Annotated in this window: 104 protein-coding genes, 1 tRNA gene and 1 pseudogene (1 of these 106 running past the window's edge); 55 read left to right on the top strand and 51 right to left on the bottom strand. The window is 64.4% G+C overall.

Annotation, left to right across the window (positions count from 1 at the left end; translation table 11 throughout):
* Nucleotides 1–495: 495 nt before the first annotated feature.
* The 4 genes from LB541_RS08385 (at nt 496) to lpdA (ending at nt 5,773) form a co-directional block, all read left to right on the top strand.
* Nucleotides 496–1,728, top strand: a complete 1,233-nt coding sequence (locus tag LB541_RS08385) for a 3-methyl-2-oxobutanoate dehydrogenase (2-methylpropanoyl-transferring) subunit alpha (RefSeq protein WP_140895672.1) — start codon at nt 496–498, stop codon at nt 1,726–1,728.
* 3 nt (nt 1,729–1,731) lie between these two features.
* Nucleotides 1,732–2,745, top strand: coding sequence for an alpha-ketoacid dehydrogenase subunit beta (locus LB541_RS08380; protein ID WP_140685345.1), 1,014 nt, complete (start codon nt 1,732–1,734; stop codon nt 2,743–2,745).
* A 16-nt stretch (nt 2,746–2,761) separates the two neighbouring features.
* Nucleotides 2,762–4,141, top strand: coding sequence for a dihydrolipoamide acetyltransferase family protein (locus LB541_RS08375; protein WP_224618165.1), 1,380 nt, complete (start codon nt 2,762–2,764; stop codon nt 4,139–4,141).
* A gap of 234 nt (nt 4,142–4,375) precedes the next feature.
* On the top strand, nt 4,376–5,773 hold the full coding sequence (lpdA, locus tag LB541_RS08370; protein ID WP_224618164.1) for a dihydrolipoyl dehydrogenase: 1,398 nt from the start codon (nt 4,376–4,378) through the stop codon (nt 5,771–5,773).
* Between the two features lie 248 nt (nt 5,774–6,021).
* On the opposite strand, the gene LB541_RS08365 is transcribed toward lpdA, so the two are convergent.
* Both LB541_RS08365 and leuD read right to left on the bottom strand, forming a co-directional pair.
* Complete coding sequence (locus tag LB541_RS08365; protein WP_224618163.1) at nt 6,022–6,945, bottom strand: hypothetical protein; 924 nt, start codon at nt 6,943–6,945, stop codon at nt 6,022–6,024.
* A gap of 69 nt (nt 6,946–7,014) precedes the next feature.
* On the bottom strand, nt 7,015–7,620 hold the full coding sequence (leuD, locus tag LB541_RS08360) for a 3-isopropylmalate dehydratase small subunit (protein ID WP_140491959.1): 606 nt from the start codon (nt 7,618–7,620) through the stop codon (nt 7,015–7,017).
* 154 nt (nt 7,621–7,774) lie between these two features.
* Between leuD and LB541_RS08355 the strand changes: the two genes are divergently transcribed.
* From LB541_RS08355 to LB541_RS08340, 4 genes are all read left to right on the top strand, one after another.
* Nucleotides 7,775–8,194, top strand: a complete 420-nt coding sequence (locus LB541_RS08355; RefSeq protein WP_224618162.1) for a GNAT family N-acetyltransferase — start codon at nt 7,775–7,777, stop codon at nt 8,192–8,194.
* Nucleotides 8,195–8,285: 91 nt separating this feature from the next.
* On the top strand, nt 8,286–8,597 hold the full coding sequence (locus tag LB541_RS08350) for an ArsR/SmtB family transcription factor (protein ID WP_140524680.1): 312 nt from the start codon (nt 8,286–8,288) through the stop codon (nt 8,595–8,597).
* Nucleotides 8,597–9,043: an SRPBCC family protein gene (locus LB541_RS08345; protein ID WP_140554745.1), complete on the top strand. Its 447-nt coding sequence runs from the start codon at nt 8,597–8,599 to the stop codon at nt 9,041–9,043. Before LB541_RS08350 ends, LB541_RS08345 begins: the two co-directional genes overlap by 1 nt.
* 45 nt (nt 9,044–9,088) lie before the next feature.
* Nucleotides 9,089–9,589, top strand: a complete 501-nt coding sequence (locus LB541_RS08340) for an SRPBCC domain-containing protein (RefSeq protein ID WP_224618161.1) — start codon at nt 9,089–9,091, stop codon at nt 9,587–9,589.
* A gap of 60 nt (nt 9,590–9,649) precedes the next feature.
* Here the strand turns inward: LB541_RS08340 and LB541_RS08335 are convergent, their stop codons facing one another.
* The gene (locus tag LB541_RS08335; protein WP_224618160.1) at nt 9,650–10,816 is read right to left on the bottom strand and encodes an NAD(P)/FAD-dependent oxidoreductase; all 1,167 of its coding nucleotides are present in this window, start codon (nt 10,814–10,816) and stop codon (nt 9,650–9,652) included.
* A 28-nt stretch (nt 10,817–10,844) separates the two neighbouring features.
* Nucleotides 10,845–10,976 (bottom strand): annotated as a pseudogene (locus LB541_RS08330) (two-component sensor histidine kinase); the annotation flags it as partial.
* A 54-nt stretch (nt 10,977–11,030) separates the two neighbouring features.
* On the opposite strand from LB541_RS08330, the gene LB541_RS08325 reads away from it, so the two are divergent.
* On the top strand, nt 11,031–11,927 hold the full coding sequence (locus tag LB541_RS08325; RefSeq protein ID WP_224618159.1) for an HpcH/HpaI aldolase/citrate lyase family protein: 897 nt from the start codon (nt 11,031–11,033) through the stop codon (nt 11,925–11,927).
* A gap of 55 nt (nt 11,928–11,982) precedes the next feature.
* Nucleotides 11,983–12,189, top strand: coding sequence for a DUF1737 domain-containing protein (locus LB541_RS08320; RefSeq protein WP_140493464.1), 207 nt, complete (start codon nt 11,983–11,985; stop codon nt 12,187–12,189).
* Here LB541_RS08320 and LB541_RS08315 read toward each other — a convergent pair.
* A complete protein-coding gene (locus LB541_RS08315; RefSeq protein WP_210239597.1) occupies nt 12,176–12,853 on the bottom strand; it encodes a hypothetical protein in 678 nt (225 codons plus the stop codon). The two genes, LB541_RS08320 and LB541_RS08315, sit on opposite strands and share 14 nt — an antisense overlap.
* A gap of 170 nt (nt 12,854–13,023) precedes the next feature.
* Between LB541_RS08315 and LB541_RS08310 the strand changes: the two genes are divergently transcribed.
* Nucleotides 13,024–13,653, top strand: coding sequence for a TetR/AcrR family transcriptional regulator (locus LB541_RS08310; RefSeq protein ID WP_140514082.1), 630 nt, complete (start codon nt 13,024–13,026; stop codon nt 13,651–13,653).
* 19 nt (nt 13,654–13,672) lie between these two features.
* On the opposite strand, the gene LB541_RS08305 is transcribed toward LB541_RS08310, so the two are convergent.
* Nucleotides 13,673–14,095 (bottom strand): metallopeptidase family protein, encoded by a 423-nt coding sequence (locus tag LB541_RS08305; protein ID WP_140491980.1) that lies wholly within the window; start codon nt 14,093–14,095, stop codon nt 13,673–13,675.
* A gap of 250 nt (nt 14,096–14,345) precedes the next feature.
* Here LB541_RS08305 and LB541_RS08300 point away from each other — a divergent pair, with 250 nt between their 5' ends.
* The 3 genes from LB541_RS08300 to LB541_RS08290 are packed head-to-tail and all read left to right on the top strand — an operon-like array spanning nt 14,346 to nt 20,171.
* Nucleotides 14,346–15,401: an ImuA family protein gene (locus LB541_RS08300; protein ID WP_224618158.1), complete on the top strand. Its 1,056-nt coding sequence runs from the start codon at nt 14,346–14,348 to the stop codon at nt 15,399–15,401.
* Complete coding sequence (locus LB541_RS08295; protein WP_224618157.1) at nt 15,343–16,818, top strand: DUF6504 family protein; 1,476 nt, start codon at nt 15,343–15,345, stop codon at nt 16,816–16,818. The genes LB541_RS08300 and LB541_RS08295 overlap by 59 nt, the downstream gene beginning before the upstream one ends.
* Entirely contained in the window at nt 16,815–20,171 is a 3,357-nt protein-coding gene (locus LB541_RS08290; protein WP_224618156.1) for an error-prone DNA polymerase, read from the top strand. The genes LB541_RS08295 and LB541_RS08290 overlap by 4 nt, the downstream gene beginning before the upstream one ends.
* Before the next feature lie 377 nt (nt 20,172–20,548).
* Here the strand turns inward: LB541_RS08290 and LB541_RS08285 are convergent, their stop codons facing one another.
* The 4 genes from LB541_RS08285 to LB541_RS08270 all read right to left on the bottom strand — a co-directional run bounded on the left by LB541_RS08285 (nt 20,549) and on the right by LB541_RS08270 (nt 23,220).
* Nucleotides 20,549–20,797 (bottom strand): Trm112 family protein, encoded by a 249-nt coding sequence (locus LB541_RS08285; RefSeq protein ID WP_140514079.1) that lies wholly within the window; start codon nt 20,795–20,797, stop codon nt 20,549–20,551.
* A gap of 19 nt (nt 20,798–20,816) precedes the next feature.
* Nucleotides 20,817–21,488: an LON peptidase substrate-binding domain-containing protein gene (locus LB541_RS08280; RefSeq protein ID WP_140514078.1), complete on the bottom strand. Its 672-nt coding sequence runs from the start codon at nt 21,486–21,488 to the stop codon at nt 20,817–20,819.
* A gap of 163 nt (nt 21,489–21,651) precedes the next feature.
* The gene (gene trxA, locus LB541_RS08275; RefSeq protein ID WP_140491997.1) at nt 21,652–22,644 is read right to left on the bottom strand and encodes a thioredoxin; all 993 of its coding nucleotides are present in this window, start codon (nt 22,642–22,644) and stop codon (nt 21,652–21,654) included.
* Nucleotides 22,645–22,722: 78 nt separating this feature from the next.
* Entirely contained in the window at nt 22,723–23,220 is a 498-nt protein-coding gene (locus LB541_RS08270) for a prolyl-tRNA synthetase associated domain-containing protein (protein WP_140554753.1), read from the bottom strand.
* Between the two features lie 216 nt (nt 23,221–23,436).
* On the opposite strand from LB541_RS08270, the gene LB541_RS08265 reads away from it, so the two are divergent.
* Nucleotides 23,437–23,511: transfer RNA gene (locus tag LB541_RS08265), tRNA-Gly, on the top strand.
* 243 nt (nt 23,512–23,754) lie between these two features.
* Here LB541_RS08265 and pcaF read toward each other — a convergent pair.
* The 3 genes from pcaF to LB541_RS08250 are packed head-to-tail and all read right to left on the bottom strand — an operon-like array spanning nt 23,755 to nt 26,354.
* A complete protein-coding gene (gene pcaF, locus LB541_RS08260; protein ID WP_224618155.1) occupies nt 23,755–24,963 on the bottom strand; it encodes a 3-oxoadipyl-CoA thiolase in 1,209 nt (402 codons plus the stop codon).
* Nucleotides 24,964–25,635 (bottom strand): 3-oxoacid CoA-transferase subunit B, encoded by a 672-nt coding sequence (locus LB541_RS08255; protein WP_224618154.1) that lies wholly within the window; start codon nt 25,633–25,635, stop codon nt 24,964–24,966. It lies immediately after the preceding gene.
* Nucleotides 25,632–26,354, bottom strand: coding sequence for a 3-oxoacid CoA-transferase subunit A (locus LB541_RS08250; RefSeq protein ID WP_140524516.1), 723 nt, complete (start codon nt 26,352–26,354; stop codon nt 25,632–25,634). Before LB541_RS08250 ends, LB541_RS08255 begins: the two co-directional genes overlap by 4 nt.
* Nucleotides 26,355–26,477: 123 nt before the next feature.
* On the opposite strand from LB541_RS08250, the gene LB541_RS08245 reads away from it, so the two are divergent.
* Nucleotides 26,478–27,239, top strand: a complete 762-nt coding sequence (locus tag LB541_RS08245) for an IclR family transcriptional regulator C-terminal domain-containing protein (protein ID WP_140492012.1) — start codon at nt 26,478–26,480, stop codon at nt 27,237–27,239.
* Nucleotides 27,240–27,436: 197 nt separating this feature from the next.
* On the opposite strand, the gene LB541_RS08240 is transcribed toward LB541_RS08245, so the two are convergent.
* Nucleotides 27,437–28,279: an IclR family transcriptional regulator gene (locus LB541_RS08240; protein ID WP_224618153.1), complete on the bottom strand. Its 843-nt coding sequence runs from the start codon at nt 28,277–28,279 to the stop codon at nt 27,437–27,439.
* Nucleotides 28,280–28,571: 292 nt separating this feature from the next.
* Between LB541_RS08240 and LB541_RS08235 the strand changes: the two genes are divergently transcribed.
* From LB541_RS08235 to LB541_RS08200, 8 genes are all read left to right on the top strand, one after another.
* Nucleotides 28,572–30,119 carry an aldehyde dehydrogenase family protein gene (locus LB541_RS08235; protein WP_140492020.1) on the top strand — a complete coding sequence of 516 codons (1,548 nt, stop codon included), beginning with the start codon at nt 28,572–28,574 and terminating at the stop codon, nt 30,117–30,119.
* An 86-nt stretch (nt 30,120–30,205) separates the two neighbouring features.
* Nucleotides 30,206–31,504, top strand: coding sequence for an aspartate aminotransferase family protein (locus LB541_RS08230; protein ID WP_224618152.1), 1,299 nt, complete (start codon nt 30,206–30,208; stop codon nt 31,502–31,504).
* Nucleotides 31,505–31,566: 62 nt separating this feature from the next.
* Nucleotides 31,567–32,736, top strand: a complete 1,170-nt coding sequence (locus LB541_RS08225) for an NAD(P)/FAD-dependent oxidoreductase (RefSeq protein ID WP_140492026.1) — start codon at nt 31,567–31,569, stop codon at nt 32,734–32,736.
* 39 nt (nt 32,737–32,775) lie between these two features.
* On the top strand, nt 32,776–33,537 hold the full coding sequence (locus LB541_RS08220; protein WP_263483292.1) for an amino acid ABC transporter ATP-binding protein: 762 nt from the start codon (nt 32,776–32,778) through the stop codon (nt 33,535–33,537).
* A complete protein-coding gene (locus LB541_RS08215) occupies nt 33,534–34,178 on the top strand; it encodes an amino acid ABC transporter permease (protein ID WP_140492029.1) in 645 nt (214 codons plus the stop codon). The genes LB541_RS08220 and LB541_RS08215 overlap by 4 nt, the downstream gene beginning before the upstream one ends.
* Nucleotides 34,175–34,834: an amino acid ABC transporter permease gene (locus tag LB541_RS08210; protein WP_140492032.1), complete on the top strand. Its 660-nt coding sequence runs from the start codon at nt 34,175–34,177 to the stop codon at nt 34,832–34,834. Before LB541_RS08215 ends, LB541_RS08210 begins: the two co-directional genes overlap by 4 nt.
* Nucleotides 34,835–34,872: 38 nt before the next feature.
* The gene (locus LB541_RS08205) at nt 34,873–35,688 is read left to right on the top strand and encodes a substrate-binding periplasmic protein (RefSeq protein WP_181170855.1); all 816 of its coding nucleotides are present in this window, start codon (nt 34,873–34,875) and stop codon (nt 35,686–35,688) included.
* Nucleotides 35,689–35,986: 298 nt separating this feature from the next.
* The gene (locus LB541_RS08200) at nt 35,987–36,550 is read left to right on the top strand and encodes a type 1 glutamine amidotransferase domain-containing protein (protein WP_140492038.1); all 564 of its coding nucleotides are present in this window, start codon (nt 35,987–35,989) and stop codon (nt 36,548–36,550) included.
* A gap of 51 nt (nt 36,551–36,601) precedes the next feature.
* Here the strand turns inward: LB541_RS08200 and LB541_RS08195 are convergent, their stop codons facing one another.
* Nucleotides 36,602–37,399, bottom strand: a complete 798-nt coding sequence (locus LB541_RS08195; protein ID WP_224618151.1) for a SapC family protein — start codon at nt 37,397–37,399, stop codon at nt 36,602–36,604.
* Between the two features lie 498 nt (nt 37,400–37,897).
* On the opposite strand from LB541_RS08195, the gene LB541_RS08190 reads away from it, so the two are divergent.
* The gene (locus LB541_RS08190) at nt 37,898–38,173 is read left to right on the top strand and encodes a DUF6916 family protein (protein ID WP_140492044.1); all 276 of its coding nucleotides are present in this window, start codon (nt 37,898–37,900) and stop codon (nt 38,171–38,173) included.
* A gap of 146 nt (nt 38,174–38,319) precedes the next feature.
* Here LB541_RS08190 and LB541_RS08185 read toward each other — a convergent pair whose 3' ends face one another.
* The 6 genes from LB541_RS08185 to LB541_RS08160 all read right to left on the bottom strand — a co-directional run bounded on the left by LB541_RS08185 (nt 38,320) and on the right by LB541_RS08160 (nt 54,481).
* The gene (locus LB541_RS08185) at nt 38,320–38,772 is read right to left on the bottom strand and encodes a GNAT family N-acetyltransferase (protein ID WP_224618150.1); all 453 of its coding nucleotides are present in this window, start codon (nt 38,770–38,772) and stop codon (nt 38,320–38,322) included.
* 101 nt (nt 38,773–38,873) lie between these two features.
* Nucleotides 38,874–40,196, bottom strand: coding sequence for a hypothetical protein (locus LB541_RS08180; RefSeq protein WP_224618149.1), 1,323 nt, complete (start codon nt 40,194–40,196; stop codon nt 38,874–38,876).
* Nucleotides 40,197–40,226: 30 nt separating this feature from the next.
* Nucleotides 40,227–40,748 (bottom strand): phage tail protein, encoded by a 522-nt coding sequence (locus LB541_RS08175; RefSeq protein WP_140492052.1) that lies wholly within the window; start codon nt 40,746–40,748, stop codon nt 40,227–40,229.
* Nucleotides 40,749–40,760: 12 nt separating this feature from the next.
* Nucleotides 40,761–41,264: a phage tail protein gene (locus LB541_RS08170; RefSeq protein ID WP_140492055.1), complete on the bottom strand. Its 504-nt coding sequence runs from the start codon at nt 41,262–41,264 to the stop codon at nt 40,761–40,763.
* A 10-nt stretch (nt 41,265–41,274) separates the two neighbouring features.
* Complete coding sequence (locus tag LB541_RS08165) at nt 41,275–41,772, bottom strand: phage tail protein (RefSeq protein ID WP_140492058.1); 498 nt, start codon at nt 41,770–41,772, stop codon at nt 41,275–41,277.
* Between the two features lie 256 nt (nt 41,773–42,028).
* Nucleotides 42,029–54,481 carry a hypothetical protein gene (locus LB541_RS08160; protein WP_224618148.1) on the bottom strand — a complete coding sequence of 4,151 codons (12,453 nt, stop codon included), beginning with the start codon at nt 54,479–54,481 and terminating at the stop codon, nt 42,029–42,031.
* A gap of 284 nt (nt 54,482–54,765) precedes the next feature.
* Between LB541_RS08160 and LB541_RS08155 the strand changes: the two genes are divergently transcribed.
* Together LB541_RS08155 and LB541_RS08150 are read left to right on the top strand one after the other, a co-directional pair.
* Nucleotides 54,766–55,329: an invasion associated locus B family protein gene (locus tag LB541_RS08155; RefSeq protein ID WP_224618147.1), complete on the top strand. Its 564-nt coding sequence runs from the start codon at nt 54,766–54,768 to the stop codon at nt 55,327–55,329.
* A gap of 149 nt (nt 55,330–55,478) precedes the next feature.
* A complete protein-coding gene (locus tag LB541_RS08150; protein WP_140580231.1) occupies nt 55,479–56,720 on the top strand; it encodes a M24 family metallopeptidase in 1,242 nt (413 codons plus the stop codon).
* 239 nt (nt 56,721–56,959) lie between these two features.
* Here the strand turns inward: LB541_RS08150 and LB541_RS08145 are convergent, their stop codons facing one another.
* The 5 genes from LB541_RS08145 to LB541_RS08125 form a co-directional block, all read right to left on the bottom strand.
* On the bottom strand, nt 56,960–58,396 hold the full coding sequence (locus tag LB541_RS08145; protein WP_140655031.1) for an amidase: 1,437 nt from the start codon (nt 58,394–58,396) through the stop codon (nt 56,960–56,962).
* 214 nt (nt 58,397–58,610) lie between these two features.
* On the bottom strand, nt 58,611–59,702 hold the full coding sequence (locus LB541_RS08140) for a Gfo/Idh/MocA family protein (RefSeq protein WP_140492069.1): 1,092 nt from the start codon (nt 59,700–59,702) through the stop codon (nt 58,611–58,613).
* A 172-nt stretch (nt 59,703–59,874) separates the two neighbouring features.
* A complete protein-coding gene (locus LB541_RS08135) occupies nt 59,875–61,047 on the bottom strand; it encodes an ABC transporter substrate-binding protein (protein ID WP_140514055.1) in 1,173 nt (390 codons plus the stop codon).
* A gap of 78 nt (nt 61,048–61,125) precedes the next feature.
* Complete coding sequence (locus tag LB541_RS08130; RefSeq protein ID WP_140492076.1) at nt 61,126–61,980, bottom strand: ABC transporter permease; 855 nt, start codon at nt 61,978–61,980, stop codon at nt 61,126–61,128.
* Entirely contained in the window at nt 61,977–62,810 is an 834-nt protein-coding gene (locus LB541_RS08125; RefSeq protein WP_140554767.1) for an ABC transporter ATP-binding protein, read from the bottom strand. Before LB541_RS08125 ends, LB541_RS08130 begins: the two co-directional genes overlap by 4 nt.
* Nucleotides 62,811–63,137: 327 nt before the next feature.
* Between LB541_RS08125 and LB541_RS08120 the strand changes: the two genes are divergently transcribed.
* The gene (locus LB541_RS08120) at nt 63,138–64,082 is read left to right on the top strand and encodes a MurR/RpiR family transcriptional regulator (protein ID WP_140563895.1); all 945 of its coding nucleotides are present in this window, start codon (nt 63,138–63,140) and stop codon (nt 64,080–64,082) included.
* A 195-nt stretch (nt 64,083–64,277) separates the two neighbouring features.
* The gene (locus LB541_RS08115) at nt 64,278–66,068 is read left to right on the top strand and encodes an NAD(P)/FAD-dependent oxidoreductase (protein WP_140563896.1); all 1,791 of its coding nucleotides are present in this window, start codon (nt 64,278–64,280) and stop codon (nt 66,066–66,068) included.
* Nucleotides 66,069–66,299: 231 nt separating this feature from the next.
* On the opposite strand, the gene LB541_RS08110 is transcribed toward LB541_RS08115, so the two are convergent.
* A complete protein-coding gene (locus tag LB541_RS08110; protein WP_140655027.1) occupies nt 66,300–67,535 on the bottom strand; it encodes an amidohydrolase/deacetylase family metallohydrolase in 1,236 nt (411 codons plus the stop codon).
* Nucleotides 67,536–67,577: 42 nt separating this feature from the next.
* On the bottom strand, nt 67,578–67,943 hold the full coding sequence (locus tag LB541_RS08105) for a RidA family protein (RefSeq protein ID WP_140524551.1): 366 nt from the start codon (nt 67,941–67,943) through the stop codon (nt 67,578–67,580).
* A gap of 212 nt (nt 67,944–68,155) precedes the next feature.
* On the opposite strand from LB541_RS08105, the gene LB541_RS08100 reads away from it, so the two are divergent.
* Nucleotides 68,156–68,641: a hypothetical protein gene (locus LB541_RS08100; RefSeq protein ID WP_140492097.1), complete on the top strand. Its 486-nt coding sequence runs from the start codon at nt 68,156–68,158 to the stop codon at nt 68,639–68,641.
* 40 nt (nt 68,642–68,681) lie between these two features.
* Here the strand turns inward: LB541_RS08100 and LB541_RS08095 are convergent, their stop codons facing one another.
* Nucleotides 68,682–69,110 carry an Lrp/AsnC family transcriptional regulator gene (locus LB541_RS08095; RefSeq protein WP_140492118.1) on the bottom strand — a complete coding sequence of 143 codons (429 nt, stop codon included), beginning with the start codon at nt 69,108–69,110 and terminating at the stop codon, nt 68,682–68,684.
* A gap of 126 nt (nt 69,111–69,236) precedes the next feature.
* Here LB541_RS08095 and LB541_RS08090 point away from each other — a divergent pair, with 126 nt between their 5' ends.
* The 5 genes from LB541_RS08090 to LB541_RS08070 all read left to right on the top strand — a co-directional run bounded on the left by LB541_RS08090 (nt 69,237) and on the right by LB541_RS08070 (nt 73,033).
* On the top strand, nt 69,237–70,337 hold the full coding sequence (locus tag LB541_RS08090) for a saccharopine dehydrogenase family protein (RefSeq protein WP_224618146.1): 1,101 nt from the start codon (nt 69,237–69,239) through the stop codon (nt 70,335–70,337).
* A gap of 111 nt (nt 70,338–70,448) precedes the next feature.
* On the top strand, nt 70,449–70,832 hold the full coding sequence (locus LB541_RS08085) for a RidA family protein (RefSeq protein WP_140625361.1): 384 nt from the start codon (nt 70,449–70,451) through the stop codon (nt 70,830–70,832).
* 13 nt (nt 70,833–70,845) lie between these two features.
* Complete coding sequence (locus LB541_RS08080) at nt 70,846–71,196, top strand: VOC family protein (protein WP_140625362.1); 351 nt, start codon at nt 70,846–70,848, stop codon at nt 71,194–71,196.
* Between the two features lie 249 nt (nt 71,197–71,445).
* Nucleotides 71,446–72,549 carry a 3-isopropylmalate dehydrogenase gene (gene leuB / locus LB541_RS08075; protein WP_224618145.1) on the top strand — a complete coding sequence of 368 codons (1,104 nt, stop codon included), beginning with the start codon at nt 71,446–71,448 and terminating at the stop codon, nt 72,547–72,549.
* 4 nt (nt 72,550–72,553) lie between these two features.
* Nucleotides 72,554–73,033, top strand: a complete 480-nt coding sequence (locus tag LB541_RS08070) for a GNAT family N-acetyltransferase (protein WP_140625364.1) — start codon at nt 72,554–72,556, stop codon at nt 73,031–73,033.
* Here the strand turns inward: LB541_RS08070 and LB541_RS08065 are convergent.
* The 3 genes from LB541_RS08065 to LB541_RS08055 all read right to left on the bottom strand — a co-directional run bounded on the left by LB541_RS08065 (nt 73,023) and on the right by LB541_RS08055 (nt 76,459).
* Nucleotides 73,023–73,694 carry a DUF805 domain-containing protein gene (locus LB541_RS08065; protein ID WP_140625365.1) on the bottom strand — a complete coding sequence of 224 codons (672 nt, stop codon included), beginning with the start codon at nt 73,692–73,694 and terminating at the stop codon, nt 73,023–73,025. The two genes, LB541_RS08070 and LB541_RS08065, sit on opposite strands and share 11 nt — an antisense overlap.
* 72 nt (nt 73,695–73,766) lie before the next feature.
* Nucleotides 73,767–74,480, bottom strand: coding sequence for a DUF805 domain-containing protein (locus LB541_RS08060; RefSeq protein WP_140524562.1), 714 nt, complete (start codon nt 74,478–74,480; stop codon nt 73,767–73,769).
* 116 nt (nt 74,481–74,596) lie between these two features.
* A complete protein-coding gene (locus tag LB541_RS08055) occupies nt 74,597–76,459 on the bottom strand; it encodes a DEAD/DEAH box helicase (protein WP_224618144.1) in 1,863 nt (620 codons plus the stop codon).
* Nucleotides 76,460–76,629: 170 nt separating this feature from the next.
* Here LB541_RS08055 and LB541_RS08050 point away from each other — a divergent pair, with 170 nt between their 5' ends.
* Nucleotides 76,630–76,815 carry a hypothetical protein gene (locus tag LB541_RS08050; RefSeq protein ID WP_224618143.1) on the top strand — a complete coding sequence of 62 codons (186 nt, stop codon included), beginning with the start codon at nt 76,630–76,632 and terminating at the stop codon, nt 76,813–76,815.
* Nucleotides 76,816–76,922: 107 nt separating this feature from the next.
* A complete protein-coding gene (locus LB541_RS08045; RefSeq protein ID WP_224618142.1) occupies nt 76,923–77,957 on the top strand; it encodes an aspartate-semialdehyde dehydrogenase in 1,035 nt (344 codons plus the stop codon).
* Nucleotides 77,958–78,133: 176 nt separating this feature from the next.
* Here LB541_RS08045 and LB541_RS08040 read toward each other — a convergent pair whose 3' ends face one another.
* Nucleotides 78,134–78,541, bottom strand: coding sequence for an ACT domain-containing protein (locus LB541_RS08040; protein ID WP_140524566.1), 408 nt, complete (start codon nt 78,539–78,541; stop codon nt 78,134–78,136).
* Between the two features lie 275 nt (nt 78,542–78,816).
* On the opposite strand from LB541_RS08040, the gene LB541_RS08035 reads away from it, so the two are divergent.
* Entirely contained in the window at nt 78,817–79,080 is a 264-nt protein-coding gene (locus LB541_RS08035) for a YMGG-like glycine zipper-containing protein (protein WP_140492153.1), read from the top strand.
* 83 nt (nt 79,081–79,163) lie between these two features.
* Here the strand turns inward: LB541_RS08035 and rpsP are convergent, their stop codons facing one another.
* The 6 genes from rpsP to LB541_RS08005 form a co-directional block, all read right to left on the bottom strand.
* Complete coding sequence (rpsP, locus tag LB541_RS08030) at nt 79,164–79,565, bottom strand: 30S ribosomal protein S16 (protein ID WP_140492156.1); 402 nt, start codon at nt 79,563–79,565, stop codon at nt 79,164–79,166.
* A 56-nt stretch (nt 79,566–79,621) separates the two neighbouring features.
* Nucleotides 79,622–79,948: a chorismate mutase gene (locus tag LB541_RS08025; RefSeq protein WP_140492160.1), complete on the bottom strand. Its 327-nt coding sequence runs from the start codon at nt 79,946–79,948 to the stop codon at nt 79,622–79,624.
* A 7-nt stretch (nt 79,949–79,955) separates the two neighbouring features.
* Nucleotides 79,956–81,539, bottom strand: a complete 1,584-nt coding sequence (gene ffh, locus LB541_RS08020) for a signal recognition particle protein (RefSeq protein WP_140625367.1) — start codon at nt 81,537–81,539, stop codon at nt 79,956–79,958.
* A 288-nt stretch (nt 81,540–81,827) separates the two neighbouring features.
* Nucleotides 81,828–82,793: a CPBP family intramembrane glutamic endopeptidase gene (locus tag LB541_RS08015; protein WP_224618141.1), complete on the bottom strand. Its 966-nt coding sequence runs from the start codon at nt 82,791–82,793 to the stop codon at nt 81,828–81,830.
* Nucleotides 82,794–82,964: 171 nt separating this feature from the next.
* Nucleotides 82,965–83,561, bottom strand: a complete 597-nt coding sequence (locus LB541_RS08010; RefSeq protein ID WP_224618140.1) for a DUF1236 domain-containing protein — start codon at nt 83,559–83,561, stop codon at nt 82,965–82,967.
* 62 nt (nt 83,562–83,623) lie between these two features.
* Complete coding sequence (locus LB541_RS08005) at nt 83,624–84,721, bottom strand: putative zinc-binding metallopeptidase (RefSeq protein ID WP_140514034.1); 1,098 nt, start codon at nt 84,719–84,721, stop codon at nt 83,624–83,626.
* A 255-nt stretch (nt 84,722–84,976) separates the two neighbouring features.
* Here LB541_RS08005 and LB541_RS08000 point away from each other — a divergent pair, with 255 nt between their 5' ends.
* Entirely contained in the window at nt 84,977–85,777 is an 801-nt protein-coding gene (locus LB541_RS08000; RefSeq protein ID WP_140514033.1) for a lytic transglycosylase domain-containing protein, read from the top strand.
* Nucleotides 85,778–85,961: 184 nt separating this feature from the next.
* On the opposite strand, the gene LB541_RS07995 is transcribed toward LB541_RS08000, so the two are convergent.
* Nucleotides 85,962–87,185 (bottom strand): argininosuccinate synthase, encoded by a 1,224-nt coding sequence (locus LB541_RS07995; RefSeq protein ID WP_140492178.1) that lies wholly within the window; start codon nt 87,183–87,185, stop codon nt 85,962–85,964.
* Between the two features lie 192 nt (nt 87,186–87,377).
* Here LB541_RS07995 and LB541_RS07990 point away from each other — a divergent pair, with 192 nt between their 5' ends.
* Complete coding sequence (locus tag LB541_RS07990) at nt 87,378–88,019, top strand: LysE family translocator (RefSeq protein WP_140492181.1); 642 nt, start codon at nt 87,378–87,380, stop codon at nt 88,017–88,019.
* Nucleotides 88,020–88,098: 79 nt separating this feature from the next.
* Here the strand turns inward: LB541_RS07990 and LB541_RS07985 are convergent, their stop codons facing one another.
* From LB541_RS07985 to rlmN, 3 genes are read right to left on the bottom strand one after another with little or no spacing between them, the layout of a single operon-like run.
* Nucleotides 88,099–88,551, bottom strand: coding sequence for a hypothetical protein (locus tag LB541_RS07985; protein WP_140628273.1), 453 nt, complete (start codon nt 88,549–88,551; stop codon nt 88,099–88,101).
* Nucleotides 88,548–88,997: a hypothetical protein gene (locus LB541_RS07980; RefSeq protein WP_140580216.1), complete on the bottom strand. Its 450-nt coding sequence runs from the start codon at nt 88,995–88,997 to the stop codon at nt 88,548–88,550. Before LB541_RS07980 ends, LB541_RS07985 begins: the two co-directional genes overlap by 4 nt.
* On the bottom strand, nt 88,994–90,229 hold the full coding sequence (gene rlmN / locus LB541_RS07975; protein WP_140559217.1) for a 23S rRNA (adenine(2503)-C(2))-methyltransferase RlmN: 1,236 nt from the start codon (nt 90,227–90,229) through the stop codon (nt 88,994–88,996). The genes LB541_RS07980 and rlmN overlap by 4 nt, the downstream gene beginning before the upstream one ends.
* A 266-nt stretch (nt 90,230–90,495) precedes the next feature.
* On the opposite strand from rlmN, the gene LB541_RS07970 reads away from it, so the two are divergent.
* Both LB541_RS07970 and LB541_RS07965 read left to right on the top strand, forming a co-directional pair.
* On the top strand, nt 90,496–90,795 hold the full coding sequence (locus LB541_RS07970; protein ID WP_140662671.1) for a hypothetical protein: 300 nt from the start codon (nt 90,496–90,498) through the stop codon (nt 90,793–90,795).
* Between the two features lie 307 nt (nt 90,796–91,102).
* Nucleotides 91,103–92,455, top strand: a complete 1,353-nt coding sequence (locus LB541_RS07965; RefSeq protein WP_224618139.1) for a chloride channel protein — start codon at nt 91,103–91,105, stop codon at nt 92,453–92,455.
* Nucleotides 92,456–92,509: 54 nt separating this feature from the next.
* Here LB541_RS07965 and LB541_RS07960 read toward each other — a convergent pair whose 3' ends face one another.
* From LB541_RS07960 to LB541_RS07950, 3 genes are all read right to left on the bottom strand, one after another.
* Complete coding sequence (locus LB541_RS07960) at nt 92,510–93,013, bottom strand: invasion associated locus B family protein (protein WP_140492199.1); 504 nt, start codon at nt 93,011–93,013, stop codon at nt 92,510–92,512.
* 274 nt (nt 93,014–93,287) lie between these two features.
* Nucleotides 93,288–93,650, bottom strand: coding sequence for a YkvA family protein (locus LB541_RS07955; RefSeq protein WP_140554788.1), 363 nt, complete (start codon nt 93,648–93,650; stop codon nt 93,288–93,290).
* A gap of 426 nt (nt 93,651–94,076) precedes the next feature.
* Nucleotides 94,077–94,370: a 4a-hydroxytetrahydrobiopterin dehydratase gene (locus tag LB541_RS07950; RefSeq protein ID WP_140625370.1), complete on the bottom strand. Its 294-nt coding sequence runs from the start codon at nt 94,368–94,370 to the stop codon at nt 94,077–94,079.
* Between the two features lie 51 nt (nt 94,371–94,421).
* On the opposite strand from LB541_RS07950, the gene LB541_RS07945 reads away from it, so the two are divergent.
* Complete coding sequence (locus tag LB541_RS07945) at nt 94,422–94,940, top strand: low molecular weight protein-tyrosine-phosphatase (RefSeq protein WP_140492208.1); 519 nt, start codon at nt 94,422–94,424, stop codon at nt 94,938–94,940.
* Here LB541_RS07945 and thpR read toward each other — a convergent pair.
* Together thpR and LB541_RS07935 are read right to left on the bottom strand one after the other, a co-directional pair.
* Nucleotides 94,844–95,440, bottom strand: a complete 597-nt coding sequence (gene thpR / locus LB541_RS07940; protein WP_140524588.1) for an RNA 2',3'-cyclic phosphodiesterase — start codon at nt 95,438–95,440, stop codon at nt 94,844–94,846. The genes LB541_RS07945 and thpR overlap by 97 nt on opposite strands.
* Before the next feature lie 127 nt (nt 95,441–95,567).
* Complete coding sequence (locus tag LB541_RS07935) at nt 95,568–96,212, bottom strand: arylesterase (RefSeq protein WP_140897696.1); 645 nt, start codon at nt 96,210–96,212, stop codon at nt 95,568–95,570.
* Between the two features lie 83 nt (nt 96,213–96,295).
* On the opposite strand from LB541_RS07935, the gene LB541_RS07930 reads away from it, so the two are divergent.
* From LB541_RS07930 to LB541_RS07915, 4 genes are all read left to right on the top strand, one after another.
* Complete coding sequence (locus LB541_RS07930; RefSeq protein WP_140655007.1) at nt 96,296–96,991, top strand: ABC transporter ATP-binding protein; 696 nt, start codon at nt 96,296–96,298, stop codon at nt 96,989–96,991.
* Nucleotides 96,991–99,540 (top strand): ABC transporter permease, encoded by a 2,550-nt coding sequence (locus tag LB541_RS07925; protein ID WP_224618138.1) that lies wholly within the window; start codon nt 96,991–96,993, stop codon nt 99,538–99,540. Before LB541_RS07930 ends, LB541_RS07925 begins: the two co-directional genes overlap by 1 nt.
* A 240-nt stretch (nt 99,541–99,780) precedes the next feature.
* Nucleotides 99,781–100,554, top strand: a complete 774-nt coding sequence (locus tag LB541_RS07920) for a Bax inhibitor-1/YccA family protein (protein WP_140492223.1) — start codon at nt 99,781–99,783, stop codon at nt 100,552–100,554.
* A 124-nt stretch (nt 100,555–100,678) separates the two neighbouring features.
* Nucleotides 100,679–101,248 carry a GNAT family N-acetyltransferase gene (locus LB541_RS07915; RefSeq protein WP_140628263.1) on the top strand — a complete coding sequence of 190 codons (570 nt, stop codon included), beginning with the start codon at nt 100,679–100,681 and terminating at the stop codon, nt 101,246–101,248.
* Between the two features lie 52 nt (nt 101,249–101,300).
* Here the strand turns inward: LB541_RS07915 and LB541_RS07910 are convergent, their stop codons facing one another.
* Nucleotides 101,301–101,687 carry a DUF2794 domain-containing protein gene (locus tag LB541_RS07910; protein WP_140514020.1) on the bottom strand — a complete coding sequence of 129 codons (387 nt, stop codon included), beginning with the start codon at nt 101,685–101,687 and terminating at the stop codon, nt 101,301–101,303.
* 537 nt (nt 101,688–102,224) lie between these two features.
* Here LB541_RS07910 and LB541_RS07905 point away from each other — a divergent pair.
* The 6 genes from LB541_RS07905 to LB541_RS07880 all read left to right on the top strand — a co-directional run bounded on the left by LB541_RS07905 (nt 102,225) and on the right by LB541_RS07880 (nt 108,296).
* Nucleotides 102,225–102,887, top strand: coding sequence for a helix-turn-helix domain-containing protein (locus LB541_RS07905; protein WP_224618137.1), 663 nt, complete (start codon nt 102,225–102,227; stop codon nt 102,885–102,887).
* 35 nt (nt 102,888–102,922) lie between these two features.
* Entirely contained in the window at nt 102,923–103,993 is a 1,071-nt protein-coding gene (locus LB541_RS07900) for an extracellular solute-binding protein (RefSeq protein ID WP_181165196.1), read from the top strand.
* 22 nt (nt 103,994–104,015) lie between these two features.
* The gene (locus tag LB541_RS07895; protein ID WP_140879440.1) at nt 104,016–104,879 is read left to right on the top strand and encodes an ABC transporter permease; all 864 of its coding nucleotides are present in this window, start codon (nt 104,016–104,018) and stop codon (nt 104,877–104,879) included.
* Nucleotides 104,879–105,676, top strand: a complete 798-nt coding sequence (locus LB541_RS07890; protein WP_140514017.1) for an ABC transporter permease — start codon at nt 104,879–104,881, stop codon at nt 105,674–105,676. Before LB541_RS07895 ends, LB541_RS07890 begins: the two co-directional genes overlap by 1 nt.
* A complete protein-coding gene (locus tag LB541_RS07885; RefSeq protein ID WP_140662687.1) occupies nt 105,673–106,785 on the top strand; it encodes an ABC transporter ATP-binding protein in 1,113 nt (370 codons plus the stop codon). The genes LB541_RS07890 and LB541_RS07885 overlap by 4 nt, the downstream gene beginning before the upstream one ends.
* Nucleotides 106,786–106,910: 125 nt before the next feature.
* Nucleotides 106,911–108,296, top strand: a complete 1,386-nt coding sequence (locus tag LB541_RS07880; RefSeq protein ID WP_140625375.1) for an NAD(P)/FAD-dependent oxidoreductase — start codon at nt 106,911–106,913, stop codon at nt 108,294–108,296.
* 90 nt (nt 108,297–108,386) lie between these two features.
* Here LB541_RS07880 and LB541_RS07875 read toward each other — a convergent pair whose 3' ends face one another.
* Nucleotides 108,387–109,202 (bottom strand): DUF1223 domain-containing protein, encoded by an 816-nt coding sequence (locus tag LB541_RS07875; RefSeq protein ID WP_224618136.1) that lies wholly within the window; start codon nt 109,200–109,202, stop codon nt 108,387–108,389.
* A gap of 179 nt (nt 109,203–109,381) precedes the next feature.
* Between LB541_RS07875 and LB541_RS07870 the strand changes: the two genes are divergently transcribed.
* A complete protein-coding gene (locus LB541_RS07870; RefSeq protein ID WP_140559230.1) occupies nt 109,382–110,059 on the top strand; it encodes a ceramidase domain-containing protein in 678 nt (225 codons plus the stop codon).
* A gap of 34 nt (nt 110,060–110,093) precedes the next feature.
* On the opposite strand, the gene acnA is transcribed toward LB541_RS07870, so the two are convergent.
* The gene (acnA, locus tag LB541_RS07865; protein ID WP_224618135.1) at nt 110,094–112,784 is read right to left on the bottom strand and encodes an aconitate hydratase AcnA; all 2,691 of its coding nucleotides are present in this window, start codon (nt 112,782–112,784) and stop codon (nt 110,094–110,096) included.
* 284 nt (nt 112,785–113,068) lie between these two features.
* Here acnA and ccmA point away from each other — a divergent pair, with 284 nt between their 5' ends.
* Nucleotides 113,069–113,295 carry the start of a heme ABC exporter ATP-binding protein CcmA gene (gene ccmA / locus LB541_RS07860; protein WP_140554796.1) on the top strand. Its footprint extends 382 nt past the window's final position, so only the first 227 of its 609 coding nucleotides appear in the window; it begins with the start codon at nt 113,069–113,071; its stop codon lies off the right edge, out of view.

The following is a 113,295-nucleotide window of genomic DNA, read 5'->3' as shown; positions in this document are numbered from 1 at the left end:
GAGGTGGCCCGGCGCAGCCGGGACGGAGTGGGGGAAGCCGTTTGCCAAACGCGCCGCCGCCGCAAGACACGCGCAACCCCGGCGAGGAAGAAAACCCAGGCAATCAGGCGGAGCATCGCTTCGATGAAAGGTCGACTCCCACTCCGTCGAGCTGCGCTCGACACCTCTCCCCCGATCGACGGGGGAGAGGAATGCGCCTGGCTTGGCGAACCGGCGCCTTTTCTTTTCTTCCGCAGGCGTGAAAGTGGGCGCGGCAGCCAAGCTTGCCAAGCAATCACCTTATCTGGCGACAAACCTCACGCGACCTTGCGCCTAATTGCGCGGCGCCGCCCAACATCGACAAGAAATTACGCGGACATATCTTCATCTTGGTGTGCAGGAGGCTGGATCGGCCGGCGCGGCTGGCCCGTCGAGCGAAAGGGCCGGCGAATTCGCACTGGTCTGGCGGCGCGGATGTGCAAATATCGGCGCCAGGCGACATGGAGGACGAAGCTCATGGCCGATGCTGGGATGTTGCGCTTCCATGTTCCGGAGCCCGAGGTGCGGCCGGGCGGCACGCCTGATTTCTCCAACGTGACCATTGCCGCGGCCGGCTCGGTGCCGCGCCCCGAAATCGATGTCGATCCGCGCATCATCCGCGACATGGCCTTCTCGATCATCCGCGTGCTGAACCGCAATGGCGAAGCCGTCGGGCCGTGGGCGGGGCTGCTCTCCGACGAGGAACTGCTCGAAGGCCTGCGCCACATGATGACGCTCAGGACCTTCGATGCGCGCATGCAGATGGCGCAGCGGCAGGGCAAGACCTCCTTCTACATGCAGCATCTGGGCGAAGAGGCGGTGAGCTGCGCCTTCCGCAAGGCGCTCGCCCCCGGCGACATGAATTTCCCGACCTATCGGCAGGCCGGGCTGCTCATCGCCGACGGCTACCCGATGGTCACGATGATGAACCAGATCTATTCCAACGAGGCCGACCCGCTGAAGGGCCGGCAATTGCCCATCATGTATTCGTCGAAGGAGCACGGCTTCTTCTCGATCTCGGGCAATCTGGCGACGCAGTATATCCAGGCGGTCGGCTGGGCGATGGCCTCGGCGATCTCGAACGACTCAAGGATCGCCGCGGCCTGGATCGGCGACGGCTCGACCGCGGAATCCGACTTCCATTCGGCGCTGGTGTTCGCCTCCACCTACAAGGCGCCCGTGGTGCTCAATGTCGTCAACAACCAGTGGGCAATCTCGACGTTTCAAGGCATAGCGCGCGGCGGCGCGGGCACTTTCGCCGCGCGCGGGCTGGGTTTCGGCATCCCGGCGCTGCGCGTCGACGGCAACGACTATCTCGCCGTCCATGCGGTGGCGAAATGGGCGGCCGAGCGCGCGCGCAGCAACCTGGGGCCGACGCTGGTCGAATATGTCACCTACCGGGCCGGCGCGCATTCGAGCTCGGACGATCCCTCGGCCTACCGGCCGAAGACCGAATCCGATGCCTGGCCGCTCGGCGACCCGGTGGTGCGGCTGAAGAACCATCTCATCCGGCTCGGCGTCTGGTCGGAGGAGCGGCACAAGCAGGCCGAAGCGGAAATCCTCGATACGGTGATCGCGGCGCAGAAGGAGGCCGAAAGCCACGGCACGCTGCACGCCGGCGGCAAGCCGTCGACGCGCGACATGTTCGAGGGGCTCTATGCCGAGATGCCGCCGCATCTCAGGCGCCAGCGCCAGCAGGCGGGGGTCTGAGCCATGCCGAGGCGGACCATGATCGAGGCCATTCGCGACGCCATGGACGTGTCGATGGAGCGCGACGAGAAAGTGGTGGTGTTCGGCGAGGATGTCGGCTTTTTCGGCGGCGTGTTCCGCTGCACGCAAGGCCTGCAGGCGAAATACGGCAAGAGCCGCTGCTTCGACGCACCGATCAATGAATCCGGCATTGTCGGCTCGGCCATCGGCATGGCCGCCTATGGTCTGAAGCCGTGCGTCGAGATCCAGTTTGCCGACTACATGTACCCGGCCTACGACCAGCTGACCCAGGAAGCCGCGAGGCTGCGCTACCGCTCGAACGGCGACTTCACCTGCCCGATCGTGGTGCGCATGCCGACCGGCGGCGGCATATTCGGCGGCCAGACGCACAGCCAAAGCCCGGAAGCGTTGTTCACCCATGTGTCGGGGCTGAAGACCGTCGTGCCCTCGAACCCGCATGACGCCAAGGGACTGCTGATCGCGGCGATCGAAGATCCCGACCCGGTCATCTTCCTTGAGCCGAAGCGGCTCTACAACGGTCCGTTCGACGGCCATCACGACCGTCCGGTGACGCCGTGGTCGAAGCACGAGCTGGGCGAGGTCGCCGACGGCCACTACACCGTGCCGCTCGGCAAGGCCGCGATCCGCCGGGCCGGCTCCGCCGTCACGGTGCTGGCGTACGGCACAATGGTCTATGTCGCGCAGGCGGCGGCCGAGGAGACCGGCATCGATGCCGAGATCATCGATCTCAGGACGCTGTTGCCGCTCGACCTCGACACCATCGTGGCGTCGGTGAAGAAGACCGGACGCTGCGTCGTGGTGCACGAGGCGACGCTGACCTCCGGCTTCGGAGCGGAGCTGGTCGCGCTTGTGCAGGAAAACTGCTTCTACCATCTGGAGGCACCGGTGGCCCGCGTCGCCGGCTGGGACACGCCCTATCCGCATGCGCAGGAATGGGACTATTTCCCCGGTCCGGCCCGCGTCGGCCGGGCGCTTACGGAAACATTGGAAGCCTAGAACGGGGAGGCCCGACATGGGCGAACACATCATCAAGCTGCCCGATGTCGGCGAGGGCGTCGCCGAGGCGGAACTCGTCGAATGGCATGTCAAGGTCGGCGACATCGTGCGCGAGGACATGATGCTTGCCGCCGTGATGACCGACAAGGCCACGGTCGAAATCCCTTCCCCCGTCGATGGCGAGATCCTGTGGCTGGGCGCCGAGATCGGCGACACCGTGGCGATCGGCTCGCCCATCGTGCGGCTGAAGGTGGCCGGCGAGGGCAATGTCGTTGGCGGTGCGATGCCGGCGGAAGTGACGGCTGAAAGTACCCACGATGATACGGGGGCTCGCCCGGTCTCGGGCTTGGATACTTCATCACTCAATCTAGCGCCGTCATCCTCGGGCTTGTCCCGAGGATCCGCCGTCCCACACGGATATGGCGCGACCAGTTCCGGAAGGTCGGTAGATCGTCGGGACAAGCCCGAGGATGACGGCGCCAGGTCGAAGGTCAACAGCGCGCCGCGTGCGCAAGGTGAAAGGCCGCTGGCCTCGCCGGCCGTGCGGCTGCGTGCGAAGGAAGCGGGCATCGACCTCAGGCAGGTCCAGGGAAGCGGCCCGGCCGGCCGCATCGGCCATGAGGACATCGAGGCGTTCCTGGCGCGCGGGCCGCACATGGCAAAGGCATCCGGCCTCGCCCGCAACGATGCCGTCGAGGACATCAAGGTGGTGGGCCTGCGGCGCAAGATCGCCGAGAAGATGACGCTGGCGACGTCGCGCATCCCGCACATCACCTATGTCGAGGAGATCGACGTCACCGCGCTCGAGGATCTGCGCGCCGCGCTCAACAAGGAGAAGCGGGCGGCCAAGGGGGTAGAAAGGCCAAAGCTGACGCTGCTGCCGTTCCTGATGCGCGCGATGGTCAGGGCGATCGCGGACCAGCCCAACCTCAATGCGCTGTTCGACGACGAGGCCGGCATCATCCACCAGCATGGCGGCATTCATATCGGCATCGCCGCGCAGACGCCGTCGGGACTGGTCGTGCCCGTCGTCAAGCACGCCGAAGCGCTGGACATCTGGGAATGCGGCGCGGAGGTCGCCAGGCTGGCCGAGGCGGCCAAGTCGGGAACCGCGACGCGCGACGAGCTCTCCGGTTCGACCATAACCATCACCTCGCTCGGCGCCATGGGCGGCGTGGCGACGACGCCGGTCATCAACCACCCGGAAGTGGCGATCCTCGGCGTTAACAAGATGATGGTGCGGCCGGTATGGGACGGCACCCGGTTCATCCCGCGCAAGATGATGAACCTGTCGTCGAGCTTCGACCACCGCGTCATCGACGGCTGGGACGCGGCGGTGTTCATCCAGCGCATCAAGACGCTCCTGGAAACGCCGGCGCTGATTTTCGTGGATTGAGGGTGGATCATTCGAGATGATGGCGGGAGAGCGCCCCCCTCTGCCTTGCCAGGCATCTCCCCCACAAGGGGGGAGATCAGATGTCACGCCGGCTTTCGCCAATCACCAGTGCTGCGGGATTGAGCGAGGCGCCGAAGCCTCCAATCTCCCCCTTCGTGGGGGAGATGTCCGGCAGGACAGAGGGGGGCGCGAAGAATCTCGACGGAGCGTTTCCTCGGATCGAAGGGTCACGTCATGAAAGAAATCTCCTGCAAGCTGCTGGTCATCGGCGCGGGGCCGGGCGGCTATGTCTGCGCTATTCGTGCCGGGCAGCTCGGCGTCGATACCGTCATCGTCGAGGCCGGCAAGCCGGGCGGTACCTGTCTCAATGTTGGCTGCATTCCTTCCAAGGCACTGATCCATGCAGCGGAGGAGTTCGAGAAGGTCGCGCAGATGGCGGGCGGCAACAGCCCGCTCGGCATTTCGGTGGCCGCGCCGGCGCTGGATCTGGGCAAGACGGTCGCCTGGAAGGACGGCATCGTTAGTCGGCTTAACAGCGGTGTCGCCGGCCTGCTCAAGAAGGCCGGGGTGAAGACCGTGCACGGCTGGGCGACGTTTCGAGACGGCAAGACCGTCGCGGTCGAGACCGAGACGGGAAGCCAGGTGATCCGCGCCGAAGCGGTGGTGATCGCCACCGGCTCGGCGCCGGTCGAGTTGCCGTTCCTGCCGTTCGGCGGGCCGGTGATCTCGTCGACGGAAGCGCTGGCGCTGAAGGAGGTGCCGCAGCGGCTGGCGGTGGTCGGCGGCGGCTATATCGGCCTGGAGCTCGGCACGGCCTTCGCCAAGATGGGCGCGGCGGTGACCGTGGTCGAGGCCTTGCCGCGCGTGCTGGCGCAGTATGACGCCGAACTGACGCGGCCGGTGGTCAAGCGGCTGGCGGCACTCGGCATCGAAATGATGCCAGGCGCCAAGGCCAAGGGCCTGTCGACGAAAGGCGATGCGCTGCTGGTCGAGACCTCGGACGGCAAGGATGCGAGGATCGCCGCCGACAAGATCCTGGTCACGGTCGGCCGCAAGCCGGTGACGGAAGGGTGGGGGCTCGACCAGATCGACCTCGACATGGCGGGGCGATTCATCCGCATCGACGAGCAGTGCCGTACCTCCATGCGCGGCATCTTCGCCATTGGCGACGTCACAGGCGAGCCGATGCTGGCACACCGGGCGATGGCGCAAGGCGAGATGGTCGCCGAAATCATCGCCGGCCATAAGCGGAGCTGGGACAAGCGGGCTATCCCCGCCGTCTGCTTCACCGACCCGGAGCTGGTCACCGTCGGCCTGTCGCCGGAAGAGGCCAAGGCGCTCGGCGACGAAATCAAGGTCGGGATGTTTCCCTTCGCCGCCAATGGCCGCGCGATGACCAGGCTTGGCGAGGATGGCTTTGTGCGCGTCGTCGCCCGCGCGGACAATCATCTTGTGCTGGGCATCCAGGCGGTCGGGCAAAGCGTGTCGGAACTGTCGACGGCCTTCGGCCTGGCGCTCGAAATGGGCGCGCGGCTGGAGGACATCGCCGGCACCATCCATGCCCATCCGACACAGGGCGAAGGCTTCCAGGAAGCAGCGCTGAAGGCGCTGGGACACGCGCTGCATATTTAGAGCGCGACAGCAAAAACTGGTGATGTTGGCGGGGCACTGCCCCCCTCTGCCCTACCGGGCATCTCCCCCTCAAGGGGGGAGATCGGCCGTCACCTCTGCCTTCGCCAATTTCCCAACGTAGCCAAGTGAGCGGGGCGCCGAAACTGTCAATCTCCCCCCTTGAGGGGGAGATGTCCGGCAGGACAGAGGGGGTGCTGGCCCGCCACCGGTGCGCAATTCCGGACTGAAAACCGTTTCCCGGAATTGCTCTAATTCGCCGCGCTCATCGCCTTGTCGAGCGCTGCCTTCACGTCGGCCGGCCAGGTCTTCACCGGGGGCTTGGCGTCCGGCTGGCCGTTGTCGCCGCGGCGGGCGAAATAGAGCTTGTGCTGGGCCGGGTCGACCGCCATGAAGCCGTCATTGCCGCCGCAATCATGCGGCACGCAGCCGCTGGCGTAGAAGGCGCCGGACGCGGTCCTTTCGGTGCCGCCGCCGACCAGCAGACTGGTCGCCATGTCGGGCATATCCTTGCCGAGCAGCGCCTCGGCCGCCTTGTAGACGGCCTCATTGTGGAAGGCGTCGATGATGTTGTCGTATTTCGACGGATCGATGTCCTTCCAGTCGGTGCCGGGTTCGGGCATGTAGGTCAGATTGCCGGAGATCGTCAGCCCCGATGTCGGCGACCACTGCAATGCCGGTTTCGAATCGCCGGGCAGGAGATAGGGCACGAAATAGATGGCGCTGTCGGAGACGGCCGTAGGCGGCGCGCCGCACTCGTCCTGCTCGACGGTGGTGCTCTGGATCTCCGCGCCTTCCGGTTTCCAGACGATCACCGTCGCCGGCCCGCACTGGTTGCCGCCGTCGCCGACGTCGAACAGCGCCACCTTGACGCCGCCGACCTCGACGATCTTGTCGAAGAAGACGTCGTAATTGCCGGCCAGCTGCTTGCCGTCATAGGCAAGCACCTTCTCGCCATACTGTTCCTGCTGGGTGATGGTGAACTGGCCGCCCTCGAACGGCACCGGCGCCTGTTTGTCGTCGTCGGAAACGTCGGCGGCTCCCTGATCTGTGGCCGGCGTCTCGCTTGCCGCCGGTGGCTGCGCCTCTGGCGTCTCGGCCTGCGCATGCGCGCCGGCCATCGTCGCCACGGTCATGGCCAGGGCGCAGGCGCTGGCAAGAAGCGGGCGTGTCATGACTGTTCCTCCTTCAGCCGCCGCAAACCCGGCCAGCGACGGCCGGGCCGATATCGTCAGCCGCGCCGTTCAGGCCCAGGGGCGCAGCTCGGCGTTCTTCTTCTCGAACGAAGCGATGGCGCCGGCCTTCTCCATGGTCAGGCCGATATCGTCGAGGCCGTTCAGCAGGCAATGACGCTTGAAGTCATCGAGGTCGAACTTGACCACCCCGCCGTCGGGCCCGCGGATCTCCTTGGCCTCGAGGTCGATCGACAGAGTGGCGTTGGAGCCGCGCGAAGCATCGTCCATCAGCTTGTCGAGATCCTCGGGGCTGACGGTGATGGGCAGCACGCCGTTCTTGAAGCAGTTGTTGTAGAAGATGTCGGCGAAAGAGGTCGAGATGACACAGCGTATGCCGAAATCGAGCAGCGCCCACGGCGCGTGCTCGCGCGAGGAGCCGCAGCCGAAATTGTCGCCGGCGACGAGGATCTGCGCCTTGCGGTAGGCCGGCTTGTTGAGCACGAAATCCGGATTCTCCGAACCGTCGTCCTTGTAGCGCATCTCGGCGAACAGGCCGCTGCCGAGCCCGGTGCGCTTGATCGTCTTGAGATAGTCCTTGGGGATGATCATGTCGGTGTCGACGTTGACGATCGGCATGGGCGCGGCGACGCCGGTGAGCTTGGTGAATTTTTCCATGGTCTTTGCCCGTCTTCCTGGCATTGCGGGGGATTGCTGGCGCCCGGTTTACACAAAGCCGGCGACAAATAAAAGGCAGGTGTTCGCGCGCGTCGGCACGGGGTGCCGCACAAACGGCTTCGAATTCGCGGCCCGATGGTGCAGTCTGGCTGTGATGGCTGAAAAAATTCTCTATGCACGCGAACCCGCGCTCGACGTCGCCGAATTCCGCCGCGTGCTGGTGGACTCCGGCCTTGGCGAGATCCGTCCCGTCGATGATGCCGACAGGCTGCGGGCCATGCTGTCGGGCGCCAATCTGGTGTTGACCGCGCGGCTGGATACCGAAGGCAAGCCGCTGGTCGGCGTCATCAGGGCCGTGACGGACTTCTCCTGGGTCTGCTACATCTCCGATCTCGCCGTTTCCGGATCGGCGCAGGGGCTCGGCATCGGCAGGGGACTGATGGACGAGGCGCGGCGGCAGCTCGGCCCGTCCGTCGCCATCAGCCTGGTTTCCGTGCCCGACGCCGCCGGCTTCTACGAACGCATCGGCATGATGCGCATGGCCGACGCCTTCTGGTTCTCCCGCACGCGCTGACATTTTTTCTCCTGTGGCCGGATCCAGCAGCCGTTGGCATGACATGTCGCCTTGACATGCAACCAAATGGTTGCATATTAGAGCCATGAGCATGGACGCCGTCTTTCGCGCTTTGGCCGACCCGACCCGCCGGCAATTGCTGGACAGCCTTCATGACAGGAACGGGCAGACGCTGAACGGGCTGTGCGCTGAGATGGATATGACGCGTCAGGCGGTGACCAAGCACCTGGCGATCCTCGAGGAGGCAAACCTTGTCACCACAATCCGCAAGGGGCGCGAGAAGGAGCACTACCTCAACCCGGTTCCGATCAACGAGATCGCCGAGCGCTGGATCGGCAAATTCGAGCGGGGGCGGCTCTCCGCCCTCGGCGATCTGAAGAGACGCCTCGAAAAGGAAGACTGATGAGCAACGCCTTCGTTTATGTGACCTACATCCGCACCACGCCCGACAAGCTTTGGCAGGCGCTGACCGAACCGGAATTCCACGAGCAATATTTTCTCGGCGCCCATATGCAGAGCGATTGGAGAAAGGGCTCGGCGTGGAAGATGGTCTATGCCGACGGCCGGGTGACCGACAGCGGCGAGATCCTCGAAGTCGATCCGCCAAGGCGCCTGGTGATCAAATGGCGCAACGAGTTCATGCCGGACGTGAAGGCCGATGGCTACACCACCTGCACCTTCGTCATCGAGCAGGAGGGCGACATGATGAAGCTTGCCGTCACCCATGCGGCCGACGGCCCGCACAAGCTGCTGGAGCATGTCGGCAAGGGCTGGCCGCTCGTCCTGTCGAGCCTGAAAAGCCTGCTCGAAACCGGGCAGGGCCTGTCTCGGCCGGCGTCGAAAGGCTGAAAATCATCGGTTCCGAGCCGAAACAATCCTCCGGAGGCATCCACGATGCATGTTCCAGTGCCAACTTCAGCCGTGCAGAGCATGACCAATGGCGAGACCGTGATGGCCCAGGCCGAGATCGGCGCGCCGGCTGAGCGCGTCTTTCGCGCGCTGATCACCGACGAGGTCGAACAATGGTGGGGGGCTGCCGACACCTACCGGATGGTGAAATGGTCGGCAGACCTTCGCGCCGGCGGCCGATGGGCCGTCACGGTCCGTGAAGCCGACGGCAGGGAGCTGCCGGCCAACGGGGAATTCCTCGATATCGAGGTGCCGCGGCGGATCGTGCAGACAAGGCTCTATGCCTGGGATCACCCGACGCTTGGCCGCCGGCAAACGACGGTCGCCTGGCTGCTGGAACCAACCGCCGCGGGCACGCGCCTCACCATCTGCCATGGCGGCTTTGCCGGGCTGGCCGAAGCGGCGGCCGAACATGCCGAGGGCTGGGGACGCGTGCTGGGCTGGCTACAGGCGTATTTGGGTGCGGGAAGCCGAGTGGCGGCTTAGCCGACTGGTGGCGGTGCAGACCCTTTTGATGTCAGCGTCAAAGAGGGACCTTGACTCGGCTCAAATCACATTCAACTCGCGGAACGCCCGCCCTTCGGCAACGCGTTCGTAGCCAAAGGGGGAGCAATCGATCGTGCGGTAGCCACCATGGACGATCAGCTCGGCCAGCGCCTTGCCCACGGCGGGCGCCTGCTGCAGGCCGTGGCCGGAAAAGCCGTTGGCGAAGAGGAAATTGCCGACTTCGGGATGCGGGCCGATCACCGCGTTCTGGTCGAGCGTGTTGTAGTCGTAATGACCGGCCCAGGCGCGCGTCGGCTTGATCGCCTCGAAGGCCGGGATGCGGGTCGCCAGCACCGGCCAGATCACCTCTTCGAACAGCGGCCAGTCGACGTCGAAATCGGCGGGATCGGCCGGGCCGTCGCCCTCCTCCGGCTCGGCGCCGCCGGTGAGATAGACCGAGCCTTCCGGCCTGACATAGATGCCGGACGGGTCGACCAGCAGCGGCATGTCGGCATATTTCTCGCGCGCCTCGAAGACGAAGACGTTGCGCTTGCGCGGCTCGACCGGCAGCGCCAGCCCGGCGAGTGCGGCGACCTTGCCCGCATTCGGCCCTGCGGCATTGACAAGGATGCCGGTCTCGAGCCGTTCGCCATTGTCAAGGCTGACGCCGGTAACGCGGTCACCCTGCCGCTCGATGCCGGTGACCGAAGCATTGATGAAGTCGATCTTCTTCTCACGCAACGCCTTGCGGAACAGCATCAGCATGGCATGCGCGTCGAACCAGCCCTCGCCGCTGCGGCCATAGGCGCCGGCGGTGATGCCCTCGGCCGACAGCCAAGGGAAACGGCGCACGAGTTGTTCGGCGTCCTCCAGCAAAATGTCGGCGCCTTCGGCAAGCTGTGCCTCGTGGTTGGCCCTGAGGATCGGCAGCCCGGCCTCGCCGGCGAGAATGAGATAGCCGCCCTCGCGAAAACCGATGTCGGCGTCGGCGCCGAATTCTTCCTTCAGCCGGCGGAACAGTTTCAGCGTGAATTGCGACAGGCGGATATTTTCCGGAATGGAGAATTGCTGGCGGATCGAGGCCATGGATAGCGTTGTCGCCGCGTGGGAAAATTGCGGGTCGCGCTCGACCAGCGCGATCCTGCCGGAAAAGCCCTCCTCGCGCAGATAATAGGCGATCGAGGAGCCGACGATGGCTCCGCCGATGATGACGATGTCGTAGCGCACTTTTTTCTCCGATCCGCTGCCGGCGTCCTTACGCAACCGGCAAGACAATCTCGAAGCGCGTGCCGCGCTCGGAGTCAACCGGCCGGATCGTGCCATCCTGCGCTTTCAGGAGGGCCAGCACGATGCCGAGCCCCATGCCGGTGCCCCCGGTAGAGCACCGCGCGATGCCGCCTGCTCCCTTGCCTCAACCCGCGGCAGGCGGCATAGATCTGGCATGACGACCGATCTCTACCGCCCGCGCCGTTCGGTGCTCTATGTCCCGGCCTCGAACGACAAGGCGCTGGCCAAGATGGTGCAGCTTGCCTGCGACACCGTCATCATCGATCTGGAGGATGCCGTCGCCCCGGCCGACAAGGCCGCGGCGCGCGAAAGGCTGGCCGGCATCTTCAGCAATCGTCCTGATACCAACCATAGTGGCCGGCGCTGCGAGATGGTGGTGCGCATCAATGCGCTCTCGAGCGAATGGGGCGGCGCCGACCTGCTGGCGGCGGCCAAGGCGGAGCCGGACGGCATCCTGCTGGCCAAGGTCGACACGCCCCGCGACGTGCTCGAGGCGGGTGACGTGCTCGACGACAATTCCGCCCCCGACAACGTGAAACTATGGGCGATGATCGAGACGCCGAAGGCTGTGCTCAATGTCGGCGCCATCGCCGAACTTGGCCGCGATCCTGCCTCGCGGCTTGATTGTTTCGTTGCCGGAACGAATGACCTGACCAAGGACACCGGCATTATGGCGACGCCGGACCGGCGTTATCTCCTGCCGTGGCTGATGCAGATGGTGCTGGCGGCGCGTGCCGGCGATCTCGATATCGTCGACGGCGTCTTCAACGATTTTCGCGCGCTCGATGCTTTCAGCCGCGAATGCACGGAAGCGGCCGCCATGGGCTTCGACGGCAAGACGCTCATCCATCCCGCCCAGATCGAGGCGGCGAACCGTGCCTTTGCGCCATCGGCGGAGGCGGTGGCCAAGGCCCGCGCGGTGAAGCAGGCCTTTGCGCTTCCGGAAAATGCCGGCAAGAACGTGATTGCGCTGGAGGGAAGGATGGTCGAACGGCTGCACCTTGCGCAGGCCGAAAAACTGCTGGCGAAGGCGGCGGCCGTCGGCGCATGATGTGCCGTGTTGGATTGCCGATCGCGGGCGATGGACTGACGACAGGAATTGAATGATGAAACTCTACCGCTTTCTCACCGCTCCGGACGACGCCAGCTTCTGTCACAAGGTGACGGCGGCGCTGAACAAGGGCTGGCACCTGTTCGGCTCCCCCACCTACGCCTACGACAAGAAGACCAAGACCATGCGCTGCGGCCAGGCCGTGGTGAAGGATGTCGAGGGCCAGGAATACGGGCCGGACACCAAGCTCAGCGACTGGTAGCCCCTCGCATCCACAGCCACGCCGCCAGCCAGGCGATCGATGCTGCAAGCATCGCCAAGCCCAGGTCAAGAGCCAGCTCCGGAACGAACGCACGAAGCGCGATCGGCACCGCGCCAATGAGATAAAGAGCGAGAGGAATGCGCGGCACGCCTCTTGCAACGGCGAGAGAGATTACAAACGCGAGCGTTCCAACCAGAAAAAGAACCGAACTGGCGACCAGAGCCAGACCGAGCGGTCCGGCTCGCAGCTCGACGATGGTTGTGAGCGGAAGCTTCGAAAATACCAGATTGATCACTGCTTCCACGCCTACCAAACTTGCCAACGCAACGAAGTTGATGACAAACGCGATAGTGCCGAACAGCCCCGCGCGCCGGCCAAACGCAAGAAACAGGCCTACGACGAGGCCAAGTGCCAATATCTCGGCGACTGGTGCGAGAAGTTGCGTCAGATCGGTGGTCGCGATGAGCGAGCTGCGTTTAGCCGCGTTGACCAGAAGAATAAGCGCGCTTCCCATCCCGGCGACGGCGGCAAGCCGATAAAGCGTGAGGCTGGGCACAGTCGCGCTCGACTGAACAATCGCGAAATTCTCCTGCTGAAGTTCTTCGGCTGGACTCTGATGCGAAATGACCGATTGCGGGCGGGGTGGGGCTGTTCTGGCGAGCATGTTCGTCTCCTCAGCTGGGAGTTCGGGAGCCGCGAAGACCGTAGGCCTGTTCCGATCCCATCAGTAATCACTGCTTACATCCTCTGGCCGGGATTGTAAACGGCGATTACATAAATCGCGGAATCATGCTACAGAGGCGGGAAGCTGCTCCACGGAACGAAGGGAAAGAGATGGCAAAAGCCAAGGCGCCTCATCGCACTGGTTACCACCATGGCAATTTGCGGGAGGTCCTGATCGATGCCGCGGTTCAACTGGTCGAGGAAGGCGGCCCCGACAATGTGAGCGTGCGCGAAGCCGCAAAACGTGCCGGGGTTTCCCCCGGCGCGCCATTCCGTCACTTCAGCAACAAGACCGCGTTGATGACGGCTGTCGCGGAGCAGGCAATGAGCCGATTCCGCTCGGAGATCACGAATGCGGTCGAGAAGGTTGCGACGGACGATCCGATCGAACGCTTTGCCGCTGTTGGAATCGCCTATTTGCGCTGGGCAATTCGAAACCCCACCCACTTCCAGATCATCTCGACACGCAATCTTATTGATTGGGATGCTTCGGAGTCGCTGCGTCACGATAATGAAGCGGTGCGTTCGCTGATGGAAGCGTCAATGGCAGAAGCACAGCGGCGAAACATGCTCCGGTCGGACGACATGGCAGAGACCCAGATAGCCGCGAGGGCGCTCGTCTACGGGCTCGCACGCATGTACATTGATGGACATTTTGCGCAATGGGCAGTGGCAGGACATACCGGGGAGCAGACTGTGCAGAACGTATTAAAACATTTCGTCACACTCATTGTGAAATGACGGCCTGACGTAGAACCGGTCACTCGGCTGCCTCTTCGATCTTCTCCATATCGTCGTCCGAGAGGCCGAAATGGTGGCCGATCTCGTGGATCAGCACATGGGTGACGATGTCGCCCAAAGTCTCCTCGTTCTCGGCCCAGTAGTCGAGGATGGCGCGGCGATAGAGCGTGATGCGGTTTGGGCCTTCGCCGGTCTGCGGGTTCCAGCGCTCGGCGATGCCGCGTCCCTCGAACAGGCCGAGCAGGTCGAAGGGCGTTTCCAGCGACAGGTCGTCCATGATCTCGTCGGTCGGGAATTCGGCGATCTGGATGACGATCTCGCCGGTCAGCTTGCGAAAATCCTCGGGCAGATGGGCGTATGCCTCCAGCGCCAGGAACTCGATCTCGTCCATCGACGGCGAAAGCTGGTCGTGCCAAATGCGGGTCTTGTAGATGCGGGCCATGCTTTGTCCTTTGATCCCGGCATATAGGCTTTTGGGCCACAATCGGCAAATGACGCGGCGGCCAACCCCAGGATTGCTTACGGCACCGGGAGCCGTTTCGCATGACTTGAGGGGCGGTCGGCTGTCCGACCCATGTTGGCCCTCTTATCGGAGAGGAATAAATTCCCCCATGAGTCTGCTTGACTCTTCGGGTCGCCTCTGGAATCTATAAGAACATAACAGGAACAATTGTGAGTGGACACTGACCGTCATGGCGATGAGCGCCGTGGCGCGGGAGACTGTTTTTGCCCTGCGCCGCCAGATCGCGAAGATAGAGGGAACGCTGCCCGAGCGCCTGCAGGCGCCGGCCGGCGCGGTTTCCGACGCCGGCATGGCCGCCGCGGACCGCACCGTGGTCCGGCGCGGCATCGCCGTAGCCAGGCCGGATGCTTTCCTGCGCACCGGCATCGGCCGGCTCGATGCCGCCCTCGGTGGCGATTGGGGCGGCGATTTGGGCGGCGGCCTGCCGAAAGCGGCCTTGAGCGAAATCCATGGCATCGAGACCCGCGATGCCGGAGCGGTCGCCGGCTTCGCCCTGTCGCTCGCCAGCCTGATTCTCAAGCCCAGCCTGATCCTCAAGCAAGGGCCGCGATTGCCGGTGCTGTGGGTCGGCACCCAGGAGGTTTTTCGGGAGGCGGGTTTTCCCTATGCCCGGGGCCTTCACGCCGCCTTCGGCATCGAGCCGGAGCAATTGCTGTTTTCCGAGGCGCCAAGGCTCGCCGATGCGCTGTGGGTCGCCGAGGAGGCGGCCCGCATGACGGCGCTCGCCGCCGTCATCCTTGAAGTCCGCGGCAATCCGCAGCGGCTGGACCTGACCGCGACGCGCCGGCTGCACGCCCGCGCGCAGAGCGCCGGCCGGCCGGTCTTCCTGCTGCGGCAGGCGGCCGAACCCGAACCGACGGCGGCGCCCGTCCGCCTCATCGTCTCGCCGGCGCCGGCAGGGCCGCGCGACACGGTCGCCGGGCCGCTTGCCGGCTCGATCGGCCGCCCCGCCTTCACCATCAGCATCGGCAAGAGCCGCACGGCCCTGCCAGGACAATTCATATTGGAGTGGAACCCCGATGAACGCATATTCGATGAAAGACGGATTGGGGAAGAACGAGCAAAGAATCCTGTCCCTGTGGTTTCCCTATCTCGCGGCCGAACGGATCCTGCGGCAGCGCCTGGGGCGGTCCTGGCGTTCCCGGCCATCGGATCACCGGCCGCTGGTGATCAGCCATCGCGACAGCAACGCGCAGCGCATCTTAGCCCTCGACGAGCGGGCTGAGGCGCTGCATCTGAAGCCCGGCATGGGCATCGCCGATGCGCGCGCCATGCATCCGTCGATCGACATAATGGAGGCCGATGCCGAAGCCGACCGGCGCCTGCTCGAAGGCCTTGCGGACTGGTGCGACCGCTATACCCCGCTGGTGGCGCTCGACGGGACCGACGGCCTGTTCCTCGACGTCACCGGCTGCACCCATCTTTTCGGCGGCGAACGCGCCATGCTGGACGAGATCCTGTCGCGCTTCTTCCATCAGGGCTTCGACGTCCGTGCCGGCCTTGCCGCGACACCCGGCGCCGCCTGGGCGGCGGCGCGGTTCTGCGGCGACCGCATCGTTGCCGGCGGCGAGGAGGAAGCGCTCCTGGCGCCCTTGCCGCTGGCGGCGCTACGCATCGCGCCGGAAACCCGCGCCAGCCTGGAAAGTGTTGGCCTGCGCACGGCGGGCGCGGTGATGGCCGCGCCGCGCGCGCCGCTCGCCCGCCGCTTCGGTGCCTCCCTGCTCTTGCGCCTCGACCAGGCGCTCGGCCGTCTCGACGAGGCGGTGTCGCCGCGCCTGCCCGTCGCGCCGCTTTCGGTCGAACGCCATTTGGCCGAGCCCGTCACGCTGACAGAGGACATAGAACGGCTGGTGGGCATGCTGGCGACGACCCTGAAGATCGACCTCGAGCGGCGCGGCGAAGGCGCGAGAAGCCTGGCGCTGCTCTTGTTCCGCGTCGACGGCGCCGTCAGCCGCATCGCGCTCGGCACGTCGCGACCGATGCGCGAACCCCGGCTGATCCAGAAATTGTTCCATGAGCGGCTGGCCGCCCTCGAGCAGCATATCGATGCCGGCTATGGCTTCGACCTGGTGCGGCTTTCGGTGCTGGCGGCGGCGGCCTTCGACATGCCGCAGGCCGACCTGACAGGCGAAACGACCGACGACGGCGCCGATATCGCGCTGTTCGCCGACCGCATCCGCGCCCGGCTCGGCGAGGGCGCGGTTCTCAAGCCGGTCGTCGTGGAAAGCCATCTGCCCGAGCGTGCCGTCGCCACCATCCCCTTCACGGAAACCCCGCGCCGCATCACGCCGCCGAAGAAACCGGACAGGATGCAGGCGCCGATGACCATCTTCCCGCCGGAGCGGCCGATCCGGCTTTTCCGCTCGCCCGAGCCGATTGAGGTGCCGGCCACCGAAATGCCCGAGGGACCGCCGCTGAATTTCCGCTGGCGGCGTGCGCTCTACAGGGTCGCCCGCGCCGAAGGCCCTGAACGCATCGCGCCGGAATGGTGGCGTGAATTTTCGAGCGACGAAGCGGCGTCGACACGCGACTATTTCCGCATCGAGGATGCCGACGGCCGCCGCTACTGGCTCTACCGGCAAGGTCTCTATGGCGGCTCTGAAATCCCGCCGCGCTGGTTCCTGCACGGGGTCTTCGCATGAACGCGCTGACCGCCATTCCCTATGGGGAATTCGGCATCCAGTCGAATTTCTCGTTCCTGCGCGGCGCCTCCAAGCCGGAGGAGCTGGTGGTCGCGGCCAAGCTCATGGGGTTCTCCGCGATCGGGCTCGCCGACCGCAACACGGTGGCGGGCGTGGTGCGCGCCTGGCAGCAGGCCAAGGTCGAGACGCTTGCCTACCACCCCGGCAGCCGGCTGGTTTTTTGCGACGGCACGCCTGATATTCTCGCCTATCCGCGGAACCGCAAGGGCTGGGGACATCTGTGCCGCATGCTCACGCAAGCCAATCTGCGCGAGGAGAACGAAAAGGGCGCGACCCTTCTGCGGCGCGACGACCTTCTCGAATGGGGCGAACTGATGTCGCTGGCGGTCCTGCCCGCTCTGGCGACAGGCGCGCAAGACAGCCTTGCCCTGCTTCGCCAGCTCAAGGACCGTTTCGGCGGGGCCCTGCGGCTCGGTGTCTCGCCCGACTACGCGGGAAACGACCGCTTCAGGATCGAGCAGGCGGCGGCGATGGCGGAGCTGGCCGGCCTGCCCTTGATGGCGACCAACGACGTCCTCTACCACACGGCCGAACGCCGCCCGCTGCAGGACGTGCTGACCGCGATCCGTCTCAACATTCCCGTTTCGGAGGTCGGGCTGGAACTCACGGCGAATGCCGAGCGCCATCTGAAACCGCCGCTGGAGATGGCGCGCCTGTTCCGCAGGCACCCGGAGGCACTGGCCGAAACGCTGCGCTTCGCGCAGGAGCTGACCTTCTCGCTCAGCGACCTTCAGTACAATTACCCCGACGAGCCGACGCAATCAGGGCTCGGCCCGCAGGCGGAGCTGGAAAGGTTGGCGCGGGAGGGGGCGGCCAGGCGCTATCCCTCGGGCGTGCCGCAATCGGTGACGAGGCGCATCGAGGAAGAGCTCGCCCTTATTGAGCGCCTGAACTATGCCCGTTATTTCCTGACCGTCCACGACATCGTCAAATTCGCCCGCAGCCAGGATATTCTCTGCCAGGGGCGCGGTTCGGCCGCCAATTCGGTCGTCTGCTTCTGCCTCGGCATCACCGAGGTCGGGCCGGAGCGAATCGACACGCTGTTCGAACGCTTCATTTCCGAGGAGAGAAACGAGCCGCCCGACATCGACGTCGATTTCGAGCATGAGAAGCGCGAGACGGTCATCCAATATATCTACGAGAAATACAGTTCCAAGCGCACCGCGCTGGCCGCCGCCGTCATCAGCTATCGCGGCCGCTCGGCGCTGCGCGAAGTGTCGAAGGCGATGGGCCTCTCCGAGGATGTCAGGGCGTCGCTCTCCGGCTCGATCTGGGGCTGGTCGACCTCGGAGCTCGGCGAGAAGGAAGCCCGGGCCGGCGGCCTCGATCGCGCCGACCCCATATCGCGGCACGTGATGGAGCGTGCCAACGAGATCATGGGCTTTCCCCGTCACCTCTCCCAGCATGTCGGCGGCTTCGTCATCACCAGGGACCGGCTCGACGAGATCGTGCCCATCGTCAAGACGGCGATGGAGGAACGCAAGATGGTCGAATGGGACAAGGACGATCTCGACGCGGTCAAGATCCTCAAGGTCGACGTGCTGGCGCTCGGCATGCTGACTTGTCTCAAACGCGCCTTCACTCTGCTGACGGACCATTATCCGCAGGCGCGAGACCCTTACGGGCAGCCCTATGTCCTTGCCACCCTGCCGGAAGAGGCGAAGCCGGTCTATAAGATGATCGGTCGCGCCGACACGATCGGCGTCTTCCAGATCGAATCGCGCGCGCAGATGTCGATGCTGCCGCGTCTCAAGCCAAAAGAATTCTATGACCTTGTCATCGAGGTGGCGATCGTGCGGCCCGGCCCGATCCAGGGCGACATGGTCCACCCCTATCTGCGCCGCCGGCAAGGCAAGGAGCAGCCCGAGTATCAGAAACCGGAGCTGGAGGCGATCCTCCACAAGACGCTGGGCGTTCCTCTGTTCCAGGAACAGGCGATGAACATCGCCATCGTGGCCGGTGGCTTCAAGCCTGGCGAGGCCGACGAGTTGCGCCGCGCCATGGCCACCTTCAAGCGCACCGGCACGATCGGCAATTACCGCCGGCGCATGATCGACGGCATGGTCGGCAAGGGCTACACCCGGGATTTCGCCGAACGCTGTTTCAAGCAGATCGAGGGTTTTGGCGAATACGGCTTTCCCGAAAGCCATGCCGCCTCCTTCGCGCTGCTGGTCTATGCCTCCTGCTGGTTCAAGACCTTCTATCCCGACGTGTTCTGCGCCGCGATCCTGAATTCACAGCCCATGGGGTTTTACCAGCCGGCCCAGCTTGTTCGTGATGCACACGATCATGGCGTCGACATCCGCGAGGTCGACGTCAATTTCTCCGTCTGGGACTGCACGCTGGAACAGGCGACTTTCGACCCGGCCCACATCCTGCCGCGCCATGCCGACATGCGCGGCGTCATCGCGACGCAGCACGCAGTGCGGCTCGGCTTCAGGCAGATCAAGGGACTTTCCAAGGAGCGCATGGACGCCTTCGTCGAGCGGCGCGGTTCAGGCTACGCATCCGTGCGGGATGTCTGGCTGCGCTCCGGCCTCGATGTCGCCGAGATCGAAAGACTGGCGCAGGCCGATGCCTTCCGCTCGCTCGGCCTCGACCGCCGCGCCGCACTTTGGGCGGTGCGCGCCCTCGACGGCAAGAGTGCCGCCGAAAAGCTGCCGCTTTTCGATCAGCCGGCGCTGCGGCTACGCGAGCTGGAGCCGGAGACGAAGCTGCCGAAAATGCCGCTCGGCGAGCATGTCATCCACGATTACCGCTCGCTCGGCCTGTCCTTGAAGGCGCACCCGGTCGCCTTCCTGCGCGAGCGGCTCGACCGGGCCGGCGTCACGCCCAATGCCAGGCTGTGCTCGGTGCGGGACGGACGGCGCGTCTCGGTCGCCGGGCTCGTTCTGGTGCGGCAGCGCCCCGGCAAGGGCAATGCGGTCTTCCTGACGCTGGAGGATGACGAAGCCGTCGCCAACGTCATTTTCTGGCAGCGGACCTTCGACCGCTTCCGTCCCATCGTCATGGGCGCGCGCTTCGTCAAGGTCACCGGCAAATTGCAGTCGGAATCGGATGTCGTCCACATCGTCGCCGAGAAGATCGAGGATCTGACGCCCTGGCTCACGGTGTTGCTGGAGAAGGTCGACCAGGCCAGTTTGCCGGGCGCCGGTTCTCAGGGGCATGCCTCGAGGGAGGATCCGGATCGTCCCGGCCGGCCCGCGATGCGGAACCCACCGGCCGGGCAGGATTTGGCAACACTGTCGGAAGAAGCGGAAAGCGTCATGCCCAGGGGCCGCAATTTTCAGTAGACACATCAATGCCTTCGTCATCCACCGGCGGAGCAAGGAGCGAAGCGACGCGGCGCGAGGATTCATGCCGCGACGTCTCCGCACCGCAGCGGTGCGAAACTTGACGCTGGCGGGCGAGCCCCCCTCTCGCCTGCCGGACCCGGCCCTTCGCTGTCGCTTCGGGCGCTCTTCGTTCGCAAAGCCAAGCAATTGGCTTTGCGTCCACTTCATGGACCACTCCTCGCCCCCTCAAGGGGGAGATTGGCAGTTTCAACGCTCCGCCAATTCCTGCAACAATGGAGATTGGCGAAGGCGGAGGTGACATTCGATCTCCCCCCTTGAGGGGGAGATGCCCGGCAGGGCAGAGGGGGGCGCCGTAGAATGCCGACCGATAATTTTCACGTCGAGCCGGCCGGCCCGCCCAGCCGCGGCGGCAGCACGTCTTCCGCCGAGATGCTCCGTGCCTCCGAAGGCAGCATGATCGGGATGCCGTCGCGCACGGGATAGGCGAGCTTGGCGACCCGCGAGATCAGTTCGCCGCGCTCGGGATCCCAGGCCAGCGGCCCCTTGGTCAGCGGGCAAGCCAGCAGCTCCAGCATCCTGGGGTCGACATTCGCTCTCTTTCCGTCACGCCCATCCGCCGCCATCGTGCCCTCTCTCAACATCCTACTGCAGGCTCGAGCCAAAATCCTCGTTCTCGCGCGCCAGCGCCATTTCGGTGATGGCGATCAGCGTTTCGGCGCGGGTCTTGAGATCGGCCGCTTCGAGCAGCGCCTGCTTCTCGGCCGGTCCATAGGGCGCCATCATCGACAGCGCGTTGACTAGCATGGCGTTTTCGGCCCGGCTGACGCTTTCCCAGTCGGCCTCCAGGTCGTTGGCCTGCAGATAGGAGCGGAACGCCCGCAGCAGCGCCGGCCGGTCGACCTCGGCGGCCGCCTGGTCGTCGTCGAGATCGGCGAGAAAGGGGGCGATCTTGCCCTGGCGGAACGGCGTCTTGACCGTCAGTTCATGGGTGACACGGAACCGGCACACGCCCTGCAGCGAAATCAGGTAGCGGCCGTCGCCGGTCTCGGAAAGCGCTATGATGCGGCCGGCGCAGCCGACATTGCAGAGTTCCGGCTCGCCATCGTCGCGCAAGGCGCCGTCGAGGCTGGGCTGGATGACGCCGATCAGCCGGGAGCCGGCGATCGCCTCGTCGACCATCTGCAGGTAGCGCGGCTCGAAGATGTTGAGCGGCATGCGGCCGCCTGGCAGCAGAAGCGCGCCCTCGAGCGGAAAGACCGGGATGGTCGACGGCAGATCCCTGGCGAGCCGGTAGTGAGCGTTTCCCGCTTGCACCTCGTTCCTCCGATCGCTTCGCCTGGGAAGCGCCTCCATGCCGCGATCCGCCTGTCGCTGCCCGGGGTTGTTGGCTTCCCGAGGGAAAGGCGGGCCGGATTCGTCCTATCTGGCGCGGCCGGCGCCGGGTGCAAGCCCCGCGCGACCATTCGGCCGCGCCGGCTCAGGAAAACAGCAGCGACGACAATTTGCGCCGCGCGGCAAGCGTCGCCTCGTCCGTCATGCCCCAGGCCTCGAAGAAGCGCAGCAATTGCGCCTTGGCGCCGTCCTCGTTCCAGCCGCGGTCAGCCTTGATGATGGCCAGGAGATTGTCGGCGGCCGCATCGCGCTCGCCCCTGGCGTTCTGGACCATGGCCAGATCGAAGCGGGCCTGGTGGTCGCCGGGATTCTCAGCCAGCCGGCGCTCGAACTCCGCTGGGTTGCCGAGCTCGGACGCTTGCGCGGCCAAGGCCATCCTGGCGCGCAGCGCGGCCAGCGGCGGCGCATCGGCCTTGGCCTGCGGCGCCCGCGCCAGCATCGCCTCGGCGCCTTCGGTATCACCAGCCTCGAACAGCAATTCGCCCAACCCGGCTATCGCCTCGATCGTCTCCGGCGCCTGCTCGAGCACGGCGTCATAGATGTCGGCCGCCGTCTGCACGTCGCCGGCCGCGCGCGCCTCGGCCGCCGCCGCCAGCGCCTCGGTTACATCAGCCGCACCATTGCCCTTGCCGCCGACCTTGTCGATGAACTGGGCGATCTGGCTCTCGGGGATGGCGCCCATGAAGCCATCGACCGGCTGGCCGTCCTTGAAGGCGATGACCGCGGGAATGGACTGGATGCCGAGCTGGCCGGCGATCGAGGGATGGTCGTCGATGTTCATCTTGACCAGCTTGACCTTGCCGCCGGCGGCGCGGACCGCCTTTTCCAGTTGCGGCGTCAGCTGCTTGCACGGCCCGCACCACGGCGCCCAGAAATCCACCAGCACCGGCTGGCGGCGCGATTCCTGGATGACATCGGCGGCAAAGGCCGCGGTGGTCGTATCCTTGATGACGTCGCCGGCGGGGGCGGCGCCGGCCGCAGGTTTTTGCGGTTCCGCGCCGCCGCCATACTGCACCGTCGTGGCATACTGGCCGCCGCTATTGCCAAAGGAGCCGCCAAACGGATTGTTGTCACTCATGTCGTCGCCCTTTCGGTGGCGCCAGCGGATCGGCGCACTGTCCTTGGTTGGAAACCGGTTTCGCCATCCATGTGGCGATCATGCCGAGACTTTCAAGATAGCAGCATCGTGCCCGGTTGCCTCGACGAATCTGACGAGGTCGCCCGATGCGATCGACGTCGTCGCCTCATTGGTCAGCGGATGCGCGTTGATCACCGCATGCCGCATCAGCGCCTCGTCGAGCACGACCCTGACCCTGTGCTGCGTGTCGTTGATCAGGCCAAACACCGTGACTGCGCCCGGGGCGACGCCCAGAAGCTCCATCAGCATCTCCGGCTTGCCGAAGGAAACGCGGCCGGCGGCGCCGATCACATGATGGATCTGCTTCAGGTCGACGACAGCATCCTCGCCGACCGTGACCAGGAAGAAGGCGTCCTTCTTGTCCTTCAGGAACAGGTTCTTGGTGTGGCCGCCGGCGATTCCGCCGCGCAGCGCCTGCGAATCGGCGACCGTATAGAGCGGCGGATGGCGTTTCGTCGAAACGGCGATGCCGAGTTCGGCAAGAAAGGCAAAGAGCTCGGCTTCGGTCCTGGGCATGGGGTTCTCGTCTTCGGCTGGTTTCCAGCCATGCCGTTTACGGCCAATGACATGGTCGAGACAAGACCGCCGCGCGACGCGGCGCCGAATCCTTCCGCCTCCCGCCGGCGGCCCGCCGGCCTCGTCCGGCGCATTGAAAAAAGCCTGCGATTTCCCTGTTGCAATCGCCGCGCTCTTCAGCCATATAGGCCCGGCTTGCGGCCCAAAGCCGCGCGAGCGGGTGTAGCTCAGGGGTAGAGCACAACCTTGCCAAGGTTGGGGTCGAGCGTTCGAATCGCTTCACCCGCTCCAGTTTCCTCTTGGGGAATCAAGCAATTAAAAGAAAGCGCCGCCTAGTGCGGCGCTTCTTTTTTGCCCGTAGGTCATAGATATCTCCCACGACTTGGCGAGCCAGGGCACGATCTTTGTCGGTTCGCCACAGCTCTGGCCTGTTAGCGAATCGGCAAGCTGACAAACGTCAACCGATCCATACCCGTAGTTACTTCGCTGCGGATCGATGCAATCCGCCTGACTCGGACCGTCGCATCATCTCCGCTACGCACTGGCCAGAGCGATCGCGATACCCTGTCCGACACCGATGCACATCGTTGCCAGGGCCAGTCGTGCTTTTCGGGACCGCAACTCAAGGGCGGCAGTGCCGGTGATGCGAATGCCCGACATCCCAAGCGGGTGCCCGAGCGCGATCGCTCCGCCGTTCGGGTTCACATGCTCCGCGTCCTCGGGGATACCGAGTTCGCGGAGCACGGCGATGCTTTGAGAGGCAAATGCTTCATTCAGCTCGATGATATCGAAGTCCGAAGGCGCGATGCCGAGCCGCGCGCAAAGCTTGCGTGTCGCCGGAGCCGGACCGATTCCCATGATCCGTGGGGCAACCCCGGCGGTCGCGACGCCCAGAATCCGGGCGATCGGTGTGAGCCCGAATGCCTTGACGGAAGCTTCGGACGCGATGATCAGCGCTGCCGCGCCGTCGTTCACGCCAGAGGCGTTGCCCGCGGTGACGGTGCCGCCTTCCTTTTTGAACGGCGCTGCAAGCTTGGCGAGCGACTCGGTTGTCGTTCCGGCGCGTGGATGTTCGTCGCGATCAACCACGATCGCATCGCCTTTGCGCTGGGGCACAGTCACCGGCGTGATCTCCAGCGCGAGCCGGCCATTTTCCTGAGCGGCGGCGGTCCTGGCCTGGCTGCGTGCGGCGAAGCCATCCTGATCGGCGCGGCTGACCTTGAAGGCTTCCGCAACGTTTTCACCCGTCTCCGGCATCGAATCGACGCCGTACTGCTTCTTCATCAATGGATTGACGAAGCGCCAACCGATCGTGGTGTCGTAAATCTCGGCGTTGCGCGAGAACGCCTCGCCCGCCTTCGGAAGCACGAACGGCGCGCGGCTCATGGATTCGACGCCACCGGCGATGATCAGGTCGGCTTCGCCGGCCTTGATGGCCCGTGCAGCGATGCCCACGGCGTCCATTCCAGAACCGCACAGGCGGTTGACGGTGCTGCCGGGGACTTCGATCGGCAGTCCCGCCAACAGCGATGACATGCGCGCGACATTGCGATTGTCCTCGCCTGCCTGGTTGGCGCAGCCAAAGATGACCTCATCCACCGCGGACCAGTCCAGGCCTGGATTGCGTTGCTGCAGCGCTCGCAGCGGCACCGCGCCGAGATCGTCGGTCCGGACCGAGGACAGCGAACCGCCAAACCTGCCGATCGGGGTGCGGATGTAGTCGCAGATGAAGGCCTCGGTCATTCAGAGCTCCGGTGCAGTCAAGGATTTGATTTCGCCATCGACCTTAAGCTCTGCGCCGGTCAGCGCCTGCAATTCATCGAAGCTCATCGCAAACAGCTTCTCGCGCAGCACGAAACGACAATCGATGATGTCTATGACCGCAAGGCTCGTGTAGACCCTCGTCACGCAGCGCACGCCGGTCAGGGGAAGGCTGCAGGCCTTCACCAGTTTCGGACGACCGTCCTTGGTGACGTGATCGGTGATGACGGCCACGCGTTTTGCTCCGTGCACCAGATCCATGGCGCCACCGACCGCTGGTATGCCCTTGGGTCCTGTGCTCCAGTTCGCGAGGTCACCGGTCTCGGCCACCTCGTAGGCGCCGAGAATGGCAACGTCGAGGTGTTCGCCGCGCACCATCGCGAAGCTGTCGGCATGGTGGAAGAACGAAGCGCCCGGATTGAGCGTGACCGCCTTCTTCCCCGCATTGATGAGATCCCAGTCCTCGTCGCCTGCCGCCGGGGCTTCGCCAAAATTGAGGATGCCGTTTTCGGTGTGGAAGATCGCCCGACGCCCAGGCGGCTGAAAGCTCGCCACCATCTCGGGAAAGCCTATGCCGAGGTTCACATAAGCGCCGTCCTCAATGTCCTGCGCGGCGCGCCATGCAATCTGCGCGTTGGTCAGCTTGACTGTCATGCGTATGCGACCCCTTGGCGGATAAGCGCCTCTTCCTGCATCGGGTTCGAGACCTCGATCACCTGGTCCACGAAGATCCCGGGCGTCACGACCAGCTCGGGATCAATCGCACCCGGCTGGACGATCCGGCGCGCCTGAACGACGGTCGTGCGTGCGGCCATCGCCATCAGCGGCGAGAAGTTGCGTGCCGCCTTCCTGTAGGTGAGGTTGCCATGAGGGTCGGCAAGTTCCGCCTTGATGAGGGCTACATCCGCCTTCAGCCAACGTTCCTGCACATAGTGGCGCCCCTCGAACTCGGCCACAGGCTTGCCGGCCGCGAGGTCGGTCCCGTAGCTCGTCGGCGTGTAGAAAGCCGGGATGCCCGCGCCACCGGCGCGGATTCGTTCGGCCAGGGTCCCCTGTGGAACCAGTTCGAGCGCGATTTTCCCGGCGAGGTACCGCTCGGTGAATGCCCGCGGATCGGACGAGCGCGGGAACGAGCAGATCATCTTGGCGACCATGCCATTGTCGATCATGGCGGCGATGCCGATCCGTCCGTTCCCTGCATTGTTGTTGACGATCGTAAGGTTTTTCGGGGCGCCGGTAGCGCGAAAATGGTCAATCAGGGCGTGGATCAGCTCTATTGGAGCACCTGCGCCGCCGAAGCCGCCGATCATGACGGTCATGCCGTCTTCGACGACTGCCACTGCTTCCGCGAGGCTCGCGATTGTCTTGTCCACGTAACCAGCCTCTCCCGGCACCAAGATCGATTTCGCCGCCACACGTATCGGCAGACGAGATCTTTCGGCAAGCTGGCTTGTGCGATATCATTCGTTTGTTGACATATCGCACAAGGTGAATGGATGCCCATTTCCGAACGAGACACGATGGGTGGCTTGGCCAAGGGGTTGTCCGTCATAGAGACGTTCACGGTGGAACGGCCACGGCAGTCGATCACGGACGTCGCGAATGCGTCCGGTCTCGACAGGGCGACAGCCAGACGCTGTCTCCTTACGCTTTCCCATCTCGGCTACGCCGACTACGACGGAAAGTTCTTCACGCTCACTCCGCGCGTGTTGAGGCTCGGGACAGCCTGTCTGGCAACCATGCCGCTGCCGCATCTGGTGCAGCCTTTGCTGGATGACCTTTCGGAGCGGCTCGGCGAAAGCTCGTCCGTCTCGATTCTGGACGGCACCGACGTCGTTTACGTCGCGCGCGCGGCGCAGCGAAAGGTGATGTCGATCGCGCTGATGCCCGGCTCGCGGCTTCCGGCATACTGCACTTCCATGGGGCGCGTGCTCCTGGCAGCCATGCCTCCGGAACGCGCTGCACATCTTCTATCTTCCCATGCCCTGCCGGCGCGGACTGCTCACACCTTGACTGACCCCGACACCATCCTTGCGGAGTTGGGGCGGGTGCGGACGCAAGGGTTCGCGTTGATCGATCAGGAAGTCGAGCTCGGATTGCGCTCGATCGCCGTGCCGTTGATGACCGTGCGCGGGACGGTGATCGCAGCCGTGAACGTTGGCGTTGCGGCGACACAAGTGGGTGTCGGCAATCTCGTTGCGCTCTACCTGGAGCCGTTGCGTGCACTCCAAGCTGAACTGCGGGCAGTGCTGCGTTAGGGCGCTGCCATGGAGGGAATTAGCGTCCAAGTCGCTCGAGATAGGAGAGCATGTTCCCACCCATGATCTTGTCGATGGAAGATCAAGGTCGCGGATCGGAGGGTGGGAGCCGGACATTCGCCGCCGTCGAGACGGAGATCGCGAAACTACATTCTCGGTTCAAAGCGCGACGTTTCTTCGCGCAAGTGACTGGCCTCTCACGCACCGCCCTGTCGCTGATCCGCTGCGGCATTCTTTGCGGCCATAGCCGATCCGTTGTAGGCCTGCATCTGCGCCAGCTTCGTCATGCGCTGCGCGGCCTCCGCGAGCGCCGCGCAATGCTGTTTGAAGTTTTGCTCTATGATCTGACCGTAGGGTCCCGTAAGTCCCACCGCGTATATAACCTCACCGCTCGTCGGCCTTATCGGAAATGCGATCGAGCCCAGGCCCGGAACATGCTCGGCCAGGTCCATGGCGTAACCCTGCTCCCGAACCTCGGCCAATTCCCTGGTCAACTCCGCGATCTTCGTTTTCGTCCGATCGGTATAGCTGCGCAGCTCCGTCGCCAGGATCCTCTTCACGGTCTCCTGCGGATGAAACGCAAGGATCGCCTTGGCCGAAGCGGTCGCATTTACAGGCATGGCCATGCCCGGCATGACATAGGTCCGGACCGGAGTGTCGGGCGCGACGCAGGTGACCGAGCGCACTTCGGTACCGTCGAACTTCGACAGGAACGCCGACTGGCCGGTGCGGTCGGCCAAATCCTGAAGCGGTCGCTGCGCGAGCGTCGTCAGCCAGCCGCTATCCGGAGACATCTGTAGCAGCTGCAACAGGCGATCGCCGAGACGGTATGTCCGATTGCGAACGCTCTCGGCGGTGATCATCCCGCTTTCGATCAAGGCATGCAGCAGCCTGTTGATCGTGGTTTTGGGCAATCCAAGCGTCGTTTCGAGTTCGATCGCCGTCAGGCCATGCTCGAACGGCGCGACCGTCTCCATGATCGAGATGTAGCGCTCGAGGGGGCTGTCCTTGGCGCTCGGCTTCTTCGACTTCGTATTCAAGGGCACCTACGCCGATCTGACAATTGCAACTGCAAGAAGGTTATCGTTCAAAACAGACATGAGGGGCAAGGTCGGTCCCTTGTTATTCCGCCGCGCCTTGAGCCCGGGGTCTCCGTAGAATAGCCGAACGGCCGCACGCCCTCGATCAATCGGGCTCCGTTAGTACCCGAATCCGGAAATGTCCTCGCAAATTCCGAAATTCGGTATTATCCCCATTTTATGGTCCCCTCGATTGACTCGCAAGCCAAATCCTGATTATCGGACTAAATACCGATTTTCGGAGGAACTTGAAATGGCTGAACTCCCGCGTGTGACCTACTCGAACATCGGAGTGGATTTTTCCCCGGTTCACGCTCACCTCGACGCAATGATCCCGGATTTCGAGAAGAACACACTGGGTCGCGAGTGGTCGACGCCGTTTGCGACTGGCGCTCGGAAAGAGATCCTGAGCCCGATCGACAAGAAGATCTCTCTCGGCAAGTTCCCGGCTTCAACCCCGTCAGACGTCAAGTCGGCGATCCAGGCTGCCCGAGCCGGCGCGAAGGCCTGGAACCGTTCGACGCTGGACGATCGCCTTGCATTCGGCGCCCGCTGGCGAGAGGCGCTGGCGGAGCGGAAGTATGACCTTGGTTTGGCGGCGCTATACGAGATCGGAAAGTCCCGCCTCGAGGCAGTCGGCGAAGCCGAGGAATGCCTCGACATGGTCGAGTACTACGCATCGGAGATGAAGGCGAACAACGGGTTCGTCCGGCCGATGAACATGTTGGTCGAAAACGAGACCGCTACCAGCGTCATGAAGCCCTATGGCGTCTTCGCGGTCATCGCTCCTTTCAACTTTCCGCTCGCCTTGTCGATCGGCATGGTCTCGGGTGCGCTGTTGACAGGCAATGCGGTGGTCTACAAGCCGTCGCCGGGTTGCGCGCTGACCGGACTGCTGATTGCCGAAACGCTTCGCAAGGCGGGATTGCCCGAAGGTGTTTTCAACATCGTGCTTGGCGATGGAGAGGTGGGGCGCCTTCTTGCCACCGACAACGGCATCGACGGCGTTGCATTCACGGGCTCCCATAAGACCGGCATGAGCATCTTCCGTCACATGGCAACGCTGCCCCACATGAAGCCCGTCATCGCCGAAATGGGTGGCAAGAACCCTGCCTACGTGACCAGCAAGGCCGATCTCGACCGTGCGGCGCAGGGAGTGGCGCGCTCCGCTTTCGGCCTGCAAGGCCAGAAGTGCTCCGCATGCTCGGTCGTGTATGTCGACGAGAAGGTCAAGGCGGAATTCATCGAGAAGCTGGTAGCATTCGCCGCAAAGCTGGTGGTCGGAGATCCTCGCAAGGCCGAGACCTTTATGGGCCCTGTCTATGGCGACGCCACAGTCGCCCTTTTCCAGGCCGCACTGTCGGAAGTCGAGGGCAAAGGCAAGGTGCATTTTGGGGGCGCCGCCCTGGGCCAGGGCTTTGCGGACAACTACGTCCTGCCGACGGTCGTCGAACTTGATGGTCCGGGCCGGCTGACCCGCGACGAACTCTTCATGCCTTTCGTGGTCGTCCGCGGTTTCGATAGTCTCGATGCCGCGATCGAAGAGGGCAACGACATCGCCTACGGACTATCCGCCGGCATCTTTACCAACGACCAGGAAGAGTTGCGTCACTTCCTCGACACCGCCGAAGCAGGGGTTCTCTACGCCAACCGTGCGAGCGGCGCGACGACGGGTGCATGGCCAGGCGCGCAGCCATTCTGCGGCTGGAAGGGCACCGGGGTCAGCGGCAAGGGCGGTCTCGGCTCGTGGTTCCTGCCACAGTACCTGCGCGAGCAGAGCCACACGATCATGACCAGGTGATCGAAAGAGGTCGCGCTCTTCGCCGCGGCCATCCAAGGCTGTCTCCTTCATCGGTTTACAAGATTATGCGCCACTATCCAGATTCAATGTCGAAATCCCGCGAGATGTTCGAACGGGCCCGCAAGGTCATGCCGGGAGGGAACACCCGGACAACGGTCTTCATCGACCCGTTTCCGATCTATGCCCAGCGCGGCGAGGGCTGCCGCGTCTGGGACGTCGATGGAAACGTCTACTACGACTGCATCAACAATTTCACGGCCATGATCCATGGCTACGGCCATCCCGCCGTCACGGCGGCGGTGGTGGACCAGATGCCCCGGGGATCGGCTTTCGGAGCGCCCACCGAGAGCGAACTTGATCTTGCTGAACTGTTGGTGGAGCGCCTCCCGTCGGTCGAGCAGGTTCGCTTCGCCAACTCCGGCACGGAAGGCGTCATGATGGCGATCAAGGCGGCTCGGGCGTTCACCGAACGGCCGAAGATCGTCAAGATCGAAGGTGCCTACCATGGCTCCTACGACTTCGCGGAAGTCAGCCTGGACAGCTCGCCCGCCAACTGGGGCGACATGCCTGCCTCGACGGCATACGCGAAAGGCACGCCGAAGGGAGTTCTCGACGACGTCATCGCGGTGCCGTTCAACGATACGGAGGCGCTGCGTGCCGTCTTCGACGCGCATGGAGACTCGATAGCGGGTGTTCTGATCGACCCGATGCCGAACCGCGCCGGACTTATTCCCGCGCGGAAGGATTATCTCGACGCGATGGTCGAGATCGCTCATGCCGCCGGCTCGCTGGTGATCTTCGACGAGGTGATCTCGCTCCGCCTTGGCTATTCGGGGGCGCAGGGCCTGTGGAGCATCACGCCCGATCTGACGGCTCTCGGCAAGATCATCGGCGGAGGGTTCCCGGTCGGCGCCGTCGGCGGCCGCGCCGACGTGATGGCGGTGTTCGATCCAACGCGAGGCAAGCCTGCATTGCCGCATGGCGGCACCTTCACCGCGAACCCGGTGACGATGCGAGCCGGTCTGGCGGCGATGCGCGCGTTGACCCCGGCCAGCTTCGCGCATCTGGACGCTATCGGCAGCCTGCTTCGCGACGGCATCACGGCCTCGCTTGCCCGCCATGGCCTCAACGGGCAGTGCGTCGGTCTCGGCTCGCTCTTCAAAGTCCATTTCACGGCGTTGCCGATCACGGACTATCGGTCGGTCTATCCGGGTGCGTCCGAACGCACGAAGCTCGACCTGTTCCACAAGGGTCTGCTCGACCGCGGCGTGCTTTCGGCGAGTTACGGACTCTTCGCGCTTTCCACCTCGATGACCGAGGAAGACGCACGCGAAATCCTTTCCGCAATCGACGGCGCCCTCGCAGCAATCGCGGCGAAGCAATGACGTAGCGCGTCCGGCGCCGGATCCATCCGGCACGGGACGACGCAGCAACAGATGGAAGTCACATGACAGCTTCTCCTCACGTCGTCGTCATCGGTGCAGGCACCCTCGGCATGTGCTCTGCGCACGCGCTCGCGGAACAGGGCGCTCGCGTCACCGTCATCGACGCACAATCCATTGCGTCAGGATCCAGCGGCCGCTCGGTCGGCGTCGTTGGCACACAGCTGACGGATTCGTTCGATATCCAGCTGCGCATGCAATCCGTGCAGCGCATCCGTCGATGGCAGGAGCGCCTCGGTCTCGGCTTCAACCCTATCGGCTATCTGCGTCTGGCGCGCACCTCCGAGCAGATGGAACTGTTCGCCCGCTCGGTGGAGATCCAGCGCGATGCCGGCTTCAGGTCCAGGGTCTACCAGGCGAGCGAGCTCCAGCAGCTCGTGCCGCACTTGAGTTCAGATGGGCTCGAAGGCGGCATCTTCGGGCCGGACGACGGCTTCCTCGATCCCCACGAAATGTGCACGTTGCTGGCGCAAGAGGTGAAGAAGCTCGGCTCCGAGGTTTTCCAGTTCCGCAAGCTGCTTGGTGTCGCGCGGACATCCGGTGGCTATCGGTTGGACACCAGCAAGGGTCCGATCGGCTGCGACTTCGTCGTGAACGCGGCAGGCGCCTGGGCGCCACGCGTTGCCGAGATGCTTGGACAGACGCTTCACATCCACCCCGAGCGCCACGAGGCGCTGACAATCCACCTGGACGCGCCGCTCCCCTACACAATGCCGATGGTCATGGATCTGGTGAACGGGCAGGGCACCGGACTCAACTTTCGGCACGAGAAAGCGAGCGAGCTCATCGCCGAGATACACAAGGTAAGTTCGCCCTCGCCCGAGGATCCGGACAATTACAACGAGCAGTGCGAGGAAGGGTCCAAGGTCATGCTGGCCGAGATGCTGATCGAGCGCGTGCCTGATCTGCCGGGCGCCCGGCTCGGCCGGGGCTGGGCAGGCCTCTACCCTGTCACCGCCGACCACCGTCCCCATGTCGGACCAGTCGATCAGTCCGAGCCCGGTCTGATCACCGCGGCCGGTGCGGGCGGCTACGGGATCCAGCTCGCGCCGGTGATAGGCCTGATCGTCGCGGACTGGGTGCTCAAGGGCTCTCCCGCATCGATCCCAGGCACCGAGAGTCTCGCTCCAACTCCGGAAAGAAACGTCCCCGCCGTACATACTGCGGCGGCTTGACCAGTAGGACACCGGCGTTAGCGCAAGGACAAAGAAGCCATGCCCGAGGCAGAAAACATCGTCCGCATCAAGAACATCAACGTGATCTATGGCGGCCATCACGCCGTGAAAAACGTCTCGCTCGACATTACGCGCGGCGAGGTCGTGGCGATCGTCGGACCCAGCGGCGCGGGGAAGAGCACGCTGCTGCGTGCGATCAACATGCTCGAACAGCCGTCATCCGGTACCCTCGAAGTGGGCGCCATCCGGTTTTCGGTCGACCGCAATCTGTCCGCCGGAGAGCTGTTGAGGCTCCGACGTTCCACCGGGATGGTTTTCCAGTCCTTCAACCTGTTTCCGCACATGACCGTGCAGCGCAACATTTCGCTGCCGCAGATGCGGGTTCTGGGGCGCACCAGGGAGCAGGCGGACGCGCGCACCGCCCAATTGCTCGAACGCGTACACCTTACGGACAAGGCGCACTCCTACCCGGCGCGCCTGTCGGGTGGCCAGCAGCAGCGTATCGCGATCGCACGCGCCCTGGCTCTTGACCCCAAGGTGATGCTCTTCGACGAACCCACGAGCGCCCTGGATCCCGAACTCGGGCTTGAGGTGTTGGCCGTGATGCGCGAGCTCGCCCAGGAAGGCATGACAATGATCATCGTCACGCACGAGATCGCCTTTGCCGCAGACGTCGCCGACCGCGTGATCGTCATGGCCAATGGAGAGATCATCGAGCAGGGTCCGCCTGATGCCGTGATCCGCAACCCGTCGTCGCCGCGCACGCGGCAGTTCTTCCGTGCCGTGGTCGATCGCAGATGATCGACCTGCTGGTTTCACTGCTCAGAGGCGTTCCGGCCACGCTGCTGGTGACCTTCGGCGCTTTCGCAGTCGGGGCCATCGCAGCCGTGCCGCTGGTGCTGATGCGACGTTCCCGGTGGCTCCTTCTAAGCATGCCGGCGCGCATATACATCGACGTTGTCCGGGGAATCCCGCCGATCGTCTGGCTGTTCATTATCTTCTTCGGATTGGGCAGCGGAGTGATCGTTCTCAGTTCCTATCAGGCTGCGATCCTGGGTATGGGGCTGGTATCAACGGCCTATCTCGCTGAAATCTACAGGGGTGGCTTCCTGGCCCTCTCGAAGGGCCAGCGGGAGGCGTCCACGGCGCTCGGTATGACGCGCCTGGATACGCTGCGCTACATCCTGGCGCCGCAGGTCCTGCGCGTCTCGGTTCCGCCCATGGCGACCTTTCTTGTCAGCCTGCTCAAAGACACGACCGTGGCCTCCACGATCGGTGTCCGCGACGTGATGATGTACGCATCGCAGCAGGCCCAAGGCGGAGGCGGCAGCTTCATGCCGTTCATTTTCGCTGCGCTTCTCTACATCGCGCTGTCGATACCCGTTGTCGTGTTGGCACGCGCCGTGGACGAGCGGCTGCGCTCAAGAGGGCAAGCGAAATGAGCGAGATGCTGGCCAACTGGCTGGACTGGTCCCCCCAGCTTTTCCAAGGAGTTCTTGTCAGTCTCCAGTTGGCGGGCCTGGCGCTGCTGTTCGGATTGCCTATCGGTCTCGTTCTTGCGCTTGCCTCCTCCTCTGGAAACAGGCTCGTCCGCTATTTCGCGGTGGTACTGGTCGAGATCGGGCGCGGCGCGCCTGCACTCGTCGTCCTGCAGATGGTCTACTATGGATTGCCTGCTTCGGGGATGACCGTAAGTGCCTTCACCTCTGGCGTGATTGCGTTGGCGCTAACGACAGGCGCCTACACCAGCGAGATCCTTCGGGCCGGTCTGAACGCGGTTCCGCATTGTGAGATCGAGGCGGGCTTGGCGCTCGGCATGACCCGCCGGGACATCCTGCGCTTCGTGGTGGTCCCCCAGGGAATCCTGTTCGCAATACCCGCGCTGATGGGCTTTGCCATTCTCATCTTCCAGGCGACGGCCCTTACATACACGATCGCCATCCCCGAACTTCTGGCGCGCGCCTATCGCGTGGGTGCGGCCACCTACCTCTACCTCGATGTCCTGATCCTGGCGGGCCTGTTCTACCTCGCCATCACCGTCCCGTTCGGGTGGCTGGTCTCGTACACCGAACGTAGGCTGGGCAGCCATCTCGGCTGACCTGCAATCAAAAACCATCAATGTCAGAGGAGAGCAAAGTGAAAAATTGGAGTAAGATCATCTCGGCCGCAGCCATTGCCACGGCCATGGGTGCCAGCGTCGCGTCCGCACAGGATTGCAAGCCGGAGCATGCTTTCGAAACCGTGTCGGCGGGCAAACTCACCGTCGCGCTCACCAACACCGCTCCGTATTCGCTCGAAAAAGACGGCGGCATCGCGGGTATCGACGGCGATCTCGTGAAGCGTTTTGCCAAGGAGAATTGCCTCGAGATCACGTATGAGATCTTCACATATCCAGGCGCGGTTTCCGCAGTTCAGTCGCGGCGCGCGGACATTGCGCTTGGCGGCTTCTATCGTACCGCCGCCCGCGCGAAGGTCGTCGCTCTGTCCACGCCGGTCTATCTCGACCAACTGTCCGTCACCTCGACCGACGGCATTGATACCGTCGACGGTCTGCTGGGCAAGAAGGTCGGCACCGTGGAAGGATATCTGTGGGTCCAGGACATGGAGAAGCTCTACGAAGGCTCCAAGACCTATCCATCGTCGCTGAACCTCGCCCAGGATCTTCATGCCGGTCGTATTGAGGCGGCGCTCGACGGCTTCGGCTCCGCTGTCATTCAGAACGAAGGGCAGAACTACGAGGTGCATGTCCTGAAGCCGGATCCGCGCATCGATGCGACCATGAACCCGTCGCAGACCGCCTTCCTGCTGGACAAGAGCAATGAGGGCTTCGTTAAGGCGGTCGACGCTTCGCTCGATGTCTACCGCAAGAACGGCGCTATCGCCGAAGCGCTCAAGGCTTACGGGCTGGATCCGTCAGCCGCAGATGTCGGTGAAGCCCGCGTCATCGAGTAAGCCGCTGGTATGAAGGGCCGCCCTGCCTGCCCCCGCTTCTAGGAAGAAAACCAGATGCGGCGGGCGGCCTGTACGTTTGCCGCGCGGCTGCAATTCGCGAGCAGAATTTCGTAGTGCACCCCGAGTCTGAGACGCGAAAGGGGTAACAGTTCTTCATTAAAGGAGAGCTGATGAGGAAAGAAGACCTGGGGTGCATTACAGCGCACCACAGATCCCTCCGGTCACATAAGGTTACAGCGAGGAACGGTACCGGTTCAGGCTCGTTAGCCCTGCATCCAATCCATCATGGAGAAAAACGATGCAGGATATTTCCGGCAAGCGCGTCGCCATCCTTGCGACGAATGGTTTTGAACAGTCCGAGCTTGAGGTGCCGCTGAACAAGCTGCGCCAGGCCGGCGCCGAGGTCGAAATCGTGTCGCTCGAAAGCGGCAAGATCAAGGGCTGGGACCACAGGGATTGGGGCCGCGAAGTTCCGGTCGACAAGACCTTGGACGAGGCCCGTGCCGATGCCTACGATGCGATCGTTCTGCCCGGCGGCGTCATCAATCCCGACCTCTTGCGGGTCGAGCGCAAGGCGCTGGATTTCATCAGTTCGTTCTGGTCGGCCAACAAGGTCGTCGGCGCGATCTGCCATGCGCCCTGGCTTCTGGTCGAGACCGGGATCATCAAAGCCCGCCGCGTCACATCCTACAAGTCGATCAAGACCGACGTGATCAATGCCGGCGGCCTGTGGCAAGACAGCGAGGTCGTCACCGACCAGGGGCTGGTCACCAGTCGCAATCCCGGCGATCTCGACGCCTTCTGCGACAAGCTCACGGAAGAGATCAGGGAAGGGCGGCACGACAGGCGGGCCGCGGCTTAGCGCCGAACCTTGTTCACCAGCCGCGCCGCGAAGGATCTCGGCATGGGTTGTTCAGGCGCTCTTCGCCCCCTCCGCCTTGCGCAGCGACGCCTGATGCACCAGCGACGTCCAGCTGTTGGTCGAGGCAAGGTGGCAGTAGAGCAGGCTGAGCGCGCCTGACTTTCTCAGGTCGAGGAAGGCCTCGTCGCTCAATTTGTTGAAGGCGGCCTCGTCTATCACCTGGAAATCGGTGAGGTTCAGCACCTCGCCTCCTTCCAGCGTCACCTTGCTCTGGCGCGGCGCGAACAGGGCATGCGCGTCGATCTTGTCGACCATCTCGCGGGTCGCCCTGAAGTCGATCTGGAACTGGTTGCAGAAGGCGAGCGCCTGCTTCGTCGCCTCGGTCGCCTCGTTACCGCTGAAGAACGGCAGCACCTTGTCGTCGCGGAACGGCGCCAGCAGCTGGTCGATGACGCGCTCGCTCGCCCGGTCGACGCACAGCGTCAGCCGGCCGGGCTGCTTGGGATCGTCGGCGAGAATGAAGGGATAGCGGCGGACATAGGCGGGGATGTAGTGCGGCCCGGCCCAGTTGCCGTCGGCGTCGACGAACAGGTTCTCGTCCTGGCGCAGGCCGGTGATGATGACGGGCGCCTTGGCGGCGCCGATGAAAACGATCGGGTAGGAGCGCATCGCCGCCGGCATTTCCGAGGCCACCACCGGGATGGCATGCGCCGAGCGGGCGAAGGAGAAATCGCTGCGCGCCGTCAGGCCGAGTGAACCGTGCCGCGCCGGATTGAGCGCCTCGGGCCTGGAATAGAACAGCGGCAAGGCCTCGCCCGCCGTTTCCGTCTTCGCACCGCTGTCAGCCATGTGTCCGTTTTCCTCCTCGCACCGGCCAACCAGGCCGGCCCGTCCAGCATTGAATTCCCAAAGCGGGGTCTGTTCTTGTCGCGCCGGCCTTGCTTCGAAGCAATCCTGCGCAGGGACAAAGTACTACAGCGTCGCCGGCGCGCATAAAAGGACACGCGCTGCTGTATTTTGGCGTTTGCGCCCTAATCGCCTTGCGGGACGCCCGCAACCATGCCGGCCCTGGAGCGGTTCACCGTTTCGCGGAAACGGCGAGCCGCGCTATCTCTTTGTTTTTGCGCAATTCCCAGGGAAAGCGCTGCGCGCTTTTCCCGGGAAGACCGTACACACTTTTCCTGGAATGGCTCTATGGACAGCTTGCCGCGAAGCGGCGACAGTGGCCTCGCATGGCAAAATCCGGGAGCCGTAGCGGTCTTGCGTCCGGAAATTGCGAGGATATGAGGAACCGGAGCGGGTCTGCCCTTGGCCGCCCGCTCAGCAAGCGCTTTGAGGCGGGGTGGCATGGCGTCGGCATCGGATTTCGAACAGGCGGTCGGACAGGCATTCACCGTCGAGGCCGGCGGCAGGCAGATCGCGCTCGAATTGAGCGCGGTCAACCGCATCGCCTCCAGCCCGCGCCCGGGCGGCGGTTTCTCGCTGCTGTTCAAGGGTCCGCGCGAAACCGCGCTGCCGCAGGCGACTTACCGCTTCGCCGGCAGTGGCGCGACCCACGATATCTTCATCGTGCCCGTGGCCGCCGACGCTACGGGGCGGCTGTATGAGGCGGTGTTCAATTAGAGTTTGGAAGCAGGCGTGAGCGCAGCAGCGGTGCGATTTGTGAGACGCTGGCGCGAAGGATCGATACCGAACAAGCACCGCCGAATTGTGCGACGACCGGAACAGGATTCTCGGCCCGGGAATGACGAAGCGGATGGCCTCCCCGTTCACCCACTGTCTGCGCCACCCCGCGGCGGCGCGCATGCCATGAGATCGTAGACACCCTTGTCCTCGACCGCTGCGAAGCCGAGCTCGAGATAGAGCCGCCTGGCCGGATTGTTCTTCTCGACATGGATCGAGGCCGATTTGCCCGATGACCATGCCTCGTCGATGAGGTCGCGCAGCAGTGCGGCGCCGTGGCCCTTGCGGCGATGGGCCGGCAGCAAGGCGATGTCGATGATGCGGTGCTGGCTCGGCCAGCGCTCGATGTAGAGGCGGCCGATGGGCTGTCCGGCCCACTCCACCACCAGCCAGTCGGCCTCGGGATAATGCTTGCGGTAATGCGCGTGCTGCGCCTGGAACTGCATGTCGAGGAAGGCGACCTTCTGCGCCTCGCTCCAGTCCGTCACGGCGAGCTCTTCCATGCGCGTCGAGGCGTAGAGCCGCGCCAGGAACGGCATGTCGGCCTCCGCGGCGGGGCGGAAAGCGAGGCCGGCCTGCCGCGACCGCGGCCAGGCCGGGAGCCGCTGCGCATGTTTCGCTTCTGTCACGCTGCCTGACGTCACACCGGCGGCGTCAGGTCGCGCACCACGGTAATCTGCTTGAGGTTGCTGGTGGCCAGCGCCGTCCAGGTCCACTCCCATTCCGAACTGTCCATGGCCATCTGATTGATGGTCCACAGACCATTCGTGCCGTCGTTCTGGATCATCATCGAGAACAAGGCAAGACGGCCATCGGCATTGTAGTCGAGCGACAGGCGGGTGTTGGCGCCGGAGGCGTTGAAATCGCGCCATCCCGACCAGTTCTGGGTGGCGGCGTTGTATTGGGCGTTGAAGGAGTGAACATGCTGCTGGTCGGAGGCGACCAGCATGATGTCGCCGTCGCCCTGGATGCCGGCGCAGAGCGTATATTTGGGAACCCTGCTGTAGCCGGGCGTCGCCCAGGCCGTCCAGGTGTCGGAGCCGGCCGGCAATTGCTTGGTGTGCAGGACCTGGCCCTGCTGCGTCATGGCGAACAGATTGGTGCCGCCCAGCGGACCGATGATAGGGGCCATTTCCGTGAAGGGGTAGCCGGCGTCGATCTGCACCCATGGCGTCCAGTCGGCGACCGTCAGCGCCTGGGCCTTGGCCTGCTGGCAGCGATAGAGATGGAGGGCGGAGTTGATGCCGAACAGCGCTATGCGGCCGTCTGCCTGGCGCAGCGCCGTGATCGCCACAAGCTGGCCGGTCAGCTGAATCCAGGCGCTCCACGGCTGGGCAGGCGGCCTGAGCTCGTCGACGGTGACGACGATCGGTGTCGTCGTGCCGGGCGGCGTGATGGTCTTCTGCACCTGCACGATCACATCCGGGTTCTGGTAGATCCACCAGACGCGGCCCAGATTGTCGGTGAGGAAGATCTCGATGCGGCCATCGGCATCGCGCGCCATGGAAAGCTTCTGGTAGCTGAAGGCGCCGGGCGGCGCGCCGATGCCGACCGGCGCGGTCCACTTGTCGATCGGGCCGATCTGGTTGGCGTCCTCGGTGATGAAGGACAGGCTGGTGGTGCCCGAAGGCTGCGCGACCACGGCGACGCGACCATCCTTGGTGAGACCCGCGGTCATGATCACCCAGGCGCCGGGCGCGATGACAGACCAGGCCGACGGCCATGGTCCGTTCGGCGATGTCTGTGCCTTCTGGATCAATTGTCCCTTGGCCGAATCGATGCCGACGACCATCAGCCGCGACAATTCGAAAAACGTCGCGCCGGCGGGCATGTGCTGGTAGGCCGGCGCAGTACCGGGTCGCCGCGAGCGAGCGCTCTCGCGGGCCTTGGAGGCGGTCCTTGGCACTGCTGCCGGCGTCTTGGCCGTGGGGGCCTTCGATTTTGGTTCTGCTGTCTTGGCCATGATATTGGTCCTGCCCTGTTGGCGGGGAATTTAGCCTCTCGGCGGGAAGACGCCTTGCAGCGCGATGCAGAAGTAGCAGGTGAGATAAGGCATCAAATTGTTGTGCGGCTGGTCACCGCCGGCGGGGGCGAGTGCCTGATCCGCCATCTGCGCGTTGGGCGTACTCGAGATATAGGCAAAGCCCCCTTGCGAGCGGGCGAGGGAGCGCGCCGGCGTTGGCGCCTTCAAGTCTGCGTCGTCTGATGCCGCACGGGAAAAGTGAGAGTGACTTGGAATTTCCGATTCCAAGAGGCTTACCGTCTCTGATCCGCCCGTTTCCCCAAGATCGTGAAGCGAAAGGCCGGGTCCCTGTCCGGGGTGCATCGGTGCACTGCCTTGCAAGTCAGGTAGTGCGAAGTTGCTTTTGCCGTCGCCGCCATAGACGGTGCCAAGCAACGAAAACAGCGCCGTGTTTTGTGATAACGGCAGCAATTGTCCATCGCACCACGCCCAGCCCGTAGGCGCGAAATTGAACGGAAAGATACGAATTTCAGCGACGAACGGATCGGACATGACGGTCCCTTTTCAAGTCTGCGACGGAAAAACGCCGAACAGCGAGATGATAAAATTGACACAGAGATAGGGTTGGAAATTTTCGTGCGGTTGGTTGCCGCCGATCGGCGAAATAGCGGTGGCGCTGAGGTTTATTCCCGCAACGTCTTCTATATAGATCGAAATGTTGGGCGACTCCGCAATCGCGTTGCCTTGCGCGTTGACCGAACTGCCCGGGCTGCTCGACGCCATGAATTGATGGCTATGGACAGGCAGTTGCTGCGCCGTCAGTGTGACCGCCTCAACACCTCCGATTTCGGCGAGAATGAACCCGCTGCCTTGATGTAGGGGTACGCGCCCGCGCAGGTCGGGCAGTGCGAATGTGCTTTGGCCGTCGCCGCCATAGGTAGTGCCGATCAGCTGGAACAAAGTCTCGTTTTCAGAGATCGGCAGCAATTGTCCTTCGCAGAACATCCAGCCGGCTGGCGCGAAATTGCCGGCAAATATGCGGACCTCACCAACAAAGGGCTGTGGCATGGTATCTCCGTCAGGGGTGGGAGGGGAAGATGCCTTGCAGCGCGATGCAGAAATTGAGCGTCAGGAATGGCTGCATGTTTGTATGCGGTTGACTGCCGCCGATGTCGCCGACCGATGAAGGCGTGAGAGGCACCAAATTGGTCGGCGCGGCATAGAGATTATTGGTCGCCGCGAGCAGGTTGCCAGTCGCTATAGGCGTGCCGGCATTGGTCGAAGACGCCATGTATTGATGGGTATGAGTAGGCATCTCCACTATCGAGAGCGTATGGCCTTGCTCACCACCGCGCTCGCCAAGCGAATGGCCCGATCCAGCATGAATGGGAATGCGCCCGCGATAGTCGGGAAGTGCAAAGTTAACACGCCCATCGCCACCAAAGGTGGTGCCAAGCAATGCAAACAGCGGCTGGTTCTGGTTGATCGGCATAAGCTGCCCATTGCACAAGGCCCAGCCCTTGGGAGCGAAGCCAAATGACATGATCCGAATTTCAGACAGAAACGGTTCGGCCATAAGCACTTCCCCCTTGGCGCGCCTAGATTTGCATGATTTCCAACTAAAATCCAGGTCGAATAGATATGGCTTCCGAGAAAGGATAGAAAGAAAACAGCAGTATGGCAGTTTTCTAAGAATTTACGAAAATCCGTAAGGAAAATCGCTGCGCAGATTTCGTTCAATGTGCTCCAGAACTACATCGCGACGACCCAAGTTCATACGAAATCTTTGTTTGTGCACGTCACGAACAGAGCTCGGTTTTGAGCGATAAGCATTAGAACGGATTTGGCAACGGCACTGTCCCGCTGAAGAAGCCATCGGTCGTCACCGACGGTGAATCGTTGACCGTGGCACTTCCGCCGCCACTGCCGATATTGCGTCCCTGAATATAACTGACGACCCCAGCCGGGTCGAACGGCGCACCGGCGTAACCCGGCATCTCGACCCGGGTGTCGAACCGTTGCCGTATGCGGAAATCGTCGACACTGCCGACGCCGTGGGCGAAGGTATTCTGCAAAGCGCCGGCGCCGCCGAGATTGAGGCGCACCGTATGGCTGTCGGTGACGCCAAAGACGTTCGCTGATGTTGACCCCGCGTTGAGGAAGAAAGCTTCTCGCGAGCCAGCCGGATCGGTTCCGACGGAGAATTGGTTGCTCTGCACAGTTAGATTGAGCACGCCATTGCCGTCGTTTGCCAACACATTCATCGCGCGGTCGAATGCTTCCACCACGACGTTTCCGGCTACAGATGCGGTATGGGTTCCGTTGCCATGAGCTTCGAGGTCGATGCCGAAGCCTTGCGCCGACCCGGAATTGGCAACGCCAACCGTGCCGATATCGTTGTTGCGGATGAAGCCGTTGAACAGTGCGGCGGAACCCGACGTGCCCAAGTTGACGGTGATTGCGCTCGAGATCGCGCCGCTGATCGTGTTGTTGTCAATGTCGTAGTTGACCGTGCCGGTATAGCCGCCGAACGCCAGGCCCGTTGCGGCGTTGATTGTGATGCCTTGGCCAAGAGCTGTCGAATGACCGCCTGTGAGCGTGTTACCGGAGAACACGATATTGAGGTTGCCAGAGTTTGCCGCAGCCGCCTGGAAATGATCCCCGCGATTGGCCGTGAATGTGCTGCTGGTGACTGTGGCCGAAATTGTCGCGGTACCGTCGGCCTCAACGAACAGGCCGTCATCGCTCTGCGTCTTGGACGAATTGTTGCTGAACTTGCTGTTGTTGACCGTCAGCGACAAGGTCCCGTTCGAATTGCGGATCGAGACGTTCTTTGCGAATGAGGTGGTGACAGTCGAATTGGTGATGCTTGCTGTGCCGAACAGACCGCTGGGCGTTACAGTGCTGACACCGCCGAAATCGATACCCGCATCCTCAACCGCGGTGCCATTGTTGGACAGCGTCGACCGGTTGAGCGAGAAATTGGTCACCGATGTGCCACCGATACCGTCATTGGTGCTGTTGATGATATTCATGTAGCTGAGGTTGACCGAACTGGTCGAATTCAGCAGGACACCGGTACCCGTCGAATTCTGGATGGTGCCGCCCGAGCCGTTGTTGGCGCCGCCGCTATCGCCGGTCACCGTCAACCCGCCAAGGGCACCGGTGTTGTTGAGCACGATGCCGTTGGCGGCGCCGTTAGCCGAAATGCTCCTGAATGTCAGATCGCTCGCGCCGATCGTCGTGTTGGCGACGTTGAGCGCGGTGCCGGTACCGGATGTGATCGTGTTCGGATTGGCGCCGGTTGTCACCGTCACCGTGCCGCCGCCCGTGGCGCCGAAGCCGGTGCCGCTGGTGGTGTTGATGACCAGCCCGCCATTGGTGAAGTTGATCGTCGCGCCGGTGTTGTCGGTCAGGTTGACACCGGCCGAACTGCCCGACGTGATCGACTTGGAGGCACCGGAGAAAGTGATGGTACCGGCGGCGTTGTCGTCGAGGAGGACGCCGGTCTGGCCGGCCACATTGTGGCTGATGTTGCCCGACAGCGTGATGTTGCCGGCGCCGGCGGCGCGATCCTGGATATTGACCGCCTGGCCGGTTCCGCTGGTGATGGTGCCGGCATAGGTGAAAGCCGCCGTGCCGCCGGTGTTGGCGCTGCCGGCGCCGTCGCCGATGCGAATCGTGGCGCTGCCGCCGCCGACCAGCGCGCCACCGCCGAGGTTGACCGGTCCGCCGGTAACAGCGTCGAGGATCACGGCGCTGCCGCCGCCGGCGCTCGTGTTCGTGGAAGCGAAGGTCATGCCGCCGGCGCCGATAGCGACGGCGTCCATGTCGACCGCAGCGCCGCTGCCGGTCGAAATCGTGTTGCCGGAGCCGGTGACGCTCACCGTGCCGCCGCCCGAGGCGCCGATGCCGATGCCGCTCGTGGTGGTGATCGCCAGGCCGCCATTGGTGAAGTTGATGGTCGCGCCGGCGTTGCTGGTCAGGAGCACGGCGGCGTTGGCGCCGGTCGAGAGCGTTTTCGACGCGCCGCCGAAATTGATCGTGCCGCCGGAATTGCTGAGCGCGACGATGCCCAGTCCGCCATCGTTTCGGGTGATGGAGCTGGCGTTGTCGAAATTGACCGAGCCACCAGCCATGCCGCGAATGTTGGCGACGTTGCCGCCAGGGTTGGTGATGTCGACATTGTTGAGATTGATCGTGGCGCTCACGTCGTCGTTGGTAAACGTGCCCTGGTCGCCGTCGACGGCGAACGCATGGTTCGTCAGCGCGCCGGCAACCGTGTCGATAGCGACGTTGTTGAACGTATAGGTACCGGTCGCGTTGTTCGCCACATCGCCAAGGATGGTGATGCCGGTCGTCCCGGTCAGGCTGGCGTTGTTCACGGTGACGTTGCCGGCGACACCGTCGACCACGATGCCGGTGCCGCTGGTGTCGTTGAGCCCATTCGCCAGGGCGGTGGTGAAGTTCACCGCGCCGCCGGTGGTGTCGGCGACGACGATCAGGCGCTGGCCGCCGGTACCTTGTGTGATCGTGCCGGCATAGGTAACGGTCGCGTTACCGCCATCGACGCTGAACGCGGTTCCGTTCGGGCTGGTGATCGAGGTGCCGACGCCGAAGCCGAACGTGCCGCCGGAATCGTTGAGGATGTCGACGCTGGCATTGCCGCCATTGAGCGTCGTGGTGCCGTTGAAATTGTAGATGCCGTCGGCATTGTCGAACTGCAGGCCGGGGCCGTCGGTTGCCGACAGCGTGCCCGTCTGGAAGGTGATCGTTCCCGCGGTGTGGCCGGCGATGGCGACCAGCGCGGCATTGCCGGCCTGGGTGATGTTGCCGCTATAGGTGATGTTCGCCGCGCTTGCGTCGACGTTGAAGGCCGTGCTGTTCGGGTTGGTGATCGAAGTGCCGGCGCCGAAGTTGAACGTGCCGCCCGAATTGTTGACGATATCGATGCCGGCGTCGCCGCCATTCAACGTCGTCGTGCCGTTGAAATTGTAGGTGCCGTCGGCATTGTCGAACTGCAGGCCGGTGCCGTTGTTCGCCGACAGCGTGCCCGAGAAGGTCAGCGTGCCCGTATGGCCTGCTGAAACCGACACCAGGGCGGCGTTGCCCGCCTGGGTGATGTTGCCGCCATAGGTGGTGGTTACGGTGCCGCCGCCGACGCTGAATGCCGTGCCACCGCCGCCGCTCAGCGTGCCGGTGCCGAGGCTGGCGGTGCCGGTGACATTGGTCAGGACGACACCGCCGCCGCCGGACGACGTCGAGTCGAGCGCGACGTCGAGGGCGGCATTGGTGAGATCGATCGCCTTGTAGCTGGTGGAATTCACCGTTTCGCTGCCGGCGGTGGCGATGATGTTGATCGTCCCGCCGGGGCCGGTAATGCCGGCGCCGGTAGTGGTGTCGATTGTCAGCCCGCCATTGAAGCTGGTGGTGCCGCCGCCCTGGAACAGGCCGGCCCCGCTGGTCGTATCGATGTCGGCGAGCCCGCCGACGTTGAGCGTGCCGCTCTCCCAGCCGATGCCGCCGCCCGTCGAGGCGGTGTTGTTCACCGTCACCTCGTTGAAACTGAAGGTGCCTGTATTGGTGCTGGTGGCATTGATGCCGGCACCCGTCGTGCCGGTGACGGTGGTCGCGCCCGTGACCGTGAACGTGCCGGCGACGCCGTCGAAGATGATGCCGCTGGCGCCGCCGCTGGCGTTGACGCTGTTTACGATCATGCTGACGGTCAGCGGATCGAGATTGAACGCCACGCCGTTGATGGTGTCGACGGTGCCGCCGCTGCTGTTCAGCGCAAAGGTTGTGGCCGGGGGGCCCTTGGTGTCGACGAGGACGCCAGTGCCGCCATCATTGAACGTGGTGAACGTGCCGAGATCGAGCGTGCCGCTGGTGCTGGTGAAGGCAAGGCCGTTGCCCTGGACGCGCGCGCCTGATGTGCCGACGTCGAGCGTGCCGGCGCTGACCGTGCCGCCGGCGCCAGTGGAGTCGAACGTGACATTGTCGAAGGCAATGCCGCCGCCGGTGCCGCCGAGCACCGTATTGCCGGCGAAGGAGCGGATGGCGATCGAATTGTCCGTCGCGCTGATGTTCTGGCCGGCGAAGGACGCGGCCAGCGCAGATCCCGTCGATCGCAGCGTATTGCCGTCGATCGAAAGCAGCAGCGTGTTGGCCGCCGCACCGGTCGTGGAGAAGTCGAGCGCCCTGCCGCCGGCTGATATGTCATTGTTGCGGAGGAAGAAACTCGACGCGGCCGACGCATCGACGGCAACACCGGCGCCGGTGCCGGTGTTGCGGATGATGAGATTCTCGATGCCGCCGGTGATCGGGCTGGTACCACTGGTCGCCAGGGTGATCACCGACCCGGCAGTGTTGCTCTGCAGGATCGGCCGCAGCGTGTCGATGCCGGCCGGTGCGGCGATGATCGGCGAATTCTGCACCGTGGTGAAGTGGAATGCCGCCGACGCGCCGCTGCTGGTGTCGACACCGAGCTGCGAGACATCGATGGCCGTATCGTTTTGCCCGAAGGCGAGCAACACCTGCCCGTCATCGAGCTGGAACGACGTGCCGCTCAGGTCGATCGTTTCCTGGCTACCGGTGCCGTTCTTGTCGATCAGCACGATGACATTGGCCGTGGACGCCTGGGCGTTGGCATAGGTGCCTGGATTGACGAAGCTGCCGTCGCCGCCGCCGGTGGCGTCGGTGGTGACGTAGTAGACCTTGTAAGCGGACAGATTCGACGTGTCGCCGGTGAAGGTGACGTCGTTGAAATTGTAGTCGCCATTGGTCGGCAGGGTGTCGATGGCATGGATGGCCTGGCCGCCGGTGGTCGCGATCGTCGATTCGGCCAGGCCAGCGCCGTCGCCGAACACTAGCCTGGCGTTGGTGGCGCTGGAGAACTGGACGCCATAGCCGACATTTTCGATTTTCGAGGTCTGGCCCGCCGGATTGTTGTTGGCAGTGTCGCCGAGCTGGATCGTGCCGGTGCCGGTCGTGCCGGCCATGTCGATGCCGATAGTGCCGGCGAAGCTGCCGCCGTCGACGTCGAAATCGCCGGCCTTGATGTTGCTCGTGCCGAGCGCAGCGCCGTTGAGGTCGAAGCCGACCGCATTGGCTGCATTGAGCCCGATGTTCAGGCTGTCGAAGCCCAAGGTCGAGCCGAGCGTGCCGGATATGTCGACACCGCGCGAGGTGATGTTCTGCAGGTCGACCGCGCCGAGATCGATGGCGCCGCCGACTATATTGTTGAGCGAAACGCCGGTCGCCGCGCCATTGACCGAAACGGAATCGAAAATAACGCCGCCCGCGCCGACCGATGCGCCGTCGAGATCGAGCGCGGTTCCAGTCGTTGTCGTGATGGTGTTGCCGGTGCCGGAGATGCTGATCGTGCCGCCGGAGCCCGCGCCAAAACCCGCTCCTGCCGTCGTCGTTATGTCAAGGCCGCCATTGCCGAAGCCGATCGTGGCGTTCGGGTTGCCGATCAGGCTGACGCCGTCCGTCGCGCCCGAGCTGATCTGCTTGGTCGCGCCCGAGAAGGTCACGGTCGCCGCCGTGCCGTTGTCGATGCCGGCAACGACGATATTGCCGCCGGCGCCCGCAAGGCCATCGGTCAGGTTGCCCGACAGCGTCACAGAACCGCCGGTCAGTTCCTGGATCGAGACCGCCGCGCCGGTGCCGTTGCTGACGATGGCGCCCGCGTAGGATATGTTCGCGTTGCCGCCGCTCGCATTGGTGCCCGAGCCGACATTGAAGGCCGTGCCCGAACCGGTGTTGGTCAGCGTGCCGGTGCCGAAATTGAACGTGCCGCTGAGGTTCTGCAGGTCGATGCCGCTGCCGGAACCGAACGACGCGCTGGTCGAGGCGAAATCGATATTGCCGGCGATGCCGTCGAGGGCCACCGCCTGCGCGTTGGTGGCATTGACCGTACCCGTCAGGACATTGACCGTGCCGACGCCGCTGGCGCTGAACGCCGTCGCGCCGTTCGTGGAAATGTCCACATCCGTGAAGTTGACGGTGCCGGCGTTGTTGGTGAGCGAGACGCCGTTGCCGCCAACAGTCACCTTGTCGGTGAAATTGATCAGACCGCCGCCGTGATTGGCGATCGAGATGCCGCCGCCGGTCAGCGTGCCGGCCGGCCCGCTGTTGGGCAAGATGCCGCGCGTCACGGTGATGTTGCCGGCGCCGCCGTCGACGTCGAGCAGCGTGCCGGCGACGTTGACGTTGTTGTTGGTGATCGACAAATTGCTGTCGAGGCCGGCGACCTTGAACGCCGTCTGGCCGGCGCCGACATTGCCGACCGTGACGCCTTCGATGACGATGCCGCCGGCATTATTGAAGCTGCTTGCGCTCTGGTCGATGGTGAAGACCGAGCCGCTGCCGCCTGTGAAGTCGAAGGCGGTGTTGCGCACTTGGTTGCTGCCGAGCAGATGCAGGGTATCGCTGCCCGTGCTCTTGACTACGCCCTCGTCGCCGGTGACGTCGCCGCCGGTGGCGCCGAGATTGCCCTGCACGTTCACCGGCTGGATGGTGCCGGTCGTGGTGATGGCGTTGCCGTTGCCGAAGCCGGTGATCGACTGGCCGGAATCGAGCGTGAACGGCGTGCCGCTGAGGTCGACCGTGCCGACGAAGGCGAAGGTCTGGGTGCCGGTCTTCAGATCGGCATCGGCAACCGAGATGGTATTGACTGACGTACTGAGCCCAAATGAGCCGGCGGCGATGACGCCGCCATTTTGCGACACCATGAACACCCCGCCGACGGCGCTGGCCAGATTCGCGCTGCCGGTGAAGAGCACGTCATCGAAATCATAATTGGCGAGCGCGGCGAGACCGACGGTGTTGACGGTGAAATTGCCCGCCGCCGCGGTGATCGTCGAATTGCGGCCGTTGGCGTCGGCGAATTCGCCGTCGCCGAAGGTGAAGCTGGCGTTGGCGCTGGTCGCCGCCGTCTGGCCGGACGACAGATCGACGCCGATGCCGGCGCCTGAGATCGACGATCCGGTCAGGAAGGTGATGGTGCGGTTGCCCGTGGTCGAGGACAGGTCGATGCCGCGCGAGCTCGCGGCGTCGTTTCCGGTGATCGTCGTCAGCCCGAAATCGGCGGTCGTGGCCGAGCCGGAGAAGTCGATGGCGGTCTGGCTGGCGCCCGCGCCGAGGCCGCTGAGGGTGGTCGTGCCGAAGCTGACGTCGTTGTTGGTGCCGGAGAAATCGATGCCGGTAGTGCTGGTCGCGCCCAGCGTCACATTGGTCGTGCCGAAGGTGGCGCTGCCGGCCGCATTCGAGATGGACAGCGCGGCGCCGGTCGTGCCGGTGATCGACAGCGTGCCGCTGACCTCGAATGTCGAGTCGGCGCCAAGGCTGGTGATCGACGCGCCGCCGCCGCCGGTCGCCGTGAGCGGACCCGTGAAGCGGATCGCGGTGTCGGTGGGAGCGGTTATCTCCCCGATATCGAAGAGGCCGCCGGTGCCGGTCGAGGTGATGGCGCCGCCGAATGTGATCAGGCCGCCGGTGGTGCCGTCGATCCTGACGGCTTTTGCCGCGCTGCTCTGGCTAATCGTGCCGTCATAGGTGACGTCGGCCGACGAACTGCCGATAACGATCGCGCTGCCGCCGGTATTGGCGATGGAGCTGGCCGCCCCGAAGGCCAGGCTTCCGCTCGAGCCGTTGAGGATCACGATGCCGAGGCCGCTGCCGCCTGATATGTCGAGATCGGCGAAATTGGCGGTGCCGCCGAAATTATTGACCAGCAGAGCGATATTGCTGCCGCCGGCGATCGTTGTGGTGCCGGTGAAGTCGACCGTCGCGGATGTGTTGGCCAGCACGACGCCGGTCGGCACCGACCCTTGGATGGTCAGATCGTTGATCGTGATCGCGCCCGACGCGCTGCCGAGGTAAAGCCCGATGGTCCCGCCCAGGATCGTCACGCCGGTGCTGGTGAAGCCGTTGATCGACGCCGTGCCGTCGATCGCCAGGAACGAGCTGTTGACGCTGAGGTTGGAGACGGTGTTGCCGCTGGCGAGGTCGATGGTGTTGCCGCCGCCGTTGTTCAGCGTCGCGCCACCGAAGCCGAACGGATCGGCCTGTGTCGCGCCGGTGACGACCTCCGTGCCGGTGACATTGGCCGGCGGCCCGCCCAGGCTGATGGTGGCGCCGTTGGCGAAGGAGACCAGCGACTGGCCGCTGGCCAGCGTGAAGCCGTTGGCATCGGTGTCGGTGGTCTGCACGGCCGCGGTCTTGACCAGCACGAAGGTCGTGTTGGCATTGGTGGTCAGATCGTCGGCCGCGGCGGCATCGATCAGGTTGGCGACGCTTGAGCCGTCGCCCGTTCCGGTGCTGCTCGAACCGACGAAGACGACGTTGGCTGCATCGAACAGCTGCGGTCCAACCAGATGCGTGCCGTTGAAGGCATAGGTGCCGCTGCCGGGCAGCAGGCCGCGCATGTCGAGCGAGGCGATGACGCCGGTGATCGATGCGCCGCCGGCCGCACCGAACGAGAACGCCGTGCTGGCGGTGGTTCCGGCCAGGCCGTTGGTGCCCATCTGGACGCCGGTGTCGACACCGGTGATGACGCCGCTGCCGATGGTCACCGAGCCGCCATTGGTGCCGGACAGGTCGACGCCGATCGAGGAGCCGCCGGAACTGCCGCTGATGTCGAGCGTGGCGGCGGTGAAGGTCGACGTGCTGCCCGAGAGGTCGAGCGCGGTGGAGCAATTGCACAGGCCGGTGATGTCGATGTCGTCGAAGCTGATGACGCCGTTGCTGCCGACGACGTCGATGCCGCTTCCGAGCGGCTGGTCGATGGTGACGGCGCCGCCGAACGAAACGGCGCCGGTGTTGTTTTCCAGCCAGACGCCGTCGCCGGGGCCGGTCATGCTCACCGGGCCACTGAAGGTGAGCGTGCCGGTGTTGTCGGTGGCGAGGATGCCCTCGCTGCCGATATGGGTCAGCATGACCGGCCCGCCGAAGGTGACCGCGCCGCCGGAATTCTGGACGTCGATGCCGATGCCGCCGGGGGCGGTGATGTCCGAAATATCGACGGCTCCGAACATGAAATCGGCGGTGCTGTCGAAGATCCCGAGGCCGCCGACGAAGGTGTTGCTGATCGTCGTTGCGCCGGAAACGGCGAAATTTCCCGATACGCCTGCCACCGTCGCGCCGAACAGGCCACCGTCCTGCGTCAGGCTGGCCAGCTTGACGTCGAGATTGGCGCCAAGCAAGGCGACGCCGGCCGCGCCATTGCCGGAGATCGTGCCGTCGGTGGTGCTGAACGTGCCGGTGGTGGAGAGGACGTTGACGCCGAAGCCGGAATTGTCGGAGGCGTTCAGCGTCTGGAATGCATATGTTCCGTCGCCGCCGACGAACAGGCCATTGCCGGCATTGTTCGACAGTGTCGTCGTGCCGGCGAAGACATAACTGCCGTCGCCGTCGATATGCAGGCCCTCGCTGGCGTTGCTCGTCGAGGTCACATTGTTGGCCGCGACGTTCATGGCGCCTTCGAACAGCAGCCCGTCCAGGCCGGCTCCGCTGACATTGACGCCGCTTATCGTCACGCCGGTGACGTTGTTGCCGTGGATGCCGTTGCCGCCGCCCGGATTGGCGTTCGAGACGTTGAAGTCGAGCAGCGCGCTGTTGTTGGCCAGCGTGACGGTGTCCGCGCCGGCCGAACTGGTGAGCGTCGCCGCGCCCGCGCCGTCCGAGATGGCGCTGGCGTGCGTGATGTTGTCGCCCGTTACGTTAACCGGGATGCCGCCGAGCGAGAATGTGCGGCCGTTGCCGAAGGAAGCCAGCGTCTGTCCGGCGCTCAGCGAGAACCCGTCGGTGTCGTCGATGGTGCCGCGGTTGACCAGCACGAAGATCGCGGTGCCGTCGGTGTCGGCATCGGCGGTGGCAATCGAGGCAAGGTCGAGCAGCGAGGAGCCGGTGCCCGAGCCGGTTGCGGCCGCGCCGACGAAGATGACATTCTGCTGGTCGAACAATTGCGGGCCGCTGAAGGTCGTCGAACCGAAGGCGTAGTGGCCGAGCGTCTGGTTGAGGCCGCGCACGTCGAGCGAGGCGGTGCTGCCGGCAATGGAACCGCCGCCGAAGGAGAATTCGGCATTGGCCGAGTTCAGCAGCGAGCCGGAAATGCCGAAGCGCACGCCGGTGCCGACGCCTGTGATCGCACCGCCATCGGTGATGACGATCGATGCCCCGCCCGAGGTCGGCGAGGCGAGGTCGATGCCGATCGAGCCGGCCGCACCCGTGCCGGCGATGTTGAGCGACTGTGCGGTGAAGTTCGTATGGCTGCCGGAGAAGTCGAGGCCAGTGCCGACGCCGAGGCCCGAGATGACGATGTCGCCTGCCACCACCGCCGCGTTGACGCCGGTAAACGAGATGCCGTCGCCGGCGGGAGCGCTGATGTCGATATCGCCGAAGCGGATCGCCGCCGGTGAGTTGGAAATGGCGATCGCCGGTCCGGTGGTGTCCGAAATGGTCGTGGCGCCGGTGACGGCGAAGCTGCCCGCCACGTGATCGAGCACGACGCCCGACGGACCGCCGGTCTGGTCGATCGAATCCAGCACCACATGCGCCGTGATCGGATCGATGAAGACGCCGACGCCGCCATTGCCCGACACGGTGCCGCCGGTGGTGGCGAAGCTGCCTGATGTCGAGGTGCCCTGAACGGTTATGCCGCGGTCGGCATTGTCCTTGGCGTTAAGCGTCGCGAATGTATAGGTGCCATGGCCGGTGGCATCGAGCCCGTCGTCGCCATTGCCCTGGAGCAGCGTCGTGCCGGCGAAATTGTAGGTGCCGTCGCCTTCGATGTGCAGGCCGTCGAGGCCGTTGCCGGTCGCGGTGAAATTGGAACCGGTGATGCCGGTCGAGGTGCCGGTGAAGGCGGCGCCATTGCCGCCGGCGCCTGTCACCGTGACATTGGTCAGCGTGGCGCCGGTGATGTTGTTGGCGAAGATGCCGTCAGCGCCGCCGGTGATGGTGATGCCGTTCAGCGTGTCGCCATTGCCGAGCGCGATCACGTTGCTAGCGACGTTGGTGCCCTGGATGGTGCCGTCGCTGCCGCCCAGATTGAAGGTGCCGGTGCCGCCGCCGAACAGCTTCGCGGTGACGCTTTGGCCGCCGCCGATGACGGTCTGGCCGTCTGCGAGCGTCGTGCCAGTGGTGGTGATGTTGCCGTTGCCGCCCAGCGCCACCACGAAACCGCTGGCGCCTGCCTTGGCCACAGCGTCGTCCAGCGTCGTCGGATCGGCCAGCGTGCCGGCGCCGGCCAGGCCGCCATCGGCGTAGTAGAACTTTCCGAAGGCGGCATTGGTGGCGGCGTTTATGGCGACGCGCGTCGTCGAGCCGCCGGGCAGTTCCTGGCTCTGGATCCTGACGCCGATGTCGCCGCGCACCCGCTCGTTGACGCGCTTGCGCAGGCCTTCGCTGATCGGATAGACCGGCTCCGGCCCGCTGTCCGCGCCGCCTTGGCCGGGATTGAACGGGATGCTCAGCCGCACGCTGCCGGCGAACTGGGTGTCGTCGCGATTGTCGTTGCGCACCTCGCCGGTGAAGGTCAGCGCCGTTCCGGTGCCGAAGACATCGCCGATCTCATATTCGATGCCGGCCTTGACCCCGGTTACGCCGCTGTCGTCGCCATGCGGATCCTCGAAGTGGTAACCGCCTATGTCGAGCCGCAGCGAATGCTTGTCGGGAAGGTTGAGCGGCACCCGCGCGCCGATCTCGCCCTCGATGCCCCAGGCCGCGTAGTCGCGATGGTCGAGCACCGAAATCTGCTCGATCAACTGGTTCGAGACCATCGACAGGGTCGAGGAGACCGAATGGTCCGTCGTGTCGCCCTTGATCGGCACGAAGACGTTCACATGCGCGTCGAAATGCGGGGTGATGGCCTCGGCGCCGAGCGTGGCTGACGTGAACTGGTTGGAGTTGTAGTTCTCGACGTTGAGATAGGCGTAGCCGCCGAGCATCAGGTCGGGATTGACGATGCGGCGAATGCCCAGGCCGACATCCTGGCCGAACGCGTCCTTGAAATCGTGCTTAGCCCTGACATCCAGGAACAGCACCGATTCGGCGGTCTGCTTGATCGGGATGAAGCCTTCGAGCGCGGCGTTGCCGCCATTGTTGTCGGCGCCAATGATGGCGCGTATCTGCGGCTGCCAGAGGGCGTCGTCGCCATAGGCGGCCACGCCTGACAACGCCAGCGCCAGCGTCGAAAGCGCCGTCGTCTTCCAGAGATGCCTTGCAAAACGCGAGCGACCATAGGCCACGCGCGCGCGGAAATCCTCCCCGCGCGCCGCCATCTCCCCAACCTGCCGAGACGTCTCGGTAGTTCCCATCCCTGGCCGCCCTTTGGGGACTGCTCGCCCCCGCACCAATTCTTGCGCGAATTCCATTGTATAGCGAGTCCCCAACGTCGTGACTGCTGTTGTTGCGCCGTAAAGTTCTCACTTGTGGCAATGCCGCAACAGTAATTTTGCCGGCTTTCCTCGCCTGTGCGCGGCTTCCGGAACAGTCAGGAGTATTGTATCAAGCCGCCGGTGGGAAAATACCTGCCGTTTCGAGAAAAATGCGGGGCGTGAAGAACATGGCAGCCATTTTAGCGCGTGCTAATCTGTTAAATGTGACGGCAGCACTGGGCGCCCTGGGGCTGATCGCATCGGTCGCCGGGCCGGCGCTTGCCGAGGACGCCAAGCCGGCGCAGCCCCCGGCCGCTCAATCCAAGCCGGCCGACGCCAATCCATGGGCGGTGAACTGTTCAAGCGGCGCGGCCAACAGCGAGCTTCAATGCCAGGTGTCGCAGAACCTGACCGAAGCCAAGACCGGGCAGCGCGTGCTGACCGTGACCGTGCGCCGCGACAACGGCAACGGCTCCCTCGCCATGCTGCTCGCCCTGCCGCACGGGCTGTTCCTGCCCTCCGGCGCCAGCTACCAGATCGATCAAGGCCAGAAGACGACCATCGCCATCCAGACCAGCGACCAGAACGGCGCCTATGCCGCCACGCCGCTGCCGCCGGAACTGATCAAGGCGATGAAATCGGGAACCAATCTCAACATCGGCATGGAATCGGTGACCCGCAAGCCGGTCACCATCCCGGTCTCGCTGGCCGGCTTCACCGCGGCAATCGCCAAGCTGGAATCGATCAAGTAGCGGGCTCGCCGCGCTCCCCCGCCGCCGTCGCCGGGCAATGCTCCAGGCCACGACAGGTTCCATCTTGTGGCGGAGACTACCGGCATCGTGCCGCTTGATTGTCCGCTTCCGCAATGCTCCGATGTCGCTTCAGCCATCCGGAGAGAACCATGACCGGCTTTGTCGACCGCCAGCGCGCGATGCAACTGATGCAACGCGCCGGCCTGCAGGCGCTGGTGCTCTCAGCGCCCGAGGCCTTCCACTATGCGACCGGCGCGTCGATCGGCCCGGCGGGGCTGTTCCGGCGTGCCGGCGCCGGCTTCGTTGTCATCCCGGCCCGGCAGGACCTGCCGATCGGCGTCGTCGTCGCGGATTTCAGTGCGGGACAGTTGCGGATCGCCGCGCCCGAAGCGGTTGTGCGTTCGCACCCGATCTGGATCGAATTCGCGCCGGTCGAGACGGGAACCCGCGGCCCGTTGGCGGAGCGTATCGAGGCTGGCCTTGTCTCGCTTGGCCGCGCGCCGGATTTCGCGCGCCCCGCCACCTTCGATCTCGCCGGCTCGGTGCGCCAGTTGCAAGCTTTGCTTGCCGAATTCGGACTGGAGCGCGCAACGCTCGGCGTCGACCTCGACTTTGTTCCGGCCGCCGATTTCGCGGCCATGCAGGCGCTGCTGCCGCAGTGCCGGATGGTCGACGGCTCGTCGGTCTTGGATCGGCTGCGGGCGATCAAGTCGCAACGCGAGATCGAGCTCCTGCAGCAAGGCATTATCCTGTCTGAAGCAGGGCTGGAGCGGCTGCAGGTGGATGCGATGGCCGGCATGCGCCAGGCCGATCTCGTCGCGCTCTACCGGCAAGGCGTGGCCGCGGCGGCGGCGGGCCTCTCCCATCCGGTCGCGACGGCGGAATATGTGACGCTCGGCGCCCGGGCCAAAGGTGCCGATGCCAAGGCGATGCCCGGCGATCCGCTGAAATGCGACATGGTCTGCACGGTCGGCGGGTATGCCTCCGACATGTCGCGCAACTTCACTTTCGGCCCCGCTTCCGCCGACCAGGTCGAACTGCACGCGATCGCCGAGCGCGCTTTCGAGGACGGGCTGGCGGCACTCGTGCCGGGAAATTCGCTCGGCCATGTGCACCGCGCCGCCACCGACAGCCTGACGCGGCAAGGCCTGCGCTCCTACCGCCGTGGGCATTTCGGCCACGGTGTCGGGCAGTCTGTGTTTTCGGAGCAATGGCCGTTCATTGCGGCCGAGAGCGATGTCGTGGTCGAAGCCGGCATGGTGCTGGCCTTCGAGATCCCGCTCTACATCGACGGCCTCGCCAGCTTCAACCTGGAGGACCAATTCCTGATCACGCCGAACGGGCCCGTCGCCATGAACCGGCTGCCGAGGCGGTTGGAGAGGATAGGATAGCGAGGGCGGGATCGTGACGGTGTCACTGTCAGCGCCCTACGGCGCCCCCCTCTGCCCTGCCGGGCATCTCCCCCTCAAGGGGAGATCGATTATCGCTCCCGCTTTCGCCATTTTTCAACGTTGCAAGAACAAGATGAGCCGGCGCCGAAACTTCCAATCTCCCCCCTTGAGGGGGAGATGACCGGCAGGACAGAGGGGGGCGCCACAGAACTCGGCGATGGGTGCCCTGCCGCGAGCGATTAACCGCTCACCGGCGGCCGCCTGTCCCTCCACGGCATTTCCCGCTCGAGCTGCGCCGACGCGGCCAGCACCGTCGCCTCGTCGCCGTAGCGGCCGACAAGCTGCACCCCGATCGGTACGCCGTCTTTCGACCAGCCGAGCGGCAGCGAGATGGCCGGCTGGCCTGAGATGTTGAAGGGGAAGGCGAACGCCGCATCCGTCCATTTGGCGTTGTAGCGGTCGATGTCGGTCTCCGACATATCGTAATAGCCGAACGGACGCGGCAGTTGCGTCAGCGTCGGGGTGATGAGGAGATCGTAGGGCGAAAGGTCGCCGACGATGTCGCGGCCGACCTGCCTGAGCTGCTCGACATCGGAAATGTGCCTGGTGCCGCTGGTCGCACGGCCGCGTTCGATGATCGCCCAGGTCACCGGTTCGACATCATCAGGCGTCACCGGCCGGCCGATCACCGTTTCATGATAGTCGAAGGTCGCCGCCGTCTGTACGCAGGTCATGTTGGTGTAGGTGGTCCACATGGCATCGGCATCGAGCGGCATGTCGTGTTCCTCGACGTCATGTCCCAGCCGCTCCAGCGCCGCCACGGTGGCCAGCACGGCGGCCTTCACTTCCGCATCGATGGCCGTGCCGTTGGGCGGGGTGACGGTGAAGCCGATGCGCAGTTTCTTCGGCGCCTGTGCCGACAGGCTGAGCCAGGAGGCGTCGGGGACCGGCGGCGTATAGGGGTCGCCCGGCAAGGCGCCGGCCACCGCGTCGAGATAGGCCGCCGTGTCGCGCACGCTGCGCGAGCAGCACAGGAAGTAGGCGCCGCCATACCAATAGTCGCCGAACGGTGCCAGGCTGACGCGGCCGCGCGACGGCTTCAGCCCGACGATGCCGCAGCAGGAGGCCGGAATGCGGATCGAGCCGGCGCCGTCGCTAGCCTCGGCGATCGGCACCATGCGCGAAGCGACGGCCGCCGCCGCGCCGCCGCTCGAGCCACCTGGCGTGATGCCTTCCTTCCACGGGTTCTTCGTCGTGCCGTAGAGCTTCGGTTCCGTCGTGATCGACCAGCCGTTTTCGGGCGCGTTCGACTTGCCGACCAGCACCAGCCCGGCCGCCTTCATGCGGCGCACGACTTCGGTGTCGAAATCGGCGACGACATCTTTCAGGTAGAGGCAAGAGTTGGTGTTCGGCGCGCCGGTCCAGGACGAGGCCAGTTCCTTGAGCAGGAATGGCACGCCGGCGAAAGGTGCTGATCTGTCGACCGTCTGCGCCTGGGCACGCGCCATGTCGTAGAGGCGATGGATGACCGCGTTCAGCGCCGGGTTGAGCTGCTCGACCAGCGTGATCGCCGCCTCGACCATTTCCGCAGGTGAAATCTCGCCCCGATGCACCAAGTCAGCAAGATCCAGCGCATCGGAGTTCGCATAGGTTTTCAGCAGGCTGTCGGTGACCATGTCTCTCCTCCCAGTCTTTGCCTCGCGCCGCGCCCGAGCTATCGCTTCGGGCCGACGTTGGCGCCGCCCCTCATCCGCCTGCCGGCACCTTCTCCCCGTCATGACGGGGAGAAGGAAAGCGCTCTGATGCTGGCGACCGCCTCCCGTTCTTCTCGGGAGAGGGCTGAGTGAGGGGCACCGACCTGAAACTGCTGCCCCCAGCAGCGCGCTTGTCTCACGCCAGCTCGACGGTGCGCCCCAATTCGATGCTCTGTTCCGCGGCGAGCACGATGCGCAGGCTGTTGACGGCGGCGTCCATCTGCTCGGTCAAATCGAGATCCTCGCGGATGGCGCGCAGGAAGAAGGCCTGCTCGCGGTCGCAGAGCTCCTGGTGGCCGGGCTCGTCTTCCATGCTGACGATCTCGTCGGGTTTCGCAAAGTTCTTGTCGGCGTCGACCGCCGCATAATGGATCTTCAGCGCGTCGGTCTTGGTGTGGCGGTCGATGTCGGCCGAGTTCGACACCTCCGCCGCTTCCGCTGCGCTGCTCGCCTGCTGGCCGGCGACGATCGACACCGCGCCCTTCGGCCCCACCACGTCCTTCACGAAATAGGCCGTCTCGCTCATCATCGGCCCCCAGCCTGCCTCGTACCAGCCGACCGAACCGTCATCGAAGGTGACGTGGAGATGGCCGTAATTCTGCTTGTCGGCTTCCGCCCAGAGCTTCGCGCCGATGCCGTGCACGCGCACCGGCCTGGCGCCCGTGAGCTGGCACATGACGTCGACATAGTGCACGCCGCAATCAACGATCGGGATCAGCGAATCGATCAGGTTCTTGTGCCAGTGCCAGGCGCTGCCGCTGCTCTGCTGGTTGAGGTTGAGGCGCATCACCAGCGGCTTGCCCAGCGTCTTGCCGACCTCGATGAATTTTATCCAGGACGGGTGGACGCGCAGGATGTAGCCAAGCACCAGCTTGCGGTTCTTCGCCCGCGCTGCCGCGACGACCTTTTCGGCATCCTCGATGTTGGTGGCGAGCGGCTTTTCCATGAACACGTGGCAGTTGGCCGCTATCGCCTTCAGCGCGTATTCGGCATGGGTGTTGGGCCAGCTGTTGATCGACACGGCGTCCGGCCTGGTCACCGCGAGCGCCTGATCGAAATCCTCGTAAAGCGGATAGCCGGACAATTCGGCTGGAATCTTCTTGTTGCTCTTGATCGAGCGGCTCATGATGCCGACGATCTCGAAGCCGTCCGAGCGGTGATAGGCGCTGGCATGCGAGGCGCCCATATTGCCGAGACCCACAACCAGCACTTTTATTTTGTCGGCCAATTCAGCCTCCCAATTTTTGATAGGACCTGGCGAGCTGCTGCCGCGCCTGGGCATCCAGAACAATCACTTCAGGTTGGCGCCGCCCCTCATCCGCCTGCCCTTTCCTCTACCCTGTCCGGAGGGAGAGGAAAGGAGCCAAGACAGGGCAATGAACGACCTCTTTTTGCAGCTCTTACTTCACCGCCGAATCGAACAGATGCGCCTTGATCTTCTCGACATCGAGCGCGGCAAAGCCCTCCGTCAGCTTGACGCTGTCGGCATCGGCCTTGACCTTGGCCTTGTCGAAGTCGTTGGCGGCCGGAATCAGCTCGTTGGTGCAGACATCCTCGGCCTTCACCGGATTGGTGATCTGGCCGATCTTGTGGATCTCGTCGAAGAAGCCTTGCCAGCTCGCCATGTCGTGCGAGCCCCAGCCGCCGCGCTTGTCCATGTCGCCGCGGAAGACGTTGATCTGCTGCAGGATCGAGGTGGTGCCGAGCTCGGGGCCGAGGTTCTTGGCCAATGTCGGGAACTGCTCGAACACCGCTTCGACCGCCGCGCGTGGGTTCTGGTAGCCGAACTCCAGCCCCATCGCCCAGCCGCGCAGATATTTTTCCAGGAACGCCTTCTTGTCGGGATCTTCGAGATCGGCGGCGCGCACGACGAAGGTGTTGGCCGGCAGCTTGGAATTCTTCACGCCGAGCCAGTATTCGAAGTCGAGGCCCTTGGCGATCCATTCGGCGCGCAGCCCCTCCCACGACAAGGCAGCGTCGCCCTGGCCGCCGGCGAGCGCGGTGCCCCACGTCGGCCAGCCGGCCTCGACATACTTGACCTTCTTGATGTCGACGCCTTGCGCGGCGAGCAGCGGATCGGTGATCGACTGCCAGGCGGCGGAGCCGAGCAGGATGGTCTTGCCTTCGAGCTTCTTCAAGTCGTTCGTACCCTCGCCCTTGCGGAAGGCGATGGAGAACGTGTCGCGCGCGCCCATGTGGAACACCGACTTCAGCTTCATGCCGTTCTGGATGGCGAAGGAGAACACGCCGGGCGAGGGAAAGCCCATATCGGCCTGGCCGACATCGACGAACTTCACCGTCGCCGTGCCGTCCGACGGGCCTGGCTGCATGTCGGTGCTGAGCCCGTCGAAATAGCCTGCCTTCTTGGCTGCCCAATAAGGATAGTCGTCGAGCACTTCGAGCGTGCCGCGCGGCGAGATCCAGGTGAATTTTTCATAGGCCGCCGCCCTGGCCTTCAAGCCCGATGCACCGAGCGCGGTGGCGGTCACGACGCCGGCTGCCGTCACCTGCAGGAAGGTGCGGCGGCTGATGCCCGTTCTTGTCGCCGTCTGGAATGAGTTCTGGTCGGTCATGGCATTCCCCTTTTGTTGATTGACCTTCTTGTTGATCGATGGCCTTTCGCCCGCTCCGGGGCGTTCATGATCTCGTGCTCAAGCCTCCCAGCTCGCCCATTTCTTGCCGATCAGGAAGAACAGCACGTAAATCAGGATGCCGAGCGTCGACAGGATCAGCACCACGGCGAAGAATTGCGGCATCTGGATCATCGACGAATAGGTGGTGAGCCGGTTGCCGAGGCCGAAGCCGCCGCCGACCATCTCCGCGCCGACTGCGGTCAGCAGGCCGAAGATGGCGCCGATCATCAGCCCGACCAGGATCATAGGCAGCGCCATCGGCGCGCGGATCTTCCAGAATATCTGCAAGGTGCTGGCGCCGTAGGAGCGCGCCAGCGCGATCTTGGCGCTGTCGACGCGGCGAAAGCCGGTGGCTGCGTTTATCATCACCATCGGCCCGGCGGCCAGCGCCACCGCGATGATGCGCGGCGTGTAGCCGAAACCAAAGCGAAGGATCAAAAGCGGCACCAGCGCCAGCATCGGCGTGGTGACGAGAAGCAGGATGTAGGGCGCGACGATCTTTTCGGCGAAGGGAAACTGGGTGATGACGGCGGCCAGCACCAGGCCGACGACGGCTCCGATGGCGAAGCCGGAAACCAGCTCGACCAGCGTATAGCCGAGATGCGGCGCAATAAGCGGGAACTCGTCGAACAGCGCATAGGCGATCGAGCTTGGCGGCGGCATGATATAGAGCGGCACATGGAACAGGCGCAGCGCCAATTCGATGCCGCCGATGATGATCACGGCGACAGCTATGATCGCCGCCACCTCCTTGCCCGACTTGATGCCGGGGCCGCTGGCGAAGGCCGAGAGATTGGTCAGGCTGACGTCCTGCCCATCGCCGGACTTGGCACCCGATTTCGATTTCGAGAATTCCGGGATGGCGTCGCTCACGGCCTGATCCTCACGATCTCGGCGCCGACGCGTTCCTGCTCCGGTGCCTTGGGCCTGGCGCGCTCGCCGACGATGTCCATCTTGATCCGGTTGGTGAGGTCGAAAACCTCTTTCGTCGCCATGATCTCCAGCGAGCGCGGTCGCGCGAACGGCACGCGATACTCCCTGGCGACGCGGCCGGGCCGCGCGCTCAGCACCACCACGCGGTCGGAGAGAAAGATTGCTTCCTCAATGCTGTGGGTGATGAAGACGATGGTGGTCTTGGTGTCGAGCCAGATCTCCTCGACGAGACGGTTCATCTCCTCGCGGGTAAAACTGTCGAGCGCGCCGAACGGCTCGTCCATCAAAAGCACGGAGGGTTTTGGCGCCAGCGCCCGCACGATCGCGGCGCGCTGCTGCATGCCGCCCGAAAGCTCGCGCGGGAACTTGCCGCCGAAACCGTCGAGCCCGACGCGGTGGAGCAGATGCGCGATCCATGCGCGGTCTGGTTTCTCGCCCTTGATCTCGAAGGGAAAGCGGATGTTGGCATCGAGATTGCGCCAAGGCAGCAGGTTCGCTTCCTGGAACACGATGCCGATGTCGGGATGCGGCCCGGTGATCTTGACGCCGTCGAGCCGGATCTCGCCGCCGGTCAGGCTGTGCAAGCCCGACATCGACCACAAAAGCGTGGTCTTGCCGCAGCCGGACGGGCCGACGATCGAAACGATTTCATTGGCGTGGACGTCGAGGCTGCAGCGGTCCAGCGCCAGGAGGTCGCCGGATGCGGTGTGATAGATCTTGGTCGCTGCCTGCACACCAAGCTTCGGCGCTGTTGTTTCGCCCGCGTTCATCCGCCCCTCGGAGAGTGCGTCCAATCGACTGCCAAAGTCAGTGTGTAACTATCCTACTTTGGTGTCAAGCGAAGAGCGCGATCGTTCCGTCGTTGAGAGCCGCCTATTCCACTATATGTCTGCTTTCATTGTCTTTTCTTTATCTTGAAATGCGTGTTGCTTTCCTACATACTCGGGAAAAGTGGCACAACAAGGCGGGCGTTGCAGATGGGCAAAGCCGGGTGACATGCCGCAACGGCACGCAGCAGTTGCAGCGGGGCCGTGCACATGGAACGACAGCGTGCAAGCATGGTAAGAGGTCGACAAGGGACCAGGGAAGGCCACTTCATGACCGAAGCTGACAGCCGGGAAAACCTGATGACGGATGGCGAGGCGGACGGGGGTGAGCCTGTGCGGCGCATTCCCGACATCATCTCGCTGGTCAAGGATACCTATGCCGAGCTGCGTCCGGCCGAGCGCCGCGTCGCCGATGTCGTGCTCGACGACGTCAAATACGCGGTCGATGCCTCCAACGCCGCCCTTGCCCAGCGTGCCGGCGTCAGCGAACCGACGGTGACCCGCTTCTGCCGCGCCATCGGCTGCGAGGGCGTGCGTGATTTCAAGCTGAAGCTGGCGCAGAGCCTCGTCGTCGGCGCGCTCTATCTGGACACTTCGCCAGCCAGGGAGAACGACACCGGCATGCCGTTCTGGAACGCGGTGTTCGGCGAAGCGCGGCGGGCGCTGCAGGAGGCCGAGCGGCAGCTCGATCCGGTCCAGCTGCAGAAGGCCGCCGAGCTGATCGCCAAGGCGCGCCAGGTTACGGTGTTCGGACTGGGCGGCAGTTCCTCGGCGCTGGCGCAGGAAACGCAGTACCGGCTGTTTCGCTACGGCATATCGATCAGCGCGCAATGCGACCCTTATCTCATGCGCATGACCGCCTCGACCTTGAAGCCCGGCGACCTGGTGATCGCCATTTCGGCGACGGGGCGCACGCGCGAGGTGATCGAGGCGGTCGAACTCGCCAAGCACTACCGCGCCAATGCCATCTGCGTGACGGCGCCCGACACCGAGCTCGCGCGCGTCGGCGACGTCAGGCTGACCGTAGCGGTGCCGGAATATCCCGATACGCTGAAGCCGACGGCATCGCGCTTCGCCTTTTTGGCCATGATCGACCTCATGGCGGTGGCTGCCGCCTACAAGCTCGACGGCTCGGCCCGCGAGACGGTCCGCCGCATCAAATACAATGCCCAGATCCACCGCACCGGCAACGAGATGGAGCCGCTCGGGGATTAGGACGTTTTTTCCTTCTCCCCTTGTGGGAGAAGGTGGATCGGCGCGCAGCGCCGAGACGGTTGAGGGGTGGGTGACGGAGTGCCGGCCGTGCCGAGCTGGAGCACCCCTCATCCGACCTCGCTCCGCGAGGCCACCTTCTCCCACAAGGGGAGAAGGGAACACCGGACAGCGCCAACGCGAAAAAGAGGGAAACAAATGCTCGAAATAGCACCATCGCAACAGGCAGCCGCATGGCTCGGCGCTTTCGACAAGGCGCTCGAAGCCGGTGACATAGCGGCCGCGGCCAACCTGTTCGTCGACGATTGCTACTGGCGTGACCTCCTGACCTTCACCTGGAACGTCACCACGATGGAAGGGCGCGAGGCGATCGCCGACATGCTGAAGGCGACGCTGGCAGCGACGCGGCCGGCAAGATGGCAGCTCACCGGCGAAGCCACCTCGGACGAGGAGATAATCGAGGCCTGGTTCACCTTCGAGACCGCCGTGGCCTCGGGCCAGGGCATCATGCGCCTGCGCGACGGCCGCTGCCGGACATTGTTCACGGCAATGACCGACCTGAAAGGATTCGAGGAGCGCAAGGGCGCGACGCGGCCGCTGGGCGTGCGCCACAAGGCCGACCCGGAGCGCGAGACCTGGTCGGAGGCGCGCGCGCGCGAGACCCGCGAGCTTGGCGCTTCCGAGCAGCCCTATTGCCTGGTCATCGGCGGCGGCCAGGGCGGCATCATGCTGGGCGCGCGGCTCAGGCAGCTCGGCGTGCCCTCGATCGTCATCGAGAAGAATGCCCGGCCGGGCGATTCCTGGCGCAAGCGCTACCGCACGCTCGTGCTGCACGATCCGGTCTGGTACGACCATCTGCCTTACATTCCGTTTCCCGACAATTGGCCGGTCTTCACGCCCAAGGACAAGATGGGCGACTGGCTGGAAATGTACACGCGCGTCATGGAGCTCAACTATTGGGTCGCCACCAGATGCGTCAGCGCCAGCTATGACGAGGCCGAGAAGGTCTGGACCGTGGTCGTGGACCGCGTCGGCCAGCACATCACGCTGAAGCCCAAGCACATCGTCTTCGCCACCGGCGCCTACGGTCCGGCGCGGCCGATCGACCTGCCGGGCGCCGGTGACTTTAAGGGCGAGCTGCTGCATTCCAGCCAGTATTCCAGCGGCGAGAAGCTCCGCGGCAAAAAGACCGCGGTCATCGGCGCGGCGAGCTCCGGGCATGACGTCTGCGTCGATCTCTGGGAAAGCGGCGCCGAGGTCACCATGATCCAGCGTTCGCCGACGACCGTGGTCAAATCGGACACGCTGATGGAAGTCGGTTTCGAGATCTTTTCGGAGAACGCGCTGGCGCGCGGCATCACCACCGAAAAGGCCGACATGATCGTCGCCTCGACGCCCTTCGCGCTGGTGCCCAAGGGCCAGCGAGCGCTCTACGACGTCATCCGCGCACGCGACGCGGCTTTTTACGAGCGGCTTCGCGCCGCCGGGTTCGCCCTCGACTTCGGCGACGACGAGACCGGCCTGCTGATGAAGGCCTACCGCACCGGCTCCGGCTACTACATCGATGTCGGCGCCTCGGACCTGATCATCGACGGCAAGATCGGCATCCGCAGCGGCGTGGCGATCAAGTCGCTGACCGCGAAAGGCATTCTCTTCGAGGACGGCAGCGAGCTTGAAGCCGACGCCATCATCGCCTGCACCGGCTATCAGTCGATGAACGAAACCGTGGCGCAAATCGTCTCGCGCGAGGTCGCCGACAGGGTCGGCCCGTGCTGGGGCCTCGGCTCCGGCGTCAAGGGCGACCCCGGGCCATGGCAGGGCGAACTGCGCAACATGTGGAAACCGACGGCACAGGAAGCGCTGTGGTTCCACGGCGGCAATCTGGCGCTCTCGCGCTTCTATTCGAAATATGTGGCGCTGCAGATCAAGGCGCGGATGGAGGGGATTGATACGCCGGTTTATGGGGCGGTCAGCAACGCGCGACGGTGAAGCGGAAGCGTTGCTTCAAGGGAAGGTCGCCCCCACTCCGTCGAGCTTCGCTCGACACCTCTCCCCCGATCGACGGGGGAGAGGAAGGGCGCGAGCTTATGCCGGGAGGCTCCCTTCCTCTCCCTCCGGAGGGGGGAGAGGTGGCGCTGCGGAGCAGCGACGGAGTGGGGGAAGCCATTCGCCAAACTCGCAGCCGCGGCAAGACAGGCGGCGCAGTGCTACCGAGATCAATCAATCATGCCGGTGCCCAAAATGCCTGGCCGCGACCTCGACATGCGTATGCCCCATATGCGCCTCGAAACGCTCGGTGTCGCCGACATCGTTCATCGTCTCGTTCGGCCACCAGGCGCCGCCGATGGCGATGCCTTCGCAGACCAGCCGCTGGTCGGCGACCAGCGAGGCGCCGACCGCGTCGACAAAGGTGAAGCGGCCGGAGTGCTGCCGCAGCAGCGCGACGTCGCCGGCGGTTCCGACCTTGAGCGTGCCCAGATCAGGCCGCGCGATCGCCTGCGCCGGCGCTTGGGTGGCGGCGCGCAACACCTCGACCAGCGGCATGCCGAGCGCCAGCAGCTTCGACATGCACACCAGTATGTCGAAGGCAGGACCGTCGACGCAGTAGAGATGCACGTCGCTCGAGATGACGTCGGGCGCCAGCCCTTCGGCCAGCATGGCGCGAGCGACCTCGAAGTCGAACGAGCCCATGCCGTGGCCGAGATCGAAGATGACGCCACGCTCGCGCGCCAGCCGCATGTCGGGCCGCACCGCGCCGGAGGCGAAGACCGGCGCGTTCGGAAACGGTCGGAAGCAGTGGGTGAGAATGTCGCCCCTGCGCAGGCGCGGCAGCACTTCCGAGCGCCCGGGCGGCGGTTCGTCTATGTGCGCCATCAGCGGCAGACCGGATTTGTCGGCCGCCTCCAGCGCCAGATCGACCGGCGCGATGCCGCTGGTGCCGCCGGCATGCTTGCCGGAGCGGACCTTGACGCCGACGACGACGTCCGCGTGCTCGCGCACCGCCGCCACCACCTCACGCGGTTCGCAGAGCCTGAGATCGCTGCACTCGCCGACCGAGACGGTCTGCGAGAAGCCGAAAATGCCGGCGAAGGAGATGTTGACATAAGCCAGGATGCGCACCTTCGAGCGCTCCATGACATGGCGGCGGAAGCCGAGGAAATTGCCGGCGCCGGCACTGCCGGCATCAATGAAGGTGGTGGTGCCGCTCTTGGCCGCCAGCCGGTCGGCATCGACGCCGAGCGAGGTGCCGCCCCAATAGACGTGGCTGTGCAGGTCGACGAGGCCGGGCGCCACGATGCAGCCCTTGGCATCGATGACGCTGGCCGCGCGGTCGGCGGGAATGTCGGCGTCGACGGCGGCGATGCGGCCATTGGCGATGGCAAGATCGCGCGGCGCGTCGAGCCCGGCCGCCGGATCGATCAGCCGCCCGCCCTTGAACAGAAGATCAAATTGCATCGGGCGCGCCTCTCCGCTTCGTTCCATCCTCGCCGACGGCCGTCAGAGCGGCCGGTAGGCGACGGCTTCCACTTCGATCTTGATGTCGATCATCAGCCGCGATTCGACCGTGGTGCGGGCCGGCGGGTTCTTCGGGAAATGCCTGGCATAGACGGCGTTGAAGGCGCCGAAGTCGCGCGCGTCCTCCAGCCAGACGGTGGTCTTGACCACATCGTCCATGGTGCAGCCGGCCAGCGCCAGCGCCGCCTTGACGTTGGAAAGCACCTGCTCCGTCTGTTCGGATATGCCGCCCCTGACCACGATGCCGTCGCCGCCGACCGGCACCTGGCCCGAGATATAGACGAAGTCGCCGGCCCGCACCGCGGGTGACAGCGGGACATGCGACGTTCCAAAACATTGCTTGGGCAAGAGCGGACCTCCTCTGATGCTATGACGGGACACGGTGGGAGCGCCCGCTTCGGCCGAGATTTACCCCGATCGAGGCGATCCCGATAGAGGTCTTGTTGGAAAGCAACATTCCTGGAAATCCATGTTGCTTTATTACAGAAGCGCTTGCATCGTGCGCGCTCGCCGGCCGGGCTTGAAACGGACGGGCGCATTTCCAGAGCGGAGAACCGAGAATGACCTTCGACAAGAACCCGTTTCCATCAGGTGATGCCGACCGCCACGCCCTCTGGGAGATGCTGGTGCGGCGCGACATCGATGCCTTCATCGGTCAGGACTGGTCCATGGTCGAGGACGATTTTGTCGCCGAAAGCTTCTTCGGCATGCACGCGCATTTTCTTGCCAACGCCGACGCCTGGCGGCTGCAGTTCCCGCGGCTGGAGATCTATCGCGACGAGTGGCTCCGCCAGGCCAAGGAAACGGCGGCGACCAAATTCGCCGAGCCGCTGCGCGAGGCGCTGTTCCGCGTCACCAACCTGCGCGACATCGATGTCGACGGCGACCGCGCCGTGCTGCACAAGAAATTCGACGGCACCGTCGCCAAGGCGGATGGCGGCGTCGATCGGCTGAAATGGCAGACGCTGTATTTCTGCAGGAAGGTCGGCGGCAGCTGGAAGATCGCGGGCTTCGTCGGCTACATGCCCTATCCGCTGGGAGGCTGAGGCGGGCGCCTTCATCCAGATCGTCTGTGGGCCAAGTGCTCTAGCGATCGATCCGCGTCGACAGGATGATCGACGACGATGTCCGTTCGACGCCTTCGAGGGCGCCGATCTGGTCGAGCAGCGTGTCCAGGTCCTTGATCGACGGCGCGTCGGCGATGACGATCATGTCGAAATTGCCGCTCACCGAATGCAGCGTCCTGACCGGCGCCAGGGCGCGCAGGCTGCGCACCACCTTGTCGGCGAGCTTGGGCGTCACGGTGAGCAGCACATGCGCCCGCACCAGTCCCTGTTCATAATCGGGCGCAAGCTTGACGCCGTAGCCGGCGATGATGCCGCGCTGCTCCAGCCGTTCGATGCGGCTCTGCACCGTGGTGCGCGACACGCCGAGCCGGCGCGCCAGAGCGGCGGTCGAGGCGCGGGCGTTCTCGCGCAACAGGGCAAGCAGGGCCTGGTCGGCATCACTGAGCATTTCAACGAACCTGGTCGGCATATCGACAAAAAGGGTACTTCATTTCGTACAATTCCACGCTTCCTTTCGTCCGGCAAGCCGCGATTGTAGCGGGACAAATCAACTGTCGGGCGAGGGAACCGGGTCATGAAGAAAATTGTTGTCGTTGGCGCCGGCAAGATCGGCTCGACCATTGCCGAGATGCTGTTTTCAACCGGGGACTATCACGTCACTCTCGTTGACCGCTCGGCCGCGCAGCTTGCCGCGGCCGAATTGCCTGACGGGGTCGAGACGCTGGAACTCGACATCGCGGCGGGCACGCTGGAAGCTGCGCTCGCCGGAAAATTCGCGGTGCTCAGCGCCGCTCCCTTCCATCTGACCACGCGCATCGCCGAAGCCGCCGCAAGCGCCGACGTGCATTATCTCGACCTCACCGAGGACGTCGTCTCGACCCGGCGCGTGAAGGAACTGGCGCGTTCGGCCAACAGCGCCTTCATTCCGCAATGCGGGCTGGCGCCGGGCTTCATCTCGATCGTCGCCAACGACCTCGCCAGCCGTTTCGATACGCTGGAGAGCGTGCGCATGCGGGTCGGCGCGCTGCCGCAATATCCTTCGAACGCGCTGAACTACAATCTGACCTGGAGCACCGACGGCGTCATCAACGAATATTGCGAGCCCTGCGAGGCGATCGTCGAGGGCGAGCTGGTCGAGGTGCCGCCGCTGGAGGAGCGCGAGGAATTCTCGCTCGACGGGGTAACCTACGAGGCCTTCAACACCTCGGGCGGGCTCGGCACTTTGGCCGAGACGCTGAAGGGCAAGGTGCGCACGCTCAACTATCGCACCATCCGCTATCCCGGCCACGCCGCCATCATGAAGGCGCTACTCAACGATCTCGGCCTGCGTCACCGCCGCGAGGTGTTGAAGGACATTTTCGAAAGCGCGCTGCCAGCGACGCTGCAGGACGTGGTCATCGTCTTCGTCACCGTCTCGGGGCGCAAGAACGGCCGCCTGCTGCAGGAGACCTACGCCAACAAGATCTATTCGAAGCGGGTCGGCCAGACGGTGCGCAGCGCCATCCAGATCACCACGGCATCCGGAATCTGCGCCGTGCTCGACATGCTGGCCGACGGTACCTTGCCGGCGACCGGCTTCGTCAAGCAGGAGGACATCGCGCTCGACGCCTTCCTCGCCAACCGCTTCGGCCGGGCCTACGCCCAGCACGAGATGGTCAGCCGGCTGGCGAGCTGAGGCCCAGCGGACGATCAAGGTCATCGGGACAACGGCCAGCTCCGTCTGGCCTATGGCCGCGCGAGGCTTTTGCCCGCAAAGTGGTTGCCAACACCCCTTTGCGAGGATGCCATGCGAAAGCTGATCTCCACCGGTTCGCCCTTCGAGAAGACCGCCGGCTATTCGCGCGCCGTGGTGCAGGGCGACTGGTGTTTCGTGTCCGGAACGACCGGCTATGACTATGCCTCGATGACGATGCCGGAAACAGTCGAGGCCCAGACGCGCAACTGCCTGGCAACCATCGCCAAAGCCTTGCTGGACGGCGGCTTCGATATGGAGGATGTGGTGCGCGCGCATTACTACATAACCGACCAGGCCTTCGTCGACGTGGTGTTCCCCATTCTCGGCGAAGCGTTCGGCGAGATCAGGCCGGCGGCGACGATGATCGTGTGCCAGCTCAACAGACCGGAGATGAAGATCGAAATCGAGGTGACGGCGCTTCGGCGCACAGACTGAGGAGGCCAATGCCATGAAGGTGCGGCGCATCGTAGCCAATATCGAAACAAAGGATGCGGCATCGGCGAGGCGCTTCTACCACGACCTGCTCGGCCTCGATATGCTCATGGATCAAGGCTGGATCGTCACCTACGGGTCCGAGGAAAGGATGCAGGTACAGGTCAGCTTCATGGCGCAAGGCGGGTCGGGCACGCCGGTGCCGGACCTGTCGATCGAGGTCGACGACGTTGATGCCGCACTCGACGCCATGAAGGCAGCCGGCTTCGCCATCGAATACGGACCGGCCGACGAGCCTTGGGGCGTGCGGCGCTTCTATGTGCGCGATCCTTTCGGCCGGCTGGTCAACATTCTCTCGCATCGGTGAATATCTGCAAAGCGCCGAGGCGACTGCTGACCTGGACATGCTGGCGGGACAGCGCCCCCCTCTGGCCTGGCGGCCATCTCCCCCTCAAGGGGGGAGATTACGCGCTTAGCCGCCTTCGCCAATTGTTCCTCCTTGCGTCGCAACCGCTTGGCGTTTAGCAAGGCCGCGGTCGCACAGCGCCGCGCGCCTCATTGGCGCGCAAAGGATGCTGTGCAAAATCGAAACGCATTCTTTCTGGGACGGCTCTCCATGGCTTCGAAACATCTCTTCTTGCTCCCCGGCGACGGCATCGGGCCCGAGGCCATGGCCGAGGTCAAGAAGCTGATAACGGCCATGAACGAGAGGCTCGGCAGCGGCTTCGCCACCGACGAGGGGCTGGTCGGCGGCTGCGCCTACGATGCACATGGTGCCGCGATTTCCGATGCCGACATGGAAAAGGCTGTTGCCGCCGACGCCGTGCTGTTCGGGGCCGTCGGCGGGCCGAAATGGGATGCCGTGCCTTACGAGGTTCGCCCCGAGGCCGGCCTGCTGCGCCTGCGCAAGGACATGGAGCTGTTTGCCAATCTCAGGCCCGCGATCTGCTATCCGGCGCTGGCGGCGTCCTCCTCGCTGAAGCAAGAGGTGGTCGAAGGCCTCGACATATTGATCGTGCGCGAACTGACCGGCGGCGTCTATTTCGGCGAGCCCAAGCAGATCATCGATCTCGGCAACGGCCAGAAGCGCGGCATCGACACCCAGGTCTACGACACGTTCGAGATCGAGCGCATTTCGGGCGTCGCCTTCGAATTGGCGCGCACGCGCAAGAACCATGTCACCTCGATGGAAAAGCGCAACGTCATGAAGTCCGGCGTGTTGTGGAACGAGGTCGTCACCCAGACCCACAAGGCCCGATATTCCGACGTCAAGCTCGACCACATGCTGGCCGATGCCGGCGGCATGCAACTGGTGCGCTGGCCCAAGCAGTTCGACGTCATCGTCACCGATAACCTGTTCGGCGACATGCTGTCCGATATCGCCGCCATGCTGACCGGCTCGATCGGCATGCTGCCTTCCGCCTCGCTCGGCGCGCCTGATGCCAAGACCAAGAAGCGCAAGGCGCTTTACGAGCCGGTGCACGGTTCGGCGCCCGATATCGCCGGCAAGGGCATCGCCAACCCGATCGCCATGATCGCTTCCTTCGCCATGTGCCTGCGCTATTCCTTCGCCATGGTCGATGAAGCCGACAAGCTCGAAGCGGCAATCGCTGCCGTGCTGGACGACGGGCTGCGCACCAAGGACATCCTCTCGGCTGGCATGACCGAGGTCGGCACGGTCGAGATGGGCGACGCGATCATCGCCAAGTTCCTGGGCTGAGCCCATGACGGTCGACGTCCGCTGGGCGACGACCGGCGACGCGACGGCGCTCGCCACAATGCTGTGCGACATGGCGGTGCACTACCGGCAGCCGCCGCTCGACCACGAGCGCGCCTTGTCGGCGGCACGCAAATGGCTGGATGAGGAAAGCCCGGCCTATCCGCATTTCGCGCTGGCCTTCATCGGGGCCGAGATCAGCGGCCTGGCGTCGGTAGCGATCGCGCATCCCGGCATCGACCTCGAGCGGCTATTGTTCCTCAAGGATCTGTTCGTGCGCGACAAGGCTCGCAACGCTGGGGTCGGCCGGGCGCTGGTCGGCTTTCTCGCCGACCATTGCCGACGCAACGGCATCGGCCGCATCGACCTGACCACCGAGGACTGGAACGAAGGCGCGCTGCGCTTCTACGACCGGCTTGGCGAACGCCACGGTCAGAAGATCTTTCTCAGGCTTTCGGGCGAGGCGCTGGGGGCGGTCAGACCCTGACGCCCGCCGGCACCGGTCCCCAAGGATTTTCGCCCAGCTGAGGCGGCATAAGCCCGAAGACTAGCACGGCGATGCCGCCAATGAGCGGGATGAAGCAAAGCAGGGCAAACCAGCCGCTCAGGCCGGCGTCATGCGCACGCCGTACGAGGAGCGCAATGCAAGGCAGGATCAATCCCGAAAGGAACACCAGTAGGGGTATGAACCCTATGAACCCCATCGGCGTCCTGTCCGCGTTGGTTTCGAAGCCGTTGATCGCCAGTTCAACAAGTATCCCGAAGCCGAAAAGCGCGAGCACCCCGAGGGTGTAGAATAGCCAGAAGGCCCAGAATTCCTTGCGGCGGGAGCGTCCGGTGAAATTGCCATAATCCGCGATCACCGCGCGCCAGAAATAAGCCCACAACCCTGTGGAGTAGGCGGGCCGGCTTCGGGCAGAACGGCTGGTCTGCCGTGGCTGATTGGTGGTTGACGACGATGCGGCCGAGGCCGTGGCGACAATATTGTGCGCCGTGCCGTCGCCCGGCTGGAACTCGACAAGGGTACCCTTGTCGAGGGGCAGTTCCAGGCTGAAATCGATACGGGAAAAGATGTAGCGTTTGCCGTCGGTTCCGTTGATGTAACCGTAGTCCTGGCCTTCGTCATAGTGGAACACCGTCCCGCGCATGCTCTGCCCCATTTCACATTGCGTCGCGATACGCTACTCAAGGTTGCATATAATTGCAATACGCACGCAGAGCTACGTTCTGGCGCCCGCCGGCACCGGTCCCCACTGGTTCTCCCGGGCCTGGGTCGGGATGAGCGCGAAGACCAGGATGATCAGGCTGCCGATGGTGGGGATCAGGATCACCAGGAAAAGCCAGCCGGTCAGGCCGATATCGTGCAAGCGACGCACGGTCATGCCGAGGCCAGGCAGAAAGGTCGCAAGTAGGAAAAGGCCGAACAGGCCAATCGTCACCGCCGGCATTTCAGCGTCGTCGAGATTGCCCATCGCGGCATCGGCGAAAATGCCGATGCCGGTCACTGCCAGCAGCGCGACGAACCAGAACAGGCAATAGGCCCAGTATTCCTTGCGGCGGGCGCGGCCGGTGAAGTTGAAATAATTCTCGGTGATGCCGCGCCAGAAATAACCCCACAGGCCGGGCTCGGCCGGCCCGGTGCTGGCGGCGCGGCCAAAATGCCGCGGCTGTGCGATTTGAGCAGCGGAAGAGACGGACGCACCGGTTCGCGCATGGGCGGCGGCGGCCACGCCGGTTGGAGGCGCGGATTGGGCGCCGGCCGGGAAGATGTCGCGCGCCTGACCGCCGCCGGGCTGGAATTCAACGGCCGTGCCTCGGGCAATTGCGATTTCGCGGCGCAGATCCTCACGCGCGAACGTATAGCGCTCGCCATCCGCCCCGGTGATGAAGCCGAAGCCCTGGGTCTCGTCATAGTGAAGAACTTCGCCGCGCATGCCCCGACCCCCCGAACGCCCGACCAGACTGTTCAAAGTTCCGGCGGATCGCAAGGGGCGGGCATGAAAATGCGACGGCTGGCCCGACAGCATCGTGACGATATGGCCGGGAGATATCAGCTCGGCCGCTTCTTCGCCTTCTTGTGTTTCGGCGGTCCGGCGTTGTCGAATTTCGGCTTGCCCGGCTTTTTCGCCCAGGGCTTCGCGTCCGATGCGGCGGGGCGCTGGTCGCCAGCCGGCGCGCGCTTCTCGAATTTGCGCTTCGGCGCGTTCGGGTCGAACGGCGCCTTGCCGCGATGCGGTTTCTTGTCCGGACCTGGCGGCTGGTAGCCGGCGCGCGACAGGTCCGGCATGCCGTCCAGCCGTTTCACCACGATGTTACCCTGCAATTTGCGGTCGGGACCAACGGCGGCGAGGAAACGGTCGGCCCAGTCGGCGGCGATCTGCACGAAGGTCTCTTCCGGCTGCATCTTGATGGCGCCGATCTCGCGCTTGGTGATGCTGCCGGTGCGGCACAGCATCGGAATCAGCCAGCGCGGCTCGGCATTCTGCCGGCGCCCGACCGACAGCGAAAACCAGACGCTGGCGCCGAAATCGTCGCGGCGGCTGGGCGCCTCGTCGCGGCGCGCGAAGTTTTCGCCCGCCGGTCTTTCACGCGACGGCGTGAACGGCGCGACGTCCATCAGATCCTCTGGCGCCGAGCGGCTCGAGCGGCACAGCCGCACGAAGGCGGCCGTCACCTGCTCGGCGCCGTGCTTGGCGAGAAGCGCGTCGATGAAGCCGCGTTCGTCGTCCTTCACCGGTTCATCGAAGGTGGGATCGGCAAGGATGCGCTCGTCATCGCGGCGGATCACGTCGTCGGCGGATGGCGGACTTGCCCATGTCGCGGTCAGCTTTGCGCTCGCCAGCAGGCGTTCGGTTCGCCTGCGGGCGCTGTTGGGCACGATCAGCGCGCTGACGCCCTTGCGACCCGCGCGTCCGGTGCGGCCGCTTCGGTGCAGCAGCGCTTCCGGGTTGGTCGGCAGGTCGGCATGGATGACCAGCTCCAGATTGGGCAGGTCGATGCCGCGCGCCGCGACGTCGGTGGCGATGCAGACCTTGGCGCGGCCATCGCGCATCGCCTGCAGCGCGTGGCTGCGTTCGTTCTGGCTGAGCTCGCCCGAGAGCGCGACGACTGAAAAATTGCGGTTGTTGAAGCGTGCGGTGAGATGGTTGACGGCGGCACGGGTGTTGCAGAACACCAGCGCGTTTTTCGCCTCGTAGAAACGCAGCACATTGATGATGGCGTTCTCGCGATCGGCCTGGGCGACGCTGAGCGCCCGGTATTCGATGTCGAGATGCTGCTTCTCCTCGCCGGCGGCCGAGATGCGCACGGCGTCACGTTGATAGCCCTGGGCGAGGGTTGCGATGGAGCGCGGCACGGTGGCCGAAAACATCAGCGTGCGGCGCTCGGCGGGGGCGGCGTCGAGGATGAATTCCAGGTCCTCGCGAAAACCGAGATCGAGCATCTCGTCGGCTTCGTCCAGCACCACCGCCTTCAGCGCCGACATGTCGAGCGAGTTCCGCGTGATGTGGTCGCGCAGCCGACCGGGGGTGCCGACGACGATATGGGCGCCGCGCTCCAGCGCGCGCCGTTCGGTGCGCATGTCCATGCCGCCGACGCAGGAGGCGACCGTGGCGCCGGTCAGCTCGTAGAGCCATTCCAGTTCGCGCGTCACCTGCAGCGCCAGCTCGCGCGTCGGCGCCACCGCCAGCGCCAGCGGGGCCGCGGCATGGGCAAAGCGGTCGGCGCCGCCGAGGAGCGTCGGCGCCATGGCAAGGCCGAAGGCCACCGTCTTGCCGGAGCCGGTCTGCGCCGACACCAGCGCGTCGGCCTGGCCAAGTTCCAGGACCGCCTTCTGCACCGGCGTCAGTTCGGCATAGCCGCGTTTTTCCAGCGCCTTTGCCAGCGCAGGAACAAGTGCTTCGAAGTTGGACATCTCACTCTTTCGGAATTCAGGGCTTGCGCTCATCATGGAGCACATACAGGGCTGGCGCAGCGCCAGCCAGACGATCTCGCCCGTTCGTACTTGCTGGCGCCGCTCTTGTACAGGGCAGGCGGCACCGCCTTCCCTTCTCCCGCAAGGAGGGAAGGAAGAAACACCACTGATTGACTCCTGCCGCAAACCGCGTAAAAGCCCGCTTCGAACGGGATCGTTTTTCGATGCGCGGCCTTTTGATGGCTCTTCTTGCATTCGATGCCCCCAGCCGCAATGAGCATCATTGCGCCGGGCGTTTCGGCGCGTTCCCCCGTTCCAGCAAAGTAACGGCCAAAACCACCACCAAAACGGTGTGATTCCCTTGGCCTGACCACCCTCTCCCGGGTTCGGCCCGGGGGACGGAACCCGCACCTGGCCGGCGGGTTTTCTCCAACAACCAAGCGGAGAGGGATAGGAGATCTTTATGAGTTTCAAGGTTGCGGTAGTTGGCGCCACGGGCAATGTGGGCCGCGAAATGCTCAACATACTGGAAGAGCGCGGTTTTCCGGTCAGCGAAGTGGTGGCGCTTGCCTCGCGCCGCAGCCAGGGCACGGAAGTGTCGTTCGGCGACCGCACGCTGAAGGTCCGCGCACTCGACACCTACGACTTTTCCGACACCGACATCTGCATCATGTCGGCCGGCGGCAATGTCTCGAAGGAATGGTCACCCAAGATCGGCAAGCAGGGCTGCGTCGTCATCGACAATTCCTCGGCCTTCCGCTACGACGCCGACGTGCCGCTGATCGTCCCGGAAGTGAACCCGGATGCGATCTCGCTGTTCACCCGCAAGAACATCATCGCCAACCCGAACTGCTCGACGGCGCAGCTCGTCGTGGCGCTGAAGCCGCTGCATGACGCGGCCACCATCAAGCGCATCGTCGTGGCCACCTACCAGTCGGTGTCGGGCGCCGGCAAGGAAGGCATGGACGAGCTGTTCACGCAGACCCGCGCCGTGTTCGTCGCCGACCAGGTCGACGTCAAGAAGTTCACCAAGCGCATCGCCTTCAACGTGATCCCCCATATCGACGTTTTCCTCGATGACGGCTTCACCAAGGAAGAGTGGAAGATGGTCGCCGAGACCAAGAAGATGCTCGATCCCAAGATCAAGCTGACGGCGACCTGCGTGCGCGTGCCGGTGTTCCTCGGCCATTCGGAAGCGGTCAACATCGAGTTCGAGAACCCGATCACCGCCGACGAGGCGCGCGACATCCTGCGCGAGGCGCCGGGCTGCCAGGTCTTGGACAAGCGCGAGGACGGCGGCTACATCACGCCGCTGGAATCGGCCGGCGAGGACGCCACCTTCATCTCGCGCATCCGCGAGGATTCGACCATCGACAACGGCCTGTCGATGTGGATCGTTTCCGACAATCTGCGCAAGGGCGCCGCCCTCAACGCAGTGCAGATCGCCGAACTGCTGGTCGAGCGCGGCCTGATCCAGCCGAAGAAGAAGGCAGCCTGACGGCTGTTTGGCTTTCGCTCGCGGGCCGCACCGCCGCTGCCGCGGCTGGCCCTCCGCGAGGGCGCCGGACGACCGGCGGCCCGCAGTCGCGGGCTCGGCCTTCGGCCGTTAGCTCACCTTCCCCCCGTCCTTATATGGGGAGAAGGTGCCGGCAGGCGGATGAGGGGGGCGCCGGCCTATGTCCGATTTTCCGCCGCCAGTTCCCGCAGCAACCTCATCGCTTCCTCGGCCCGGTCGACCGGCACGAACAGATGGTCATGATAGAAGGCGGAGACGGGATTGACGCCCATGCCGGCGGCGGCGAGGCGTGCGGTGATGGCGGCGAGGAAGCCGACGGCTTCCAGCGACGAATGGATGTTCAGCGTTATCATGCGGCAGCGGAAAACGGCTTCCAGCCCGGCTGCCTGCGCCTCGTCTTCGGGCAGGATCAATGTCGTGCCTTCGCATTCGCGAAACAGCATGACCGCTTCGAGTCCTTCCGGAACCGATACACCCGCCGGCAGCGTGGCGAAGACATGGATGCCGGCAATCAATTGCGGCATCATCGACGCCAGCAATGTCTTCAGATCTGTCTCTCCGGCCATCTCGCCTGCTCTTGTCTGACGGGCCACGCCCGCCGGCTCTTCATATACGCGACCGAAGCGCGCCGATAGCCACGCCGGCGCGCTACACGGACAACCCGGCGAGAGACTGCGCCGCGGCGTGGGAACATCAACGATTTCACATGCTTGCCGGAGATCGGCATGGCCTTGGCAGGCGCGGCGAAGCGCCGGCCTTCAATGTCTAGGGATCAAATCGGCCGCCTGGGAGTTAGGAACATGGCGGCGAGGACGGCGATCCCCGTGAGAGAGGAACGACAATGAAGAAAATCATGACCATTCTGGTGCTGACGGCAGCGCTTGGCGCCTGTTCGCAGACGGAAAAAGGCGCGGCCGTCGGCGGCCTGGGCGGAGCAGCGGTCGGCGCGGCGGTGGCGGGCGATCCCGTCCAGGGCGCCGTGGTCGGCGGCGCGGTCGGTGCCGTGGCCGGCGCGCTGATCGGGCGGGCCAGCGAACCGGGCCGCTGCCGTTATCGCGACAGCCGCGGCCATGTCTATGTCGATCGTTGCCCGAGCGGCTATTGAGCGGCAGCATCCGCACAATGAATTCGAAATAGAAAACGGCGGGCTAAGGGCCCGCCGTTTCGAAAAAGCCGATCGATGATCGATTACTCGGCCGTGGCGGGCTCCGCCTCGGCCGGCGCGGCCGCAGCCGCCGCGACGGCGGCAGCGGCATCGTCCTGCGCCTTCTTCAGAAGCGCGGCGCGCTCCTGCGCCTTCTTGCCGGGCTCGGCCTTCTTCGGGTTGGAACGGGCGTCGCGCTTGGCGAGGCCGGCCTCGTCGAGGAAGCGCAGCACGCGGTCGGTCGGCTGGGCGCCGTGCGACAGCCAGTGCTTGACGCGCTCGGCGTCAACCTTGACGCGCTCGCCGTCCTTCGGCAGCAGCGGGTTCCACGAGCCGAGCGACTCGATAAAACGGCCGTCGCGCGGCGAGCGCGCGTCGGCGACGACGACGTGGTAATAGGGACGCTTCTTCGAGCCCGCGCGGGCCAGTCTGATCTTCAGTGCCATTTCTTATCTCCTAAAAGCTCTGATTTCGTTGATTGGGTTGCGGCTAAATCTTTGTTTCAGCCGGTTTTCGTCACGCCGTTGGCAGCGGCGATCTGTTCGTGGTGGCGGATCACTTCGCGGACGACGAAATTGAGGAATTTCTCCGCGAAATCCGGGTCGAGATGCGCATCATCCGCCAGCTGGCGAAGACGGGCGATCTGCTGCTGTTCGCGCGCCGGGTCGGCCGGCGGCAAGCCATGCTCGGCCTTGAGCAGGCCGACCGCCTTGGTGCAGCGGAAGCGCTCGGCCAGCATGTGGATGAGGGCGGCATCGATGTTGTCGATCGAAGCACGGTAGCCGGCCAGGATGGTGCGGGCGTCCGCCATGTCCTTTTCCTCGTTCATCGCGTCCTCACTTCTTCTTGCCGAGGCCAGGCAGGCCACCGCCGCCGAGACCGGGAAGTCCGGGAAGCTTCATGCCGCCGGGCAAGCCGGGCAGGCCACCGCCGCCGGTAAGGCCGCTGGGCAGGCCCTTCATGCCGGCGGCCTGCGCCTGCTTCTGCAAGGCTTCGAGCTGCTTGGGATCCATCTTGGAGAGGTCAGGCATGCCGCCCATGCCACCGGGCATCATGCCGCCGAGGCCCATCTTGGAGGCGAGCCCGCCCATCATGCCGCGCATCAGGCCGCCGCCTTTGCCCTTGCCGCCCATCGCCTTCATCATGTCGGCCATGCCGCGATGCATCTTCAAGAGCTTGTTGATCTCGGCCGCGTCGGTGCCGGAGCCGGCGGCGATGCGCTTCTTGCGCGAGTGCTTGAGAATGTCGGGGTTGGCGCGCTCGGCCTTGGTCATCGAGGAGATGATGGCGAGCTGGCGGCCGAACATCTTGTCGTCGAGACCGGCGGCGGCCATCTGGTCCTTCATCTTGCCCATGCCGGGCATCATGCCCATGATGCCGCCCATGCCGCCCATTTTCGACATCTGCTGAAGCTGCTGGGCGAGGTCGTTCAGGTCGAACTTGCCCGACTGCATCTTTTTGGCCATCGCCGCCGCCTGCTCGGCGTCGATGTTCTCGGCGGCTTTTTCGACAAGCGAAACGATGTCGCCCATGCCCAGGATGCGGTCGGCGATACGCTTGGGGTGGAATTCCTCCAGCCCGTCCATCTTCTCGCCGGTGCCGATCAGCTTGATCGGCTTGCCGGTGACGGCGCGCATCGACAGCGCGGCGCCGCCACGGCCGTCGCCGTCCATGCGGGTCAGCACCAGTCCGGTGATGCCGACACGCTCGTCGAAGCTCTTGGCCAGGTTGACGGCGTCCTGGCCGGTCAAGGAGTCGGCGACCAGCAGGATCTCGTGCGGGCCCGACACCTTCTTGATGTCGGCCATCTCGACCATCAGCGGCTCGTCGATATGGGTGCGGCCGGCAGTGTCGAGGATGACCACGTCGTGGCCGCCGAGCCTGGCTGCCTGCACGGCGCGCTTGGCGATATCGACCGGGTTCTGGCCGGCGACGACAGGCAGCGTCGCCACCTTGACCTGCTCGCCGAGCTGGCGCAACTGCTCCTGCGCGGCGGGGCGCCGCGTGTCGAGCGAGGCCATCAGGACCTTCTTGTTCTGACGCTCGGTGAGCCGCTTGGCGATCTTGGCCGAGGTCGTCGTCTTGCCGGAACCCTGCAGGCCGACCATCATGACGACGACAGGCGCCGGTGCGTTGAGGTCGACGGCGACGCCTTCGGCGCCGAGCATGTCGACCAGTTCGTCATGCACGATCTTGACGACCATCTGGCCGGGCTTGATCGACTTCAGCACCGCCGCGCCGACCGCCTTCTCGCGCACCTTATCGGTGAAGGAGCGCACCACTTCCAGCGCCACGTCGGCCTCGAGCAGCGCACGGCGAACCTCGCGGAGCGCCGCCGAGACATCCGCCTCCGACAGCGCGCCGCGGCCGGTCAGGCCGTTCAGGATGGAGCCAAGGCGCTCCTGAAGTGATTCAAACATTCTGTTTCCTTTTCCCTGGCAACCGGATGGTGCCCGAGAGGTAATGCGTTCGCGCCAAGTGTCCAAGTCTCGTGGCAAGCAAAAGCCAAAACCAAAAAGCACCCGGGGGCGCACAGCGCTGCCGGGTGTTGGCCTCCAGGATCTGTTTACAGCACTTGGCCTCAAAGAGGCTTCGGCGTCCTGGTCGGCTTGCTCGGAGGGATACTCGTCGCGGAATTCGGGCTGTAGACAGGAAAACGGCCGCGGAGTCAAGACAAGGACCGTTCCGCCGGTCTCCCCGCGCAGCAATCAGGGCGCCTTCGTTCCGTCTGCAGGTTCGGCCGAGACGCTCAGCGGCGAGCGCGGATGCAAAAGCAGCAGGGCCGTCAGCAGGCTGCAGGCGATGCCAATCATGGCGATGAGGACCGCGTCCGACGTCGCCCAGCCCAGCCCTTCGAGTGGTCTGGCGGTAAACAAGGCGAAGGAATTGTAGCTCTCCTGATGCGAGATCAGCAGGAAGCCGGTCAGATTGTTGCCGAGATGGGCGCCGAGGGCCGCGCCGAGATTGCCGGTGGCATAGACGACGAGCGTCAGAAGCAGTGCAAAAGCGGCGATCGAGACCAGCACGCAGGCGTTGATGGCGGCCGAGGCGTTCGCGCTCCAGTGCAGCGAGGTGAACAGCAGGCCCGGCAGCAGCGCCCAGACGAACGGGCTCCTGAACCGGTAGGCAAGGCCGCGCAGCAGGTAGCCTCGGAACAGCACCTCTTCCGATGATGTCTGCAGAAAAGTGAGCGCGAGAATCGGGATCAGGAACAGCAGCCAGGACGACAGGGCGATCGAGCCGCGCGCGATCTCGGGCTGCATCAGGTAGAGCAGGACCTCGGACACAAGCGACGTGACCAACACCGCGACCAGTCCCTTGACGAAGCCCGAGCGTGAAATGCGACGGCTGTTGCCGAGGAGCGCCGACAGCTTCTCGCCATGCACCCAGCGCATGGCGATCCACAAGCCGATCCAGATGCCGGCGAAAGACGTCAGCGCGGTGAGAATGCCGATTGGCGACGCAAGGAAACCCTGCATGCCGCCGGCGGGCGCAGCCGCGCCTTGCGCTGTCCGCCAGGCGAAAAAGGCATAGGTGCCGCCCAGCAGCACGACCGCCGTCGACACGGCCCAGAACAGGACGACGATCCCTGTCCCGAGAAGCAGGCGCGGCAGGGTCGTCTTTTCGTTGGCTGTGTTTCGATAATGCTCGAAGGCGGCAGGATCCGATATCACGCTCTCTCGCAAGCTGGTGCTTCGCGTCGCATGATCTATGGGATCGGACGGTTCTGCGCAATCATTCCTGTTCGGTACGCCCCGCCAGCCTTCGGCGCATTCACGCCGCCCTCGCCTGCCTGCCGGCAGGCGAAAGGCATGCTCCGTGATTAACCCCGTGTCCTATCCGCCTCAACGCACCACATACACGATGCGCCGCGTCTGCGGGTCGATCAGCGCCGGCTGGCCGTTCACATAGACGTAGCGGTAGTCGTAATCGGGGATCTCGCGCAGTTCGACGCTCTCGGGCAATACGGCCCCGGTGACCACCTCGCCCTCAAGATAGACAGGGTCGACGCGATGCCTGTCGACATAGGTCCTGACTTCGGCGGGAGGCTGCGGGATGGCGTCCTCGACCGGCTCGCCGGCGATGATCGAGCCGGTGTAATCGGTGGAATAGCCCTCGGGCGGCGACACGACGGCGACGCTGGAGCCGAGCGGACGTCGCGTCAACACGACCCGGTTGCCGCCGAAATCAGCCGTCACATAGTCCGAATAAACCCAGCCCTGGCCACCGGCTTCGGCGATGGTGCACCATTTGCTGTTTTCGATGCAGCCATTGAGCGTCGCCGACTGGCCGGCGGCGAGCACGCCGATGACAGGATATTGCGGGCCCGGGCCAGCGCGGACGTTGAGATCGGTGATCGCGGAGACGGGGGTGTCGGCCATGGCGGCGCCCGAGAAGAGCGCGAGCATTCCGGCGACCGCGGGAAACAATACGGATTTCATGGTTTCTCTCCGTTTCATGGTCCCTCGGCAGCGAAAACGGGAGAGCGGCGCATGCGTTCCAGCTAAAATGTTGAAGCCAACTCACGATTTGTTCCCGTTTCTTGCGGCAGGCCGGTCAGAAGGTCGTGAACGAAGGCCAGTTTGCGCGCCGCGACATCCGAGATGACGAAAGGGTAGAGGTCGGGCAGGCCCATGCAGCGATTGATGGAATTGGAGGCTTCCGACAGCACCAGCCAGCGCGACAGGATCTTCTCGAACGGTTCGGGAGGAGGCGTCGGTTCGGACGGCGCCGCCTGCAATACGCCCCCGGTGTCGCCCTGCGGCAATTCGTTGGCTTCCACCGTCTCCAGACGGCCGAGCGGGAAGTTCAGCGCATGGACCATTTCCAGCGTGTCGGTGATGTGCAAATGGTGGGCCCAGCTTTCGGCCCAATCCTCCCAGGGATGGGAGGTGGCATAGGGCGAGATGTGGCGTTGCTGCCAGTCGGGTGGGGCACCATTGGCATAGTGGTTCTTCAATGCCTGCTCGTAGCCGGTGCGCTCGTCGCCGAACAGCGCGCGGAAGGCGTCAAGCCTTTGCGGATCGTCGCGGATCAGCCGGTCCCAGTAGTAGTGGCCGAGTTCGTGGCGGAAATGGCCGAGCAAGGTGCGATAATTCTCGCCCATTTCAACGCGCCGCCTTTCGCGCTCGGCGGAGTCGGCTTCGGCGACGTTGAGGGTGATCAGGCCATTGTCGTGGCCGGTCAGGATGCGCTCGCCGCCCGGGCCGCCGCCGATCGGATCGGCAAGGAAGTCGAAGGCAAGGCCGGCCTCGTCGGCGGGGTTCCGCTTGGGCGTCACCGGCAGTCCGAAAGCCAGCAGCGAATAGACCGCGCGCTTCTTCGCCGCCTCGACCCGTATCCAGCGGCGGCGGTTGCCGTCGACGGAGAGGTCCGGGATCAGCTGGTTGAGCGCGCAGGCGCGGCAGAAGGGCTGTCCCGGCTCGGCCATCCAGTTGCAGGCGCATTCGTCGGCGTTGGCGCATGGGGAGCCGCCGTCGGCACCGGACAGGGCAAAGCAGGCGCGCTGCGGATCATAGAGCACGGCACTGGAGCAGTTCAGGCACCGGGCGTTCTCGAAATAGAGACGATGGCCGCAATGAGGACAGTCGAAGAGTTTCATCTCGGTCTCGGACCAGGGAACAGGGGAAGGCGCGTCGTGCAAAACGCCGGCCGACAGACGTCGTTCCCGACTGTGACGTCATTGAGCAACATGGCGCAAGGATCGTCAGGCCATGGGTGGTTCTTGCCACAATATTTGCTTGATCGTAGGCAAATTCCCTTCCATTGGCCAGCTTGCGCGCGCGACAGTGACAAGTGCGCGTTTCACTGGCAAATTCCGGCCGGGACGTGATTCAGGCAACCAGGAGAGAACAACATGGCATTTCTTGCCAAAGGTAAGATGTTTGCAGCGGCCACTGTGGTGGCGATGCTTGCGCTGGCGACGGGCGCACAGGCGGCGGCCAGCTGTGGCAAGACCGGAGCCGGCTTCGATGCCTGGAAGCAGGACTTCGCAGCGGAGGCCAGGGCCGAGGGCGTGGGTTCGAGAGGACTGGCCGCCCTGGCCGGCGCGACCTACGCGACCAGGACCATTTCCGCGGACCGCGCCATCCACAAGGCTTTCAGCGGCTCGGTGGAAGCCTTCATGAAGCGCCGCGGCGGGGCGGCGATCATTTCCAGGGGCCGGGCGCTGAAGAAATCGAATGCGGCGCTGTTCGACAAGATCGAACGGACCTACGGCGTCTCGCCGGGCGTGCTGCTTGCCATCTGGGGCATGGAGACGGGCTTCGGCGCCTCCATGGGCAACCAGAACACGGTGTCCGCCATTTTGACGCTTGCCTATGACTGCCGCCGTCCGGATTACTTTCAGCCGCATGCCATTGCGGCGCTGAAGCTGGTCGATCGCGGAACGTTGACCGCCTCGTCGGTCGGGGCCATGCATGGCGAGATCGGCCACACGCAGTTCCTGCCCGGAAATGTCCTGAAATATGGGGTGGGCAGCGGAAACCTGCGCGACAAGAGCACCGCGCTGGCATCCACGGCCAACTTCCTCAAGGCGCACGGTTGGCAGGCCGGCGCGAGTGCTCAGTCGAATATGGGTGCAATTGCCGGCTGGAACTCGGCGAGTGTCTATCAACAGGCCATCGCCCGTATCGCCACGGCGATCGATGGCGAGTGATCGTTAGGGCAGTTCACCGTTTCACGGAAACGGCGAACCGCTCATGTCTTTGTTTTTGCGCAATTCCCAAGGGAAAGCGCTGCGCGCTTTTCTCGGGAAAACCGTACACACTTTCCTGGAATTGCTTTTCAGCAGAAAGCCCGGCCGCGTTGCCGGGTTTCCTGTTCGCTGACCGGTAGAGCGGTCAGTCCCGGCGGTTGCGCGCCGCCAAGGTCCGCAGCCTCAGCGCATTGAGGCGGATGAAGCCGGCGGCGTCCTTCTGGTCGTAGGCGCCGCGGTCGTCCTCGAAGGTCACCAGCGCGTCGGAATAGAGCGTCTTCTTCGACTTGCGGCCGGTAACGATGACATTGCCCTTGTAGAGCTTCAGACGCACCGTACCTTCGACATCCTCCTGGCTCTTGTCGATCATCGTCTGCAGCATCAGCCGCTCGGGCGCGAACCAGAAGCCGTTGTAGATGAGTTCGGCGTAGCGCGGCATGAACTCGTCCTTGAGGTGGGCAGCTCCCCTGTCGAGCGTGATCGATTCGATGGCTCGGTGGGCAGCGATAAGGATGGTGCCGCCGGGGGTCTCGTAGACGCCGCGCGACTTCATGCCGACGAAGCGGTTCTCGACGAGGTCGAGCCGGCCGATGCCGTTGTCGCGGCCGAGATCGTTGAGGGCGGCGAGCATGGTTGCCGGCGACAGCTTCTTGCCGTCGAGCGCGACCGGATCGCCCTTCAGGAACTCGATCTCGATCTCGGTGACCTTGTCCGGCGCGTCCATGGGCGAGACGGTGCGCTGATGGACGAATTCCGGCGGCTCGCTCCACGGGTCCTCAAGCACCTTGCCCTCGGAAGAGGAATGCAGGAGATTGGCGTCGACCGAGAACGGCGCGTCACCCTTCTTGTCCTTCGGCACCGGAATCTGGTGCTGCTCGGCGAAGTTGATGAGGTCGGTGCGCGACTTGAACGACCAGTCGCGCCAGGGCGCGATGACCTTGATATCGGGATTGAGCGCATAGGCCGAAAGCTCGAAGCGCACCTGGTCATTGCCCTTGCCGGTGGCGCCGTGGGCGATCGCGTCGGCGCCGGTCTCCTTTGCGATCTCGACGAGGTGTTTCGAGATCAGCGGCCGGGCGATCGAGGTGCCGAGCAGATAGGTCCCTTCGTAGACGGCGTTGGCGCGGAACATCGGGAAGACGAAGTCGGCAACGAATTCCTCGCGCACGTCGACGATGCGGATGTCCTTGATGCCCATCATCTCGGCCTTGCGGCGCGCCGGCTCCAATTCGCCGCCCTGGCCGAGGTCGGCGGTGAAGGTGACGACCTCGGCGCCGAGCTCGGTCTGCAGCCATTTCAGGATGATTGATGTGTCGAGGCCGCCGGAATAGGCGAGCACGACCTTCTTGACGTCTTTTGTTTTCGACATTTGCTGTTTCCGCGACAAGAGTTCTCGGCCGGCGAGGTATCACGCCGTTTCCGGTCACCGCAAGGGATGAACGGGGCAAGGCGCGGAGAAACAGGCATACGGGACAGCTGGATCATCCTTTCCGTCGCACAGCCGCTGGCAACGGCAGGCCCCGTTCATTATAGCTGCGTATCGAAAGTCAACGGGCCTACCATGTCCTTCATTCCCGACACCGCAACGCTGATCCAGTTCGCCATCGCCACGGTCATCCTGGCGATCACGCCGGGGCCGGACATGACGCTGTTCGTCTCGCGCACGCTGAGCCAGGGCCGCGCCGCAGGCTTCGCCTCGATGGCGGGGGCGCTGTGCGGCACGCTGATCCACACCACGCTGGTGGTGGTCGGCGTCTCGGCGCTGATCGTCGCCTCGCCGATGGCCTTCTTCGTGCTGAAGATCTTCGGCGCCGGCTATCTCGTCTTCCTGGCTTGGCAGGCGATCACCAAGGGTTCGGCCTTCTCGCCGGAGAAGAAGACGGGCCCGCAAATCTCGCTGTTCCGGAGCTGGATGGTGGGGCTGGGCGTCAACCTGCTCAACCCGAAGATCATCCTGTTCTTCATGACCTTCCTGCCGCAATTCGTCTCCGCGCATGATCCGCACGCGCCGGGAAAGCTGTTCTTCCTCGGCGCCATGTTCGTGGTGCTCTCGACCCCGGTGACGACCCCGATGGTGCTGGCGGCGGAGAAATTCTCGGCGGCGATGAAGGCCAGCCCGCGCGTGACGCGGGTGGTCGACTATCTCTTCGCCGGCGTGTTTTCCGCGTTCGCGCTCAAAATCCTGACTGCCCAGGCGAAGTAGGATTTTGCTGTTCGCTGCTGATCTCTTCCGAACCGGAGGTCAGCAAAGCTCCCTGCTTACGTGGGCGCTCGGTTCGAGGTCAGGGTTCGGCTTTCCACCAGGTTCCGGCCCAGCGCCCGGCGCTGAGCCAATAGAAGATGCCCCCGACCATGCCGCCGCCGATGACGGCGGCCATGGCGCGCGGCTCGGTGACGGCGAATGGCGTGTCGCCCATCTGGTCGGCGAAGCCGAGGAAGACGGCGGCGACGATCGCACCGGCCAGCGCATAGAACAGCCAATCGCGCCGGCCGAGAATCTCGGCGATCAGAATCACGAGGGCCGCCGGCATGAAGGCGAAATAGGCGGCAAACAGCGCGACGAAGGGGATCGAGAAATAGAGCGAGGCGGTCGCCGCCGGCTCCGCATGCGCCGGCGTGTAGCCGAGGGAGGCCAGGAACAGGACATTGAGGAACGCGCTGGCCGCCAGCGCGGCGACGGCATAGCCGAACAGGATGACGGCAAGGCGCACGATATAGGCGACGAGACGGGTCATTGCGAATCCCGGCGTAAGGGATGGCCGGACTTGCGCCCGGCCAGAAACCAGTAGACCGAACCGGCGGCAATGCCGGCGGTGGCCAGGAACCCGAGAAAGCCCGGGTTGAAAACAAACCCTCCGGCCGAGCCCGGGACAAGAACCCCGAATGCGATGGACGTGATCGCGCCCGTGGCCGCGAAGTAGAACCAGCCCCGAAGCGACAAGCGTTCGGCCATGAAGATCGCGGGGCCGACGATCAACAGCGCGCAGACCGCCACCGTCGCTACCGCGAGCGGGAAGGAAACCAGCCAGTCGAATGCGAAAACGATGGACCAGTTGCCATATTCGAGCCCTTCCAGAAGAGCGATCAGCAGCACAGGCACCAGGATCGAGGTCAGCACGGCGGCGATATAGCCGACTGCTATGAAGACGAAGCGCTTGAGCCCGGCGACGAGACGCCTCACGCCTCGCCGTGCCCCGCGATCATCATGGCTTCCAGCGCCAGCCGGTCGACTTTGCGCATGCGCTCCGATTCCGATTTGAGCTGGCCGCAGGCGGCGAGGATGTCGCGGCCGCGCGGCGTGCGGATCGGCGAGGCATAGCCGGCGTTATTTATGTAGTCGGCGAATTTCTCGATCGTCTCCCAGTCCGAGCACTGGTAGTTGGTGCCGGGCCAGGGGTTGAACGGGATCAGGTTGATCTTGGCCGGAATGCCCCTGAGCAGCTTGACCAGCGCCTTGGCGTCGTCGAGGGAATCGTTGACGTCCTTCAGCATCACATATTCGAAGGTGATGCGCCTGGCGTTCGACAGGCCGGGATAGGCGCGGCAGGCGGCGATCAGCTCCTTGAGCGGATATTTCTTGTTGATCGGCACCAGAAGGTCGCGCAGATCGTCATTGGTGGCGTGCAGCGAGATGGCGAGCATGACGCCGATCTCCTCGCCGGTGCGGAAAATCTCCGGCACCACGCCTGAGGTCGACAGCGTGATGCGGCGCTTCGACAGCGAAAGGCCGTCGCCGTCGGAAGCAATCAGCAGCGCCTTCTTGACCGCCTCGAAATTGTAGAGCGGCTCGCCCATACCCATCATGACGATGTTGGACACTTTGCGGCCCTCGGCCGGCACGATGGCGCCGTCGGGCGTGTCGCGGTCGGGGAAATCGCCGAGCCGGTCGCGCGCGGTGAGCAACTGGGCGAGGATTTCCTCGGCAGTCAGGTTACGCACCAGCTTCTGCGTGCCCGTGTGGCAGAAGGAGCAGGTCAGCGTGCAGCCGACCTGCGAGGAGATGCAGAGCGTGCCGCGGCCTTCCTCGGGGATGTAGACAGTCTCGATCTCGACCGGGCGGCCGGCGCCGCGCGGCGGGAAGCGGAACAGCCATTTGCGCGTGCCGTCGGCGGAGATCTGCTCTTCGACGATCTCGGGCCGCGCCACGGTGAAATGCTTGTCGAGTTCGGCGCGAAGATCCTTGGAGATGTTGAACATGCCGGCGAAATCGGAGACGCCGCGCACATACATCCAGTGCCAGAGCTGCTGTGCACGCATTTTTGCCTGGCGCTCCGGCACGATGCCGGACGCGACGAGCGCCTCGCCCAGTTCGGCGCGCGTCAGGCCGATCAGCGACGGCTTTTCCGGCTGTGTCGCGCGGGCACGCAACGCGTCACGGGCGCCTTCGGCGGTCAGGTCGAATGAAAGGGTCATGGTTGCACTGATATAAGCGGTTTGCGGCCGATTTCATCCATCGGCCTGATATGAAGGGCGGCCCATAGCACAGCTTGGCGGCGGAGTCATGCGATGGCGAGGCGATCCGTGCGCCGACCGATTGACAGATGCGCCGGCCGGTCAGACCTGCGGTCCGTGCTTTTCGCCCGAAAACGGATCACTTGATCGTGTTGAAGTAACGGTTCTCACCGCGCGTTCGAACCCTGAATGGGGCAACCATGCCCTGACAAATGGGAGTATGCACGATGAACTCTATCAAGCTCACCGTCATTGCCAGCTTCGTCGGCCTTTGCGCCTCGCAGGCATTTGCCGAAGACGCGATGGGCACAATGACCATGATGAAGGCAGGGCAAGTCACGGCAATCATGCCGGACGGGCATATGGGCACCATGACGCCGGACCCGAAAATGAGTGCCGAGATGATGAAGATGGCAAAGCCGATCAAGCACTGCATGATGATGATGACCGACGCCAAGGGCAAAGCCTTCATGATCGACACGTCGACCAAGAAGGCTCAGGCGGAATGCGAAAAAATGGCCATGTGAAGCCTGCCGTCGATCGATATTCCCGCCGGCTCGAAGGTCGGCGGGAGCCCATCCGAGCCTTGTTCCCGCAGACCACTCAGCACACGCAGGTCGAGATATCCACCTGTCGGTGTTGAGGGTGTCTCAAGATCAATGCGGAAATGACGATCATTGCGCCGAACCGGCATAACTCATGGTTCCTTGTTCATGGTGCCAAACCGCAGCCATGGACTTTTGCTCCACGTCCGTCTTCCATTTCACGTTTGATGCGAACGCTTGATCGAGGCCATGCCTGTGTTAGGGCTGGGGCTCCGTCGAGAGGACAGACATGGCCGGTACAGTGCGAAAATACCCCTTGCTGCGGCGTTCGCGCGCGATGTGGGGCTCTCGCCGGGTGTGGCAGCCGCGGCTGGTGTTCTGGGCCGGCGCGATCTGCATCGGCGTGATCAGCGTGCTGTTCGCGGTGCTCGCCGACAAGGCGCAGGCGCTGTTCCATGCCATGACCGGCGATGACGGCGGCTGGCGTTTCTATCTGCCGCTGGCGATCACGCCGGTCGGCTTCGTGCTGTGTGCCTGGCTGGCGCAAGCCTTCTTCCCGGGCTCGCAAGGCAGCGGTATTCCGCAGGCGATCGCGGCGCGGCATCTGCGCGACGACGACCGTGGCCACATCCTGTCGCTGAAGCTGGTCGCGGGCAAGATCGCGCTCACCCTGGTCGGCCTGTTCTGCGGCGCTTCGATCGGCCGTGAGGGACCGACCGTGCAGGTCGGCGCGTCGTTGATGCTGCAGGCGGCACGCTGGGGCGGCATGGCGCAGGCGCGCGGCCTGATCCTGGCCGGCTCGGCCGCCGGCATCGCGGCCGCCTTCAACACGCCGCTGGCCGGCATCGTCTTCGCCATCGAGGAAATGGGCCGCACCTACGAAGCGCGGACCAACGGGCTGGTGCTGACGGCGGTGATCCTGGCCGGCATCGCCTCGCTCGGCCTGCTTGGCAACTACACCTATTTCGGTGTCTCGAAGGAGACGATCTCGTTTGCCGCCGAGTGGCCGCTTGTGATTGCCTGCGGCGTCATCGGCGGCGGCCTCGGCGCGCTGTTCTCGCTCCTGGCACTGAAGGCGACGCGCCGGATCCGACGCTGGAACACGGGGCAGCCCTTGCGGCGCGTCCTGCTGGTCGCCGCCATCTGCGGGCTCGGCGTCGCGGCGATCGGCATCGCCTCGGGCGGCTTGACCTTCGGCACCGGCTACGCGCAGGCGCGCGGCGCCGTTGAAGGCACGCCGCTGCCCTGGTTCTTCTTCGCCGAGAAGTTCCTTGCCGGGCTGCTGTCGATGGTCTCGGGCATTCCGGGCGGCATCTTTGCGCCTTCGCTTTCGGTCGGCGCCGGCATCGGCAGCTCGCTCGGCCTCGCCTTCGGCGCCAGCACGGGTGCGGCCGCGTTGCTCGGCATGGCCGGTTATTTCGCCGGCGTCGTGCAGGCGCCGATGACGGCCTTCGTCATCATACTGGAGATGACCGGCAATCACGACAATGTCATCGCGCTAATGCTGGCCTCGATGCTGGGCTACGGCACGGCGCGCATGATCTCGCGCGAGCCACTCTATCACGCGCTGTCGCGCGTCTTCATCGCGGAAGCGATCCGCCGGCGCAGGGCGGAGGCGGCGCCGGAACCAGGTCCGGCGTGAAAAACAAAGGCCGGACTCAAGGGTCCGGCCTCTCTGTTCAAAGCGAAATTTCGACTATTTGCAGTTGGCGATCGACGACAGCGCCGCCGAGATGCCTTTCAGCGAGAAGACGTAGGAGGTGGTGTTGCCGCGGCCGGACTTGGCCTGCACCTTCATGTCGGTGCCGGATTTCATGGCGGCGATCAGCACCGGCTCCTCGGCGGCGTTCTCGACCCAGGCCGACTTGCCGCGCGTGAACATCGAAAACGTCTTCTTGTCGATTGTGACGGTGGCCTTGGAGTTTTCCTGGAAAGTGTAGCCGGCGATGAATTGCGGCTCGTAGGACACCTGCTGGCCGGGCCGCTGGCTGACGAAGAAGAACATGTCGCCATGGTCGAGCGTCGGCGGCTGCTTGTCGGTCGGCACGGTGAGGACATAGCAGACCTTGCCGCCCGATGCCTGGTAGCTGTAGGTGCCCCAGGCATTGTGCTGGCCGATCTTGGTCGCCTGCTGTGCCATCGCCGGCGCTGCGAAGGCCACCAGGACCAGGCTCGAAACTGTCGCAATCAATCCGCGCATCGTTTTTCCCGTATTCCAAATGGTGCGGAGGCGGGCCGCGTGGCGTCCTGCCGTCGCTTCATTTTGATTTAATCTGGGTTACCAAACGGTGAATTACCTCTGAGAAAAGGACGCTCACCCCAGGAAACCGCCGCCGTCTTCGCGCCGCCGCCTTTCAAGCGGCGGGCGCGATGTCCCTTCGGCGACTTGGAGGGCATGAAAGCGGCAAGAGTTTGACTTTCCACAAGCCCTCTGAACGCTGGTGTCCAGCGCGCGCGAAGGCCGGTTCCAGGGCTCAGCCCTTGTCCGATATGGCGTCCTTGGCGGCCTGCCGGTGCGCCGGCGTGATATGGGCGCTGACGGCGGTGATCGCGGCGGTGAGCACGGCGATATCGTCGGTGAAGCCGAGGCCGAGGATGAAGTCGGGGACCATATCCACCGGCAGGACGAAATAACCGAGTGCCGCCACCAGGATGCCTTTTGCGCGCAGCGGCGTGTTCTTGTCCATGGCGCAGTAATAGGCCGCGACGACATCTTCCATGAACGGGATCTGCCGCGCGGCCCTCTTGGCCGTGCGCCAGAATTTCTCGCGCACCTCGCCCTCACCGCCCAGCCTGTCGCCAAAGCCGAAGAAATCAAAACCGGATTTTTGCGCCATCAATTTCTCCTTGCGGGCTCATGCGCTTGCCTGCGCATGGCCGCGGGGCAAAATGTGGTGAAACCCGACGCTTGCTGCAAGAGCTTGGGAGATCGCTGGCCTGAAAATCGGATCAGTCTTTACCGTGCTGTCCTGCGGATCAGGTGATGCCGGCCTAGCGGACACTCCGCTGGCAGTCGTCCTCCCTTGGAGTTCGGCGGCAAACGCCCCTCCCGTCGTCATTCTAGGGCGAAGCAAGGAGCGAAGCGACGCGGCGCAGACCCTAGAATCCATGCCGCGACTCAAGAGCGACGCAGCGGTGCTGAATTCTGCTCGACTGCACCCCTTGGTCAACGTCGCGGCATGGATCCTCGGGTCTGCGCGTCCGCTTCGCTCCCGCTCCGCCCGTGGCTGACGAAGCCGGGGTTGCCGCACCTATGAATTACCCTAGCCAACAAAGCGGTCCATTTTCTTCGCCAACTCGATGTCAAGCGCCGTGACTCCGCCGGCATCGTGCGTGTTCAGCGTCACGTCGACGGTTTTGTAGACATTCGACCAGTCGGGATGATGGTCCATCTTCTCGGCCGCAAGCGCGACGCGGGTCATGAAGGCGAAGGCTTCGGAGAAATTCCTGAAGGTGAACGTCCGTTTGATGGAAGCGCCATCCGCAGCCAGCGACCAGCCTTCGAGGTCTGTCAGCGCCGCGACGATGGCTTCCTTGCCAAGTTTCTCTCTCGTCATGTCCGGTTCCTGTGCTATTTCGAAGATGACTTTCACCATAGCGCCGGATCGATGAGCACGAAGCCCATAAAATCCATTCTGTTCGTCTGCCTGGGCAACATCTGCCGCTCGCCGCTGGCGGAAGGCGTGCTTCGTTCCGTGCTGACGGAACGTGGACTGGGCCGGGACATAGTGCTCGATTCGGCCGCAACCAGCGACTGGGAGGCGGGCTCCGCCCCTGATCGGCGTTCGATCGCCATCGCGTCGCGCCACGGCATCGACATATCGGAACTGCGGGCACGCAAGATCGCGCCCGAGGATTTCTCGCGTTTCGACCTGATCTTCGGCATGGACAGGTCGAACGTCGCCGACCTGAAGACGCTGGCGCCCGCCGGCGTGCGCGACCGCATCCACCTGTTCCTGGAATTTGCGCAGGGAAAGGCGCGCGACGTGCCGGATCCCTATCACGACGGCGAGGAAGCCTTCGCCGAGGTCTACCGCATGATCCGCGAAGCGTCGGAGGCGCTGGCGACGCGGCTTGCCGCGCGCGTATCGGCGCCCGACAGCGGCCAGGCTTCCTCGACGATGTAGGGGCCGCCGCCGACCGAATCGCGCGACGACATCAAGACGAACCGGCTGATGCGGAACGGCAATGTCGAAAAATTGCCGCGCGCCGAAAGATATTGGGCGACGTCCAGCGGGCTCGAATTGCGCAGGCGGGCCAGTGTGACATGCGGCATGAACTTGCGCGGATCGGCCGGAATGCCGAGCCGCTGGCAGATGCGCTCGATTTCAGCCTGAAGCGCCGAGAGATCCGGCGAGGCAGAGACCCCGGCCCATACGGCATGCGGTTTCTTCTGGCCGAAAGCGCCGACGCCCGACAGCGTCAGCGGGAAGGAGGGGCGGTGGACGCGGTCGAGCGCGTTGGCGATCTCGTCGGCGACATGGCCTTCGACATCGCCGATGAAGCGCAGCGTCAGATGATAGTTCTCGACGTCGATCCAGCGGGCCCCGGGCAGGCCGCCCCTGAGCAGGGACAGCGAAAGGGCGGCGTCACGCGGAATTTCGAGGGCGGTGAAAAGACGCGGCATGAAGAGCCTCCCTTCCTCGAATCGAACTGTGCCCCCAGCGAATCATCGATAATCAAACGGGGCAAGAGGTTTGTTGGTCACAGGTCTCGTCAAAAAGATTTCCCCAACGGAAAGGGCCTATCCCGTCTCACGATCCTCCCGGCACCGCCGCGATGGCCTTCTCGACCGCAGGCAGGATGCGCTCGACCATCTGGGCGACCCCCTTGGCGTTCGGATGCAAGCCATCCTCAAGCTGCAGGGCGGACCGGCCGGCTACGCCGTCGAGAAAGAACGGGTACAAGGTAACGCCGTATTTTGCGGCCAGTTCCGGAAAGATGGCGTCGAAGGCGTTCTGATAATCGGCGCCGAGATTGGGCGCTGCGCGCATGCCGGCCAGCAGAACGGCGATCTTGCGCTGTTTCAGCTTGGCCAGCATCGTATCCAGGTTCTTGCGGGTGATGTCGGGGGAAACGCCGCGCAGCATGTCGTTGGCGCCGAGTTCGAGGATGACAAGCTGTGTGCCGTCCGGCACCGACCAGTCGAGCCGCGCCAGCCCGCCGCTGGAGGTGTCGCCGGAAACGCCGGCATTGGCGACGGTCACATCCCTGCCCCTGGCGCGCAGCGCCGCCTGCAGCCTGTCGGTAAAACCTTCGTCGGGTCCGAGGCCGAAGCCGGCCATCAGGCTGTCGCCGAAACCGACGATCTTGAAAGGCTCGGCGCGTGCCGACGAAATGGCGCCGCAAATGGCGAGGAAAACGATCAGGCCTGCGGCAATTCTGCGTTGGAAAGACATGCGGCAGGTCCCATATGACAGAGAATTCTTCCGGCGACGGCCCGGCAGGCGAAGCCCTCATCTCCATATAGGACGCTTTCATTTTGACAGAAGCCGTCATCGAGCTGAAAGACGTATCGCTGACATTGGGCGAAGGCGCCTCGTCCGTCCATGTGCTGAAGGGCGTCAGCCTCGATGTGGCGCGCGGCGAGGCGACCGGCATCGTCGGGCCGTCGGGGTCGGGCAAGTCGACGCTGCTCATGGTTCTCGCCGGTCTGGAAAGGGTCGATTCGGGCACGGTACGAATCGCCGGCGAGCTGCTCAACGGCAAGAGCGAGGATCAGATCGCATCGTTTCGGGGGCGAAACATCGGCATCGTGTTCCAGTCCTTCCATCTCATCCCCAATATGACGGCGCTCGAAAATGTCGCCGTGCCGCTGGAGCTGGCCGGCCATGCCGATCCGTTCTCGGTGGCGGAACGCGAGCTGGCGGCCGTGGGTTTGAGCGACCGCGTCACGCACTATCCCGGCGAACTTTCGGGCGGCGAGCAGCAGCGCGTCGCGATGGCCCGGGCGCTGGCGCCGTCGCCGCGCATCCTCATCGCCGACGAGCCGACCGGCAATCTCGACCAGGCGACCGGCAAGCAGGTCGCCGACCTTTTGTTCGCCAAGGCGGCCGAGCGCGGCATGACGCTGGTGCTGGTCACGCATGATCAGGCGCTCGCGGCGCGCTGTTCGCGCCAGGTCTCCATGCGCTCCGGCAGGATCGAGGCACCGGCGCCGACCAAGGCCATCGCCTGATGTCACCGGCGCGGACGTTGAAGCTCGCCGTCCGCTTCTCCTTGCGCGAGATGCGCGGCGGCCTGTCCGGTTTTCTGATTTTTCTTGCCTGCATCGCGCTCGGCGTCGCGGCGATCGGCGGCGTGAATTCCGTGGCCCGCTCGATCAGTGGCGGCGTTGCCAACCAGGGCCAGACGCTGCTTGGCGGCGATCTGCGCTTCCAGCTTAACCAGCGCGACGCAAGCGAAGCCGAACGCGGCTTCCTCGATGGGCTGGGCACGGTGTCGAGAACCGCCAGCATGCGCTCGATGGCGCGGCTTGCCGACGGCTCCGATCAGGCGCTGGTCGAGGCCAAGGCCGTCGACGAGGCCTATCCGCTTTACGGTGCGCTGGAAACCGAGCCGGCGCTGACGAAGCAGGAACTGTTCGGCGAGCAGTTCGGTGTTTTCGGCGCGGCCGCGCCCGACTTGCTGTTCGAGCGGCTGCATGTGAAGCTCGGCGATCGGCTGAAGCTCGGAACCGCCACCTTCGAACTGCGCGCCAGGCTGGTCACCGAGCCCGATGCCGTGTCCGAAGGTTTCGGTTTCGCGCCGCGCCTGATGATCTCGACCGAGGGCCTGGTCGCGACAGGGCTGGTTCAGCCGGGCAGCCTCGTCGAGAATTCCTACAAGATCCGGCTGGCCCCCGACGCCGACGAGGCGCGGCTCAAGGCCATCCAGGACAAGGCTGCCAAGGATTTCCCGGAGTCCGGCTGGTCGATCCGCACGCGCAGCAATGCGGCCCCGGCGCTCTCTTCCAACATCGAACGCTTTTCGCAATTCCTGACTTTGGTCGGGCTGACGGCGCTGGTGGTCGGCGGCGTCGGCGTCGCCAACGCGGTGCGCGCCTATCTCGACGGCAAGCGCGGCGTCATCGCCACCTTCAAGAGCCTGGGCGCATCGGGCGGCTTCGTCTTTGCCGTTTACCTCGTGCAGATCCTGATGATCGCGGCCCTCGGCATCGCCGCCGGTCTGGTGCTCGGTGCGCTGATGCCCTTCGCCGCGAGCGCCGCGCTTCAGTCCGTCATTCCGGTGCCGGCGCAAGGCGGCTTTTATCCCGGCGCGCTCGGCATGGCGGCGCTGTTCGGATTGCTGGTGACGCTGGCCTTCGCGCTGCTGCCGCTCGGTCGCGCCCGCGATGTGCCGGCGACCGCGCTGTTCCGCGAGATGGGACTGGAAGGCCGCGGTTTTCCACGCGCTATCTATGTCGTTTCGGCGCTCGGCATCGCAGTGCTTCTTGCAGCGCTCGCCATCCTGTTTTCGGGCGACCAGCGCATCGCTTCGATCTTCGTCGGGGCCACCATCTTCGCCTTCCTGGTGCTGCGCCTGGTCGGTGCGCTGGTGCAATGGGCGGCAAGGAAGAGCCCGCGCGTGCGCTTCGTGGCGCTCAGGCTCGCCGTCGGCAACATCCATCGGCCAGGCGCGCTGACGCCGTCGGTGGTGCTGTCGCTGGGGCTTGGCCTGACGCTGCTGGTGACGCTGGCGCTGATCGACGGCAATCTGCGGCGGCAGATCTCCGGCAGCCTGCCTGAGCGGGCGCCGAACTTCTTCTTCGTCGATATCCAGAGCAGCGATGTCGACGGCTTCTCCAGTCTGATCAGCAAGGAGGCCCCGCAGGGGACGCTGGCCAAGGTGCCGATGCTGCGCGGCCGGGTGATGGCGCTCAACGGCGTCGCCGTCGACAAGGTCAAGGTGCCGGCGGAGGGCGCCTGGGTGCTGCGCGGCGACCGCGGCCTGACTTATGAGGCCAAGCAGCCGGACAACGCGACGCTGACCGAGGGGAACTGGTGGCCGGCCGATTATACCGGCGAGCCGCTCGTCTCGTTTTCCGACAAGGAAGGCAAGGAAATCGGGCTGAAGCTCGGCGATACCGTCACCGTCAACGTGCTCGGCCGCAATGTCACGGCCAGGATCGCCAATTTCCGCCAGGTCGAATGGGAGACGATGGGCATCAACTTCGTCATGGTGTTCTCGCCCAACACATTTGCCGGCGCGCCGCATGGCTGGGTGGCGACGCTGACCGAAAAGAGCGCCACCGCGGCTGATGACGCCCGCATCCTCAATGCCGTCACCCGCGCCTTCCCGGCAGTCACTACGGTCCGCGTCAAGGACGCGCTCGACATCGTCAACCGTCTGGTCGGACAGCTCGGCGCGGCGATCAGGGCGGCGGCCGGCGTGGCACTGATCGCGTCGGTGCTTGTGCTGGCCGGCGCACTCGCCGCCGGCAACCGGGCGCGCATCCATGACGCGGTGGTGCTGAAGACGCTCGGTGCGACGCGGCTGACGCTGATATCGGCCTTCTCGCTCGAATACATGCTGATCGGCCTCGCCACGGCGGTCTTCGCGCTCGCCGCCGGCAGTGCCGCCGCATGGTTCGTCGTCGCCCGCATCATGACATTGCCGTCGCATTTCATGCCGGAAGTGGCGGTGGCGACCATTCTCTTTGCGCTGGTCATCACCGTCGGCATCGGTCTCGCCGGCACCTGGCGGGTGCTCGGCCACAAGGCAGCGCCCGTGCTGCGAAACCTCTGAGTCCGCATCGGTTCCACCCCGCCGACGGCCGGCATTTGGTTAAATCGACGTAATGTTTCGCGGCCAAAGGGCTGGAAAACCGCGCCATGCGTGCCTCACGAAGCATTACACCCGGTTACGGTCTTGTTCTTGACGCGAATAACCATCATATTTCGCCGCAGGCATGCTGGAGTCCCGCCAGCGGCGCCTGGGTCCGGGTGGACCCGACACCGGACGGGGCAGAAGCAATAGAGGACCACAATGGCTGAACCCATTCGCAACTATCAGACGCGCGCCGTGCCCGGCGCCGCCGTCGACATCGATCAGGGCCTGCGCGCCTATATGATCAAGGTCTACAATTTGATGGGGCTTGGTCTCCTCATCACTGGTCTTGCCGCCGTCGGCACGATCATGCTGGCCACAACCACCGATCCGGCCTCGGCTGTCGCGACGCTGCCGAGCGGCGAGATGCTGACCTCGTTCGGCTACGCGATCTTCGGCTCGCCGCTGCGCTGGCTGGTGATGCTGGCCCCGCTGGCCGCCGTTCTGTTCCTGTCGTTCCGCGTCCAGTCGATGAGCGTGTCGGCGGCGCAGACGACGTTCTGGGTCTATGCGGGCCTGGTCGGCCTGTCGCTGTCGTCGATCTTCCTGGTCTACACCACCGCCAGCATCTCGCAGACCTTCTTCGCCACCGCCGCGGCCTTCGGCGCGCTGTCGCTGTTCGGCTACACGACCAAGCGCGACCTGACGGCGATGGGCTCGTTCCTGATCATGGGCGTGTTCGGCATCATCATCGCGATGGTCATCAACATCTTCCTGCAGTCGTCGGCGCTGTCCTTCGCCGTCTCGGCGATCGGCGTGCTGGTCTTCGCCGGCCTCACCGCCTACGACACGCAGAAGATCAAGGAGATGTATTTCGAGGGCGACGCCTCCGACGTCGCTGGCCGCAAGGCCATCATGGGCGCGCTGACGCTCTATCTCGACTTCATCAACCTGTTCATGTTCCTGCTCCAGTTCATGGGCGACCGCCGCTGAGGGCTGGTCCGCGTCATGGTCTGACTGGACCATCGGGTTTGGAAGGGGCGGCCCAACGGCCGCCCTTTTCTTTTGCGCCGACCTTTGCTGTTATTGCAGGCAGACAAAGAGGCCTGCATAAAGAATGAGCACTATCGTTATACGGGCCGCACGCGCGGCCGACCTCGACACCATTACGCAAATCTATGCCGACGCTGTGACCCGCGGCACGGCGAGCTACGAGCTGGAGCCGCCAGGTCGCGCCGAAATGGGCACGCGATTCGACACGCTCCAGGCCGGCGGCTTCCCTTACCTTGTGGCGGAAAAGGATGGCGCCGTGCTCGGCTATGCCTATGCCGGTCCCTTCCGGCCGCGCCCGGCCTATCGCTTTGTCGTCGAGGACTCCGTCTATGTCGCGCCTGATGCCAAGGGCCAGGGTGTCGGCCTCAAACTGATGCAAAGCCTGATCGCGGCCGCCGAGGCTGCGGGCTTTTGCCAGATCGTCGCGGTGATCGGCGATGGCCATCCCGACAGCGCTTCCGTCAAGCTGCACGAAAAGCTCGGCTTTCGTCATTCCGGCCGCCTCGAAGGCTCCGGCTACAAGCACGGCCGCTGGCTGGACACGGTGTTCATGCAACTGGCGCTGAACGGCGGGGCATCCGCCCCGCCCGATCCGGAATCATTGCCGGAGCGGAAATTCCGTCAAGAAAAGTAATGGCTTAGATGAGCCCAAGACTGAGGCCAACCGAAGCAATTGCGCCGCTGTTTCAGGCCTCGACCAGCTTCAACTTGCTGTCGAAGACGCCGAGCACACGGCCAAGCTCCTGCCCGCGCTTGAGGATACGGCCGCCCGCGGCGATGACGGCGAAGGCGCCTTGTTTGCGTGCCAGTTTCGGGTCCTTGACGATCTGGAACAGCGGCACCTCGCTGGCCCGGCGGAACACTGAAAACACGGCCCTGTCGGTGAGATGATCGATAGCGTAGTCGCGCCATTCATTGGCGGCAACCATGCGCCCGTAGAGTTTCAGGATCTGGTCCAGTTCGCGCCGCTCGAAGCGCACCGGCTGGTCGAGGCGCGCACGGCGTGCCTCGTGGAGCGGGATCAGTATCGCGGATGCGTCGCCATCCTCCGTCCCGCCGCCGTGATCGGTCATGCCTCGATCCTTCAAAAATGAATCTTTGCCAACCAAAGTTGGCGCTTTCGCCATCGAATTGCAAGTGCCGGCGAAGCGGTGCGGACCCGCGCCATTTCCGTCGCGTCCAGTCACGTTTGCAAACGACATGTTGGAATTGGTGATGCTCCGCCACATTCTCGCCATTTTTTATCCGCGCTCATGCCCCAATGTCCGACGAATTTACCGGCGTTGCCTGAGACGGTTCGGTCCGGCACCGGCTCGTAAACCCCAAGCCCCCCGCCCACGGGTCTGCGTCGGATCGAACCAACCTCGGTTTTTCCTCGGAAAGACCGGGTGCGACGATCCCAAAACCTAAATGACCGACGTCAGAAGCAAGCTGACGTCGGTTTTTTCATGCCTGGATCGCCGCTAATGCGGATTTCCCGCCGTATGGACGGTTTTCAGCCCGATCCGGTGCGACCGGCAGGATCGATGGGCGCCGAAATCTTGGCATGCCGTCCGCGCTTGCCAACGCCATCGCCACTTAATAAGGTGTTAAGTGAAACGGGAGCGGCAATGCCACGCGTATCGGACTCCACGGCGAAAGAGGTGAATGGCACGGTCGCGGCCACCCCTGAGGCCGGCGGCGTCGGTCCCCGCATCAAGGCGCTGCGCATGGCAAGGCGCGTCTCGCTGCGCCGGTTGGCCGATATGACCGGCACGACGGCGAGCTTCATCAGCCAGCTCGAGCGCAATCTGTGCGGCGCCAACACAGGCACGCTGCTCAGGATCGCCGCCGCTCTCGATCTCGGCATCAACGACCTGTTCGAGGGCAGCAGCCGTCCGTTGCACAAGGTGCTGAGGCGCGAGGAACGGCCTGTCGTTCCCGTCGGCGTGCGAGGCCGCAAGATGCTTTTGTCGCGGCGGCCGATCCATCAGTTCGAGGTTTATGCGGGGCATTTCGAGGTCGGCGGCTCGACCGGCGACGACGCCTATGTGCATGGCGGCGAGCATGAGATGTTCATGGTGCTCAAGGGAACCGTCGAACTGACGCTTGCCGACGAGCGACATCTGATGCGCGAAGGCGACAGTGTTGAATACGCGACCTCGGTGCCGCACCGCACGGTCAATGTTGGCGACACGCCGGCGGAGGTGCTCTGGATCATCGCGCCGCCGACCGCCGGCGCGCTCGAACTCGATCGGTACAGGCCCGGAAACCGCTCGCATCCGGGTGAATGAGAACAAATGCGAGCTCTGGAATGGGAGAGTTGAAGATGAGAGTGAAATTTGCACATGCGGCGTGCCTGGGCGTGCTTCTGGCGGCCACGGCCGCGCTCGCGCAATCGAAGCCAGTTGCCGGGGAGGTGGCCGAAGGCTCGCTGAAGGGCAAGACGCTGACCTTCGTGTCCTATGGCGGCATCTACCAGGACGGCCAGGCGGCGGCGCTCAAGGAGTTCGTCGACAAGTCGGGCGTCAAGCTGCTCAATGACGGCCCGACCGAGATCGCCAAGCTGCAGGCGCAGGTCGAGTCCGGCAATGTGACATGGGACGTTGTCGATACCGACGATCTGCCGCCTTATGTCTATTGCGGCAAACTGTTCCAGAAGCTGGACTTCACCAAACTCGACGTCTCGAAAATTCCCGAGGGCCAGGTCGGCGAGTGCTCGGTGCCGGCGATGAACTACGGCGTCGTGCTGATGTACAACACCGAAAAGTACAAGGACAATCCGCCCAAGAGCTGGGCCGACTTCTTCGACACGCAGAAATTCCCCGGCGTGCGCGGAATCGACGGCTCCGGCAGCCCGACCGGTGGCTTGCTGGAACAGGCGTTCAAGGTTGCCGGCGGGGACCCCAAGGCGATGACGGTGGCCGATATCGACAAGGCCATCGATGTGGTTCGCAAGCTGGGCCCCGATACCATCTTCTGGAAGACGGGTGCAGAATCGCAGCAACTCGCCGAATCCGGCGAGGCCGACATGCTGATGATGTGGACAGGCCGCGCCATGACCGCGGTCAAGAACGGCGCCAAATACGCACCGGCCTGGCAGGACTGGCTGGTGGTGATGGATCAGATGACGATCCCCGTCGGCGCCAAGGACACGGAGGCATCCTACGCGCTGCTCAACGCCTATCTTGGCAAGCACGCGCAGGAGGTGTTGACGGAGCAAACGTCTTACACGCCGATCAACAGTGAAGCGCAGCCCAAGGTCGACGCTTCCGTCTCCGCTTTCCTGACCAACACGCCCGAACGCCAGAAGCAGGGCTACAAGCAGAACTTCAAGTTCTGGGTCCCGAACTTCGCGGTGGCGCAGGAGAAGTGGTCCGCGCTGATGTCCGGCAACTGACCGGCTGAGGGAGACCAAGGCCGTGAGCGTGTCCAAGCCAGCCATTCCGGCCGCCGAAAGGCGCCGGGCATGGCGGCCGTTCGCGCTCGCGCTGCCGGCGCTGGTCCTGCTCTTCGCGGTGATTGGCTATCCGCTGCTCACCATCGTCGTGCGCAGCCTGTCGGAGCCGCAGTGGGGCCTGCAGAACTATATCTGGTTCTTCGGCGCGCCCGTCAACCTAGCCGTGCTCCGGCGGACCTTCCTCATTTCAGCATGGGTCACGCTGGTCTGCGTGGTTTGCGCCTATCCCTATGCCTATCTGATGACCGCGGTCCGACCACGCGTGCGCTTGGTGCTGCTGCTATGTGTGTTGATCCCGTTTTGGGTGAGCGGCGTGGTACGCACTTTGTCCTGGGTGATACTGCTGCAGGATTCGGGGGTCATCAACTCGATCCTGCGGGCGCTCGGGTTCGGTGGCATCAGGCTGATCCGCACTCAGACGGGCGTGGTCATCGGCATGGCGCAGGTGCTTTTGCCTTTCATGATCCTGCCGCTCTATTCGGTCATGAAAGGCATCGATCTCAGGCTGATGCAAGCCGCGCGGAGCCTCGGGGCGAGACCCTCGCGCGCGTTCCTCACGGTGTATCTGCCGCTGTCGCTGCCTGGCGTCTATGCCGGTGCGATCATCGTCTTCATCCTGGCGCTCGGCTTCTACATCACGCCGGCCCTGCTCGGCGGACCGCGCTCGACGATGCTGTCGACGCTGGTGCAGACACAGGTGCTCAGTCTCCTGCAATGGGGCAGGGGCGGCGCCATGGGCGTGGTGCTGCTCGTCACGACCTTCGTGCTGCTGGCGCTTGCCGCGCCCGTGATGCGGTCCAGCCATCGGCAAGCGGGGCGGCCCTGATGGAGATGAAGCCGCTTACCCGCCTCATGCTGGGCCTTGTCTGCCTGCTGGTAGCCATATGGTTGGTGGCACCGACGCTCGTCGTGGTGCCGATGTCATTCAACGAGAACAAATCGCTGGCATTTCCACCCCAGGGCTTCTCCTGGCAATGGTACGAAAATTTTGTCACCAATCCGGATTGGTCGACCAGCTTCCTCAACTCACTGAGGGTCGCATCGATCGTTGCGGTTCTGGCAACGGTGCTCGGCACCCTTGCCGCCTTCGGCCTCGACCGCATGCAGGCGCGGCCGGCAAACCTCCTGCGCATGCTGATGCTGACGCCGATGGTGGTGCCGGGCGTGGTCCTGGCCATCGGCATCTACGCCGTCTATCTCGACACGCGGCTTGTCGGCACGCTGCTCGGCTTCGTGCTGGCGCACACCATCCTTGCGCTGCCTTTCGTGCTGATCGCCGTTTCGGCCAATCTCGAAGTGTTCGACAAGCGGCTGGAGACAGCCGCGGCGAGCCTGGGCGCAGGTTCGCTCACCACGTTCCGCACGGTGACGCTGCCGCTGATTGCCCCTGGGGTACTGTCCGGCCTGCTGTTCGCCTTCGCCACCTCCTTCGACGAGATCGTCGTGTCGCTGTTCATCACCAATCCCTATCTCAAGACGTTGCCGGTGCAGATCTTCGCTTCCATCACGCGCGACGCCGATCCGACGGTCGCGGCCGTCGGCACGATCCTCTTATGCGCAACGACACTGCTGATCGGCGGCGGCATGCTGCTTCTTGGCCGTGAGCGGAAGGGAGGCTTATGAATCGGAAAGCGGAAAATCGTGGTGCGGCGATCGACCTGGAGTCGGTAAGCAAGGCCTATGGTTCCTTCAAGGCGCTCGACGGCGTGTCGCTGCGAATCGAGCCGGGTGAATTCATGACGCTGCTCGGCCCGAGCGGCTCAGGCAAGACGACGACGCTGAACGTGATCGCCGGCTTTACCGACCTGACCAGCGGCAAGCTGCTGGTCGGGGAAAAGAGCGTGGTCGGCGTGCCGGCGCACAAGCGCAACATCGGCGTGGTCTTCCAGCACTATGCACTGTTCCCGCACATGACGGTCGGCCGCAATGTCGCCTATCCGCTGAAGCTGCGCGGCGTCACCGGGGCAGAACGCGAACGCCGCGTCCGCCACGCGCTCGACATGGTCAAGATGGCCGATTTCGGCCATCGCTTTCCAAGCGAGCTTTCGGGCGGCCAGCAGCAGCGCGTGGCGCTGGCCCGCGCCATCGTCTTCGATCCGCCGCTGCTGCTGATGGACGAGCCGCTCGGCGCGCTGGACAAGAAACTGCGCGAATGGCTGCAGCTCGAGATCAAGCGCATCCACCGCGAACTCGGCACCACCTTCGTCTATGTGACGCACGACCAGGAGGAGGCGCTGGTGCTCTCCGACCGCATCGCCGTGTTCAACCGCGGCGGTATCGAGCAGATCGGCACCGGCCGCGAACTCTACGACGAGCCGGCGACGCTTTTCGTCGGCAAGTTCATTGGCGATTCCACCGTGCTGCGCGGCCCCGCCGCCACTTCCGGCAAGGAGACGGCGATCGAAATATCAGGCCAGAGAGTGGCGACCGCAAAGCGTCTCGCCAATGGCGGCAAGCCGGTGATGCTGCTGCGTCCCGAAAAGCTGGCGCTTGCGCGTCGCGGCGGCGGCGGGGATGGCCGCAACCGGCTCGCCGGGCGTATCGGCGAGGCCATCTATCTCGGCTCCGGCTCCAAATACGAGGTGGAGCTCGCCGACGGCTCGAAAGCCATCGTGCGCTCGACGCTCGAGGCGGACACTTTTGCCATTGGAGACGAGGTCGACGTGCTCTTCGCCGGCGGCGACGTGAAGCTGCTCGCCGATGACGACAAGGCCGACCTGACGCTTACCTGAAACAGAGCGGCCTCGCCTTTCCATGGAAAACGACGAGGCCGCCTCGTCTCTTGGTTTTTAACGCAGTTCCGGACGGGAAACCGCTCCACACTTTTCCTGGAATCGCACGGAGAACGGATCACAAGATGCAAGCCCAGCGCAATGGCGACGTGTCGTTCTGGTATGCCGACATAGGTGGCCCGCCGGCCAGCCGCCCACCCTTGCCCGGCGACATCGAGGCCGATGTCTGCATCGTCGGCGCCGGCTATACCGGACTGTGGACGGCCTACTATCTGAAGAAGGCGGAGCCCGCGCTGCGCATCGCCATCGTCGAAAAGGAGTTCGCCGGCTTCGGTGCCTCGGGCCGCAATGGCGGATGGCTGTCCGGCGGCTTCAGCTGGTCGCGCGAGAAATATGCAAAAACCTCCTCGCGCGGGGCGGTGATCGACATGCAGCGCGCCATGTCCGGCACGGTCGACGAGGTGATCGCGATTGCCGCTGCCGAAGGGATCGACGCCGATATCCGCCGCGTCGACAACATCACCGTCGCCACAAACGCCGCGCAGCTTGAGCGCGCCAAAGCCGAGTACGAAGAGGCCCGGCACTGGGAAATGCCGCCCGAGCGGCTGGCCTTCCTCGGTGCGCAGGAAGCGCGCGAGCGCATCGCCATCGACAATGTATTGGGCGCCTTCGTCGTGCGCGACGTCGCGCGCGTGCAGCCGGCCAAGCTGGTGCAGGGTCTGGCGGCGGCGGTCGCGCGGCTCGGCGTCGCCATCTACGAACAGACGCAGGTGCTGGCGCTCGAGAAGGGCAAGGTCACCACCGACCGCGGCGTCGTGCGCGCCGAAAAGATTGTGCGCGCCACCGAGGGCTTCACCGCCGGCATTGCCGGCTACGAGCGTCTCTGGCTGCCGCTGAACAGCGCCATCGTGGTGACCGAGAAGCTGCCGCAGAAGCTCTGGGACGAAATCGGCTGGAGCGGCTACGAGGTGCTGGGCGATGCCGCGCATACCTACTGCTATGCGCAGCGCACGCGGGAAGGCCGGATCGCCATGGGCGGCCGGGGCGTGCCCTACCGCTTCGGATCGCGCACCGACACGCGCGGCAAGACACAACAGGCGACCATCGACCAGCTGCACGAGATCCTGACCAGGCTGCTGCCGCAGACCAAAGGCGTGCGGCTCGACCATGCCTGGTGCGGCACGCTCGGCGTGCCGCGCGACTGGTGCACGACGTGCGGCTTCGATCGCGAAAGCGGCATGGGCTGGGCCGGCGGCTATGTCGGGCTCGGCGTTTCCAGTTCGAACCTGTCCGGCCGCACCTTGCGCGACCTGGTGCTCGGACATGACACGGAGCTGACCCGGTTGCCTTGGGTCAACCGCACGGTGAAGAAATGGGAGCCGGAGCCGCTGCGCTGGCTCGGCGTACACGCCATGTACCAGCTCTACCGCATCGCCGACCGGCGGGAGGCAAACGGCCTGGGGCGGACGTCGCGCCTCGCCGCTTTCGCTGATCGCCTGACCGGCCATTGAGGCAGGTCACTCGAACGCGATTCCGTTTGGTCGACAGGCATGAATGGAGACCGACAGCGTCGCCTCATTTCCCGTTTTCGGCGGCGCGCTTCAGAGCCTTCGATCGAACGGCGCATCGGAACCGGGGCGATGAATGAAGGCGGCGCCCAGGATGGGCCCTGGCAGGCCATCCTTGCCGACGGACTGCAAAAGCACGGCGCAGCCGCCCTTCTTGGAAATCTCACTCATCGGCAATTCGTAGCGCTGCGCCTTGCCGTGCCAGATGCCCGCTGTCTGGATGCCGGTCACCGCGTTCCAATAGGTCATCTTGCGGCCCGTGTTCTCGCCCTGGCCGATCGTGACCGTCTGCGGCGGCTCGAAATAGACGATGACGACATGAGCATCGCTGGGACCGGTCCCGCCATCGCCGGCATCGATCATGACGCGGTCGCTGGTCCGGCTGACCTTGATGGCGACCCGCATGTCTTCGCCGATCCTTGCCATGCGGGCGAGTTGGCCATCGACCTCGCCGCGATTGGCGCCGTTCACATGGACCCGGCCGTTGATGACCGCCTGCGGCGTATAGACTGAGCGGTTGCCGAAGGCTCGCATATACTCATATTGCCGCTCGGTGTTTTCCTTGCTGCTCAGCGTGTCCCGCCAGCCGAGATAATCCCAGTAGCCGACGTGATAGGAGAGCGCGACAAGATCCTGCCTCGCGGCAAGTTCGGAGAAGAAGGCGTCGGCAGGCGGGCAGGAACTGCAGCCTTGGCTGGTGAACAGCTCGACCACGCCCACGGGCCTGTCGCCCTGGGGCTTGTCGGCCAGGAGCCTGCCGGACTCGCCGGCGTGCCCGGCACCGGCAAACGCCGAGAAGGCCAGCGCGACCGCTGCCAGCCACAATGATCTACGCGAGGCCATGACCATTCCAATTCCCGCCGGTGATGCCGGCTTTGTTTTGATTGGCTGAAATATGTGGCAGAACCGGAAGTCAACGGGAAGTCACGTTGCGGTGAAATTTTGCCATTGCAAGCCTGGGTAGGGCGGCAATAGGAGAAGCCACTGCATTTCAACCGGCGGTTCGATTCGGGGGCGGGATCATCATCATGTGGCAAAGTTTCCTGGCTCCAGTCGATCTTTATTGCGAGCGAACGGGTCCTGAACTTTGGGCCGAGCCGGTGAATGCTTTGACCAACCTGGCTTTCATTGCCGCGGGACTATGGGGCGTCCGCGAAGTGCGGCGATGCAGGACCGGCATTTTCGCCGAGGTCCTGGCCTGGTGGGTGGTGGCGATCGGCGTCGGCTCGACGATCTTTCACATCTTCGCCACCAAGGGAACGGTCTGGGCCGACGTGGTGCCGATCGCCGGCTTCACGCTGGCCTACACGCTGTTCAACCTGCGCCGCTTCCTGCGCCTGGAATGGGGCAAGGCGATCGCGATCTTCGTCGTTTTCTATGCCGTTGTCGGAGCGATAACTCTGGCCGTGCCGGATTGGCTGCGCCAGGCGTCGAACGGCACCACAGGCTACCTGCCGCCGTTCCTGGCGCTCGCCTTCTTCGGTGTCTGGGTGACGGCCAGCGGCAATCGCGCCGGCTGGTATAATCTGGCCGGATCGGCGATCTTCGTGCTGTCGGTCATCTGCCGCATGGTCGATCCGCTGGTCTGCACCAGCTTCCCGCTCGGCACGCACTTCCTCTGGCACCTGCTCAACGGGCTGATGCTGGGCGTGCTGCTGGCCGCCGCGGCGCGCTACGGCGCGCCACAGCGAGGCAGTAGGCAGTAGGTCCTATTACTGCCTAAGCCCTACTCCCTTGCCGCTACGCGGCAAGATCGCGCAACACGTACTGCAAAATGCCGCCGTTCTTGAAGTAGTCGAGTTCGTCAAGCGTATCGATGCGGCAAATGATCGGCACCTTCTTCACCGTGCCGTCGCCATAGGTGATCCTGGCTTCCATCTTCTGGCGCGGCTTGAGGGCGTCCAGGCCGTCGATCTCGACCAGCTCATCCCCTTTCAGGTTGAGCGAAGCCCATGAGGTGCCTTCCTCGAAGACGAAGGGGATGACGCCCATGCCGACCAGGTTGGAGCGGTGGATGCGCTCGAAGGACTGGGCGATGACCGCGCGGACACCAAGGAGATTCGTTCCCTTGGCCGCCCAGTCGCGCGACGAGCCGTTGCCGTATTCGACGCCGGCGAAGATGACCAGCGGCACGCCTTCCTTCTTGTATTGCATCGCCGCGTCGTAGATCGATTCCTCTTCCTTCGACGGGTAATGGATGGTGTAGCCGCCTTCCCTGCCGTTCTCGCCCAGCATGTGGTTGCGGATGCGGATGTTGGCGAAGGTGCCGCGCATCATCACCTCATGGTTGCCGCGGCGCGTGCCGTACTGGTTGAAGTCGGCAACGCCGACGCCATGCTCGGTAAGGTATTTGCCGGCCGGCGAGGCGGCCTTGATCGAGCCCGCTGGCGAAATGTGGTCGGTGGTGATCTTGTCGCCGAACAAGCCCAGCACGCGGGCGCCCTTGATGTCGCCGATCTTGCCGAAGCCCGTGGTCATGCCGGCGAAATAGGGCGGGTTCTGCACATAGGTGGAATTGTCGTCCCAGGCATAGGTCTGGCCTTCCGGCGCCTTGACGTTCTGCCAGTTCTCATCGCCCTTGAAGACGTCGGCATATTTGCGGGCGAACAGCTCGCGCGTCACGTTCTTCTCGATGAATTCCTGGATTTCCGCCGAGCTCGGCCAGATATCCTTGAGGTAGACCGGCTTGCCGTTCCTGTCCTCGCCGAGCGGCTCGGTAGTCAAGTCTTTCGTCACCGTGCCGGCCAGCGCGTGCGCCACGACCAGCGGCGGCGAGGCGAGATAGTTGGCCTGCACGTCGGGCGAGACACGGCCCTCGAAGTTGCGGTTGCCGGAAAGCACCGCGGCGGCAATCAGACCCTTATCGTTGATGGTCTTGGAGATCGGCGCCGGCAGCGGGCCGGAATTGCCGATGCAGGTGGTGCAGCCGAAGCCGACCAGGTTGAAGCCGATCTGGTCGAGCTCCTTCTGCAGGCCGGATTTCTCGAGATATTCGGCGACCACCTGGCTGCCCGGCGCCAGCGAGGTCTTCACCCAGGGCTTCTGCTTGAGGCCGAGGCGATTGGCGTTGCGGGCGAGCAGGCCGGCGCCGATCAGCACGCTCGGGTTCGAGGTGTTGGTGCAGGAGGTGATGGCGGCGATGACGACGTCGCCATGGCCGAGATCATGGCCGGTGCCTTCGACGGCGTAGCGCTTCGAGATTTCAGCCGCCTTCTTGTATTCGGTGTCCATAGCCTTGACGAAGCCGGCCGGGATGCCTTCCAGCGCGACGCGGCCCTCTGGGCGCTTCGGGCCGGCCATCGACGGCACGACGTCGCCGAGATCGAGGTCCAGCAAGTCGGTGAAGACCGGGTCGGCGGAGCCTGCGTCACGCCACATGCCTTGCGCCTTGGAGTAGGCTTCGACCAGCGCGATGCGGCTTTCCTCGCGGCCCGACATTGTGAGATAGCGGATGGTCTCGCTATCGACCGGGAAGAAGCCGCAGGTGGCGCCATATTCAGGCGCCATATTGCCGATGGTGGCGCGGTCGGCCAGCGTCATGTTGGAGAGACCGGGGCCGAAGAATTCGACGAACTTGCCGACGACGCCCTTCTTGCGCAGCATCTGGGTGACGGTGAGCACGAGGTCGGTGGCGGTGACGCCCTCCTTCAGCTTGCCGGTGAGGCGGAAGCCGATGACCTCGGGCAAAAGCATGGAGACGGGCTGGCCGAGCATGGCCGCCTCGGCTTCGATGCCGCCGACGCCCCAGCCGAGTACGCCGAGGCCGTTGATCATGGTGGTGTGCGAATCGGTACCGACGCAGGTGTCGGGATAGGCTGATGTTTCGCCGTCCTCGGTGTTGGTCCACACCACCTGGCCGAGATATTCGAGGTTGACCTGATGGCAGATGCCGGTACCGGGTGGCACGACGCGGAAATTGCGGAACGCCTGCTGGCCCCATTTCAGGAACTTGTAGCGTTCCTCGTTGCGCTCATATTCGAGCTCGACATTGCGCGCGAAGGCCATCGGCGAGCCGAACTCGTCGACAATGACGGAATGGTCGATGACGAGGTCGACCGGCACCAGCGGGTTGATCTTTTGCGGGTCGCCGCCGAGCGAGGCCATGGCGTCGCGCATCGCCGCCAGGTCGACCACCGCCGGAACGCCGGTGAAATCCTGCATCAGGACGCGGGCAGGGCGATAGGCAATCTCGACGCCGGCCGTCCCCTTGTCGGTCAGCCAGCCGGCGACGGCCTTGATCGAGTCCTTGGTGACGGAGCGGCCGTCCTCGTTGCGCAGAAGGTTCTCCAGCAGAACCTTCATCGAATAAGGCAATTGGGCGATGCCGGTGAGCCCGTTCTTCTCGGCCTCGACGAGGTCGAAATAGGTATATTCGGCGTCGCCCGCTTTCAGCGTGCGGCGGCAATTGAAACTGTCGAGGGATTTTGACACGTGCGATCCGTCCTTGTCTGTTCAGCCTGAAAGGGAACGGACGCCGATGGCATGCAATCACGCGCAAAGGTGCGGGTACGGCCATTTCCGCTGTCCGCTCCCAAGCAACCCGAGCCGTTCAAGGCGGCGCGTGCGCTGGTTCGGCGCTAGTTCTGTTCCCGCGCCGACCGCTGGCACGGATGCACCGCATATAGAGAATTTTCTGGAATAGTTCTAGACAGTTAAAAAGCAAATTTGTGCGATGCGGCAGGGGCCGAGGCGGATTGTTTCAGGGCGGGCGAGGGATGCGGCTTATCGCCGAAAATCTGGGCGGCGAACGCGGCGGCGAGACGGTGTTTTCGGGCATTGGCTTTGAGCTCGATCAAGGCCAGGCGCTTGTCGTCACCGGGCCGAACGGATCAGGCAAATCGACCTTGCTCAGGATCGTCGCCGGACTGCTGCCGAAGGCTGAAGGCAATTTGCTGATCGAGGGCGGCGGCGATGAATTTCCGTCGATCGCTTCGGCCTGCCA

It is taken from the genome of Mesorhizobium sp. BR1-1-15 (assembly GCF_020165475.1).
Classification (GTDB): Bacteria; Pseudomonadota; Alphaproteobacteria; order Rhizobiales; family Rhizobiaceae; genus Mesorhizobium.
Note: the sequence above shows the minus strand (reverse complement) of the source record. Positions and strands in the feature narration are given on the sequence as shown.

Excerpts from the sequence above, each read along its gene's own strand:
- LB541_RS08385 (WP_140895672.1), top strand. The coding sequence starts at position 496 with ATGGCCGATGCTGGGATGTTGCGCTTCCATGTTCCGGAGCCCGAGGTG.
- LB541_RS08380 (WP_140685345.1), top strand. The coding sequence starts at position 1,732 with ATGCCGAGGCGGACCATGATCGAGGCCATTCGCGACGCCATGGACGTG.
- LB541_RS08375 (WP_224618165.1), top strand. The coding sequence starts at position 2,762 with ATGGGCGAACACATCATCAAGCTGCCCGATGTCGGCGAGGGCGTCGCC.
- lpdA (WP_224618164.1), top strand. The coding sequence starts at position 4,376 with ATGAAAGAAATCTCCTGCAAGCTGCTGGTCATCGGCGCGGGGCCGGGC.
- LB541_RS08365 (WP_224618163.1), bottom strand. The coding sequence starts at position 6,945 with ATGACACGCCCGCTTCTTGCCAGCGCCTGCGCCCTGGCCATGACCGTG.
- leuD (WP_140491959.1), bottom strand. The coding sequence starts at position 7,620 with ATGGAAAAATTCACCAAGCTCACCGGCGTCGCCGCGCCCATGCCGATC.
- LB541_RS08355 (WP_224618162.1), top strand. The coding sequence starts at position 7,775 with ATGGCTGAAAAAATTCTCTATGCACGCGAACCCGCGCTCGACGTCGCC.
- LB541_RS08350 (WP_140524680.1), top strand. The coding sequence starts at position 8,286 with ATGGACGCCGTCTTTCGCGCTTTGGCCGACCCGACCCGCCGGCAATTG.
- LB541_RS08345 (WP_140554745.1), top strand. The coding sequence starts at position 8,597 with ATGAGCAACGCCTTCGTTTATGTGACCTACATCCGCACCACGCCCGAC.
- LB541_RS08340 (WP_224618161.1), top strand. The coding sequence starts at position 9,089 with ATGCATGTTCCAGTGCCAACTTCAGCCGTGCAGAGCATGACCAATGGC.
- LB541_RS08325 (WP_224618159.1), top strand. The coding sequence starts at position 11,031 with ATGACGACCGATCTCTACCGCCCGCGCCGTTCGGTGCTCTATGTCCCG.
- LB541_RS08320 (WP_140493464.1), top strand. The coding sequence starts at position 11,983 with ATGAAACTCTACCGCTTTCTCACCGCTCCGGACGACGCCAGCTTCTGT.
- LB541_RS08315 (WP_210239597.1), bottom strand. The coding sequence starts at position 12,853 with ATGCTCGCCAGAACAGCCCCACCCCGCCCGCAATCGGTCATTTCGCAT.
- LB541_RS08310 (WP_140514082.1), top strand. The coding sequence starts at position 13,024 with ATGGCAAAAGCCAAGGCGCCTCATCGCACTGGTTACCACCATGGCAAT.
- LB541_RS08305 (WP_140491980.1), bottom strand. The coding sequence starts at position 14,095 with ATGGCCCGCATCTACAAGACCCGCATTTGGCACGACCAGCTTTCGCCG.
- LB541_RS08300 (WP_224618158.1), top strand. The coding sequence starts at position 14,346 with ATGGCGATGAGCGCCGTGGCGCGGGAGACTGTTTTTGCCCTGCGCCGC.
- LB541_RS08290 (WP_224618156.1), top strand. The coding sequence starts at position 16,815 with ATGAACGCGCTGACCGCCATTCCCTATGGGGAATTCGGCATCCAGTCG.
- LB541_RS08285 (WP_140514079.1), bottom strand. The coding sequence starts at position 20,797 with ATGGCGGCGGATGGGCGTGACGGAAAGAGAGCGAATGTCGACCCCAGG.
- trxA (WP_140491997.1), bottom strand. The coding sequence starts at position 22,644 with ATGAGTGACAACAATCCGTTTGGCGGCTCCTTTGGCAATAGCGGCGGC.
- LB541_RS08270 (WP_140554753.1), bottom strand. The coding sequence starts at position 23,220 with ATGCCCAGGACCGAAGCCGAGCTCTTTGCCTTTCTTGCCGAACTCGGC.
- pcaF (WP_224618155.1), bottom strand. The coding sequence starts at position 24,963 with ATGACCGAGGCCTTCATCTGCGACTACATCCGCACCCCGATCGGCAGG.
- LB541_RS08255 (WP_224618154.1), bottom strand. The coding sequence starts at position 25,635 with ATGACAGTCAAGCTGACCAACGCGCAGATTGCATGGCGCGCCGCGCAG.
- LB541_RS08245 (WP_140492012.1), top strand. The coding sequence starts at position 26,478 with ATGCCCATTTCCGAACGAGACACGATGGGTGGCTTGGCCAAGGGGTTG.
- LB541_RS08235 (WP_140492020.1), top strand. The coding sequence starts at position 28,572 with ATGGCTGAACTCCCGCGTGTGACCTACTCGAACATCGGAGTGGATTTT.
- LB541_RS08230 (WP_224618152.1), top strand. The coding sequence starts at position 30,206 with ATGTCGAAATCCCGCGAGATGTTCGAACGGGCCCGCAAGGTCATGCCG.
- LB541_RS08225 (WP_140492026.1), top strand. The coding sequence starts at position 31,567 with ATGACAGCTTCTCCTCACGTCGTCGTCATCGGTGCAGGCACCCTCGGC.
- LB541_RS08220 (WP_263483292.1), top strand. The coding sequence starts at position 32,776 with ATGCCCGAGGCAGAAAACATCGTCCGCATCAAGAACATCAACGTGATC.
- LB541_RS08215 (WP_140492029.1), top strand. The coding sequence starts at position 33,534 with ATGATCGACCTGCTGGTTTCACTGCTCAGAGGCGTTCCGGCCACGCTG.
- LB541_RS08210 (WP_140492032.1), top strand. The coding sequence starts at position 34,175 with ATGAGCGAGATGCTGGCCAACTGGCTGGACTGGTCCCCCCAGCTTTTC.
- LB541_RS08200 (WP_140492038.1), top strand. The coding sequence starts at position 35,987 with ATGCAGGATATTTCCGGCAAGCGCGTCGCCATCCTTGCGACGAATGGT.
- LB541_RS08195 (WP_224618151.1), bottom strand. The coding sequence starts at position 37,399 with ATGGCTGACAGCGGTGCGAAGACGGAAACGGCGGGCGAGGCCTTGCCG.
- LB541_RS08190 (WP_140492044.1), top strand. The coding sequence starts at position 37,898 with ATGGCGTCGGCATCGGATTTCGAACAGGCGGTCGGACAGGCATTCACC.
- LB541_RS08185 (WP_224618150.1), bottom strand. The coding sequence starts at position 38,772 with ATGCCGTTCCTGGCGCGGCTCTACGCCTCGACGCGCATGGAAGAGCTC.
- LB541_RS08180 (WP_224618149.1), bottom strand. The coding sequence starts at position 40,196 with ATGGCCAAGACAGCAGAACCAAAATCGAAGGCCCCCACGGCCAAGACG.
- LB541_RS08175 (WP_140492052.1), bottom strand. The coding sequence starts at position 40,748 with ATGTCCGATCCGTTCGTCGCTGAAATTCGTATCTTTCCGTTCAATTTC.
- LB541_RS08170 (WP_140492055.1), bottom strand. The coding sequence starts at position 41,264 with ATGCCACAGCCCTTTGTTGGTGAGGTCCGCATATTTGCCGGCAATTTC.
- LB541_RS08165 (WP_140492058.1), bottom strand. The coding sequence starts at position 41,772 with ATGGCCGAACCGTTTCTGTCTGAAATTCGGATCATGTCATTTGGCTTC.
- LB541_RS08160 (WP_224618148.1), bottom strand. The coding sequence starts at position 54,481 with ATGGCGGCGCGCGGGGAGGATTTCCGCGCGCGCGTGGCCTATGGTCGC.
- LB541_RS08155 (WP_224618147.1), top strand. The coding sequence starts at position 54,766 with ATGGCAGCCATTTTAGCGCGTGCTAATCTGTTAAATGTGACGGCAGCA.
- LB541_RS08150 (WP_140580231.1), top strand. The coding sequence starts at position 55,479 with ATGACCGGCTTTGTCGACCGCCAGCGCGCGATGCAACTGATGCAACGC.
- LB541_RS08145 (WP_140655031.1), bottom strand. The coding sequence starts at position 58,396 with ATGGTCACCGACAGCCTGCTGAAAACCTATGCGAACTCCGATGCGCTG.
- LB541_RS08135 (WP_140514055.1), bottom strand. The coding sequence starts at position 61,047 with ATGACCGACCAGAACTCATTCCAGACGGCGACAAGAACGGGCATCAGC.
- LB541_RS08125 (WP_140554767.1), bottom strand. The coding sequence starts at position 62,810 with ATGAACGCGGGCGAAACAACAGCGCCGAAGCTTGGTGTGCAGGCAGCG.
- LB541_RS08120 (WP_140563895.1), top strand. The coding sequence starts at position 63,138 with ATGACCGAAGCTGACAGCCGGGAAAACCTGATGACGGATGGCGAGGCG.
- LB541_RS08115 (WP_140563896.1), top strand. The coding sequence starts at position 64,278 with ATGCTCGAAATAGCACCATCGCAACAGGCAGCCGCATGGCTCGGCGCT.
- LB541_RS08110 (WP_140655027.1), bottom strand. The coding sequence starts at position 67,535 with ATGCAATTTGATCTTCTGTTCAAGGGCGGGCGGCTGATCGATCCGGCG.
- LB541_RS08100 (WP_140492097.1), top strand. The coding sequence starts at position 68,156 with ATGACCTTCGACAAGAACCCGTTTCCATCAGGTGATGCCGACCGCCAC.
- LB541_RS08095 (WP_140492118.1), bottom strand. The coding sequence starts at position 69,110 with ATGCTCAGTGATGCCGACCAGGCCCTGCTTGCCCTGTTGCGCGAGAAC.
- LB541_RS08090 (WP_224618146.1), top strand. The coding sequence starts at position 69,237 with ATGAAGAAAATTGTTGTCGTTGGCGCCGGCAAGATCGGCTCGACCATT.
- LB541_RS08085 (WP_140625361.1), top strand. The coding sequence starts at position 70,449 with ATGCGAAAGCTGATCTCCACCGGTTCGCCCTTCGAGAAGACCGCCGGC.
- LB541_RS08080 (WP_140625362.1), top strand. The coding sequence starts at position 70,846 with ATGAAGGTGCGGCGCATCGTAGCCAATATCGAAACAAAGGATGCGGCA.
- leuB (WP_224618145.1), top strand. The coding sequence starts at position 71,446 with ATGGCTTCGAAACATCTCTTCTTGCTCCCCGGCGACGGCATCGGGCCC.
- LB541_RS08070 (WP_140625364.1), top strand. The coding sequence starts at position 72,554 with ATGACGGTCGACGTCCGCTGGGCGACGACCGGCGACGCGACGGCGCTC.
- LB541_RS08065 (WP_140625365.1), bottom strand. The coding sequence starts at position 73,694 with ATGCGCGGGACGGTGTTCCACTATGACGAAGGCCAGGACTACGGTTAC.
- LB541_RS08060 (WP_140524562.1), bottom strand. The coding sequence starts at position 74,480 with ATGCGCGGCGAAGTTCTTCACTATGACGAGACCCAGGGCTTCGGCTTC.
- LB541_RS08055 (WP_224618144.1), bottom strand. The coding sequence starts at position 76,459 with ATGTCCAACTTCGAAGCACTTGTTCCTGCGCTGGCAAAGGCGCTGGAA.
- LB541_RS08045 (WP_224618142.1), top strand. The coding sequence starts at position 76,923 with ATGAGTTTCAAGGTTGCGGTAGTTGGCGCCACGGGCAATGTGGGCCGC.
- LB541_RS08040 (WP_140524566.1), bottom strand. The coding sequence starts at position 78,541 with ATGGCCGGAGAGACAGATCTGAAGACATTGCTGGCGTCGATGATGCCG.
- LB541_RS08035 (WP_140492153.1), top strand. The coding sequence starts at position 78,817 with ATGAAGAAAATCATGACCATTCTGGTGCTGACGGCAGCGCTTGGCGCC.
- rpsP (WP_140492156.1), bottom strand. The coding sequence starts at position 79,565 with ATGGCACTGAAGATCAGACTGGCCCGCGCGGGCTCGAAGAAGCGTCCC.
- LB541_RS08025 (WP_140492160.1), bottom strand. The coding sequence starts at position 79,948 with ATGAACGAGGAAAAGGACATGGCGGACGCCCGCACCATCCTGGCCGGC.
- ffh (WP_140625367.1), bottom strand. The coding sequence starts at position 81,539 with ATGTTTGAATCACTTCAGGAGCGCCTTGGCTCCATCCTGAACGGCCTG.
- LB541_RS08010 (WP_224618140.1), bottom strand. The coding sequence starts at position 83,561 with ATGAAATCCGTATTGTTTCCCGCGGTCGCCGGAATGCTCGCGCTCTTC.
- LB541_RS08005 (WP_140514034.1), bottom strand. The coding sequence starts at position 84,721 with ATGAAACTCTTCGACTGTCCTCATTGCGGCCATCGTCTCTATTTCGAG.
- LB541_RS08000 (WP_140514033.1), top strand. The coding sequence starts at position 84,977 with ATGGCATTTCTTGCCAAAGGTAAGATGTTTGCAGCGGCCACTGTGGTG.
- LB541_RS07995 (WP_140492178.1), bottom strand. The coding sequence starts at position 87,185 with ATGTCGAAAACAAAAGACGTCAAGAAGGTCGTGCTCGCCTATTCCGGC.
- LB541_RS07990 (WP_140492181.1), top strand. The coding sequence starts at position 87,378 with ATGTCCTTCATTCCCGACACCGCAACGCTGATCCAGTTCGCCATCGCC.
- LB541_RS07985 (WP_140628273.1), bottom strand. The coding sequence starts at position 88,551 with ATGACCCGTCTCGTCGCCTATATCGTGCGCCTTGCCGTCATCCTGTTC.
- rlmN (WP_140559217.1), bottom strand. The coding sequence starts at position 90,229 with ATGACCCTTTCATTCGACCTGACCGCCGAAGGCGCCCGTGACGCGTTG.
- LB541_RS07970 (WP_140662671.1), top strand. The coding sequence starts at position 90,496 with ATGAACTCTATCAAGCTCACCGTCATTGCCAGCTTCGTCGGCCTTTGC.
- LB541_RS07965 (WP_224618139.1), top strand. The coding sequence starts at position 91,103 with ATGGCCGGTACAGTGCGAAAATACCCCTTGCTGCGGCGTTCGCGCGCG.
- LB541_RS07960 (WP_140492199.1), bottom strand. The coding sequence starts at position 93,013 with ATGCGCGGATTGATTGCGACAGTTTCGAGCCTGGTCCTGGTGGCCTTC.
- LB541_RS07955 (WP_140554788.1), bottom strand. The coding sequence starts at position 93,650 with ATGGCGCAAAAATCCGGTTTTGATTTCTTCGGCTTTGGCGACAGGCTG.
- LB541_RS07950 (WP_140625370.1), bottom strand. The coding sequence starts at position 94,370 with ATGACGAGAGAGAAACTTGGCAAGGAAGCCATCGTCGCGGCGCTGACA.
- LB541_RS07945 (WP_140492208.1), top strand. The coding sequence starts at position 94,422 with ATGAGCACGAAGCCCATAAAATCCATTCTGTTCGTCTGCCTGGGCAAC.
- thpR (WP_140524588.1), bottom strand. The coding sequence starts at position 95,440 with ATGCCGCGTCTTTTCACCGCCCTCGAAATTCCGCGTGACGCCGCCCTT.
- LB541_RS07935 (WP_140897696.1), bottom strand. The coding sequence starts at position 96,212 with ATGTCTTTCCAACGCAGAATTGCCGCAGGCCTGATCGTTTTCCTCGCC.
- LB541_RS07925 (WP_224618138.1), top strand. The coding sequence starts at position 96,991 with ATGTCACCGGCGCGGACGTTGAAGCTCGCCGTCCGCTTCTCCTTGCGC.
- LB541_RS07920 (WP_140492223.1), top strand. The coding sequence starts at position 99,781 with ATGGCTGAACCCATTCGCAACTATCAGACGCGCGCCGTGCCCGGCGCC.
- LB541_RS07915 (WP_140628263.1), top strand. The coding sequence starts at position 100,679 with ATGAGCACTATCGTTATACGGGCCGCACGCGCGGCCGACCTCGACACC.
- LB541_RS07910 (WP_140514020.1), bottom strand. The coding sequence starts at position 101,687 with ATGACCGATCACGGCGGCGGGACGGAGGATGGCGACGCATCCGCGATA.
- LB541_RS07905 (WP_224618137.1), top strand. The coding sequence starts at position 102,225 with ATGCCACGCGTATCGGACTCCACGGCGAAAGAGGTGAATGGCACGGTC.
- LB541_RS07900 (WP_181165196.1), top strand. The coding sequence starts at position 102,923 with ATGAGAGTGAAATTTGCACATGCGGCGTGCCTGGGCGTGCTTCTGGCG.
- LB541_RS07890 (WP_140514017.1), top strand. The coding sequence starts at position 104,879 with ATGGAGATGAAGCCGCTTACCCGCCTCATGCTGGGCCTTGTCTGCCTG.
- LB541_RS07885 (WP_140662687.1), top strand. The coding sequence starts at position 105,673 with ATGAATCGGAAAGCGGAAAATCGTGGTGCGGCGATCGACCTGGAGTCG.
- LB541_RS07880 (WP_140625375.1), top strand. The coding sequence starts at position 106,911 with ATGCAAGCCCAGCGCAATGGCGACGTGTCGTTCTGGTATGCCGACATA.
- LB541_RS07875 (WP_224618136.1), bottom strand. The coding sequence starts at position 109,202 with ATGGTCATGGCCTCGCGTAGATCATTGTGGCTGGCAGCGGTCGCGCTG.
- LB541_RS07870 (WP_140559230.1), top strand. The coding sequence starts at position 109,382 with ATGTGGCAAAGTTTCCTGGCTCCAGTCGATCTTTATTGCGAGCGAACG.